General features: G+C 70.8%; 99 protein-coding genes, 1 tRNA gene and 6 pseudogenes. 54 read left to right on the top strand and 52 right to left on the bottom strand.

Going from position 1 to position 113,707, the window contains the following annotated elements; all coding sequences use genetic code 11:
* Positions 1–6: 6 nt before the first annotated feature.
* From ACQEXA_RS42475 to ACQEXA_RS42465, 3 genes are all read left to right on the top strand, one after another.
* Positions 7–91 (top strand) — tRNA-Leu (locus ACQEXA_RS42475).
* 83 nt (positions 92–174) lie between these two features.
* On the top strand, positions 175–1,902 hold the full coding sequence (polX, locus tag ACQEXA_RS42470; protein ID WP_432925941.1) for a DNA polymerase/3'-5' exonuclease PolX: 1,728 nt from the start codon (positions 175–177) through the stop codon (positions 1,900–1,902).
* Between the two features lie 137 nt (positions 1,903–2,039).
* Positions 2,040–2,510 carry a DUF5709 domain-containing protein gene (locus ACQEXA_RS42465; protein WP_432925942.1) on the top strand — a complete coding sequence of 157 codons (471 nt, stop codon included), beginning with the start codon at positions 2,040–2,042 and terminating at the stop codon, positions 2,508–2,510.
* A gap of 13 nt (positions 2,511–2,523) precedes the next feature.
* Here ACQEXA_RS42465 and ACQEXA_RS42460 read toward each other — a convergent pair whose 3' ends face one another.
* From ACQEXA_RS42460 to ACQEXA_RS42450, 3 genes are all read right to left on the bottom strand, one after another.
* Positions 2,524–3,654 carry a CapA family protein gene (locus ACQEXA_RS42460; protein WP_432925944.1) on the bottom strand — a complete coding sequence of 377 codons (1,131 nt, stop codon included), beginning with the start codon at positions 3,652–3,654 and terminating at the stop codon, positions 2,524–2,526.
* Positions 3,655–3,793: 139 nt separating this feature from the next.
* Complete coding sequence (locus tag ACQEXA_RS42455) at positions 3,794–5,095, bottom strand: phosphoribosyltransferase family protein (RefSeq protein WP_432925945.1); 1,302 nt, start codon at positions 5,093–5,095, stop codon at positions 3,794–3,796.
* A 12-nt stretch (positions 5,096–5,107) separates the two neighbouring features.
* Positions 5,108–5,419, bottom strand: coding sequence for a dsRBD fold-containing protein (locus ACQEXA_RS42450; RefSeq protein ID WP_432925947.1), 312 nt, complete (start codon positions 5,417–5,419; stop codon positions 5,108–5,110).
* 135 nt (positions 5,420–5,554) lie between these two features.
* On the opposite strand from ACQEXA_RS42450, the gene ACQEXA_RS42445 reads away from it, so the two are divergent.
* A complete protein-coding gene (locus ACQEXA_RS42445) occupies positions 5,555–5,926 on the top strand; it encodes a YchJ family protein (RefSeq protein ID WP_359391746.1) in 372 nt (123 codons plus the stop codon).
* Between the two features lie 19 nt (positions 5,927–5,945).
* On the opposite strand, the gene ACQEXA_RS42440 is transcribed toward ACQEXA_RS42445, so the two are convergent.
* Positions 5,946–6,647: a FadR/GntR family transcriptional regulator gene (locus ACQEXA_RS42440; RefSeq protein ID WP_359391745.1), complete on the bottom strand. Its 702-nt coding sequence runs from the start codon at positions 6,645–6,647 to the stop codon at positions 5,946–5,948.
* Between the two features lie 127 nt (positions 6,648–6,774).
* Here ACQEXA_RS42440 and ACQEXA_RS42435 point away from each other — a divergent pair, with 127 nt between their 5' ends.
* The 3 genes and pseudogenes from ACQEXA_RS42435 to ACQEXA_RS42425 all read left to right on the top strand — a co-directional run.
* Positions 6,775–7,299: a gluconokinase gene (locus ACQEXA_RS42435; RefSeq protein ID WP_359391744.1), complete on the top strand. Its 525-nt coding sequence runs from the start codon at positions 6,775–6,777 to the stop codon at positions 7,297–7,299.
* 118 nt (positions 7,300–7,417) lie between these two features.
* A complete protein-coding gene (locus ACQEXA_RS42430) occupies positions 7,418–8,815 on the top strand; it encodes a GntP family permease (protein WP_359391743.1) in 1,398 nt (465 codons plus the stop codon).
* Between the two features lie 34 nt (positions 8,816–8,849).
* Positions 8,850–9,080 (top strand): annotated as a pseudogene (locus tag ACQEXA_RS42425) (SDR family NAD(P)-dependent oxidoreductase); the annotation flags it as partial.
* 249 nt (positions 9,081–9,329) lie between these two features.
* Here the strand turns inward: ACQEXA_RS42425 and ACQEXA_RS42420 are convergent.
* The 6 genes from ACQEXA_RS42420 to ACQEXA_RS42395 all read right to left on the bottom strand — a co-directional run bounded on the left by ACQEXA_RS42420 (position 9,330) and on the right by ACQEXA_RS42395 (position 16,712).
* Positions 9,330–10,124: a COG4705 family protein gene (locus tag ACQEXA_RS42420; protein ID WP_432925950.1), complete on the bottom strand. Its 795-nt coding sequence runs from the start codon at positions 10,122–10,124 to the stop codon at positions 9,330–9,332.
* A gap of 604 nt (positions 10,125–10,728) precedes the next feature.
* Positions 10,729–11,352, bottom strand: coding sequence for a cytochrome b/b6 domain-containing protein (locus ACQEXA_RS42415; RefSeq protein WP_432925952.1), 624 nt, complete (start codon positions 11,350–11,352; stop codon positions 10,729–10,731).
* The gene (locus ACQEXA_RS42410; RefSeq protein WP_432925954.1) at positions 11,336–12,103 is read right to left on the bottom strand and encodes a molybdopterin-dependent oxidoreductase; all 768 of its coding nucleotides are present in this window, start codon (positions 12,101–12,103) and stop codon (positions 11,336–11,338) included. Before ACQEXA_RS42410 ends, ACQEXA_RS42415 begins: the two co-directional genes overlap by 17 nt.
* 105 nt (positions 12,104–12,208) lie before the next feature.
* Complete coding sequence (locus ACQEXA_RS42405; protein WP_432925956.1) at positions 12,209–13,756, bottom strand: APC family permease; 1,548 nt, start codon at positions 13,754–13,756, stop codon at positions 12,209–12,211.
* 88 nt (positions 13,757–13,844) lie between these two features.
* A complete protein-coding gene (locus ACQEXA_RS42400; protein WP_432925957.1) occupies positions 13,845–14,804 on the bottom strand; it encodes a hypothetical protein in 960 nt (319 codons plus the stop codon).
* A gap of 252 nt (positions 14,805–15,056) precedes the next feature.
* Entirely contained in the window at positions 15,057–16,712 is a 1,656-nt protein-coding gene (locus tag ACQEXA_RS42395; RefSeq protein ID WP_432925959.1) for an FAD-binding dehydrogenase, read from the bottom strand.
* Positions 16,713–16,953: 241 nt separating this feature from the next.
* On the opposite strand from ACQEXA_RS42395, the gene ACQEXA_RS42390 reads away from it, so the two are divergent.
* The 7 genes from ACQEXA_RS42390 (at position 16,954) to ACQEXA_RS42360 (ending at position 22,139) form a co-directional block, all read left to right on the top strand.
* On the top strand, positions 16,954–17,847 hold the full coding sequence (locus ACQEXA_RS42390; RefSeq protein WP_359391736.1) for a DMT family transporter: 894 nt from the start codon (positions 16,954–16,956) through the stop codon (positions 17,845–17,847).
* Positions 17,848–17,919: 72 nt separating this feature from the next.
* Entirely contained in the window at positions 17,920–18,438 is a 519-nt protein-coding gene (locus ACQEXA_RS42385) for an NUDIX hydrolase (RefSeq protein WP_432925962.1), read from the top strand.
* 69 nt (positions 18,439–18,507) lie between these two features.
* Positions 18,508–18,900 (top strand): YidH family protein, encoded by a 393-nt coding sequence (locus ACQEXA_RS42380; RefSeq protein WP_359391734.1) that lies wholly within the window; start codon positions 18,508–18,510, stop codon positions 18,898–18,900.
* The gene (locus tag ACQEXA_RS42375) at positions 18,897–19,220 is read left to right on the top strand and encodes a DUF202 domain-containing protein (protein ID WP_359391733.1); all 324 of its coding nucleotides are present in this window, start codon (positions 18,897–18,899) and stop codon (positions 19,218–19,220) included. The genes ACQEXA_RS42380 and ACQEXA_RS42375 overlap by 4 nt, the downstream gene beginning before the upstream one ends.
* Positions 19,221–19,326: 106 nt before the next feature.
* Entirely contained in the window at positions 19,327–19,626 is a 300-nt protein-coding gene (locus ACQEXA_RS42370) for a hypothetical protein (RefSeq protein ID WP_359391732.1), read from the top strand.
* Positions 19,627–19,895: 269 nt separating this feature from the next.
* Positions 19,896–20,918 (top strand): phosphotransferase family protein, encoded by a 1,023-nt coding sequence (locus tag ACQEXA_RS42365; RefSeq protein WP_432925964.1) that lies wholly within the window; start codon positions 19,896–19,898, stop codon positions 20,916–20,918.
* 6 nt (positions 20,919–20,924) lie between these two features.
* Positions 20,925–22,139 (top strand): acyl-CoA dehydrogenase family protein, encoded by a 1,215-nt coding sequence (locus ACQEXA_RS42360; protein WP_432925966.1) that lies wholly within the window; start codon positions 20,925–20,927, stop codon positions 22,137–22,139.
* A 56-nt stretch (positions 22,140–22,195) separates the two neighbouring features.
* Here the strand turns inward: ACQEXA_RS42360 and ACQEXA_RS42355 are convergent, their stop codons facing one another.
* The 3 genes from ACQEXA_RS42355 to ACQEXA_RS42345 are packed head-to-tail and all read right to left on the bottom strand — an operon-like array spanning position 22,196 to position 25,235.
* Positions 22,196–22,789, bottom strand: coding sequence for a TetR/AcrR family transcriptional regulator (locus ACQEXA_RS42355; RefSeq protein ID WP_359391729.1), 594 nt, complete (start codon positions 22,787–22,789; stop codon positions 22,196–22,198).
* 26 nt (positions 22,790–22,815) lie between these two features.
* Positions 22,816–24,474: a class I adenylate-forming enzyme family protein gene (locus ACQEXA_RS42350; protein ID WP_432925968.1), complete on the bottom strand. Its 1,659-nt coding sequence runs from the start codon at positions 24,472–24,474 to the stop codon at positions 22,816–22,818.
* On the bottom strand, positions 24,471–25,235 hold the full coding sequence (locus tag ACQEXA_RS42345; RefSeq protein WP_432925970.1) for an SDR family oxidoreductase: 765 nt from the start codon (positions 25,233–25,235) through the stop codon (positions 24,471–24,473). The genes ACQEXA_RS42350 and ACQEXA_RS42345 overlap by 4 nt, the downstream gene beginning before the upstream one ends.
* A gap of 244 nt (positions 25,236–25,479) precedes the next feature.
* Between ACQEXA_RS42345 and ACQEXA_RS42340 the strand changes: the two genes are divergently transcribed.
* Both ACQEXA_RS42340 and ACQEXA_RS42335 read left to right on the top strand, forming a co-directional pair.
* Positions 25,480–26,715 (top strand): exo-beta-N-acetylmuramidase NamZ family protein, encoded by a 1,236-nt coding sequence (locus ACQEXA_RS42340; RefSeq protein WP_432925972.1) that lies wholly within the window; start codon positions 25,480–25,482, stop codon positions 26,713–26,715.
* Between the two features lie 81 nt (positions 26,716–26,796).
* Entirely contained in the window at positions 26,797–28,161 is a 1,365-nt protein-coding gene (locus ACQEXA_RS42335; RefSeq protein WP_432925974.1) for a serine-threonine protein kinase, read from the top strand.
* Positions 28,162–28,184: 23 nt separating this feature from the next.
* Here ACQEXA_RS42335 and ACQEXA_RS42330 read toward each other — a convergent pair whose 3' ends face one another.
* Positions 28,185–30,965, bottom strand: a complete 2,781-nt coding sequence (locus ACQEXA_RS42330) for a penicillin acylase family protein (protein ID WP_432925976.1) — start codon at positions 30,963–30,965, stop codon at positions 28,185–28,187.
* A gap of 273 nt (positions 30,966–31,238) precedes the next feature.
* On the opposite strand from ACQEXA_RS42330, the gene ACQEXA_RS42325 reads away from it, so the two are divergent.
* Positions 31,239–31,841, top strand: coding sequence for a hypothetical protein (locus ACQEXA_RS42325; RefSeq protein ID WP_432925977.1), 603 nt, complete (start codon positions 31,239–31,241; stop codon positions 31,839–31,841).
* Between the two features lie 151 nt (positions 31,842–31,992).
* On the opposite strand, the gene soxR is transcribed toward ACQEXA_RS42325, so the two are convergent.
* Complete coding sequence (gene soxR, locus ACQEXA_RS42320; protein ID WP_359391722.1) at positions 31,993–32,505, bottom strand: redox-sensitive transcriptional activator SoxR; 513 nt, start codon at positions 32,503–32,505, stop codon at positions 31,993–31,995.
* A 116-nt stretch (positions 32,506–32,621) separates the two neighbouring features.
* On the opposite strand from soxR, the gene ACQEXA_RS42315 reads away from it, so the two are divergent.
* Positions 32,622–33,083, top strand: coding sequence for a MaoC family dehydratase (locus ACQEXA_RS42315; RefSeq protein ID WP_432925979.1), 462 nt, complete (start codon positions 32,622–32,624; stop codon positions 33,081–33,083).
* On the opposite strand, the gene ACQEXA_RS42310 is transcribed toward ACQEXA_RS42315, so the two are convergent.
* From ACQEXA_RS42310 to ACQEXA_RS42300, 3 genes are all read right to left on the bottom strand, one after another.
* Complete coding sequence (locus ACQEXA_RS42310) at positions 33,074–33,721, bottom strand: TetR/AcrR family transcriptional regulator (protein ID WP_432925981.1); 648 nt, start codon at positions 33,719–33,721, stop codon at positions 33,074–33,076. The genes ACQEXA_RS42315 and ACQEXA_RS42310 overlap by 10 nt on opposite strands.
* Positions 33,722–33,811: 90 nt before the next feature.
* On the bottom strand, positions 33,812–34,057 hold the full coding sequence (locus tag ACQEXA_RS42305) for a YiaA/YiaB family inner membrane protein (RefSeq protein ID WP_359391719.1): 246 nt from the start codon (positions 34,055–34,057) through the stop codon (positions 33,812–33,814).
* 60 nt (positions 34,058–34,117) lie between these two features.
* A complete protein-coding gene (locus tag ACQEXA_RS42300; protein ID WP_432925983.1) occupies positions 34,118–35,269 on the bottom strand; it encodes an acyl-CoA dehydrogenase family protein in 1,152 nt (383 codons plus the stop codon).
* 94 nt (positions 35,270–35,363) lie between these two features.
* Between ACQEXA_RS42300 and ACQEXA_RS42295 the strand changes: the two genes are divergently transcribed.
* From ACQEXA_RS42295 to ACQEXA_RS42285, 3 genes are all read left to right on the top strand, one after another.
* The gene (locus ACQEXA_RS42295) at positions 35,364–36,005 is read left to right on the top strand and encodes a TetR/AcrR family transcriptional regulator (RefSeq protein ID WP_359391717.1); all 642 of its coding nucleotides are present in this window, start codon (positions 35,364–35,366) and stop codon (positions 36,003–36,005) included.
* Between the two features lie 55 nt (positions 36,006–36,060).
* Positions 36,061–36,777: an ArsR/SmtB family transcription factor gene (locus tag ACQEXA_RS42290; RefSeq protein ID WP_432925985.1), complete on the top strand. Its 717-nt coding sequence runs from the start codon at positions 36,061–36,063 to the stop codon at positions 36,775–36,777.
* Positions 36,778–36,839: 62 nt separating this feature from the next.
* On the top strand, positions 36,840–37,775 hold the full coding sequence (locus ACQEXA_RS42285) for a DMT family transporter (RefSeq protein ID WP_433132695.1): 936 nt from the start codon (positions 36,840–36,842) through the stop codon (positions 37,773–37,775).
* A 256-nt stretch (positions 37,776–38,031) separates the two neighbouring features.
* Here the strand turns inward: ACQEXA_RS42285 and ACQEXA_RS42280 are convergent, their stop codons facing one another.
* From ACQEXA_RS42280 to ACQEXA_RS42260, 5 genes are all read right to left on the bottom strand, one after another.
* A complete protein-coding gene (locus tag ACQEXA_RS42280; RefSeq protein WP_432925989.1) occupies positions 38,032–39,114 on the bottom strand; it encodes a Zn-dependent alcohol dehydrogenase in 1,083 nt (360 codons plus the stop codon).
* 5 nt (positions 39,115–39,119) lie between these two features.
* Complete coding sequence (locus ACQEXA_RS42275) at positions 39,120–40,517, bottom strand: aldehyde dehydrogenase family protein (protein ID WP_433132693.1); 1,398 nt, start codon at positions 40,515–40,517, stop codon at positions 39,120–39,122.
* 184 nt (positions 40,518–40,701) lie between these two features.
* Complete coding sequence (locus ACQEXA_RS42270) at positions 40,702–42,942, bottom strand: molybdopterin oxidoreductase family protein (RefSeq protein ID WP_432925992.1); 2,241 nt, start codon at positions 42,940–42,942, stop codon at positions 40,702–40,704.
* Positions 42,943–43,067: 125 nt separating this feature from the next.
* Complete coding sequence (locus ACQEXA_RS42265) at positions 43,068–43,688, bottom strand: TetR family transcriptional regulator (protein WP_432925994.1); 621 nt, start codon at positions 43,686–43,688, stop codon at positions 43,068–43,070.
* 132 nt (positions 43,689–43,820) lie between these two features.
* Positions 43,821–44,378: a hypothetical protein gene (locus ACQEXA_RS42260; RefSeq protein WP_432925996.1), complete on the bottom strand. Its 558-nt coding sequence runs from the start codon at positions 44,376–44,378 to the stop codon at positions 43,821–43,823.
* Between the two features lie 199 nt (positions 44,379–44,577).
* On the opposite strand from ACQEXA_RS42260, the gene hmgA reads away from it, so the two are divergent.
* The 4 genes from hmgA to ACQEXA_RS42240 all read left to right on the top strand — a co-directional run bounded on the left by hmgA (position 44,578) and on the right by ACQEXA_RS42240 (position 49,352).
* Positions 44,578–45,918, top strand: a complete 1,341-nt coding sequence (hmgA, locus tag ACQEXA_RS42255) for a homogentisate 1,2-dioxygenase (RefSeq protein ID WP_433132691.1) — start codon at positions 44,578–44,580, stop codon at positions 45,916–45,918.
* A 26-nt stretch (positions 45,919–45,944) separates the two neighbouring features.
* Positions 45,945–46,694, top strand: a complete 750-nt coding sequence (locus ACQEXA_RS42250; protein WP_432925999.1) for a GntR family transcriptional regulator — start codon at positions 45,945–45,947, stop codon at positions 46,692–46,694.
* Positions 46,695–46,706: 12 nt separating this feature from the next.
* A complete protein-coding gene (locus ACQEXA_RS42245) occupies positions 46,707–47,882 on the top strand; it encodes a type ISP restriction/modification enzyme (RefSeq protein WP_432926001.1) in 1,176 nt (391 codons plus the stop codon).
* Positions 47,883–47,993: 111 nt separating this feature from the next.
* Positions 47,994–49,352 carry an IS4 family transposase gene (locus ACQEXA_RS42240; RefSeq protein WP_432922857.1) on the top strand — a complete coding sequence of 453 codons (1,359 nt, stop codon included), beginning with the start codon at positions 47,994–47,996 and terminating at the stop codon, positions 49,350–49,352.
* A gap of 36 nt (positions 49,353–49,388) precedes the next feature.
* Here ACQEXA_RS42240 and ACQEXA_RS42235 read toward each other — a convergent pair whose 3' ends face one another.
* Positions 49,389–50,102 (bottom strand): TetR/AcrR family transcriptional regulator C-terminal domain-containing protein, encoded by a 714-nt coding sequence (locus tag ACQEXA_RS42235; RefSeq protein WP_432926003.1) that lies wholly within the window; start codon positions 50,100–50,102, stop codon positions 49,389–49,391.
* 63 nt (positions 50,103–50,165) lie between these two features.
* Between ACQEXA_RS42235 and ACQEXA_RS42230 the strand changes: the two genes are divergently transcribed.
* The 3 genes from ACQEXA_RS42230 to ACQEXA_RS42220 are packed head-to-tail and all read left to right on the top strand — an operon-like array spanning position 50,166 to position 53,163.
* Positions 50,166–51,122, top strand: coding sequence for an ATP-binding cassette domain-containing protein (locus tag ACQEXA_RS42230; protein ID WP_432939023.1), 957 nt, complete (start codon positions 50,166–50,168; stop codon positions 51,120–51,122).
* Positions 51,119–51,922, top strand: a complete 804-nt coding sequence (locus ACQEXA_RS42225) for an ABC transporter permease (RefSeq protein WP_432926005.1) — start codon at positions 51,119–51,121, stop codon at positions 51,920–51,922. Before ACQEXA_RS42230 ends, ACQEXA_RS42225 begins: the two co-directional genes overlap by 4 nt.
* Positions 51,923–51,954: 32 nt before the next feature.
* On the top strand, positions 51,955–53,163 hold the full coding sequence (locus ACQEXA_RS42220; protein ID WP_432926007.1) for a CaiB/BaiF CoA transferase family protein: 1,209 nt from the start codon (positions 51,955–51,957) through the stop codon (positions 53,161–53,163).
* A 54-nt stretch (positions 53,164–53,217) separates the two neighbouring features.
* Here ACQEXA_RS42220 and ACQEXA_RS42215 read toward each other — a convergent pair whose 3' ends face one another.
* From ACQEXA_RS42215 to ACQEXA_RS42205, 3 genes are all read right to left on the bottom strand, one after another.
* Positions 53,218–53,487 (bottom strand): hypothetical protein, encoded by a 270-nt coding sequence (locus ACQEXA_RS42215; RefSeq protein ID WP_432926009.1) that lies wholly within the window; start codon positions 53,485–53,487, stop codon positions 53,218–53,220.
* A 115-nt stretch (positions 53,488–53,602) separates the two neighbouring features.
* Positions 53,603–54,427 (bottom strand): anti-sigma factor, encoded by an 825-nt coding sequence (locus tag ACQEXA_RS42210; protein WP_432926011.1) that lies wholly within the window; start codon positions 54,425–54,427, stop codon positions 53,603–53,605.
* Positions 54,424–54,966, bottom strand: coding sequence for a sigma-70 family RNA polymerase sigma factor (locus ACQEXA_RS42205; RefSeq protein WP_432939025.1), 543 nt, complete (start codon positions 54,964–54,966; stop codon positions 54,424–54,426). Before ACQEXA_RS42205 ends, ACQEXA_RS42210 begins: the two co-directional genes overlap by 4 nt.
* A gap of 206 nt (positions 54,967–55,172) precedes the next feature.
* Between ACQEXA_RS42205 and ACQEXA_RS42200 the strand changes: the two genes are divergently transcribed.
* From ACQEXA_RS42200 to ACQEXA_RS42185, 4 genes are all read left to right on the top strand, one after another.
* The gene (locus ACQEXA_RS42200) at positions 55,173–56,696 is read left to right on the top strand and encodes a DUF4331 domain-containing protein (RefSeq protein WP_432926013.1); all 1,524 of its coding nucleotides are present in this window, start codon (positions 55,173–55,175) and stop codon (positions 56,694–56,696) included.
* 701 nt (positions 56,697–57,397) lie between these two features.
* Positions 57,398–58,912: a tetratricopeptide repeat protein gene (locus ACQEXA_RS42195; RefSeq protein WP_432939028.1), complete on the top strand. Its 1,515-nt coding sequence runs from the start codon at positions 57,398–57,400 to the stop codon at positions 58,910–58,912.
* Positions 58,909–60,459 carry a nickel transporter gene (locus tag ACQEXA_RS42190; RefSeq protein ID WP_432926015.1) on the top strand — a complete coding sequence of 517 codons (1,551 nt, stop codon included), beginning with the start codon at positions 58,909–58,911 and terminating at the stop codon, positions 60,457–60,459. The genes ACQEXA_RS42195 and ACQEXA_RS42190 overlap by 4 nt, the downstream gene beginning before the upstream one ends.
* 63 nt (positions 60,460–60,522) lie before the next feature.
* Entirely contained in the window at positions 60,523–62,121 is a 1,599-nt protein-coding gene (locus tag ACQEXA_RS42185) for a serine/threonine-protein kinase (RefSeq protein ID WP_432926017.1), read from the top strand.
* Positions 62,122–62,124: 3 nt separating this feature from the next.
* Here ACQEXA_RS42185 and ACQEXA_RS42180 read toward each other — a convergent pair whose 3' ends face one another.
* Positions 62,125–62,931, bottom strand: a complete 807-nt coding sequence (locus ACQEXA_RS42180; RefSeq protein WP_432926019.1) for an SGNH/GDSL hydrolase family protein — start codon at positions 62,929–62,931, stop codon at positions 62,125–62,127.
* Between the two features lie 268 nt (positions 62,932–63,199).
* Between ACQEXA_RS42180 and ACQEXA_RS42175 the strand changes: the two genes are divergently transcribed.
* From ACQEXA_RS42175 to ACQEXA_RS42150, 6 genes are all read left to right on the top strand, one after another.
* Positions 63,200–63,622 (top strand): hypothetical protein, encoded by a 423-nt coding sequence (locus ACQEXA_RS42175; RefSeq protein WP_432926021.1) that lies wholly within the window; start codon positions 63,200–63,202, stop codon positions 63,620–63,622.
* A gap of 4 nt (positions 63,623–63,626) precedes the next feature.
* A complete protein-coding gene (locus ACQEXA_RS42170; protein ID WP_432926023.1) occupies positions 63,627–64,721 on the top strand; it encodes a GNAT family N-acetyltransferase in 1,095 nt (364 codons plus the stop codon).
* Positions 64,722–65,087: 366 nt separating this feature from the next.
* Positions 65,088–65,906 (top strand): glycosyltransferase family 2 protein, encoded by an 819-nt coding sequence (locus ACQEXA_RS42165; protein ID WP_432926026.1) that lies wholly within the window; start codon positions 65,088–65,090, stop codon positions 65,904–65,906.
* Positions 65,903–66,898 (top strand): glycosyltransferase family 2 protein, encoded by a 996-nt coding sequence (locus tag ACQEXA_RS42160; protein ID WP_432926028.1) that lies wholly within the window; start codon positions 65,903–65,905, stop codon positions 66,896–66,898. The genes ACQEXA_RS42165 and ACQEXA_RS42160 overlap by 4 nt, the downstream gene beginning before the upstream one ends.
* Positions 66,895–67,695 (top strand): polysaccharide deacetylase family protein, encoded by an 801-nt coding sequence (locus ACQEXA_RS42155; protein ID WP_432926030.1) that lies wholly within the window; start codon positions 66,895–66,897, stop codon positions 67,693–67,695. Before ACQEXA_RS42160 ends, ACQEXA_RS42155 begins: the two co-directional genes overlap by 4 nt.
* Positions 67,688–71,482, top strand: coding sequence for a polysaccharide biosynthesis C-terminal domain-containing protein (locus ACQEXA_RS42150; RefSeq protein ID WP_432926032.1), 3,795 nt, complete (start codon positions 67,688–67,690; stop codon positions 71,480–71,482). The genes ACQEXA_RS42155 and ACQEXA_RS42150 overlap by 8 nt, the downstream gene beginning before the upstream one ends.
* 64 nt (positions 71,483–71,546) lie before the next feature.
* Here the strand turns inward: ACQEXA_RS42150 and ACQEXA_RS42145 are convergent, their stop codons facing one another.
* On the bottom strand, positions 71,547–72,863 hold the full coding sequence (locus ACQEXA_RS42145) for a transposase (protein ID WP_433132689.1): 1,317 nt from the start codon (positions 72,861–72,863) through the stop codon (positions 71,547–71,549).
* Positions 72,864–73,054: 191 nt separating this feature from the next.
* Positions 73,055–73,912 (bottom strand): group II intron maturase-specific domain-containing protein, encoded by an 858-nt coding sequence (locus ACQEXA_RS42140; RefSeq protein WP_433132687.1) that lies wholly within the window; start codon positions 73,910–73,912, stop codon positions 73,055–73,057.
* Positions 73,913–73,983: 71 nt separating this feature from the next.
* Between ACQEXA_RS42140 and ACQEXA_RS42135 the strand changes: the two genes are divergently transcribed.
* From ACQEXA_RS42135 to ACQEXA_RS42120, 4 genes and pseudogenes are all read left to right on the top strand, one after another.
* Positions 73,984–74,361, top strand: coding sequence for a hypothetical protein (locus ACQEXA_RS42135; protein WP_359412606.1), 378 nt, complete (start codon positions 73,984–73,986; stop codon positions 74,359–74,361).
* Positions 74,358–74,513: pseudogene (locus tag ACQEXA_RS42130) on the top strand (DUF5372 family protein); the annotation flags it as partial. The gene ACQEXA_RS42135 and the pseudogene ACQEXA_RS42130, both read left to right, overlap by 4 nt.
* A gap of 163 nt (positions 74,514–74,676) precedes the next feature.
* A complete protein-coding gene (locus tag ACQEXA_RS42125) occupies positions 74,677–74,841 on the top strand; it encodes a hypothetical protein (protein WP_359412609.1) in 165 nt (54 codons plus the stop codon).
* Entirely contained in the window at positions 74,834–77,053 is a 2,220-nt protein-coding gene (locus ACQEXA_RS42120; RefSeq protein WP_433129891.1) for a recombinase family protein, read from the top strand. Before ACQEXA_RS42125 ends, ACQEXA_RS42120 begins: the two co-directional genes overlap by 8 nt.
* Positions 77,054–77,062: 9 nt before the next feature.
* Here the strand turns inward: ACQEXA_RS42120 and ACQEXA_RS42115 are convergent, their stop codons facing one another.
* The 3 genes and pseudogenes from ACQEXA_RS42115 to ACQEXA_RS42105 form a co-directional block, all read right to left on the bottom strand.
* Complete coding sequence (locus ACQEXA_RS42115; RefSeq protein ID WP_433132685.1) at positions 77,063–77,641, bottom strand: reverse transcriptase domain-containing protein; 579 nt, start codon at positions 77,639–77,641, stop codon at positions 77,063–77,065.
* A gap of 602 nt (positions 77,642–78,243) precedes the next feature.
* A pseudogene (locus ACQEXA_RS42110) lies at positions 78,244–78,522 on the bottom strand (transposase); the annotation flags it as partial.
* A 145-nt stretch (positions 78,523–78,667) separates the two neighbouring features.
* On the bottom strand, positions 78,668–80,083 hold the full coding sequence (locus ACQEXA_RS42105) for a GH39 family glycosyl hydrolase (RefSeq protein WP_433134745.1): 1,416 nt from the start codon (positions 80,081–80,083) through the stop codon (positions 78,668–78,670).
* A 157-nt stretch (positions 80,084–80,240) separates the two neighbouring features.
* Here ACQEXA_RS42105 and ACQEXA_RS42100 point away from each other — a divergent pair, with 157 nt between their 5' ends.
* Positions 80,241–81,335 (top strand): DUF5925 domain-containing protein, encoded by a 1,095-nt coding sequence (locus ACQEXA_RS42100; RefSeq protein ID WP_432926039.1) that lies wholly within the window; start codon positions 80,241–80,243, stop codon positions 81,333–81,335.
* A 41-nt stretch (positions 81,336–81,376) separates the two neighbouring features.
* A complete protein-coding gene (locus ACQEXA_RS42095; RefSeq protein WP_432926041.1) occupies positions 81,377–82,162 on the top strand; it encodes a DUF72 domain-containing protein in 786 nt (261 codons plus the stop codon).
* Positions 82,163–82,183: 21 nt separating this feature from the next.
* Here the strand turns inward: ACQEXA_RS42095 and ACQEXA_RS42090 are convergent, their stop codons facing one another.
* Complete coding sequence (locus tag ACQEXA_RS42090; protein WP_359391688.1) at positions 82,184–82,552, bottom strand: GntR family transcriptional regulator; 369 nt, start codon at positions 82,550–82,552, stop codon at positions 82,184–82,186.
* Positions 82,553–82,622: 70 nt separating this feature from the next.
* Here ACQEXA_RS42090 and ACQEXA_RS42085 point away from each other — a divergent pair, with 70 nt between their 5' ends.
* Positions 82,623–83,552: an N-acetyltransferase family protein gene (locus ACQEXA_RS42085; RefSeq protein WP_433132683.1), complete on the top strand. Its 930-nt coding sequence runs from the start codon at positions 82,623–82,625 to the stop codon at positions 83,550–83,552.
* Entirely contained in the window at positions 83,533–84,033 is a 501-nt protein-coding gene (locus tag ACQEXA_RS42080; RefSeq protein WP_432926045.1) for a DUF402 domain-containing protein, read from the top strand. Before ACQEXA_RS42085 ends, ACQEXA_RS42080 begins: the two co-directional genes overlap by 20 nt.
* A gap of 11 nt (positions 84,034–84,044) precedes the next feature.
* Here the strand turns inward: ACQEXA_RS42080 and ACQEXA_RS42075 are convergent, their stop codons facing one another.
* Positions 84,045–84,698: a class I SAM-dependent methyltransferase gene (locus tag ACQEXA_RS42075; protein ID WP_432939032.1), complete on the bottom strand. Its 654-nt coding sequence runs from the start codon at positions 84,696–84,698 to the stop codon at positions 84,045–84,047.
* A gap of 172 nt (positions 84,699–84,870) precedes the next feature.
* On the opposite strand from ACQEXA_RS42075, the gene ACQEXA_RS42070 reads away from it, so the two are divergent.
* Positions 84,871–85,005 carry a hypothetical protein gene (locus ACQEXA_RS42070; RefSeq protein WP_432926047.1) on the top strand — a complete coding sequence of 45 codons (135 nt, stop codon included), beginning with the start codon at positions 84,871–84,873 and terminating at the stop codon, positions 85,003–85,005.
* A gap of 119 nt (positions 85,006–85,124) precedes the next feature.
* Here ACQEXA_RS42070 and ACQEXA_RS42065 read toward each other — a convergent pair whose 3' ends face one another.
* Positions 85,125–85,295, bottom strand: coding sequence for a hypothetical protein (locus tag ACQEXA_RS42065; RefSeq protein WP_432926049.1), 171 nt, complete (start codon positions 85,293–85,295; stop codon positions 85,125–85,127).
* 319 nt (positions 85,296–85,614) lie between these two features.
* On the opposite strand from ACQEXA_RS42065, the gene ACQEXA_RS42060 reads away from it, so the two are divergent.
* Together ACQEXA_RS42060 and ACQEXA_RS42055 are read left to right on the top strand one after the other, a co-directional pair.
* Positions 85,615–86,277, top strand: a complete 663-nt coding sequence (locus ACQEXA_RS42060; RefSeq protein ID WP_432926051.1) for a hypothetical protein — start codon at positions 85,615–85,617, stop codon at positions 86,275–86,277.
* Between the two features lie 284 nt (positions 86,278–86,561).
* A complete protein-coding gene (locus ACQEXA_RS42055; RefSeq protein WP_432926053.1) occupies positions 86,562–86,666 on the top strand; it encodes a DUF2000 family protein in 105 nt (34 codons plus the stop codon).
* A gap of 88 nt (positions 86,667–86,754) precedes the next feature.
* Here the strand turns inward: ACQEXA_RS42055 and ACQEXA_RS42050 are convergent, their stop codons facing one another.
* From ACQEXA_RS42050 to ACQEXA_RS42040, 3 genes are all read right to left on the bottom strand, one after another.
* The gene (locus ACQEXA_RS42050; RefSeq protein WP_432926055.1) at positions 86,755–87,078 is read right to left on the bottom strand and encodes a hypothetical protein; all 324 of its coding nucleotides are present in this window, start codon (positions 87,076–87,078) and stop codon (positions 86,755–86,757) included.
* A gap of 446 nt (positions 87,079–87,524) precedes the next feature.
* Positions 87,525–88,259: an ABC transporter permease gene (locus ACQEXA_RS42045; protein ID WP_432926056.1), complete on the bottom strand. Its 735-nt coding sequence runs from the start codon at positions 88,257–88,259 to the stop codon at positions 87,525–87,527.
* 2 nt (positions 88,260–88,261) lie between these two features.
* The gene (locus tag ACQEXA_RS42040; RefSeq protein ID WP_432926058.1) at positions 88,262–89,203 is read right to left on the bottom strand and encodes an ABC transporter ATP-binding protein; all 942 of its coding nucleotides are present in this window, start codon (positions 89,201–89,203) and stop codon (positions 88,262–88,264) included.
* 107 nt (positions 89,204–89,310) lie between these two features.
* Between ACQEXA_RS42040 and ACQEXA_RS42035 the strand changes: the two genes are divergently transcribed.
* Both ACQEXA_RS42035 and ACQEXA_RS42030 read left to right on the top strand, forming a co-directional pair.
* The gene (locus tag ACQEXA_RS42035) at positions 89,311–90,525 is read left to right on the top strand and encodes a sensor histidine kinase (protein WP_432926059.1); all 1,215 of its coding nucleotides are present in this window, start codon (positions 89,311–89,313) and stop codon (positions 90,523–90,525) included.
* Positions 90,526–90,539: 14 nt separating this feature from the next.
* Positions 90,540–91,202, top strand: a complete 663-nt coding sequence (locus tag ACQEXA_RS42030) for a response regulator transcription factor (protein WP_432926061.1) — start codon at positions 90,540–90,542, stop codon at positions 91,200–91,202.
* A gap of 183 nt (positions 91,203–91,385) precedes the next feature.
* Here ACQEXA_RS42030 and ACQEXA_RS42025 read toward each other — a convergent pair whose 3' ends face one another.
* The 5 genes from ACQEXA_RS42025 to ACQEXA_RS42005 all read right to left on the bottom strand — a co-directional run bounded on the left by ACQEXA_RS42025 (position 91,386) and on the right by ACQEXA_RS42005 (position 99,636).
* Positions 91,386–91,934 carry a DUF4142 domain-containing protein gene (locus ACQEXA_RS42025; RefSeq protein WP_432926063.1) on the bottom strand — a complete coding sequence of 183 codons (549 nt, stop codon included), beginning with the start codon at positions 91,932–91,934 and terminating at the stop codon, positions 91,386–91,388.
* Positions 91,935–92,279: 345 nt separating this feature from the next.
* Positions 92,280–93,026, bottom strand: a complete 747-nt coding sequence (locus ACQEXA_RS42020; RefSeq protein WP_432926065.1) for a BPL-N domain-containing protein — start codon at positions 93,024–93,026, stop codon at positions 92,280–92,282.
* A gap of 28 nt (positions 93,027–93,054) precedes the next feature.
* Positions 93,055–97,311, bottom strand: a complete 4,257-nt coding sequence (locus tag ACQEXA_RS42015) for a Pls/PosA family non-ribosomal peptide synthetase (protein WP_432926067.1) — start codon at positions 97,309–97,311, stop codon at positions 93,055–93,057.
* An 827-nt stretch (positions 97,312–98,138) separates the two neighbouring features.
* Entirely contained in the window at positions 98,139–98,996 is an 858-nt protein-coding gene (locus ACQEXA_RS42010; RefSeq protein ID WP_432926069.1) for an esterase/lipase family protein, read from the bottom strand.
* Positions 98,997–99,189: 193 nt separating this feature from the next.
* Positions 99,190–99,636, bottom strand: coding sequence for a MarR family winged helix-turn-helix transcriptional regulator (locus tag ACQEXA_RS42005; RefSeq protein ID WP_432926070.1), 447 nt, complete (start codon positions 99,634–99,636; stop codon positions 99,190–99,192).
* A 92-nt stretch (positions 99,637–99,728) separates the two neighbouring features.
* Between ACQEXA_RS42005 and ACQEXA_RS42000 the strand changes: the two genes are divergently transcribed.
* Positions 99,729–100,136 (top strand): cupin domain-containing protein, encoded by a 408-nt coding sequence (locus ACQEXA_RS42000; RefSeq protein ID WP_432939034.1) that lies wholly within the window; start codon positions 99,729–99,731, stop codon positions 100,134–100,136.
* Here ACQEXA_RS42000 and ACQEXA_RS41995 read toward each other — a convergent pair.
* Positions 100,076–100,996, bottom strand: a pseudogene (locus ACQEXA_RS41995) (DNA polymerase Y family protein); the annotation flags it as partial. The gene ACQEXA_RS42000 and the pseudogene ACQEXA_RS41995 overlap by 61 nt on opposite strands.
* Positions 100,993–101,418 (bottom strand): annotated as a pseudogene (locus ACQEXA_RS41990) (OB-fold nucleic acid binding domain-containing protein); the annotation flags it as partial. The pseudogenes ACQEXA_RS41990 and ACQEXA_RS41995, both read right to left, overlap by 4 nt.
* Positions 101,419–101,553: 135 nt before the next feature.
* On the opposite strand from ACQEXA_RS41990, the gene ACQEXA_RS41985 reads away from it, so the two are divergent.
* Together ACQEXA_RS41985 and ACQEXA_RS41980 are read left to right on the top strand one after the other, a co-directional pair.
* Positions 101,554–103,014 carry an IS1380 family transposase gene (locus tag ACQEXA_RS41985; protein ID WP_433132681.1) on the top strand — a complete coding sequence of 487 codons (1,461 nt, stop codon included), beginning with the start codon at positions 101,554–101,556 and terminating at the stop codon, positions 103,012–103,014.
* A 566-nt stretch (positions 103,015–103,580) separates the two neighbouring features.
* Positions 103,581–104,429, top strand: coding sequence for a tyrosine-type recombinase/integrase (locus tag ACQEXA_RS41980; RefSeq protein WP_432926074.1), 849 nt, complete (start codon positions 103,581–103,583; stop codon positions 104,427–104,429).
* A 1,333-nt stretch (positions 104,430–105,762) separates the two neighbouring features.
* Here ACQEXA_RS41980 and ACQEXA_RS41975 read toward each other — a convergent pair.
* From ACQEXA_RS41975 to ACQEXA_RS41950, 6 genes and pseudogenes are all read right to left on the bottom strand, one after another.
* Positions 105,763–106,839, bottom strand: a pseudogene (locus ACQEXA_RS41975) (PHP domain-containing protein); the annotation flags it as partial.
* Between the two features lie 307 nt (positions 106,840–107,146).
* Positions 107,147–108,226, bottom strand: coding sequence for a S1 family peptidase (locus ACQEXA_RS41970; RefSeq protein WP_432926080.1), 1,080 nt, complete (start codon positions 108,224–108,226; stop codon positions 107,147–107,149).
* Positions 108,227–108,505: 279 nt separating this feature from the next.
* On the bottom strand, positions 108,506–109,420 hold the full coding sequence (locus tag ACQEXA_RS41965; RefSeq protein ID WP_432926082.1) for a slipin family protein: 915 nt from the start codon (positions 109,418–109,420) through the stop codon (positions 108,506–108,508).
* Positions 109,421–109,606: 186 nt separating this feature from the next.
* The gene (locus ACQEXA_RS41960) at positions 109,607–110,509 is read right to left on the bottom strand and encodes a S1 family peptidase (RefSeq protein ID WP_432926083.1); all 903 of its coding nucleotides are present in this window, start codon (positions 110,507–110,509) and stop codon (positions 109,607–109,609) included.
* Between the two features lie 208 nt (positions 110,510–110,717).
* Complete coding sequence (locus ACQEXA_RS41955) at positions 110,718–111,500, bottom strand: DUF1684 domain-containing protein (protein ID WP_432926085.1); 783 nt, start codon at positions 111,498–111,500, stop codon at positions 110,718–110,720.
* A gap of 279 nt (positions 111,501–111,779) precedes the next feature.
* Complete coding sequence (locus tag ACQEXA_RS41950; RefSeq protein WP_432926086.1) at positions 111,780–113,534, bottom strand: FAD/NAD(P)-binding protein; 1,755 nt, start codon at positions 113,532–113,534, stop codon at positions 111,780–111,782.
* Positions 113,535–113,707 lie beyond the last annotated feature (173 nt).

Raw genomic sequence — 113,707 nt, 5'->3', positions numbered from 1 at the left:
CACTTTGTCCGGGTGGCGGAATGGCAGACGCGCTAGCTTGAGGTGCTAGTGCCCTTTATCGGGCGTGGGGGTTCAAGTCCCCCCTCGGACACACATGGCGAAGGGCGCCGATCTGGCTCAGGTCGGCGCCCTTCGCGTTTGGCCGGCGCCCGGCCGGTTCCTAGACTCTGAAGTGTGGCCCGGCCCAACGAAGAGGTCGAGGCGCTCCTTCAGGAGTACGCGGACCTCATCTCGATCACGGGAGGCGACGCCTTCAAGGTGCGCGCCTACGAGAAGGCCGCGCGGGCGATCGGCGGCCACCCTGCGGACATCTCCCGGCTGGACCCCGGCGCGCTGCGGGACATTCCGAACGTGGGCCGGTCGATCGCCGAGAAGGTGGCCGAATACCTGCGCACGGGCACCATGGCGGTGGTCGAGGAGCGCCGGGCGCGGATCCCCGCCGGGGTGCGGGAGCTGATCACCATCCCCACGCTGGGCCCGAAGAAGGCGCTGAGACTCTACGCGGACCTGCACATCTCCTCGGTGAACGAGCTGGCCGCCGCGATCGACGCGGATGCACTGCGAGACCTCAAGGGCTTCGGCGAGAAGACGCAGGAGAACATCCTGCACGGCATCTCCCTGATGCAGCAGGCGGGCGGCCGCATCCCGCTGCATCTGGCCCTGGAGACGGCCGAGGAGATCGTCGCGGAGCTCTCCGCCGTGACCGGCTGCAAGCGCTGCGCGTACGCGGGGTCCCTGCGCCGTATGAAGGAGACCATCGGCGACATCGACGTCCTCGTCGCGGCCGGGCGGTCCGCGCCGTTCATGGACGCGCTCGCCGGGCTGCCGTCCACCGCCGAGGTGATCGCGCACGGCTCGAAGAAGACATCGGTCCGCACCACCAAGGGCGTCCAGGTGGACCTGCGGGTGCTGCCGCCGGACTCGTGGGGCGCCGGGCAGCAGTACTTCACCGGGTCCAAGGCGCACAACATCCGCACCCGGACCATCGCCGTGCGCCAGGGTCTGAAGCTCTCCGAATACGGCCTGTTCGAGGTGGACAGCGGACGGTCGGTCGCCTCCCGCTCCGAGGAGGAGGTGTACGCCCGGCTGGGCCTGCCCTGGATACCGCCCACGCTTCGTGAGGACCGGGGCGAGATCGAGGCGGCACTGCGCGGCGAGTTGCCGGACCTCGTGACCGAGCGGAGCATCCGGGGCGATCTGCACACCCACACCGATCTCACCGACGGTCTCGCGCCGCTGGAGGAGATGGTGGCGGCAGCCGCCGAACGCGGTTACGCGTACTACGCGATCACCGACCACGCGCCCAATCTGTACATGCAGCGGATGACGGACGAGAAGATGCTCGCCCAGCGGGAGCAGGTGCGGGCACTGGACGGCACCCGCCGCCGGATGCGGCTGCTGCACGGTACCGAGCTCAACATCGGCCCCGAGGGAGATCTGGACTGGCCCGACGAGTTCCTCGCCGGCATCGACGTCTGCGTCGCCTCCCTGCACTCCCACTTCGACCTGGGCCGCAAGGAGATGACCCGCAGGCTGATACGGGCCTGCGAGAACCCGTATGTCAACGTCCTCGGCCACCCGACCACCCGGCTGATCGGCAAACGGTCCGGGGTGGACGCCGACTGGGACGAGGTGTTCGCCGTCTGCGCCCGCACCGGAACCGCACTGGAGATCAACGCGCAACCGGACCGCCTGGACCTGTGCGACGAGGACATCCTGCGCGCGCGGGAACTGGGCGCGAAGTTCGCCGTGAACTCCGACGCCCACTCCGTTCTGCACCTCGGCCTCCTGCGCTACGGCGTCGGCACCGCGCAGCGCGGCTGGCTCACGCCCGACGATGTGATCAACACCTGGCCGCTGCGCAGCCTTCGCCGGTTCCTGCGCAAGGGCAGGGCGAGTTGACGGCGGGACCTGGCGGCGACCGCCGAGGCCGGAGGCACAGGTGCGCGTTTGCTGTACGGCAGACCGGAGACCCGACAGGAGTCGCGGTACTCGTGGGACGCAATGTGTGAGGCGGTGTGGAAGTGACGGAGTACAGCATGGGTGACGAGGTCTACCAGCCGCAGGACGACGAGGACGTGGTGGCGGACAGCGGCCTGCTCGACTCCGCGGACACCCTGGACGACCGCGGTGTGGAGCCCATGGAGGAGGGCTTCTCCCCGCCCGAGAAGCCTCTGGCGGTGAACCAGCGGGGTACCACGGCCGCCGAGCAGCGGCGGAGCGAGACGCTGGACGAGCGGCTGGCCCGGGAAGTGCCCGATGCGCCGGGTCAACAGGGCGACGGGGTCGAGGACATGGCCGACGGTGCGGGGGAAGCGTGGGGCGAGGGGGCCGGCGGCCGCGATGCCGGACGGCTCGTCGCGCCGGACGAGGGTGCCCGTTCCGGTTCCGGTCCGGGCCTTGTCGGACAGGACGCCGGGATCGACGGCGGTGCCCGGACGGCGGAGGAGGCCGCCGTGCACATCGTCGACGAGGACGACGTGCCGGGCGGCGACGCGGCACAACTGTGACGGGCGGTCACCGTCACCCGGGACGCTCCGCGGGTGGGAGACGGAGTGTCAGCGTGCCGTCGTGGTCACGGTCGACGTGGGTGCCGAATTCCCGGCCGCACCGGTCGAGGACGGCGCGCAGCCACTCGGTGTCCTCGGCCGAGGCGTGCTCCAGCCGCAATCTGCGGGCCTGGAGCGGCACCAGCCGGACACCGTCCAGCCGGCCGGTGTCCGGCTCCACCGACACCAGGTACAGCAGCCGGAGGTCGTCGCGGTACCGCTCGTAGCCGCCGATGCCCTCGTAGTCGTCCACGAGGTCGCCGCAGCCGTACAGGACGAGTCGGCCCCGGTACACCTCAAGTGGCCGCGGATGGTGGGAGGAGTGCCCGTGCACGATGTCCACGCCCGCGTCGACGAGCGTGTGGGCGAAGCGCACCTCGGTGCGGGAGACGCCGTATCCCCAGTTGGAGCCCCAGTGGATGGAGGCGACCGCGATGTCGCCCGGGCGCTTCAGCTGCCGCAGACGGTCGGCGAGCGCGGCGGCGACCGCGACAGAGGGGCCCTCGGCGAACTCCACACCGGACCGGTCGCCGGTGGCGGCCCAGTCGTAAGGGACGCCGCTGGACGCCATCCCGAGGGAGATCACGAGCACGCGCCCGCCGGTGCCCAGGGGGACGACCGCCGGCCGCCCGGCCGCAGCCGCGTCCCGGCCGGCTCCCGCCGTGCGCAGGCCCGCCCCCGCCAGGGAGTCGAGCGTCTCGTCCAGGCCGCGCCTGCCGAAATCGAGCACATGGTTGTTGGCCAGCACGCAGACGTCCGGGCGGGCCGCCGCCAGACACGGCAGGTTGGCCGGGTGCATGCGGTAGTGGACGCCCTTGCCGGGCGCGAACTCCCCGTCCTGGGTCACCGAGGTCTCCAGGTTCAGTACCCGCACGTCGGGCGCGGCGGCCTCCAGGACCGGCAGCGCCTCGCCCCAGGGCCAGGGGAACCCGACCGGCCGCGGGATCGGCCCGTTGGCCGCCTCGGCCAGCTCGACGTAGGCCCGGGCGTCATGGATGTACGACTCCCGCAGCGCCGGGTCCCCGGGGTGCGGGAGGATCTGATCGACGCCCCGGCCGAGCATCACGTCACCGGCGAGGAACAGGGTGACCGGGCCCTCGTGCACGCTCCCACGCTATGGCGCTCGCGGTCACCGTGCGAGGGACCGGCCTCCCTGGTCCCCGGTACACGTGTGAGGGTGACCAGGCCGACGCACCTCCCCGCCATGGCGCTCACGGTCGCCGTGCGAGAGACCGTGCTCCCCGCTACACGTGCGCGGGTGCCATGTGGTCGGTGAACCAGTCGCGGGCCAGGTCGGTCACCGCCTCCAGCGCGCCGGGCTCCTCGAACAGGTGCGTGGCACCGGGAACCACCGCGAGCCGGTTCTCGCAGTGCAACCGGGCCTGTGCCTGCCGGTTGAGGTCCAGCACCGTCGGGTCGGCACCCCCGACGACCAGCAGGGTGGCGGCCGTCACCTCGGGCAGCCGCGGCCCGGCGAGATCGGGCCGGCCGCCTCGGGAGACGACCGCCGCGATGCGCGCACCGGGCTCGGCTGCGGCCCACAGCGCGGCGGCCGCACCGGTGCTGGCGCCGAAGTAGCCGATGGCGAGCCCCTCGGCCGGGGGCCGTCCGCGCAGCCAGGTGGTGGTGTCGGCCAGCCGGCCGGCGAGCAGGCCGGTGTCGAACACATTGGCCCGGTCCTGCTCCTCCTCCTCGGTGAGCAGGTCGAACAGCAGCGTGCCGAGCCCGGCCCGGTTCAGTCCGGCGGCGACGAACCGGTTGCGGGGGCTGTGCCGGCTGCTGCCGCTGCCGTGCGCGAAGACCACGATTCCGGTCGCGTCCTCGGGTACGGTCAGCCGGCCCCGCAGCCGGACGGCTCCGGCCTCGGCCTCGACCTCCTGGTCGAAGGGCCCGGCACCGTGCGTCTGGGGCCGGCTCTGCGTCCGCTCGAGGCAGGCGGCGACCTCCTCGTCCTCGACCTGGGCGAAGTCGACATAGAACTGGCCGACCGCGAAGAAGTCCCGTGGTGTCTCCAGGGCGACCAGTTCGTCGGCCTCACCGCCCAGCCGCTCGATCCAGTCCTGCGGCGCGACGGGCACCGCCAGTACGATCCGCCCGGCTCCGCGGGCGCGGGCGATCCGGCAGGCGGCCCGCGCGGTCGAGCCGGTGGCCACGCCGTCGTCGATCACGACGACCGTCCGGCCCTCGATGCCGACGGGCGCACGCCCACCCCGGTAGCGGCTCCCCCGCCGTTCCAGCACCTCGCGTTCGTCCTCCTCGACCTCCGCCAGTTCCGCGCGCGTCACGCGCGCCTCCCGTACCACCGCGTCATTGATCACCCGCACTCCGTCCTCGCCGATCGCGCCCATCCCCAGTTCGGGCTGGAAGGGCACGCCCAGCTTCCGGACCAGGCAGACGTCGAGCGGTGCGCCCAGTGCCTCGGCGACCACGGCGGCAACGGGAACTCCGCCCCTGGGCAGTCCCAGGACCACAGTGTCCTCGCCTCTGAGGTGCCGTAGGCGTTCGCCCAGCCGCCGGCCGGCTTCGAGACGATCCATGAAGACCACGATGCAGCCTCCTCACTCCCGTGGGCTCCAGAGCGGAGCGGGCGGGGCCTCGTCCGGCGCCCCGGCCGCGGTGATGTCACCCGCGGCGGCACGGAGCAGCTGCCGGCCCAACGAGATCAGGGCCCGCCCGGCGGCGAGTTCGTCGCCGATCTCGGGCACTGCCGAGTCGAACGGGTTCCGGTGGGCTTCGGCATGGCTTTCCAGCACGCTGTCACCGGTGTCCAGGACGATCCTGGCCGTGGTGGCGGGGTCGTGTTCGGACAGGTAGAGGTGCAGCCTCCACTCCTTGGCGGACGGTGGCCGAATGCCGGCGGCTCGTGTCATCTTCCGTCCTCCTCACGCGGTGCGAGGCGACGCGGCAGGGGTGCGCGGCTCTCTTCCCCTCCACTGTGACTCCGATGGACGCCTGCCGCATGGTGCCCGCGGGGGCATCTTTCGGGGGCGGGCACAATGGCGGGCATGACCACGCGTTCCTGCCCGTGCGGGCTGCCCGAGGCGTACGAGAAGTGCTGCGGCCGGTTCCACGCGGGTGCCGCCGCGCCGACCGCGGAGGCGCTGATGCGGTCGCGGTACAGCGCCTTCGTGCAGCGGGACGCGGGCTATCTGCTGCGGACCTGGCATCCGCGCACCCGTCCGGCGCGGCTCGACCTCGATCCCGGGATGCGCTGGACCGGGCTCGAGGTCCTGGAGACGACGGACGGCACCGCGTTCCACTCCGCGGGGACCGTGACCTTCCGCGCCTCCTACCGTGGCGGCACTCTGCACGAGCGCAGCAGGTTCGAGCGGGTCGACGGCGCCTGGGCCTACGTCGACGGGGACTTCCTCGACTGACGCGGACGAGGACCTGTCGCTAGGGCGCCAGGATGTCCAGTTCGTGCAGGGCGCCGACCGTGATCTCGCGGGTCAGCTGCTCCGCGCGGTCGGCGTCGCCCTCCCGCACCGCCTCGGCGAGCTGGACGTGCAGGGTGACCGCGGCCGGGTCCGGGTCTTCGAACATGACGTCGTGGTGGGTGCGCCCGGACAGGACCTCGGCGACGACATCGCCGAGGCGGGCGAACATCTCGTTGCCCGACGCGCGCAGGATCACGCGGTGGAAGGCCACGTCGTGGAACAGATAGGCCTTCAGCCGGTGGCCGCGTGAGTTGGCGACCATGCCCAGGGCGCACTCGGTGAGTTCGGCGCACTGCTCGGCGGTGGCGTTGCGCGCGGCAAGACCCGCGGCGACCGGCTCGATCGCCGAACGCAGCACGGTCAGTGAGCGCAGCTGCCGCGGACGGTCGGCGCCGGCCAGCCGCCACCGGATGACCTGGGGATCGTAGACGTTCCACTCGGACTCGGGACGGACCGTGACGCCCACCCGGCGGCGGGACTCCACCAGGTGCATCGACTCCAGGACGCGCACCGCTTCGCGCATCACCGAGCGTGACACCTCGAAGTGCTGGGCGAGTTCGTCGGTGCGCAGGACACTGCCCGCAGGGTACTCACCCGCGGTGATCGCGGGGCCGAGGGTGTCGAGTACGCGGCCGTGGAGCCCCCGGCCCGGTGTGGTCATGAAGTCAGAGTACGAGGCGGGCTCGACGAAGAAAAAGTCAGACTTATATGTCACAGACTCTTGAATTCGTCGTACCTAATCGGTTTCAGTGACGTCGACACCAGTCGACGAAGACAGCGAGGAAGCGATGAGTACCCCCCACGTCGTCGTGATCATGGGCGTCGCGGGCACGGGCAAGACCACGATCGGCCCCCTGCTCGCGGCCCGGCTCGGCGTTCCGTACGCCGAGGGCGACGACTTCCACCCCCCGGCCAACATCGCCAAGATGTCGGCCGGAATCCCGCTCGATGACGCCGACCGCTGGCCCTGGCTGGACGCCATCGGTGCCTGGGCGCACGAGCGGGCGGGGTTCGGCGGGGTGGTCAGCAGCTCGGCGCTGAAGCGGGCGTACCGCGACCGGCTGCGGGCCGCGGCTCCCGGCGTCGTCTTCGTGCACCTCACGGGCGACCGCTCGCTCATCGAGGACCGGATGGCGCACCGGCAGGGGCACTTCATGCCCACCGCACTGCTGGACTCCCAGTTCGCCACGCTCCAGCCGTTGGAGCCGGACGAGGCAGGGGTCGCGGTGAGCGTCTCGGGAAGCCCCGAGGAGATCACCGACCGCGCCGTGAACGCCCTGCAGGAACTCGAGCGGTCCTCCACCGCTCAGTAGTTCCGCCCCCGCAGTACCCCCGGCCCCGCAGCCGGCCGGCCCTCCCAGGACGGCCCGCGGTGCCGAGGCCCCCCTCACCCGAAACCGAGAGTTCCTCTCCTTACCCAAGGGACCCCCCGTGACCAGACTCAGCGTCGAGATGCTGGCAGCGGACACCGTCGAGCCGATCACGTCGGCGGGCCACGCTCAACTGGGCATCGCGGCGGCGGCGGGCATCGCCGTCATCGTCCTGCTCATCACCCAGTTCAAACTCCACGCCTTCCTTGCCCTGACCATCGGCTCGCTCGCGCTCGGCGCGTTCGCCGGGGCGCCGCTCGACAAGGCGATCACCAGCTTCACCACCGGCCTCGGCTCGACCGTCGCAGGCGTGGGCGTCCTCATCGCCCTGGGCGCGATCCTCGGCAAGCTGCTCGCCGACTCGGGCGGCGCGGACCAGATCGTCGACACGATCCTCGCCAAGGCGAAGGGGCGTGCCATGCCGTGGGCGATGGTGCTGATCGCCTCGGTGATCGGTCTGCCGCTGTTCTTCGAGGTCGGCATCGTGCTGCTGATCCCGGTCGTGCTGATGGTCGCCAAGCGCGGCAACTACTCGCTGATGCGCATCGGTATCCCGGCGCTCGCCGGTCTGTCCGTGATGCACGGCCTGATCCCGCCGCACCCCGGCCCGCTGGTCGCCATCGACGCCGTCAAGGCCAACCTCGGCGTGACGCTGGCGCTCGGTGTGCTGGTGGCCATCCCCACGGTGATCATCGCGGGCCCGCTGTTCTCGAAGGTCGCCGCCCGCTGGGTGGACGTCCCGGTCCCGGAGCGCATGATCCAGCCGCGTCCCTCCGAGGAACTGGAGACGCGCCCCGGCTTCGGCGCCACGCTGGCCACGGTGCTGCTGCCGGTCGTCCTGATGCTGTCCAAGGCACTGGTCGACATCGTCGTCGACGACCCGGCGAAGATGGTGCAGCGTGTCTTCGACGTGATCGGCTCTCCGCTGATCGCCCTGCTCGCGGCGGTCGTCGTCGGCATCTTCACGCTGGGCCGCCCGGCCGGGTTCAGCAAGGAGCGGATCTCGCACACCGTCGAGAAGGGGCTCATGCCCATCGCGGGCATCCTGCTCATCGTCGGTGCTGGCGGCGGCTTCAAGCAGACGCTGATCGACTGCGGCGTGGGCCAGATGATCCTGGACATATCGAAGGACTGGTCGATCCCCGCGCTGCTGCTGGCCTGGCTGATCGCGGTGGCGATCCGTCTGGCGACGGGTTCGGCGACGGTGGCGACCGTGTCCGCCGCCGGTCTGGTCGCGCCGCTCGCGGCCGATATGTCGACCACCCACGCCGCCCTGCTGGTGCTGGCGATCGGCGCCGGCTCCCTCTTCTTCAGCCATGTCAACGACGCCGGTTTCTGGCTGGTGAAGGAGTACTTCGGACTGAGCGTCGGACAGACCATCAAGACCTGGTCCGTCATGGAGACGATCATCTCGGTGGTCGCGGGCGCCCTGGTCCTGCTGTTGTCCCTGGTGATCTAGGAGTACGGCGACGACGGCTCACCCACTCTTCGACATCAGCGGCCGCACGGCCCTGGTCACCGGCTCCAGCCGGGGCATCGGACCGGCACTCGCCCGCGGTCTGCCGGAGGCCGGCTGCACGGTGGTCCTCAACGGACGCGATGCCGACCGCCTCACCAAGGTGGCGGCGGAGCTTTCCGGGGACGTGCACACCGCCGCGTTCGATGTGACCGACGGCCCCTCGGTCGCCGCCGGGGTCGCGGACGTCGAGGAGCGGGTGGGCCCGCCGCCCGCGTGGTGCGGCAGTGACGCGCACCCTTGTCATCCCCGCTTTGGCGGCACCTACCGCTTCGGCCGGCCCACACGCCTACCGAGCCTGTTGGTGAGGGGAGGGGTGCGCCCACGGTCGTTCACCTGCGTTCATGGGTGCACGAGTGCCGGGGCGGTCTCTGCCGATGAACCCGCCTGTACGGCAGCGGACGCAGCTGAGTGCCGTTGAGGGTCGTACTGGCTGCAGTGAGTGCTTTGAGAGCCGCTATTCGACACTGACGGTTGCTGAGGTTGCTGTACCTCGCTGCTGTACAGCCGTGGTTGTCCTAGTGAGTTGCTGGTAGCCCACGAGCGCTACGAGCACGGCGAGCAGAGCTCCTGACGTGATGGTCGTTCCTACTCCCATTCCCCCCTGTGCGACAGGCTTTTCGACGGCGTTCTCCGCGACAGCACCAAGGGGCCGGGTCAGCACATAGGCCGACCAGAACAGCACTGTGCCGGAGATCGGGGTGCAGTAATGCGCGGCGAGGATCAGCAACATCGTCCCAGACAGCAGGAGAGCGCTGTCACGGAAGCCGATGCCCAGACCATCCGAGAGAAAGTCACCGCTGGAGGTGCCCAGCGTGTTGGACACCAAGGTCGCGGTCCAATACAGGACCTCGCCCTTGGTTGTGGCGATCCGTTCCACGTCCATGGTTTGCCCGGTCGCTCGCCACCCGATCAGCACGACCACCAGCAGGGTGGTCAGCACGGCTGCGCCGCCGGCGTAGCCCAGCCCGGCAGTGCGGTTCATGAAGTCCGACATGGCGGTGCCCACGATGCTGGTCGTCAGGATCACCGACCAGAACACCGCTGGCTGGAACCGGTCGCTCTTCAACTGCATTGCCAGGGTGAGCGCGAAGGCCACCAGGAAGATGAGTGCGCTGGTGGCGTAGCCGAGATGCAGGGGCGTCATCGACACAAAGTTCGATACCGACTCCCCCAGCGTGGTTGCCACGATCTTGATCGTCCAGAAGAGCACGCCGACCATCGGCAACTTGCTTACAGGGACCTTACTCACCGAGGCTCCTATCCACAGCCGGCTTCACGTGCTGATCATGCGGATCCCACGGCGACCGGAGGTGACAGATACATCGGGGTGTGCCGGGCGACGGACGGCCGGGCACACCCCCACGCAGAAAGAGGCGTGAGCCAAGGCTCGCTCACCGCACGCACCTCGGCCAGGCGGTCGGGGCCAAAGGGAGCATCCCTGGTTCCTCTTACAGCCGGGATCACCGCCACGATGCCCTGGAGTGGGCACACACCCTCTGGACGCCGGAGTACGGCGGCCCCGGCGGTCCGTGTGGACCACGTCGACCAGCGGTTTTGTTCACCACTGATCCAATAGTCAGCCCGCCAACTGGACGGCCCTGGCCTGGAAGCCGAGGCGCTTCAGCCAGGCGCCCGCATGTCGATCGATGCGAGTTGAGATCCGGTTCGAGGGGTGTGCCGACGCAAGTCGGCCTGGGCGTCTCCCGCTCAGACACTGGTGAGCTCGATGAACACGCAGACGTGCCGATCAAGAACCAGGTCGGCAGGTCCATACCCGTGACGCGGACGGCGCACGGCCCGACGTCGAGGCCCGGTCGGCGGGCACGGTCAGGACGCCGCCCGTCTCGCGGCGGCTATGGCCGCCACAGCGGATGTTCCTCTTCCGCCCACCGGCGGCTGACCCGTCCCGTCCGCAGGCCCCGGCGTGCCTCCGAGTCGCCGAGGGCCATGCCGATGTGGCCGGCCAGGACCACGCCGATGGTCAGCGCGAGCCAGTCGTGGACGAAGGTCGCCGAGGTGCGCCACACCAGCGGGGCGAGGTGGGTGAACCACATCAGCAGTCCCGTGCCGAGCATCACCAACGTGGCGCCCGCGATCCAGGCGGCGTACGTCTTCTGCCCGGCGTTGAACTTGCCCGCGGGCCGGAAGGCTCGGCGGTGGTCACGGCGCAGGGCCGCGCGCAGCCAGACCCGGTCGTGCGGCCCCCAGCGGTTGAGGTGGCCGAGGTCCGCGCGGAAGGCCCGGGAGGCGAGGCCCGCCAGCACCGGGACCGGGAGCAGAAGTCCCGCCCACTCGTGGATCCTCACCACGAGTTCACGGCGGCCCACCAGCTCCGCGAACGTCGGGATGTACAGGCAGGCGGCCGTCGCCACGCACAGGCCCATCAGCACGGCCGTGCCGCGGTGCACCCACTTCTCGCCCCGGCTGAAGCGACGCACATGCGTGGACCGGGTCGGGGCCTCAACTGGTGGGCGCATCGTCCCGCCCGTTCGACTTGCCGACCCATGCGTCCACGTCGTACCCGCGCTCCTCCCAGTACCCAGGGCGTACGCCTTGGGTGACGGTGATGCCGGAGAGCCACTTCGCCGACTTGTAGAAGTACATGGGCGCGACATAGAGGCGGACCGGGCCGCCATGGTCGTAGCTCACCGGTTTGTCCTGCATCTTGAGGGCGACGAGCACGTCGCTGCGGCGCGCCTGGTCGAGGGTGAGGCTCTCGGTGTAGGCCCCGTCGAAACAGGTGAAGCGGACCGCGCCGGCCGAGGAGCGCACGCCCGCGGCATCCAGCAGCGTGGCGAGCCGTACCCCCTCGAACGGCGTCTTCGGCACCCGCCACCCGGTGACGCACTGGACGTCGTGCACGAGCCGGGTCTGCGGCAGCGCGCGCAGGTCGGCCAGCGAGTACAACTTCGGGTGGTCCACCAGGCCGTTCACGGTGAGGCGGTAGTCCTTCTCGCCCAGGTGCGGAACGGACGCCGTCACCGAGTAGTAGCGGAAGCCGCCGCCGTTGGGCAGCAGCCCGGTCAGGCCCGTCGGGTCCTTGCCGGAGACACTGCCCAGGAAGCCCTCCAGGCCGCGCTGGAGCGTGGGCGCGGCGACGACGCCGAGAGCGCCGAGTCCGAGGGTGCCCAGCAGGACCCGGCGGCCGATCGGGGTGCCGGTGGCCTCCGGCGTCTCGCGGTCGGCGGGCTGCGGTGCGTCCCGCTCCTCGGGTCGTTCAGGGTTCACACCACGATTCGAGCACCCGACACCCCTTCGAGGCCAGGGGTGCCGGATGCTCGTCAGAATTCCGTAACCACTTCTCACCCGGTTCTCAGGAAGTGGATCAAGGGGTCACGACGCCGATTCGGCCACCTTCTCCAGTTGGAACGCCTCGTTGCCGAGGCCGATGCGGGCATGCGCCTGGGGATTGCGGGAGCGCATCAGCAGCCCCTGGACCAGGCCGAGCAGCAGGGCCACACCGATGATCGCCGGGAGCAGCCAGGCGAGCGCGGAGTCCGGGCCGGTGCCGACGAGGACGTCGAAGTCCTTGACGGTGTAGCCGACGATCACCAGCAGCGCGAGACCGGCCACCGCGGAGCTGACGAGCCGCCAGGCCTGCGCACGGGCGGAGCCGCGGCGGGCGAAGAAGACGATCACCGAGACGGAGGCCCCCACCATCAGCAGGGTGACACCGAGCGCGCCGACGCTGCCGAACCAGGTGAACAGGTGCAGTACGGGCGCGGTCGGGTCGCCGGTCGGCTTGTCGTCGGCCACGGCGAAGACGATCACGATCACCGCGGACACCGCGCTCTGCAGCAGCGAGCCCGTGCCGGGGGCGCCGTTGGTACCCGTCGTACGGCCGAAGGCGGCGGGCAGCAGTCCCTCACGGCCCATGGCGAAGGCGTAACGGGCGACGACGTTGTGGAAGCTGAGCAGCGCGGCGAACATGCCGGTCACGAACAGCACCTGCATCACGATGCTGACGGGGTGGCCGAGGATGGACTCGGTCAGCCAGAACAGCAGACCCGCGCTCTGCTTCTGCGCGGCCGGGACGATGGCGGAGGGCCCCGCGGCGATCGTCAGCGTCCAGGAACTGATGGCGAAGAAGACGGAGACGAAACCGATCGCCAGGAACATCACGCGCGGCACCAGGACGTGCGGGCGGCTGGTCTCCTCGGCGTAGACGGGCGCCTGTTCGAAGCCGGTGAAGGCGGCGATGCAGAAGCACAACGCGGTGCCGACGCCCGCCCCGGTGAGCGTGTCCGGGTTGAAGGCGTGCAGCGACAGACCCTCCTTGGCGGGGTTGCCCACCGCCGCGACATCGAAGATGACGACGAGCGTGACCTCGATCAGCAGCAGCACGCCGAGCAGGCGCGCGTTGACGTCGATCTTCAGCCAGCCGAGCGCCCCGACGACGGCCACGGCCACCAGCGCCGGTATCCACCAGGCGACCTGGAGGTCCAGGTGGGTGGCGCACAGGCTGGAGACCTCGAAGCCGAAGATGCCGTAGATCCCGAACTGCAGCGCGCTGTACGCGACGAGGGCGACCACGGCCGCGCCCGCTCCCGCCGTGCCGCCGAGGCCGCGGGAGATGTACGCGTAGAACGCGCCCGCGTTGTGGACGTGACGGCTCATCTCCGCGTACCCGACGGAGAACAGGGCCAGTACGCACCCGAGGATGACGAAGAGCAGCGGCTGGCCGACGATGCCCATCACCGCGAATGCAGTGGGCATGACACCCGCGACCACCATGAGCGGGGCGGTCGCGGCGAGCACGGACAGCAGCAGTCCGGCCGTGCCCAGGCGGTTGGCGCGGAGCGCGCGCTCCTGTCCTTTGAAGGTGCTGATGGCGCCGCCGTCGGCGGCGGGTCTGCTCGTGCTCGAACTGCCGGTCGTCATCGCGCGGTTGTCCTTTCGGGACGGGTGAACGGGGACTGTGCGGACGGGGCTTTCTGGACGAGGTCTTCCGGATCTTTGCGGCGAGCCGTCACGTCGTACCTAGAGCCCTTTCGCGCGCGGCGCGGAAGGCCTCGTACGGGTCGCGGTCCGGGTACGACCACGGCGCCGGGGTCACATGCGGTCCGATGCGCAGGAACAGGGCGGCGGCCTCGGCGTCCCGGCCCTCGCAGTGCTTGGCGTGGGCCAGGAAGTTGAGGTCGACATGACGGCGAGGATGATCGTCGCGCTCCCATTCCAGCCACCAGTCGAACGCGGCCTTCATCACCTGGCGGGCCCGTCGGCCGACCCAGTGCCCGGAGGCGACGGGGTCGGGGGACTCGGTTCCGGCGGTGGCCAGCACGCGGTAGCGCTCGGCGTGCGCGACGACGGGGAGGATGGCGAGCGGTGAGTCGGCGGGCGCCTGCTCGGCGGCCCAGTTGGCGAAGTCGTAGACCTCGTGCAGCGGGTCCTGGCCGGCGTGGGCGCGGCGCTCGGCGAGCCTGGCGATCACCAGGTGGTGCGCATGGTGATGGTCCGGGTAGCGGGCGCGGACCTCGTCGAACAACCGGACCACGTCCTCCTCGGTGCCGAGCGAACGCTCCAGGATCAGCAGGCCGAGCCAGGGCGTCGGGTCCTCGGGGGCCTGCGCGGCCGCCGTCCGGCAGGCCTCGCGGGCCGCCTCCGGGCGCTCCTTGCCCTGCAGAGCGCGGTGGACGATGGCATGGGCGACGAGGACGGAGGCGCAGGGGGAGTCCGGTTCGGCGAGCAGCCAGTCCTGCGCCCAGACGAGGGCGGCGGTCTCCTGCGCGAGAACGGTGACCCGGTGCCCTCGGCGGTCCCAGTCGTCGGCGTCGGACGCGAGCAGGGACCGGACGGCGGTCCATCGCCCCCGGGAGAGGGAGGCTCGTGCGGCAACGAGTTCGGCGTCGTCCAGCGCGGCGTCGAAGCCCTGGGCAGCACGCTTGCGGCCGCGGCCGAAGGACGGCGGGGGTGGGGGTGGGGGTGGCACCGCGGGGCTTCCTTACAGAACGCGGCTCGTCAAGTTTTGGTCACGCACAGCAAACCCCGCACCAACGGTTGGAGTCAAGGGCGGACGAGCACCACGACACGTGTCAACTGCCTTTGACTCCATGCTGGTTGAGCCTGGGACAGTCTTGCACGGCCGGCCCTCCTCGGCCGCCCGCCGAACCGGCCGGCAGGCGGCGTCGCGCGTGCCGCCGCCCTTGGGAGTTCGCCGGACCGGACCTGCCCGCGCGGCCGGCTATCCGACCGCCTTCGCCGCCGCCCGCCCCGCGGCACGGCCCGAGAACAGGCAACCCCCGAGGAAAGTGCCCTCCAGCGAGCGGTAGCCGTGCACACCCCCGCCGCCGAAGCCCGCCGCCTCCCCGGCCGCGTACACCCCCGCGAGCGGGTCGCCGCCCTCGGACAGCACCCGCGAAGACAGGTCGGTCTCCAGACCGCCGAGCGACTTGCGGGTGAGGATGTTCAGGCGCACCGCAATCAGCGGGCCCGCCTTGGGGTCGAGGATGCGGTGCGGGGCGGCAGTCCGGATCAGCCGGTCCCCGAGGTAGCGACGGGCACCGCGTATCGCCGTCACCTGGAGGTCCTTGGTGAAGGGGTTCGGGATCTCCCGGTCGCGCGCGACGATCTCGCGGCGCAGGTCGGCCTCGTCGATCAGCGGTTCCTTGGTGAGCGTGTTCATGCCGCGCACCAGCGCGCCCAGGTCCTTCTCGACGACGAAGTCGACTCCGTTGTCCATGAACGCCTTGACCGGTCCCGGCACGTCCGCGCGGGCCCGCCCGATCACGTCCCTGACCGACTTGCCGGTGAGGTCCGGGTTCTGCTCGGAGCCGGAGAGCGCGAACTCCTTGCCGATGATCCTCTGGTCGAGCACGAACCACGTGTAGTCGTACCCGGTCCTCATGATGTGCTCGAGCGTGCCGAGGGTGTCGAAGCCGGGGAAGAGCGGCACGGGCAGCCGCCGGCCACGGGCGTCCAGCCACAGGGAGGAGGGGCCCGGCAGGATGCGGATGCCGTGGTTGTCCCAGATGGGGTCCCAGTTGTGCAGGCCCTCGGTGTAGTGCCACATGCGGTCGCCGTTGATCAGCCGGGCTCCCGCGCCCTCGGCGATGGCCAGCATCCTGCCGTCGACGTGCGCCGGTACACCGGAGACCATCCGCTCGGGCGGGGTGCCGAGACGTTCCGGCCAGTTGGCCCGCACCAGTTCGTGGTTGCCGCCGATACCGCCGCTGGTGACGATCACCGCCTGCGCCCTGAACTCGAAGGCGCCGGCGACCACACGGCTGCTGGCCTTGCCCCGCTGCACGTCCGACGGCTCCAGGACCTCACCGGTGACGGTGTCGACGTCGCCCGCGCTGCGCGAGAGACCCGTGACGCGATGACGGAACTTCAGCTGGACGAGACCACGCGCCACCCCGGCCTGCACCCGCCGCACGAACGGGGCGATCACTCCCGGGCCGGTGCCCCAGGTGATGTGGAATCGGGGCACGGAGTTGCCGTGCCCGGTGGCGTCGTAGCCGCCGCGCTCGGCCCAGCCGACGACCGGGAAGAAGCGCATGCCCTGCCGGTGCAGCCAGGCGCGCTTCTCACCGGCCGCGAAGTCGACGTAGGCCTCGGCCCACTGGCGCGGCCAGTGGTCCTCGGGGCGGTCGAAGGCCGCCGTGCCCATCCAGTCCTGGAGGGCGAGGCCATGGCTGTCCTTGATCCGCAGCCGGCGCTGCTCCGGAGAGTCGACGAAGAAGAGGCCGCCGAAGGACCAGAACGCCTGGCCGCCCATCGACTGCTCCGGCTCCTGGTCGAGGAGGATCACCTTCCGGCCGGCGTCGACCAGTTCCGCGGTCGCCGTGAGCCCGGCGAGGCCTGCCCCGATCACGATGACATCAGCGTCGTAGGCCATGCGCCCGTCCTCTCACGGTGACTACCGGTCGGCCCGCCTTGTTACCGACCGGTCAGATCCTTGGGCAGAAGAGTGACCGAGTCAACCGCCTGTCAGCGGGTATTCGATACCGCCGGGAGACTTCCGTTCGGCGGGGCGAGGCCCTGCGGGGAAGCGTTCAAGGGCGGGCGGGCCACAGCGGCTGGCGCTACAGTCGGCGTGATACGCATCCCGTGACTCCGCTGAATCATCGAGGTACAGCGTGTCAGTACTGGTTCTGGCTCTCGCCGTGAGCGCGGCCTTCTGCCTGGGCACCGGGTTCGTGCTGCAGCAGAACGCCGCCCAGCAGGCGCCGCTGAGCGACTTCCTCTCCCCGCGGCTGCTGCTGGACCTGGTCAAGATGCCGCGCTGGCTCGGCGGCCTCGGCCTGATGGTCGCCGGCATGATCCTCAGTGCCATCGCGCTGGCCCACGGGGAGATCTCCCTGGTCGAGCCGCTGGTCGCCACGAACCTGCTGTTCGCGCTGGCCGAGTCCCGCCGGCAGACCAAACAGCCCCTGGGCCGCCAGGGGTGGGGCGGCCTCCTCCTGCTCGCCGGAGGCGTCAGCGCGTTCATCGTGGCGGGTCAGCCCAAAGGGGGCAACGCGGTCACCGATCCCGTACGGCACTGGCTGATCATCGGCGTGGTGGTCGGCCTCGCGTTGCTGCTGACGACGTATGCCAAGAAGTCCCGGCTGATCATCGGCCCGGTACTGCTGGGGCTCGCCGCGGGGCTGCTGTACGGGGTGCAGGACGCGCTCACCCGGGTCAGCGGGCAGCGGCTGACGGCGGGCGGCTGGACGGAGTTCATCACGGGCTGGCAGCCGTACGGCGTGCTGGTCCTCGGGGTGACGGGGCTGATCCTGGTGCAGAGCGCCTTCGAGACGGCACCGCTGCGGATGTCCCTGCCCGCGCTGACCGCGGCCCAGCCGCTGGCCGGGATCCTCTGCGGGGTCGGATTCCTCGGCGACCAGCTGCGCACTGACACCGGCGCGCTGGCCTGGCAGGCCGCCGGGCTGGCGGCGATCGTCTTCGGCATCGTGCTCCTCGGGCTTCACCCGGCCATGCCACGGGGGCTGGGCGAGCCGGAGCGGGAGAGGGATCTGCAGCCGCGGTGACGGACCGCGGGACGCTGGCGCGCCTCCGGGGCCACCGATGGCCCAAGGGGCCCGCACTGCTTGGATGGTTCCATGAGTGCCGCTGACGAACTCCTCGACATCGTGGACGAGAACGACAGGGTCATCGGGCAGTCGGCTCGCGGTGAGGCGTACGCGCGGGGGCTGCGCCACCGGTGCGTCTTCATCCAGGCGCGGGACGCCGAGGGCCGGGTCTTCGTCCACCGCCGCACCCCCACCAAGCTGGTCTTCCCCTCTCTGTACGACATGTTCGTCGGCGGCGTGGTCGGTGCGGGCGAGACGTACGACGACGCCGCCCTGCGCGAGGCCGAGGAGGAACTCGGTGTCAGCGGGCTGCCCCGGCCCGAGCCGCTGTTCAAGTTCCTCTACGACGACGGCGCCGGGCAGAGCTGGTGGTCGTCCGTCTACCGGGTCCGCTGCGACCTGCCCGTCAGCCCCCAGGCCGAGGAGGTCGCCTGGCACGACTTCCTGCCGGAGGAGGAGGTGGAACGCCGGCTGTCCGACTGGGCCTGGGTCCCGGACGGACTCGCCGCCTACGAACGGCTCAAGGCCCACCTCCGCTCCACCGGCTGACCGCCTGTCTCCACCCTCTCCAGGAGCCCGGCCCCGGTCTCTGCCCCGGGGTCCGGTAGGGTCCTGCACGTGATCGAATTCGTACGGAACGTCCGGCTGTGGTTCGCGCCCCAGGACATCCGGGAGGAAGGCCGTACGCCCGACTATCGCTTCTCGCTGGCCAACGAGCGGACCTTTCTGGCCTGGCTGCGTACCGCGCTGGCGCTGATCGGCGGCGGCTTCGCCGTGGACCAGTTCCTGCCGGACCTGCGCTGGGCCTGGCGCGTCGGGCTCGCCCTCGGGCTGCTCGCCGCCGGGGTCCTGTGCTCGCTGCGCGCCATCAACCACTGGGTGCGCTGCGAACGGGCGATGCGGCGGGGCGACGACCTGCCCGCTTCCCGGTTCCCGGCCCTGCTGAGCATCGTCGTCGCCGTGGTGGCCATCGCCATGGTCGTGGTCGTGATCACCGGCTGGGAAGGATGAGCGCCCCGGCCTCCGGGCGCGACCCGGGGCTCCAGCCGGAGCGCACCCGGCTCGCCTGGCGGCGTACGACCCTGTCGGGCACCGTCGCCGCGGTGCTCGCCGCGAAGTCGGCGCTGCACAGCGGCACGGCGGCCGGCTTGGGTATCGCCTCCGTGTGCTGCCTGCTCTGGCTCGCCTTCCTGGCCCTCGCCCATGGGCGTATCCGGGCCCTCGCCATGGCGGAACCCGGCCGGCCGCCTCGCCTCACCCCCCGCTACGCCGCCGCCGCGGCCCTGTGCACGATCGCCCTTGCCGTGTGCGCCGTGGCGCTGGTGTTCTGAACACGGTCGGGGCATCCGGACGGCGCGCATCCCGGATGACGGCGAAAGAGGCGTTTTGTCTCGTTAGCCTGAACCGTCACTGCACGCGCCTTCGAAGGTGAGCGCCATGAGCACCGTCCACCGGGAACACACCGCGCACGACCACAGCCACGGCCCGGCCTGCGGCCACGACGCGGTACCCCACGGGGACCACGTCGACTACGCGCACGACGGCCATCTGCACCGCGAGCACGAAGACCACTGGGACGAGTGCGAGGCCGGCGGCCATGTCAGCCATGAGGGAGGCCACGAGCACCGGCACGGCGAGGGGTGCGGCCACCGCCAGGTCCAGCACGGCGACCATATCGACTATCTGCACGACGGCCATCGCCACGCCGCGCACGAAGACCACTGGGACGACCACTGACGCACGCGGCATCGGCCGCGGACGGGCCGGGCGACGACCACTGACGCACGCGGCGCCGACCGCACCCGAAACTCCTGACGCCGGACGCGCACCGCGCGCGACAGCCGGCCCCGTATGAGCGCACGGCGGTGCCATGCCGCCGTGACAGCTCCGGCCGTCGGCGCCACCATGACACCGTGGCGCCGATCACGTTCGCTCCGCGCTCTGGACTGCATACCGACCGGTCGGCATCATGATGCAGGTCCTGTCACCGCGCTGGAGGAGCAACGATGAGCCCAGACCACCCGCCAGGTCTCGATCTCGACCGGCTGCGCGGCCTGCTCGACACCGAGCGGCCCGGCCTGGTCACCGGACCCCTGACCGGACGGCTGATCGAGGGCGGGCGGTCGAACCTCACCTACGCGGTCTCGGACGGGGCATCCGACTGGGTCGTACGGCGCCCCCCGCTCGGGCATGTGCTCGCCACCGCACATGACATGAAGCGCGAGCACCGGGTGATCAGCGCGCTGCATCCGACATCCGTCCCGGTCCCGCGTCCGGTACTGCTGTGCGAGGACGACTCCGTCCTCGGGGCCCCCTTCTACGTGATGGACTTCGTCCAGGGCACGCCGTACCGCACCGCCGAACAGCTGGCCTCGCTCGGCCCGCAGCGTACGCGGGACGCGGTCCTCGGCCTGGTGGACACCCTGGTCGAGCTGCACGCGGTGGACCCGGCCGCAGTGGGCCTCGACGACTTCGGCCGCCCCGAGGGATTCCTGGACCGCCAGCTGCGCCGCTGGGGCAAGCAACTGGACGCCTCCCGCAACCGCGATCTGCCCGGCATAGACGAGCTGCACTCCGCACTGGGCCGGGCACTGCCCGTCTCGCCCGCTCCGACCGTGATCCACGGCGACTACCGCCTGGACAACGTGCTGCTGGGCGACGACGACCGCATAACCGCCGTCCTCGACTGGGAGATGTCCACCCTCGGCGACCCGCTCACCGACGTGGGCCTGCTGGTGATGTACAGCGTGCCCCTCGGCACGCCCGACTCCCCCGTCTCCACCACCGCCCAGGCACCCGGGCACCCGGATCCGGCGGAGCTGATCGAGCGGTACGCCGCCCGCTCGGGCCGTGACCTCGCCGCCGTCTCCTGGTACACGGCGTTCGCCTGGTTCAAGCTCGCGGTGATCCTCGAGGGCATCCACTACCGCTACACGCTCGGCCAGACGGTCGGACCGGGCTTCGACCGCATCGGCGGGCTGGTGCCCGTCTTCATCGAGCACGGCCTGACCACTCTTCAGGAGGGCTGATCCGCCATGGACTTCGCATTCGACGCGCGCACCGAAGAGCTGCGCGCCAAGCTGCTCGCTTTCATGGACGAGTACGTCTACCCGGCGGAAGCCGTCGCGGACGAGCAACGCGAGCGGCTCGCCTCGCCCTGGGACACCCCCGCGATCGTCGAGGAGCTGAAGGCCGAGGCCCGCAGGCAGGGCCTGTGGAACCTCTTCCTGCCGGACTCCGAGTACGGCGCCGGGCTCACCAACCTGCAGTACGCGCCGCTCGCCGAGATCACCGGCCGCTCCCCTCAGCTGGCGCCCACCGCGCTGAACTGCGCGGCACCAGACACGGGCAACATGGAGGTGCTGGCGCAGTTCGGTGACGACCAGCAGAAGAAGCAGTGGCTGGAGCCGCTGCTCGCCGGGGAGATCCGCTCGGCGTTCGCGATGACCGAGCCCGAGGTGGCCTCCTCGGACGCGACGAACATCACCACGCGCATCGAGCGCGACGGCGGTGACTACGTCATCACGGGCCGCAAGTGGTACATCTCCGGGGCGATGAACCCGGACTGCAAGATCTTCATCGTGATGGGCAAGACGGATCCGGACGGGTCCGACATCCGCCGTCAGCAGTCCATGGTGCTGGTCCCGCGTGACACGCCCGGCGTCCACGTCAAGCGCGCGATGCAGGTCTACGGCTACGAGGACCACTACCACGGCGGGCACGCCGAGGTGGTCTTCGACCACGTGCGCGTACCGGTGGCGAACCTGATCGGCGAGGAGGGCGGCGGCTTCGCCATCGCCCAGGCCCGGCTCGGTCCCGGCCGTATCCACCACTGCATGCGGCTGATCGGCATGGCGGAGCGGGCGATCGAGCTGATGTGCAGGCGGGCGGTGGAACGAACGGCGTTCGGCAAGGCACTGGCCCAGCAGGGCGTCGTGCACAACTGGATCGCCGATGCGCGCGTGGCGGTCGAACAGCTGCGGCTGCTGGTGCTGAAGACCGCGTGGATGATGGACACGGTCGGCAACAGGGGGGCTCACACCGAGATCCAGGCGATCAAGATCGCCACCCCGCGCACGGTCGTCGACATCATCGACAAGGCGGTCCAGCTGCACGGCGCGGGCGGCGTGAGCCAGGACTTCCCGCTGGCCGAGCTGTGGGCGGCCGCGCGGACCCTGCGGCTCGCGGACGGCCCGGACGAGGTGCACCAGCGGTCGTTGGCGCGACGTGAGCTGAAGAAGTACGTGTGACACAGGGGTGAGGGGCGGACGCACACGCGTCCGTCCCTCACCTGCGCACAGGTCGGTTACGGGCGAAGCGCCCGCAGCAGCAGATCCGCCAGATGGTCGGCGACCTGTTGGGGGCTGAGCGGGCCGTTGGGCCGGTACCACGTCGACAGGTGGTGCACCGAGCCGAAGTGGTAGTCCACGACCAGGTCGGCGGGCGTGGCGGTGGAGAACACGCCCTCCTTCTGGCCCTCCTCGATCAGGGCGCGGAACCGCTCGTGGTAGCGGCGCCGTTCGGCGCGGACCTGCTTGTTCTTCTCCGGGCTCAGATGGTGCATGGACCGGAAGAAGATCATCGCGTCGTCGAGGTTCTCGATCGTGGTGACGACGACGTCCGCGGCCGCGGCCCGCAGCCGCTTCTCCACCGGCTCGTCGGCGTCAGCGAAGGCGTCCAGACGCTCCTGCTGGACCCGCAGCACGCGCGCGTACACCTCGTGCAGCAGATCGTCCTTGGACCCGAAGTAGTGGTACAGCGCCCCCTTGGTGACGCCGGCCGCCTCGACGATCTCCTGCACGGACGTGCGGTCGTAGCCCTGGTCCGCGAAGAGCCGGGTGGCGGCGGCCAGCAGCCGCTGCGGGACGGGTGCGCCGTCCCCGTCCGTCGTTCTGGGCACTGCCGCCACCTGCCTTTCCGTCATGTCTACTGGGTCGCCTGCGGACGGGAACGCAGTTCCCGACGGAGGATCTTCCCACTCGCCGTCTTCGGCAGGTCGGGGAGGATCTCCACCTGACGCGGGTATTTGTAAGCCGCCAGTCTCTCCTTGCAGTAGGCCGCCAGCGCGTCCGGGTCCGCCACGGCGCCCGGACGCAGGCTGATGTACGCCTTCACGGTCTCCCCGCGGTATCCGTCCGGCACCCCGACGACGGCCGCCTCACGGACCGCGGGATGCGTGTACAGGACGTCCTCGACCTCGCGCGGCCACACCTTGAAGCCGGACGCGTTGATCATGTCCTTCTTCCGGTCGACGACATACAGCCAGCCCTGCTCGTCCATGAAGCCGATGTCGCCGGTGCGCAGCTCGCCGTCCGGGAAGGTCTCGGCGGTGGCCTCGGGACGCCGCCAGTAGCCGGGCACCACCTGCGGGCCCCGTACGACGATCTCACCCTGCCGGCCGAACGGCACCTCCTCGCCCTGGTCGTCGACGATGCGCACGACCGTGTCGGGGCCCGGCACGCCGACGGCCAGCGTCCCGGACTCCGGGTCCACCGGTGCCTCACGGCCGGGCGGCACGGCGGCGCAGGGGGCGGTGCACTCGGTGAGTCCGTAGCCGTTGCGGACGTACGGCCCGAAGCCGGCCCGGAACTTCTCCACCAGGGCGGGCGGCAGCGGGGCCCCGCCGGAGGAGATGACCCGGAAGGAGGAGAAGTGGCCGGGGGTGACGGACGGGTGGGCCGCCAGGGCCATGAAGGCGGTCGAGGGGCCCACGGTGTAGTGGGGCCGGTGCTCGGCGAACGCGTCCAGGACGACGCCTGGCTCGAAGCGGTAGGCGAGGACCAGCGTGCCCCGGCTGTTGAGGCACGCCACCAGTTCGCACACCATCCCGGTGATGTGGAACAGGGGTGCCAGCGCGAAGTAGACGGGCTGCTCGGGCAGGCCGAGACCTGTCCGCTGCCGCTCGGCGTTGTACATGATGTTGCCGTGCGTGTTGGTGGCGCCCTTGGGGGTGCCGCTGGTGCCGGAGGTGTAGCTGATCAGCGCGATGTCGGACGGGGCGGGGTCGCGGCCCTCGGGCGCCTTGTGGCCCTGCCGGGCGGCGGCGAGCAGGTCGTCGGCGTCGGCGGCCTGCTCGAGCCGCTCGAAGGTCAGCACCCGTGCGTCGCCGCGGGTCTGGAGGTCCAGCTCGCAGGCGGTGAGCACGATCCGTACGGGCGATCCGGCGGCCGTCTCGCGCAGATACGACTCCCAGGCGCGGTCGGAGCACACCAGGGCGGTCACCTCCGCGTCCTTCAGGACATGGGTGACCTCGCCCGACTTGTACATCGGGTTGACCGGCACGACGGTCAACCCCGCCTTCCAGGCGCCGAGCAGGGCGAGCACGAAGTGCGGGGAGTTCTGGAGCAGGATCGCGACGCGGTCGCCACGCTCCAGACCGCGGCCGGCCAGGTACCCGGCGACGGAGTCGGTCAGCGCGTCCAGTTCCGCGTAGCTCATCCGGCCGTCGAAGTAGGCGAGGGCCGTGCGGTCGGCGGGAGCCCCGCGCAGGGCGTGCACCAGGGAGTCGGCGGGGCTGACCGGGGAGCGCTGGGCGTCGTCGAGAAGCGCGAGCCAGGGCTTGGCGGCATACGGGGAAGCGCTCACTGGGCGGCCTCCCACTTCTGCTGGAGGTGGTTCATGCTGGTCAGCCAGCGGTCCGGCTCGGTGGCGCGTGCCTGGTAGTAGGCGGCGACCTCGGGGTGCGGCAGGATCAGGAACCGGTCCGCCTCGATGCCCTCGAGGAGCGCGTCGGCGACGTCCTCGGGGGCGATCGCGGTCGGTACGAGCACCAGTTCGCCGGCACTGCCGGAGGCGGTCAGCATGTCGGTGCGCACGCCCTGGGGACAGATCGCGTGGACCTTAAGGCCGCGGTGCCGGTACGTCAGCGACAGCCACTCGGCGAAGGCGTAGGCCCCGTGCTTGGTGACGCTGTACGGGGCGGCGCCGATCATGGTGAGCAGTCCGGCGGCCGAGACGGTGGAGACGAAGCGGCCCGCGCCGCGCTCCAGCCAGTCGGGCAGGAGGGCGCGGGCGGCGCGTACATGCGCCATGACGTTGACGTCCCAGGCCTGGGCCCACACCTCCTCGTCGGCGGCCTCGGTGCCGCCGGAGCCGAGGCCCGCGTTGGCGCAGTAGACGTCGACCGTGCCGCCGAGGGCTTCCCGCGCCTCGGCCACGATCGCGGAGGCGTCGCCCGGGACCGCGATGCCGCCGATCTCGTCGGCCACGGCCTTCGCCCGGCCGGCGTCCAGGTCGTTGACGACGACCCGGGCCCCCTCGGCGGCGAAGCGGCGGGCCAGCGCCGCACCGATGCCGCCTCCCGCTCCGGTGACGACGACTCCCGCATCCCGCACGGCTTCCACCATCGGCCTCCTTCGGCACGACGCGAATCGGCTCTGTCGCAGTCGGCTCTGCCTGCAGCCGGCTCTGCTGCGGACGTCAGACTAACCAGTCGGTATGTGACGAGGGAAGAGGCGGCCCGTGGTGCACGGAACGAGGAAGCCGCACGTGCCGGGTCGTGTGCCGGGAACGTATGGTTCCTTCCACAGCGCCGGGGGCCGCACTAGCGTGCGTGGTCATGACAGTTCCGTCGATCACGGAGGTCACCCCATGAGGCTGTCCAGACGAGGGCTGCTGGCCGCGGCCACGGCGGCCGTGTCGCTCCCCGCACCCGTGGCGTCCGCCGCCGCGGGCGGCCGGCGGCTGCGCACCGGCTTCGAACGGCTCGCGGCCGGCGGCTACGCGCCGCTGGCCGGGCAGCGCGTCGGCATCGTGACCAATCCAACGGGGGTCACCAGGGACGTACGGCACATCGTCGACGTGATGCACGCCGACCCCCGGGTGAACCTGGTCGCCGTCTTCGGCCCCGAGCACGGCTTCCGGGGCACCGCTCAGGCGGGCGGCTCGGAGGGCCGCTACGACGACCCGGCGACCGGCCTGCCCGTCTACGACACGTACCTCAAGAGCGGTCAGCCGCTGGCGGACGTCTTCACGGCGTCCGGCGTCGACACGGTCGTCTTCGACATCCAGGACGTCGGGGCCCGCTTCTACACCTACATATGGACGATGTACGACTGCATGGAGGCGGCACAGCTCGCGGGCAAGCGGTTCGTGGTCCTGGACCGGCCGAACCCCGTGACCGGGCGGTCCGCCCAAGGACCGGTGCTGCACAAGGAGTTCGCGTCCTTCGTGGGACGGCAGCCGATCTCCCAGGCGCACGGGATGACGGTGGCCGAGCTGGCGCGGCTGTTCAACGCGGAGTTCCTCGCCAAGCCGGTCGCGCTGGAGACCGTCCTGATGACCGGCTGGAAGCGGTCCGACTTCTTCGACGCCTCCGGCCTGCCCTGGGTGCTGCCGAGCCCGAACATGCCGACCCCCGACACCGCGCTCGTCTACTCGGGGACCTGTCTCTTCGAGGGCACGAACCTGTCGGAGGGGCGCGGCACCACCCGCCCCTTCGAACTCCTCGGCGCCGAAGGGATCGACGGGCGGTGGGCCGCCGAAGCGGAGCGGCTGGGGCTGCCCGGCGTGCACTTCCGGGAGGCGTACTTCGCGCCCACCTTCTCGAAGTTCCAGGGCAAGACCGTGGGCGGTGTGCAGATCCATGTGCACGACCGGGCCGCGTACGACCCCGTGCGCACCGGGATCGCGCTGCTCGTCACCGCGAAGAAGGTCTGGAGCGGATTCGCCTGGCGGTCCGACGACTGGATCGACAAGCTCACGGGATCCACGCGGGTCCGCACGATGATCGACGCGGGAGCGACGGCCGACCAGGTCGTGGCCGCCTGGCAGGACGAGCTGGCGGCTTTCCGGCGTGTCCGCAGGGAGTATCTCCTGTACGGATGAGTCGTGACGTATGGCCAACCCTCCCCGGCGGCAGGACGATGCGCCCACAGTGCACTGGGCCTCGGGGCAAGGGAGTCCGTCATGGCGGTACCGGCAATGAGCGTGAGTCCCTACTGGGAGCTGACCTTCGACGCGGACGGCGACGTGGACGGGCCGGAGAGGGACCGGCTGCTCGCGGAGGTGAGCCGGCAAGGGGTGCGGGACCTGCTGGTCTTCGCGCACGGCTGGAACAACGAGCGCTCCGGCGCGAGACGGCTCTACGGCCGGTTCTTCGCGCCGGTGCCCTCCCTGGCACCGGGGGCGCGCCTCGGGTATGTGGGGGTGATCTGGCCGTCGATGATGTTCACGGACGAACCGATCCCGGACTTCCCGCCGACGGCGGTGGCCGCTGCCCCCACTCCCCCGCGTCCGCAGCTGGACAAGGGCAGCCGCCATGCCCTCCTGGAGATGTTCCCCGGCCGCGCCACCGTGGTGGAGCAGATCGTCCGGCTGCTGGAACAGCACCCGGACGACGACGCCTCCCTGGAGGAGTTCGGGCGTCTGGTACGGCTGTTGGTGGAGGTGCGAGCCGGAGGGCCGCAGGCCGGGTGCGCCGCGGACACGCTGTCGGAGCAGGTGGCCGGGGGCGATCCGCTGATGCTGCTGGGCGACACGGCACGGGTGTGCCATGAGTTCGCGCGGGCGCTGGAGCGGGTGGAGTCGGGCGACGGAGAGGCTTCGGGGGCCGCGGGGTTCGCGTTCACGCCGAAGGGTGTGTGGGACGGGGCGCACGAACTGCTGCGCCAGGCGACGTACTACGCGATGAAACGGCGCGCGGGCACGGTCGGGGAGCACGGCCTCGGACCGCTGATCGGGCAACTGGCCCGGACGGCGCCGGACGTGCGCGTCCATCTGGTCGGGCACAGCTTCGGCGGGCGGCTGGTGTCGTTCGCGCTGCGCGGGCTGCCCGACGGCGTGCGGTCGGTGAAGTCGGTGACGCTGCTCCAAGGCGCCTTCTCGCACTACGCGTTCGCCGCCCGGCTGCCCCAGGACCCACATGCGAGCGGCGCGCTGAACGGGCGGCACAACCGCATCGACGGTCCGCTGGTGTGCTGCTACTCCCGCTTCGACTCGGCGCTCGGCACGCTGTATCCGATGGCGTCGCGGATGGCGGGCGACGACCGGTCGGCGGCCGGCGAGTTCCCCGGCCCGGTGGAGGGCTTCGACATCGGCCGCCTCCTCGGGCCTCAGTGGGGGGCGATGGGCCACGACGGGGTGCAAGCGGTCGACGGGACGCGGAACCTCACGCTCGCCGACGCGCTGACGAGGAGCCTGCCGACGTCGGGCTGCGTGAACGTCGACGCGTCCTCGGTGGTCTGCCGCGGCGGCCCGCCGTCGGGCGCGCACAGCGACATCGTCCACCGGGAACTGGCCCAGGTGGTGCTGGCGGCGGGCCGGGTGAGCTGACTCGGCCCGCCGCCCGGGATGGCCTACCGGTGCGACGTGTACTCCACCACCTGCTGGAACGTCGGCCGGTTCTGCCAGCTGATCCTGCCGTGCTTGATACCGCCGAGGGCGCGCTGAGTGATCGAGTCGGCGCACCACTGGTCGCCCGCCGAGCACTGGTCGTCGCCCGGGTACACCTGGGAGGCGGTCATGCCGGCGGCCTGCTTGAGGGTGCTGATCAGGGCGTCACGGCAGGCGCTGAGGCTGCCGCCGCCGCAGTACTTCTGCGCCAGCGGGCCCTGCACCGGCCGGCCCAGCACCGCCCGGATGTCCTTGTCGACATAACTCCACCAGCCGTACTGGAAGGAGCTGCCGGCGTGCGACCCGGTCGGGCCGTGCGCCGCCGAGGGGGACTCGTCGACCGGCAGGTTGGCGGTGATGGCCGCGTACAGGTCGCTGCCGAGCCCCGGCTCGAACTCGGCCTTCACCAGCAACGGCCACCAGGCGTCCAGGATGCGGATGGCATCGGCGTCGGCGTACGTCTTCGAGCCCGCCGAGGTCTCCGTGCGCCGTGCGCCCGCCGACACCCACGCGGACAGCTTGCTCACCGCCGCCGCGGCCGCCGGGTCCGTGACGGTCGAGCTGTTGACGACCGCCAGCAGCTTCGGCAGCACGTCCTCGGCCCGCAGATCGGCGAGCGCCGCGTCCGCCATCGCCTTAGTCAGCGAGGCGCGGGTCACCCCGCCGGCCGCCACCAGCTTCTTCACCCGGTCCTCCAGCAGATTGCCGCGGTGGACCGGGCCCTCGCCCCAGGGAGCGGCCGTGTAGTCCTTGGCCTGCTTGTTGTTCCAGGAGATGTAGTAGTCCTGGTCGATGGAGTTGGGGTGCTGGGACGGCGGTGTGTAGTCCGCCGTGTTCGTCGCCGGGTCCCAGTTCCGCCACTCGTACGCGGTCTGGGCCCACACCGGGAACTCGGCGTCGACACCGCTCGCGCGCACCGGGTTGTCGCCGCTGTTGTAGTACGCGGTGTGCTGGGAGTCGGCGTAGAACCAGTTGAACGTGTAGTTGATGTGCTGCACGGCACTCTGGAAGTCCTGCGGGCCCTTGACGTAGCCGGGGTCGTTCAGCATCTGGAACCCGATGATCGAGTCGGCCTCGTGCTGGAAGGACGAGCGCAGGGTGGTGTAGGCGACCTTCTTGCCGCCGACGGTGGCGCGGTACTCGACGGGACCGTACTTCGTCCGCCAGACCCGCATCGTGTAGGACCCGGCCGCGGTTCCGTCGGCGACGGTCGGGGACCAGGCGTTCTTCTGCTCGATCTTGTCCATGGCGGTGCAGGTGCCGTGGTACAGGTAGTGGTAGTCGTCCTGGCACAGCTCGACCGCGTAGGTGTCGATGATGTCCTGGCCGGAGGTCGTGGCACTCCACGAGTAGTCCTGCCCGCGGCCCAGTTCGACGTACATGCCCAGGCCCGCGAACGAGGCACCGCGTGCGCTGATGCCCGGGCCCTGGATCTCCTGGAGCATGAGCAGCTGGGGCGCGAAGTAGCCGGTCTGCGGTCCGAAGACGGCGACCGGGTGACCGCTCGCCGTGTACTTGCCACTCACCACGAGGGCGTTGGACATGCCCCGCTTCGCGGAGGTCAGAGCGGTGGTGGCGGCGGTCTTGGAGGCACGGGCGGCGCTCGCGCCGGCCGCGCTGCCGGTGCGGTCGTAGACGAGCGGCTCCTGGGTGACCGAACCGGCGTCGGGCAGTGCCGCGCCCTGCGGGCTGTCGGGCTTCGAGGCGTACGGGAAGCTCTCGCCGTTGTGGACGGTGAGGACGGCCTCGGGGTCATTGCGCTCGCGGAAGGACTCCCAGACCGCGGTGCCCTGCTCCACGCCGTACTTGGACTGGGCGGCGAGCAGCGAGATGGCGTTGTTGACCTCGCCGCCGCCGCCGGAGCCGAACAGCGCGCCGATGACGGAGGCCAGCGCGACCATGTCGGTGACCTTGAAGTGCTCGATGGTGCCGGCGTTGGTGATGGCGTCCTTGTGGCCGGTCAGGACGTACTCGCCGGGGAAGTAGCGCCCGCTGTCGGAGGCGTCGATGTAGGCGTTGACTCCGGCGAGGTAGGCGTTGACGTCGTCGAGGGCCTGCTTGCCGCGGTCGCCGGCGCCGGCCACCGCGCGGTCGATCTGGGCCTGGAGATCGGCCTCGGTGTACGGGGCATTGCGCCAGAACTCCTGCTCAAGGCCCTGGTTGGCGGCCGCGCCGCCGGCGAAGGAGGTCAGCTGGCCGCGTCCGACATGGCGGAAGACGTCCATCAGCCACAACCGGTCCTCGGCCGCCGCGTATCCGGCGCCGAACTCGGTGCCGTAGCGAGTGGTGCCGGTGATGTGCGGCACACCGGACTTCTTGTCGCGGACGATCGTCACGTCGCTGCGGCCCGCGGGTTTCTCGGAGGAGGCGACCTGATCGGACGGGACGCCGAACGACGCGTCGTTGAAAAAGTTGTTGATCTTCGCGTCGGTGAGCGTGGAGTAGCCCGTGGCCAGGTTGGCGTACGGGCCGAGCTGGTCCTCGGCGTGGCTCGGCTGGGTGCCGAAGGCCTGGTTGAGGAGGATCTGGGCGAGGGTGGCATTGCCGTTCTCGCCCGGTGGAAGGATGTCCGAACACTGACCGCCGCAGTAGTCGTTGGAGGCGGCCGCTTCGGCCGTACCCGCGGCGACCGGCGACAACAGACCGGCGATGAGCACGCATATCGACGCGGTCTTGAGGAACTTGGGAAGCCTGCGAGGAGTTCTCAGTCTGTCGAGGGTGGTGCGTGGGGTGCGCCGTGGCATGGCAGCTCCTCCCGACGTTGGTGGGCGGACGTTACCGCCGGTATCCCCGGGAGTGAATATGAACATGCGTCAACTTTTCGGAATGACAAGGGTCAAGTGGAGCTCTCGACGGCGACCGACGGCATGAGGGACAACCGAGAACCGTGGCTGATGGAGGTCATCGGAAAACGGATGGAGCCGAATCGCTTGTCGATACGTCTATTCGGCGGCGTCCGTGCGGACGTCGCCGAAGTGACCGAAGTACAGCTGCAGGTGTGACGGAGGTGCAGGGCGATGGCCGGTTTCCGGAGTCTGGCGAGACAGGTGCGCGACCAGCGGTGTGATCTGGCGCTACGCCGCTACTCGCTGCGCAAGTGCCTTGAGAAGTTCGCCCCGTACGGGCATCGGGCGACCTGGGACCATCTGTGCTCCCGGGCCGGGTTCGGTCCCGAGGACCGCTCCCCCGACCCAGTGCGGCTCGTGGCCGCACTGGAGGAGCTGGAGGAGGCCCGTTCCGTCTGGCTCGCCTACGAGGCCGGGTTCACCGAGCGCCGCAGGCGGGAGAAGCACGACGGACTGCGCAGGCCGGGCAGTGTGGACGACTGGCACCGGCTGACCTGGGGCGGCTTCGGGGTCGCCTGGTGCGACGACCCGAAGGTCCACCCCCATGAGCCGCTGGCCGAGGTGCTGCGCCGGATCATCTCCGCACTGGAGCACGGGCCGGGCTCGGTCTGCCCGGTGTGCACCGGCGAGCGCCTCGTCTGGATGTATGGCCTGGCCCACGAGCCCTCGTCGGGCCCGGTCTGCACGGACTGCGGCATCGTCGTTCCGGCTCCCGTTCTGACACCCGAGACGCTGACGGCGACCAGGCGCGTGCGCCTGCTGGTGTCGGCGTGAGCACAGCCCTCGGAGCGCGGGGGTGCGCCGGTGCTGCCGCACCCCCCGTTGTCAGTGGAGTCCGGCACCGTCGGTGACCTGGTCCGGGTCCGGAGGGCCTGGTTCAGTACAGGCGTCCCGGCGCTGCCCGCCCGTGGGAGGACGGGGTCGTTCAGCAGCAGTTGTCGGCCGCTTCCCTCTGCTCCGGCGTGCGTGGCGCCCGCCTGGATCCCCGTTCCACCATCAGCCGCGACCCCGACTGCCGTTCGCCGATGATGTCGTCCGGATTGGACAGCACACACGTCTCCAGCGACAGGCAGCCGCAGCCGATGCAGTCCGTGAGATGGTCACGGAGCCGGCTCAGCTGGCGGATGCGCTCGTCCAGTTCGGCACGCCAGGCCTCGGAGAGCCGGGCCCAGTCCGCACGGGTCGGAGTCCGCTCCTCGGGCAGTTCGGCGAGCGCCTCACGGATGGTGGCCAGCGGGATGCCGACGCGCTGGGCGGCACGTACGAAGGCGACCCGGCGCAGTGTGTCGCGCTGGTAGCGGCGCTGGTTGCCCGCTGTGCGGCGGCTGCTGATCAGACCCTTGGACTCGTAGAAGTGCAGGGCGGAGACGGCGGCGCCGCTGCGCGCGGACAACTGGCCTACGGTGAGCTCGTGGATGGTCTCGGGGATCTGGGGCACCCCGCAGAGCCTACCCACCGCGTCACACGACCAGTCCGTTGACAGGGAACCCGGACGGGACCATGCTAAGCAGTTGCTTAGGCAAGGGTGACTTAGTGACGCGAAAGGCCGGGAACATGGCAGAGCCGAGGACCTTCACGTCCGCCGACGACCTGAAGGCGGCGGTGGGCGAGCAACTGGGATACACCGACTGGGTGGAGATCGACCAGAAGCGGATCGACCTGTTCGCGGACGCCACGGGCGACCACCAGTGGATCCATGTGGACCCGGAGAAGGCGGCCGCCGGCCCCTTCGGGACCACCATCGCGCACGGCTACCTCACGCTGTCGCTGCTCCCGCTCTTCGGACCGCAGCTGATCATGGTCGAGGGCGTGAAGATGGGCGTCAACTACGGGACCAACAAGGTCCGTTTCCCCGCGCCGGTCCCCGTCGGCTCACGCCTGCGCGCGACCGCGACGATCAGCGGAGTGGAGGACGTGCAGGGCGGGGTCCAGACGGCCGTCGCCTTCACCGTGGAGTGCGAGGGCGGCGACAAGCCCGTGTGCGTGGCCGAGTCGGTCGTGCGCTACTACTTCTGAGCCCCTAGGGGCTGCTTCTCCGCACCCACCATCCGCAGGACGAGGTCGGCGTAGAGCGCGCCGACCTCGTCGGGGGTGCGGGGGCCGTCGATGTTGAACCAGCGGGCCACGTCGATGCACAGGGAAAGCACGGCGAGGGTGGTGGCCCACACGTCCAGCACGTCGAACTCGCCGGCCGCCACCCCGTCCTCGATGATGCCCCGCACCTCGGCGTCGCACTGCCGGCGCAGGGCGACGATCTCGGCCCGGGCGTCCGGTCCGAGGGCGTCCAGTTCGTACTGCACGACCCGCGCGGTGGTGCGCCGCCCGGCGTGCCAGCGCACGAAGGAGCTCACGGCGTCGGCGAGCCGCTCCGCGGCGCTGCCTTCACGCCGGGCCGCCGTACGCAGGATCTCGAGCGCCTTCTCGTGACCGATCCGGCTGATGCGGTGCAGCAGCTCTTCCTTGGTCTTGTAGTGGATGTAGAGCGCGGCCGGGCTCATGCCGGCGCGCCCCGCGATGTCGCGCGTCGTGGTGGCGTGATAGCCCCGCTCGGCGAAGGCCTCGACCGCGGCGACCAGCAGCCGCCGGGCCGCGTCGGGGGTCACCTCGACCCACGGCTCCATCTCGCCGCCGGCCGTCTCCTCCGCCGTAGTCATCGCTCGCCCCTTCCACTGGCAGGACGAACACCATACCGCCGAAGGTGAGCGGGCGCTTAGCGTGCCCGCTCACGGCGTGGGAAACATCCCTCAGAGTTTCTCGAAGGGGCTGTACACCCTGTGGGCCGTCTCCTGCCGGTCACGGATCACCTTGGCCAGGGTGAAGGCGGAGGTCACGAGATAGAGCACCGCCACACCGAGGAAGGCCCGGACCCAGGCGTCGGCGTGCAGCTGGTAGATCCCGATGGCGGTGGCGACCATGGCGACGGCGAACGATGCCACCGCCTGGCCGTAGAAGGCGGCTGTGCTCAGTGGCTTGACCGGTATGTCACTCATGCGGACCAGGGTGGCCGGATGTGGCCGGTGCCACATCCGGCGGGATACTCAGACAGGTACTCAGAACGCCGAAACGCCCGTCAGCGCCCGCCCGATGACCAGCTTCTGGATCTGGCTCGTGCCTTCGTAGAGGGTCATCACACGGGCGTCGCGCAGGAGTTTGCCCGCCGGGTACTCGTCGATGTAGCCGTAGCCCCCGAAGACCTGGAGCGCGTTGTTCGCGGCGCGTACCGCCGCCTCGGAGGCGAAGAGCTTGGCCTTGGAGGACTCGACGGCGAACGGCCGGCCGCGGTCGATCAGATCGGCGACCCGCCAGGTCAGCAGCCGCGCCGCGTCCACATCGACGGCGATGTCGCTGATCAGCTCCTGGACGAGCTGGTGATGGGCGATGGTCCTGCCGAACTGCTCTCGCTCGGTGGAGTACCGGACCGCCGCCTCCAGGGCGGCCCTGGCTATGCCGACACAGCCCGCCGCGACCGACATGCGCCCCTTCGCGAGGGCCGACATGGCGACGGAGAAGCCCTTGCCCTCGGCACCCAGCATCGCCGAGGCCGGCACGCGGACGTCCTCGAGGACCAGCTCGGCGGTGGCCTGGCCGCGCAGGCCGAGCTTGCCGTGGATGGTGCGGCGGCTGAAGCCCGGAGCGTCCGTGGGCACCAGGAAGGCGGAGACGCCCTTGTGGCCCGGGGCGTCCGTGGAGCGGGCGAACAGGAGCACGACATCGGCCCAGGTGCCGTTCGTGATGAACATCTTGGTGCCGTTGATCACGTAGTCGTCGCCGTCGCGGACGGCCCGGGTGGTGAGGTTGCCCGCGTCGGAACCGGTGCCCGGCTCGGTGAGCCCGAAGCAGCCGACGTACTCGCCGGAGGTGAGCCCCGGCAGCCAGCGCCGCTTCTGCTCCTCGCTCCCCCAGGCGGCAATGGTCTTGGCGACGAGCCCTAGCGAGACGGACACGATCCCGCGCACGGACGAGTCGCCGCGGCCCAGCTCCTCGGTCACCAGGCAGTAGGCGAGGTGGTCGCCGCCCGAACCGCCGTACTCCTCGTCGATGGTCAGCCCGAGGAACCCGACCTCGCCCAGCTTCTTGACGATCGACCGGTCGACCTCCTCGACCCGGTCCCAGTCGACGACGTGCGGGGTGATCTCACGGTCCACGAAGTCCTCGGCCAGCCGCCGGACGGCGACCTGCTCCTCGCTGAGCTCCAGGTTCACGACGCGTCACCCCAGGGAAGTCGGGAAGGTCTTTGAAATCCGCACATTTAAATTAGCACTGCTAGTTTATGTCCGCAGCCCTACTATGAGCGCCATGGCCCGACCGCACAAGCCCCTCCTCAGCACCGACCGCATCGTCGACGCGGCACGGGCCCTGGTGGACGCGGAGGGCCTCCCCGCCGTCTCCACGCGCCGGCTCGCCGCCGAACTCGGGGTCAGCGGGCCCTCCCTCTACAACCACTTCCGCACCAAGGACCAGATCCTCGAGGCGGTGGCCGACTCGGTGAGCGCCCAGGTCGACCTGTCGATGTTCGAGGACGGCCGGGACTGGCGGACCGCGCTGCACGACTGGGCCGTCTCCTACCGGGAGGCGCTGCGCGACCACCCCAACATCGTGCCGGTGCTGGCCGGCGGGCCGGGCCGCCGCCCGGCCGCGCTGCGCCTCGCCGACGCCGTCTACGGTGCGATGGTCGACGCGGGCTGGCCGCCCCCGCAGGCCACGTCCATCGGCGCGGTCATGCGCTACTTCGTCATGGGCTCCGCGCTCGGCTCGTTCGCGGGCGGCTTCGTCGACGACGAGTCGGCGTACGACCCGGCCGACTACCCCCACCTCGGCCAGGCCCACCTTCTCGCCGAAAAGCAGGAGAAGATCGACGACCGGGCCTTCGAGACCGGGCTCACGGCGCTGCTGGACGGGCTGGAGCGGCAGTACGAGCAGGTGGGACGCCCCGCGTAGGACGGCCCGGCATCCTTCGGCGGGCGCCGAAGTGTCCGTACCCCATGCTGGAGTCATGACGAGCCGGAAGGAAGCGGGGGCGGCGGGTCTGGCCCGACTCGCCGGGCTGATCGCCGACGAGACGCGGGCCGGCTGCCTGCTCGCGCTGCTCGACGGACGGGCGTGGACCGCCGGTGAACTGGCACGGCACACAGGTGTCGCGCCGTCCACACTCAGCGAGCATCTGGGCAAGCTCGTCGCGGGCGGACTGCTCGCCGAGGAGCGGCAGGGCCGGCACCGGTACGTCCGGCTCGCCGATGCCCGGATCGCCCAGCTGGTCGAGGACCTGACGGCCCAGGTCTCGCCGGACTCCGGGGCCCGGCGTACCCGCACGCTGGGTGAGGCGAGCGCCGGTTCCGCGATGGCCAGGGGCCGTACCTGCTACGACCATCTCGCCGGGCGGCTGGGCATCGCCGTCACCGACGCACTGACCGAGCGCGGGCTGCTCCGCCAGGACACGGGGTTCGCGCTCACGGACGCGGGGCTGCGGTGGTTCGATGCCGCCGGGATCGTCCTCGACCGCCGGGGCCGCCGGCCGCTGGCCCGTGCCTGTCTCGACTGGACCGAGCGCCGCCCCCATCTCGCGGGTGTCGCGGGCGCGGCCCTGTGCCGGCACGCCCTGGCCGCCGGCTGGTGCGTGCGCATCGGGTCGGAGCGGGCCGTGAAGGTGACGGAGACGGGTGAGCGGGCGCTTTCGGAACTGCTGGGGATCGAGGCCGCGGCGCTGAGCTGAGCGCCGACGTGCCGTCCAAAATCCGCGAGTAATGGCGTCCCTGCCCTCCTAGCCTCTGGAGCATGATGAACATCTCCCCCGCCCGTCTGGCCGCCGGAGCTGCCACGGTCAGCGTCGTGCTCTGGGCCTCCGCCTTCGTCTCGATCCGCAGCGCGGGTGCCGTCTACGCACCGGGTGCCCTGGCACTCGGGCGGCTGCTCGCCGGGGCGCTCACGCTCGGGATCATGTGCGCCGTACGGCGGGAGGGGCTGCCGCCGCGTGCCGCCTGGCGTGGCATCGCGATATCCGGCCTGCTGTGGTTCGGGTTCTACATGGTCGCCCTCAACTGGGGCGAGCGGCAGGTGGACGCCGGCACCGCGGCGCTGGTCGTCAACATCGGCCCGATCCTGATCGCGCTGCTGAGTGCGCGGCTGCTCGGCGACGTCATGCCGCCGCGGCTGCTGGCGGGGATGGCGGTGTCCTTCGCGGGTGCGGTGACCGTGGGCCTTTCCATGTCGGGGGAGAGCGGTTCCTCGGTGCTCGGGGTGGTGCTGTGTGTGCTCGCGGCGATCGCGTACGCCGCCGGTGTCGTCTCGCAGAAGCCGGCGCTGGGCGCGGCGAGCCCGCTGCAGGTGACGACGTTCGGGTGCCTGGTCGGAGCGGTGGCTTGTCTGCCGTTCGCCGGGCAACTGGTCCACGACGCGGCCGGCGCCCCGCTCTCCGCGACCCTCAACATGGTCTACCTGGGCGTCTTTCCGACCGCGCTCGCCTTCACGACCTGGGCGTACGCCCTGGCCCGTACGACGGCGAGCCGTATGGGCGCGACGACGTACGCCGTGCCCGCGCTGGTCGTTCTGATGTCCTGGCTGTTCCTCGGCGAGGTGCCGGGACTGCTGACGCTCGGGGGTGGCGTGCTGTGCCTGGCCGGCGTGGCGGTCTCGCGGTCGCGTCCGCGCGTCTCGCCCCCGGGCGGGCCCGTCGTGCCGTCCGCGCCCCGGCGTGAGCCCACGCTGGACTGACCGCCCGGGGGTCCGCCGCCCGGGACCGCCGATCGCCGACGGCTTCGCCTCGACACCCGGACGGTCTCCTACGCCGGCGGGCCCCGCCAGAGACACACCGACAGAACACCACCCGGCGCCCGCCAAGGACACACCGGGCAGAACACCACCCGGCGGACCCCGCCAAGTACAGACCGGGTCAGAACACCACCCGGCCGACCCCGCCAGGCACACACCAGTCAAAAGACCACCCTGCGCCCCGCCAATCACGCACGGATCAGAACACCACCAGTGCCCGTCCTCCCCGGCCGCCCACCATGTTCTCGAAGGCGCCCGGGATGTCCTCCAGGCCGATCCGTTCCGTCACCAGCGCGCCCAGGTCCAGGCGTCCGGCCCGTACGTGTTCCGCCAGGACCGGCAGGTCCTCGGCCGGGTTCGAGTTGCCGTAGATGCAGCCCGACAGCGTGCGGCCCCAGTGGAAGATCTCCAGGGCGTTGAAGGTGACCTGCTGGTCCTTGCCCCCGATGCCGACGACCGTCGTACGGCCGCCGCGGCGCGTGGAGTCCCAGGCCGCGCGAATGCTGACCGCGCGGCCCACGCATTCCACGGCCACGTCGACGCCCTGCTTGTCCGTCAGACCGCGGATCTCGCGGGGCGTCGTGTCGGAGGCGAACAGGAAGTCGGTCGCGCCCGCCTGCCGTGCCAGGTGCTCCTTCTCGGGGGAGACGTCCACCGCGATGATCCGTGCCGCGCCCGCGATCCGTGCCGACTGGAGGGTCGCGAGGCCCACTCCGCCGGCGCCGAAGACCGCCACGGTCTCCCCCGGACGAACCTTCGCCGCGTGGTGCACGGCGCCGTATCCCGTGAGCACGGCGCAGCCCAGCAGGGCCGCGTCGATCAGCGGCACCCCGCCGGGCAGCGGCAGCACACAGGACGCCGCCACCACCGTCTCCTGGGCGAACGCGGCCACGTTCAGACCGGGATGCAGGTCCGTGCCGTCGTCCCGGCGGCGGGCGTGGACGTCGCCCGAGCCGGTCAGCGCGTTCGCGCACAGCCACACCTCCCCCAGGGCGCAGGCGGGGCAGGCACCGCAGGACGGTGCCCAGTTGAGGACGACGTCGTCGCCCGGCGCGACATGGGTGACGTCCTCGCCCACGGAGACCACCGTCCCCGCGCCCTCGTGGCCGAGCACGGCGGGCACCGGCACCCGCATGGTGCCGTTGGACAAGGACAGATCGGAATGGCAGACCCCGGCGGCGGCCAGCCGGACGCGGACCCGGCCGGGACCGGGCTCCGGAAGCTCGATCTCGGTGACCTCCAGCGGGGCACCGACGGCGGGCAGGACAGCGGCTCGGACCATCTGGCTCAGCGCTCCTGGAACTGGAGGGACTTGGTCTGGAGGTACTCGGCGAGCCCGTGCGCGCCCAGCTCGCGGCCCACCCCGGACTGCTTGTAACCGCCGAAGGGAGCAAGGGGGTTGAAGCGTCCGCCGTTGATGTCGACCTGTCCGGTCTCCAGCCCGCGGGCGAAGGCGGCGGCCTCCGCGTCGTCGCCCGCCCAGACGGCTCCGGCCAGTCCGTAGACCGTGCCGTTGGCGATGCGCAGGGCGTCCTCCTCGTCCTCGTAGCGCAGGATCGAGAGCACCGGGCCGAAGATCTCCTCCTGCGCGATCACCATGTCCGGGCTGACATCGGCGAAGACGGTGGGCGGTACGAAGTAGCCGCGTTCGTGCGGGGACCCGGTGCCGCCCGCGACCAGACGCGCGCCCTCGGCCACGCCCTTGTCGATGTAACCCCGTACCCGTGCCTGCTGTTTGGCGTTCACGAGCGGGCCGATGCGGTCGCCGTACTTGGCCGCGGCCGCGGCGGCGAGTTCCACCGCCTCCTCGTACTGCTCCCGGTGGACCAGCATCCGCGTCCACGCGCTGCACGTCTGCCCGGAGTTGGACATGACGTTGGCGACGCCGACGTTGACGGCCCTGGCGAGGTCCGCGCTCGGCAGGATGACGTTCGCGGACTTGCCGCCCAGCTCGAGGGCGACCTTCTTGACGGCCGCTCCCGCCGTCGCGCCGATCTGCCGGCCCACGGCCGTGGATCCGGTGAAGGAGACCAGGTCGACGCCCTCGTGCGCGGCGAGCGCCTGGCCGGTCACCGGGCCGAGGCCGGTGACGAGGTTGAACACCCCGGCCGGTACGCCCGCCTCGTGCACCGCCTCCGCGAACAGCTGGGCGGTCAGCGGGGTGTCCTCGGCCGGCTTGAGGACGACCGTGCAGCCCGCCGCCAGGGCCGGGGCAACCTTGGCGACGATCTGGTGGAGCGGGTAGTTCCAGGGCGTGATCGCACCCACGACCCCGACCGGCTCGTGATGGACGGTGGAGTTGCCGACCTCCTCCTCGAAGGAGTGCGTCGCGGCGATCTCGGCGAAGGAGCCGGCGACCGCGATGGGCAGGCCCACATGGACGCTCTGCGAGAACGGCAGCGGTGAGCCGAGCTCGGCCGTGACGGTCTCGGCGATCTCGTCCTTACGGGTCCCGAGGACGTCCCGCAGGGCCGCGAGCCGGGCGGCGCGGTCGGCGGGCGCGGTGGCGGCCCAGGCGGGGAGGGCGGCCCGGGCGGCGCGTACGGCGGCGTCGACGTCCTCGGCGGTGCCTGCGGGTACGTGCCCGACGACCTGCTCGTCGACCGGGTTGACGACCGCGATGGCGTCGGTTCCGACGGCAGGGCGCCAGTCGCCGTCGATGTACATGCCGTCATGTGCCTTCATCGTCTTCCTCCCTGGCCGGGCTCCGTCGTCCGCGGCCCAAACTAGCGCTGTTAGTTTTGCTGCGCCAGGGGGCTCCGGGACGCTCGGCGCGGGCCCCGCTCGCGGCCGGTCGGTCCCCCACCCGGGCGGCGGCCGACGGTCGGCGCGCCCGCGCCCCACGGCGGGCATGGGCGCACGTTCCGGGTCAGCGTGGTGCGGGGAGCGGCGCGAGTTCGACGGGGACGCCGTTGAGCACCGCGTTGCCCGACAGCGGGTCGAGCAGGCTGCCGTCGAGAAGCTGGTTGACGTTGACACCGGGGTCCAGCGCGGCGTGGCTCATCCGGGTTCCGGGCCGGTCGTGGCCCCAGCCGTGCGGAAGGCTGACGACTCCGCGCCGGATGCCGTCGGTGACCTCGACGGGCGCGGTCACCGCTCCTCCTGCGCCCTTGACCCGTACCTGTGCGCCGTCCGCGAGCCCGAGCCGCTCGGCGTCCTCCGGGTGGATGTGCAGGGTGCAGCGGTTGGAACCGCCGGTGAGGGCGGGCACGTTGTGCAGCCAGCTGTTGTTGGACCGCAGATGGCGCCGGCCGACCAGCACGAGTGAGCCGGCGCGTTCGCTCAGGGCCTGCCGCAGGCGGGGCAGGTCGGCCGCGATGGGCTCCGGCAGCAGTTCCACCGTGCCGCTCGGGGTCTTCAGCGGCTGCGGCAGCCGGGGTTCGAGCGGTCCGAGGTCGATCCCGTGCGGACGGGCGAGCAGTGTGCGCAGGCTGAGTCCGTCGGGCCGGGCGCCGAAGCCGTCGCCGTACGGGCCGAGGCGCAGCATCATGTCCAGCCGCCGCTCGGGGCCGCTCTCACCGGTGAGCTGCCCGGCCAGTTCGCGCGGGTCGCGGCCGTGGACGGGCGAGTGAGGCTCGGTCACCGCCTTGCCGAGAGTCTGCTCGATGACCAGGGTGTCCACGGCGGCCGGATCGGCGCCGTGCATGCCGGTGGCGGCCAGGACGAGCCGCGCGAGGATCTCGGTCTCCGCCATACGGCCCGCCTCCAGAGGCAAGGCGGCACGGGTGTAGCGGACCTGGTTGCGCACGGCGAGGGTGTTGAAGGCGAAGTCGAAGTGCGGCGCCTGGGACGGCGGGGGCGGCGGCAGGACGACATGCGCGTGGCGCGAGGTCTCGTTGAGGTACGGGTCGACGCTGACCATGAAGTCGAGCGAGCCGAGCGCCTTGTCGAGCCGGTCGCCGTCCGGGGCGGAGAGCACGGGATTGGCGGCGACGGCGATGACGGCGCGGACGGGGCTGCCCTCGTCGGTGGCGGTGTCGATCTCCTCGGCGAGCGCGGAGATGGGCAACTCGCCCTTGGCCTCGGGGTGCCGGCTCACCCTCGAGTGCCAGCGCCCGAGCGCGAAGCCGCGGCCCGGCCCGGCGGGCCGGGGCGTCCTGTCGGTCGCCGACAGCGGGAAGAGAGCGCCGCCGGGCCGGTCGAGGTTGCCGGTGAGAATGTTGAGCACGTCGACAAGCCAGCTGGCGAGGGTGCCGTGCGGGACGGTGCAGCTGCCGATGCGGCCGTAGACCGCGGCGGTGGGCGCGGCCGCGAGCTCGCGGGCGAGGGCGCGGATGGTGTCCGCCTCGACGTCGCACGCCCCGGCGGCGGCTTCGGGCGTGAAGTCCGCGACGGCGGCGGCCACTTCGTCGAGGCCGGTGACATACGGCGCGAGGTCGCCCAGGTCCATCAGGTCCTCCTCGAAGAGGACGTTGGCCATCGCCGCAAGGAGCAGGGCGTCGGTGCCGGGGCGGACGGCGACGTGCCGGTCGGCGAGCCGGGCGGTGCGGGTGCGGCGCGGGTCGATCACGGTCAGGGTGCCGCCGCGGCTCTTGAGGGCCTTGAGCTTGCCGGGGAAGTCCGCGGCGGTGCACAGACTCCCGTTCGACTCCAGGGGGTTGGCGCCGATCAGCAGCAGATGGTCCGTACGGTCGAGGTCGGGTACGGGAATGGCGTTCGCGTCCCCGTAGAGGAGCCCGCTGGAGACGTGCTTGGGCATCTGGTCCAGCGTGGAGGCCGTGAAGAGGCTGTGGGTGCGCAGACCGGCGAGCAGGACCGTCGGGTACAGCGCGCCGGCCATGGTGTGCACGTTGGGGTTGCCGAGCACGACGCCGACGGCGTGCGGCCCGTACTGCTCCACGACGGGCCGCAGTCCGGCGGCGACGGCGTCGAACGCCTCGTCCCAGGTGGCCTCGCGCAGTTCGCCGTCCCGGCGCACGAGGGGGGTGCGCAGCCGGTCGGGATCGGAGTCGGCGGCACCGAAGGAGGCGCCCTTCGGACAGACGAACCCCTTGCTGAACACATCGTCCCGGTCTCCGCGAGCGCCGGTGACACGGGTGCCCTCGATGGTCAGCGTCAGCCCGCAGGTGGCCTCGCACAGGGGACAGATACGCAGGGCGGTTCGGGACACGGGTCCTCCCGGAGGGACGGTGGCAGCGGTGACGCACGAACGGAGCCGAGCATACCGACCGGTATGAACGGTGGGGAGGGGCCGGCGGGCACACGTCCCGCTCGTGCGCGGCACGCAGGGGCGGGCTAGTCGAGCGCCTTCTCCAGATAGGCCCGCAACAGTCCCCGCGTCTCCTCGATGATTCTGTCGTCGCCCTCGGGGGACATCCGGAAAGCCAGGTGGACCAAGGTGTCGGCGGTCTCCACGGCTATCAGGAACGTGCGGCGCAGGTCCTCGTCCGGTTCGCGGTCGAGGTAGGCCGACAGCAGGTCCGTCAGACGGTCGGCGACACGGTGATTGGGCTCGTTGTAGCGGGCGCCGACCGGTATCTGGTTGCCGAAGTCGACGAGGGAGAAGCCGGGCGCCGTGCGCTTCATGTCCAGGTACTCGTCCAGCACCGCGTCCATCGCCCCGCGCCAGCCGCCCTCGTCCCCCGAGGCCGCGAGGCGGCGGGTGACGCGCTCGGTGTAGCGCTCCAGGTTGCGCTCCGCGAGGGCGTCGGCCATCGCCCGCTTGTTGCCGAAGAAGCGGTACACGGAGCCGATGGGCACGCCGGCGCGCAGGGCCACGGCGCGGGTGCTCAGGTCGTCGTAGCCGACCTCGTCGAGAAGGTCGGCACAGGCGTCGAGGATCCTGGTCAGTCGTTCGGCGCTACGGCGCTGGACGGGCGCGCGGCGCAGCGATCTCGCTTGGGGCACGGGCTTCATAATGCCTTTCCGCCGAGGGCCGGTGAACCTCGCCCGTCAGTACGGAAAACGATGGCCGGAGCACTCATCGACTTCCCGCGGCGCTCACCTCGGGTCCTTCGGGCCCGCCACTCCATCCTGACTTCCCGCTCCTCACGTTCCCGCCTTGCCGTCCGGGTTCGTACCCGCGTTGCCGTCCGGGCTCGTACCCGATACGGCTTCCGACGCCGTGATGTCCGCGGTGCTCTCCACGGGCTTTCCGTGCACCGCCCACACGGTCTGGTCGTCCGCGTACAGGCGGGCCGTGACGTGATGCGTACCGCGCGGGACCAGTGCGCCGCTGAGGTGGTAGTCAGGAGACCGCAGCCGGGTGAGCGGGTGGCCGTCCAGGTAGAGCCGCGCGACGCCGTGCCCGGCCACCGCCACCGGGTGCGCATCGACGGGCGAGAAGCGGAAGTTGCGGACGGTCAGCCGCACGTCCCAGTCGTCACCGGAGTCCGGCTGCACCTCGAGCGCGATCTGCGGTGCGTCCTTCTTGTCGACTTCACGGTAGTGCCGCCCTTCCTCGTCCGTGCCGTCCAGCACCTTGCCCACCGGCGAGGCCGCCACCTCGCCCTTCCGCTCGTGCGCGTCGCCGGAGCCGCAGCCGGCCGAACCGCCGAGCAGGGCACCCACCGCGAGCGCGGCGAGCACTCCGCGCGTCCACGACATGGCCGGGAGCGTATTGCACGCGCAGGACGGCCGGATCCCCCTCAAGGCTGGTTCTCCCGGCTTTCCGCGCCGTCGGTCCGGGCCAGGAGAAGGGCCGCCCTGGAGGCCGGAAGGCCGGGGGCCGACCTCAACTCCCTCTTGCGTAGCAAGGACCCGAATCCTACGGTGATACATAGGAATCAGCGACAAGGGAGCCGTGATGAACGGGGACGCGAGGAAGATCGCGGAGGGACTGACCTATCTCTCCGGTTTCGGTAACGAGCACAGCTCGGAGGCGCTCCCGGGTGCGCTGCCTGAGGGCCACAACTCGCCGCAGCGCGCGCCACTGGGGCTGTACGCGGAGCAGCTGAGCGGTAGCGCGTTCACCGAGCCGAGAGCCCACAACCGGCGCTCGTGGCTGTATCGCATCCGCCCCTCGGCCGCGCACCCCACCTTCACCCGCACCGACAACGGCGCGATCCGGTCGGCCCCCTTCACCGAGACGGTGCCCGACCCCAACCGGCTGCGCTGGAATCCGCTGCCCGAACCCCCGGCCGGGACCGACTTCCTTCAGGGGCTGTGGACCCTGGGCGGCAACGGCGACGCCACCCAGCGCACCGGCATGGCCGTGCACCTGTACCACGCCAACGCCTCCATGGACCGTGTCTTCAGCAATGCGGACGGCGAGCTGCTGATCGTCCCGGAGCGTGGAGGCCTGCTGCTGCACACGGAGTTCGGCATGCTCCGCGTGGAACCCGCGGAGGTGGCACTCGTCCCGCGCGGTGTCCGCTTCCGCGTGGAACTGCTGGACGCCACGCCCGACGGCGGGCAGAGCCCGGCCGTACGCGGTTACGTCTGCGAGAACTACGGCGCCCCCTTCCGCCTCCCCGATCTCGGCCCGATCGGCGCCAACGGCCTGGCGAACGCCCGGGACTTCCGGGCGCCGGTCGCCGCGTACGAGGACGTCGAGGGCCTGGTCGAGGTGGTGAACAAGTTCTGCGGCAACCTCTGGACGGCGACGTACGACCACTCGCCGCTCGACGTCGTCGCCTGGCACGGGAACCATGTGCCGTACGTCTATGACCTTCGGCGCTTCAATGTGATCGGCACCATCAGCTACGACCACCCGGATCCGTCGATCTTCACGGTGCTCACCTCGCCGAGCGACACCCCGGGACTCGCGGGCGTCGACTTCGTGGTCTTCGCGCCGCGCTGGCTGGTCGGCGAGGACACCTTCCGGCCGCCGTACTTCCACCGGAACGTGATGAGCGAGTACATGGGCCTCGTCGAAGGTGCCTACGACGCCAAGGCGGAGGGCTTCGTGCCGGGTGGTGGCTCGCTGCACAACATGATGTCGGCGCACGGCCCCGACCGGGAGACGTTCGACCGGGCAAGTGCGGCCGAGCTGGCGCCCCAGAAGATCGACGACGGGCTGGCGTTCATGTTCGAGACCCGCTGGCCGCTGACCCTGACGCCGCACGCCGCACACGCCGAACACCTGCAGCGCGGCTACGACGGGGTGTGGCAGGGCCTCCAGCGCCACTTCCGCCCGTTGCACTGAGCGCCGACGACCGGTACGGATAGCCCGTGACCTCCTTCGCCCCGGATTCAATCGTCCTGAACCGCAAGCTGCCGCTCTGGTATCAGGTGTCGCAGTCGTTGCGCGCCTCGATACTCGGCCGCTCGGCGCGGGATCCGCTGCGCCTGCCTACCGAGGAGCAGTTGGCGGGGCACTACGGGGTGAGCGTGCTGACCATGCGCCAGGCGCTCAAGGAGCTGGAGGTCGAGGGGCTGATCACCCGCCACCGCCGACGCGGCACGTTCATCGAGCCGAGCGCGCAACGGGGTGCCCCGGTGCGACTGCTGGGCTCGGTGGACGCGATCGTGGCCCAGCAGTCCGGTATGACGACCGAGCTGCTGGACCACGGCAGAAAGCCGGTGCCCGCGGAACTCGCCGAGCACTTCCCGGATCTCGCCGAGGTGGCGACGTACCACCGGCTGCGCAGCGACGAGAAGAGCGGTGAGCCGACCAACCACGCCCGCAACTACGTCCGCCCCGAACTGGCCGAGCGCATCGACCACGCGGACCTGGTGCGGTGGCCGATGACCAAGGTGCTGCGGGACGTGGTCGGCGCGGACATCAGTCGCATCACGGACACCGTGGAGGCACGGCTGGCCGACCCGGAGACGGCCCGGCTGCTCGAAGTGCCGCTGCTCAGCCCGATCCTGCACTACACGGGCGTCACGTACGACGCCGGGGGACGGCCGCTCGATGTGGCGGTGATCCACTACAGGGGCGACCGCTTCTCCTTCACGGTCACCCTCGAGGCCACCTGAGCACGTCGTACGATGCCCAGCGTGACGCACGACGACGCTCCGCTGCTCGCGGACCTCATGCCGTGGTCCGTCGCACCCCTGCGGCCGGGCCGCGCCTGGCCGGCGGCACCCGACGCGGCCTCGCTCAAGGCACGCTGGGACACCTTGACGAAGGCCGAAGGGCCCGACCGGGAGACGCTGTTCGAGCCGACACGCTCACGCACGCTGTACTCCGCGGTCGGACAGCTTCCGGGCCGCTCCGGCGGCACGGAGAAGCTGGTGCGCGCCTCGGGCCCCTGCCCGGAGCCGGTACGCGTGCTGTGCGCCCCGTTCGACGAGCAGTGGCTGATCCCCGACCACCGGCTGATCGACGTGGCGCGACCGGAGTTGTGGCGCGTCGCGGACGAGCAGCAGGTCTTCACGGTGGAGACGGCCCCGGCGCCCGACTCCCCCGGCCCCCTGCTGCTGGCCTCGTCGCTGCTTCCCGTACTGCGCGCCGGACGCATCCGCCCGCTGTACCGCCGCCCCGGCGGTGCCGAACCCAATCTGGCGCCGGGCCTGCTGGGGCACCTGACCGCCCGGCTCGGCCTGTCCCCCGCACCCGTCGACGTCCTCGCCTGGAGCGTGGCGGCGGTACGCCCGGGGCCCGACGGCCTGACCGTCCCGCTCACCGAGGACCCCGCGCTCTGGACCCACGGCGTCGAACTGGGCCACCGCATGCTCTGGCTGATGCGGCGCGACGGCGAACGCCCCAAACTCCCCGGCGGGCGCCGCCCCTACGTCCGGGCACCGCTGCCCGCACGCCCCCTCGCGCTCCACTACGACCGTGACGAGGAGACCCTCCATCTCGACGAGGGCCGTATCTCCCCGGTGCCCCCGGAGGCCTGGGACTTCGAGGTGAGCGGAGTCCGCGTCCTGGAGCAGTGGTTCACCGCGAGGACCGCGGGGGCCGCACCCGGCACCCTGGAGGCGATCCGCCCGGCGACGTGGCCCCAGACCTGGACGTCGGAGCTCCTGGAGCTGATCACGGTCCTGGCGCTCCTCGCGGAACTGCGTCCGCAGTGGGCGGAGTTGGAGGTGACCGCCGCCCTCACGGCAGCCGAGCTGCGCACTGCGGGGGTACTGCCGGTGACAGCGGCGGCACGGCGCCCGGCCTCGGTGCTCGACCACCACGAGGAAGGCCCCGAGGGTCAGTTCGCGCTGATCTAGCCCCAATCCCGTGTAGATAGCGCGTGGGGCCTGTGTGCCAAGTGGCCTGAAACGGGACGGAGCTCCTGCTAGAACCGTGTCGACCAAGATCACTGTTCGGCGGGAGCTCCGTTGGGTACCCAGTCTGTCATTTCTCGTGAAGTTGTTGTTGCCGCCGGGGCGTTCGCGCCCGGCCATCTGGGCGAGTTGACCCGGATCATCCCGTTCGAGATGGTCGACGAGGCGTTGACGCAGACGGGCAGGGTGCAGGAGCGGGTGCGGGACCTGCCGTCCCGGGTGGTGGTGTATCTGCTGCTGGCAGGGTGTCTGTTCCCCGGGCTGGGCTGGCGGCAGGTGTGGCAGCGGTTGACGGCGGGACTGGAAGGGCTGACGGTCGCGGACCCGACCGGTGGTGCGCTGGCACAGGCCCGCAGGCGGGTGGGGGCCGAGCCGCTGCGATGGCTGTTCGACCTGCTGCGTGGACCGGCCGCCGGCATCGCCACCACCGGCGTGTGGTGGCGCGGGCTGCTGGTCTGCGCGATCGACGGCACCACCATGGCGGTGCCCGACAGCCCGGCGAATCTGACCGAATACACCAAACACCGCTGCAACAACGGTGGTGCGGGATATCCAGCGTTGCGACTCCTGGTGCTGGTGTCCTGCGGCACCCGCACGGTCATCGACGCGGTGTTCGGACCAACCACTGACGGCGAGACGACGTACGCGCCGCGCCTGCTCCGCAGCCTGCGCAAGGGCATGATCGTGCTGCTGGACCGGAACTTCGCCGCCCAAGCGCTGGTGACCGCCATGGCCAGGACCGGCGCGCACGTGCTGACCCGTGTGAAGAACGGCCGTCGGCTGCCCGTCCTGGGCCGCTGCGGTGACGGCTCCTACCTTTCGGCAATCGGCGCCGTCCCCGTGCGGGTCATCGACTGCGAGATCACCATCACCACGGCCACGGGACGCAGCACCGGCCTCTACCGCCTCGTCACCACACTGACCGACCACAGGACCCACCCCGCCGCCGAACTGATCACCCTGTACCACCAGCGCTGGGAGATCGAGACCGCGTATCTGGAGATCAAGTCCACCACCCTGGGCGGCCGTGTCCTGCGCGCCCGCACCCCGGACGGTGTCTCCCAAGAGCTCTACGCCCTGCTGGTCACCTACCAGGCCCTGCGCCTGGCCATGGCCGACGCCACCGCCGCCCGGCCCGGCATCGACCCCGACCGGGCCAGCTTCACCACCGCCCTGAACACCGCCCGCGACCTGGTCATCCAGGCCGCGGGCGTCATCGCCGACACGGTCGTCGACCTCGTCGGGGCCATCGGCCGCCGCGTCCTGGCCGACCTCATGCCCGACCGACGCATCCGCACCCGGCCCCGCGTCGTCAAACGCGCGATCTCCAAGTACAACGCCAAAGGCACCATCGACCGGACCAGCTACAAGGCCACCATCAGCATCGACATCCTGACCGCACCAGGACCTTGACACCCAGCCCAGCCGCCTATCTACACGGCATTGGATCTAGCCCTTCGGCGCGAACCCCTCCAGCATCCGACCGAGCGTGCGCTCGAAGGCCGCCTCCAGATCGACCGGGCCCGGAGCCTCGGAGAAGGCGGCGGCGATTCGCGGGTAGGCGCCCGTGGCGATCCGGCTCCCGAGGTAGGCCGTCCGAGCCGCGTTCTCCTGCTCCTCCGACCAGGGCAGGGACCGGGCACGCTCGGCAGTGGCCAGTTCGTTGGCGACGTACATGGTCACCACGCTGTTGAGCATCGCGATGAGCTCCATCTTCGTGCCGGCGGGCACCTCCAGCGGGTCTAGGCAGGCCAGGCAGTGCTCGACGTAGCGCAGGGCGTTCGGGCTGAAGCCGTAGATCCCCGACATCAGGCGCGGCAGCCAGGGGTGGCGGCGCATGAGGTCGCGGGTCTGGTGGGCGACCCGGAGCATGTCGGCACGCCAGTCACCGGAGGGCTCCCACAGCTCGTGTTCACCGCTGACGGCGTCGACCATCAGCTCGTACAGATCCTCCTTGCGGGGAACGTAGTTGTACAGCGACATGGTGCCGCAGCCCAGCTCGGCCGCCACATGCCGCATCGAGACCGCGTCCAGCCCCCCGGCGTCGGCGATCCGGACCGCGGCCGCCGCGATGTCGGCTCGGCGGTAGGCCGGTCTCGGCCCCCGGCCCGAACGCTCGGGACGCGACCAGATCACTTCAGGTTCGGCCGCTCGGCCCGCCATCGCTCATCACCTCGGCCTCCATCCTAGTTACGTACACCGTACGTAGTGCGCTATGGTCCTGTCATGACTACTACGTACGCTGTACTTAGTGAGGGTCTGGAGAAGCGGTTCGGGACCGTCCATGCCGTCCGGGGACTGGATCTGGCGGTGGCTCGGGGCACGGTCTGCGGGCTGCTCGGGCCGAACGGCGCGGGCAAGACCACGGCCGTACGGCTGCTCACCACGCTGCTGCGGCCGGACGCCGGCTCGGCGCGGATCGCGGGCCACGATCTGGTGCGCGAGCCCGAGGCCGTGCGCCGCGGGATCGGTGTCACCGGGCAGTACGCATCGGTCGACGGCGACCTGACCGGGCGCCAGAACCTGCGGCTGTTCGCACGGCTGCACAGGGTCCGGGACCCGGCGGGACGCGCGGGTGAGCTTCTGGACCGCTTCGGTCTGGCCGAGGCCGCGGACCGGCCCGTGTCCACCTACTCGGGCGGCATGCGGCGCCGTCTGGACCTCGCGGCGAGCCTGATCCGCCGACCCGAGGTGCTGTTCCTGGACGAGCCCACCACCGGGCTCGACCCGGCGAGCCGCAACCGGATCTGGGAGGCCGTGCACGCGCTCAAACAGCAGGGCACCACGGTGCTGCTGACCACGCAGTACCTGGAGGAGGCCGACCGGCTCGCCGACGACATCGCCGTCGTCGACCGGGGCCGGGTCGCCCACACGGGATCGCCGTCCCACCTCAAGGCGCTCATCGGCTCGCACGCGGAGGCCGTCGTCGCCCAGGCGGACGCGCTGGTGAAGGCGGCCGGCGTGCTCGACCGGCTCACCGGCGCCGAACCGACCTTCGATCACGACCGGAACGCCGTCGGCGCGGTCACCACCGACCCCACGCTCACCCTTCCCCGCCTCGTACGCGAACTGGACGCGGCCGGCGTGCCCTTGCTCGACGCGAGCCTGCGTCCGCCGACCCTCGACGAGGTCTTCCTGCGCCTGACCAGCGCCTCTGCGGACAGTGAGGAGCTCGCGGCATGACGACATGGGCGTACGACGGCACGGCGCTGCTCGGCCGTCAGCTCCGGCGGATCCGCAACAATCCGGGGCTCGCGATCCTCACTCAGACGATGCCGATCACCATGCTGCTGTTCTTCGGGTACGTGTTCGGCAGCGCGGTCGCGATGCCCGGCCGGGAGTACCGCAGCTTCCTGGTGCCGGGGCTGCTGGCGGCCACGGCCGCGGGCGGCATCATGACCGGCATGTTCCAGGCCGCCCAGGACTCGCACCGCGGCGTGATGGACCGCTTCCGAACGCTGCCGATCAGCCGGGCGGCCGTACCCCTCGGCCAGGCGGTGGCCGACCTCGTGGTCACCGCCGCGGGGACGGTCCCGTTGCTCCTGGTCGGCCTCGCGGTGGGCTGGCGGATCGAGGGGTCCGTGCCCCAGGCGCTGGGTGCCGTCGGCCTGTTGCTGCTGTTCCGGTTCGCGTGCACCTGGATCGGGATCCACCTGGGGCTGCTCAGCCGGAGCGAGGAGGCCGCCGGGCAGCTCGGCGGCGTCACCTTCGTGCTGCCGCTGCTGTCCAACGCTTACATCCCCACCGGGAACCTGCCGGGCTGGCTGCGCACGCTCGCCGAGTGGAACCCGATCAGCGCGGTGACCAGCGCCCTGCGGGAGCTGTTCTCCGGTGGGCAGGCAGGTGCCCACGTCGCGGCCGTCCCGGACGGAAGCGCCTGGCCGGTGGCCCACCCGGTGGCCGGGTCCCTTGCCTGGTGCGCGGTGCTGACCGCGGTCTTCTGGCCGCTGGCTGTCCGCCGGTACACACGTCAGGAGCGCTGACCGCCTGCTGACAAAGGCGGCGGTCACGGGACATGATCCCCGGCATGGATCCACTTCCGCTGCCCCTGGAGGGCATCACCGTCGTCGCCGTCGAACAGGCCGTGGCCGCTCCCTTCGCCACCCGGCAGCTCGCCGATCTGGGTGCCCGGGTGATCAAGGTCGAGCGGGTCGACGGCGGCGACTTCGCCCGCGACTACGACACCGCCGCCCGGGGGCTCGCCTCGCACTTCGTGTGGTGCAACCGCGGCAAGGAGTCGATCGCCCTGGATCTGAAGGATCCGCGGGGCCTTGCCGCGGTACGGAGGCTGATCGCGGGCGCGGACGTCTTCGTGCAGAACCTCGCCCACGGGGCCGCGGCCCGGCTCGGCCTGGACGCGGCCACCCTGTGCGCGGCGCACCCGCGGCTGGTCGCCGTGGACATCTCGGGCTACGGGGCGTCGGGGCCGTACGCGGACAAGCGTGCGTACGACATGCTCGTCCAGTGCGAGGCCGGTCTGGTGTCGGTCACCGGCACACCGGAGCAGCCGGTCAAGGCGGGCATCCCGGCGGCCGACATCGCGGCCGCCATGTACGCGTTCTCGGGGGTCCTCGCGGCGCTCGTCCGCCGGGGCACGACCGGGCGCGGCGGGCCGGTGGAGATCTCCATGCTGGAGGCGCTCGCCGAGTGGATGGGACATCCACTGCACCATGCGATGCACGGCGGCACTCCCCCGGCGCGCACGGGGCTGGCGCACGCCGTCATCGCCCCGTACGACGCCTATCCCACGGCGGACGGCGGGCGGGTGCTGCTGTCCGTGCAGAACGACCGGGAGTGGCGGCGGCTGGCCGAGCAGGTCCTCGAGCGGCCGGAGCTCGGGACAGATCCTGCGTACGCGACGAACGCGGCGCGGGTCGCCCACAGGGAGGCCACGGACGCGCTGGTCGGCAAGGCGCTGGCCCCGCTCGGGGCGGACGAGGCCGTGGTCCGGCTGGAGTCCGCCGGCATCGCGTGCGCACGCCTCAGGGACCTGTGGGACGTCGCGGCCCATCCGCAGCTGGCGGCCCGGGAGCGGTGGCGGGAGGTGGGGACGCCGGTCGGGCCGCTGAAAGCACTGCTGCCACCGATCACGCTGCCGGGCGGGAACGAGGCACGAATGGGGAATGTGCCCGCGCTCGGGGAGCACACCGAGGCGCTGCTGCGTGCCGTGGGGATGACGGACGACGAGATCGCAGCACTGTGCCAGGACGGTGTGGCCGCCTGAGCGCGGGCCCTTGCCGGGCGCCCGCGTCGCGGGCGCCGTACGGGACGCCGGTGCTCAGCGCCCACCGAAGAGCGAACGACGCAGCCGGCGCAGCGGCGCGAACAGCGAGACCTTGCTCACCCGCGCACCCCTGCCGGTACGGTCGTGCGCAGGCTCACGCGAGGTCAGTTCGCGCATCAGCGAGGTGGCCTCGGCCGTCTCACGCTGCGGGACGGCGGGACCGGCCAGCACCGAGAGATGACGGTCGAGGCGCGAACTGGTCGCGCTGCTCCCGCACGTGATGGCAGGGACCCTCGCCCTGCTGCGCACTGTTATCTGATCCATGTCACTCCCCACCCGTACGAGTCCACCCGGCCCGGGCAGAGTAACCCTATCGCTCCCAGGTGGCACTCGTGTATCGCGGTCACAGGATTCACCTTCCCCATAAGGGGGTTGACGACTACTGTCCGAATCCGATGGATTGCAGGGCGAGTTGGACAATTGGCTGGCTGGTGGGCTGCGGTGAGCCTCCGTCGGGCTCGACGGTCACGGCGAGTGACGTCGCCGACCTGCTCAGACCGCTCGCGACCAAGGGCGTGTCGCCGTCGAACAGCCCCAGAGAGCGTGGTTGCTCATGGGGGCGCATCAGCCACAGTTGGTGCACACGCCCGCCGGGCGGTGCACCGAGTCCGCGCAGGGTGACGACGGCGCGCCCCTCGGACGCGGAAGCAATCACTCCGATCCCTCGGCCCTGGGCGTCCCGGTCGCTGGTCGCACGGGCGTCAGGAGCGGCGAGAACGTGGGCGATCTCACGCGCCTGGGCGCGCTCCGTGTCGAGTTTGTGCTGCGTCTGGGTGGCCTGGACGGCGAAGAGCGCGGCGACGACGAGGGCCGCCGCGGCCGTCGCGGTGGCGAGCGGGGCGAACAGGGGGCGCAGCCGGGGCGCACGGATGCGTGCGGGCGGCGGTGCGGTCCCCCAGACGTGCGGCGGCAGATGGGGGGCGCGGGCACGGGGCACGTCCGCCACGGGCGAGGGGTCCTGGGGGGTGCTCCGCACGGCGGTGAGGACACGGTCGCGCAGTCCGGGCGGGGCCAGGGCCGCCGTCGACCAGGCGAGGCGGACGGCGTCCTCGGACAGGGACCGCACCTCGGCGGCGCAGCGCTCGCAGCCCTGGAGGTGCTTCTCGAACCTCACGCGCTCCGCGGGTTCGAGAGCGTCCAGGGCGTAGGGGGCCGCCAGGGAATGCAGGTCCTCGCGTGCGAACAGTCGGCCGAGGATGCTCATGCGACTCCTCCCAGGCACTCGCGCAGCCGGGTGAGTCCGTCGCGCATCCGCGTCTTGACCGTGCCGAGCGGCAGCGAGAGCCGCTCGGCCACTTCACGGTAGGTGTAACCGTCGTAGTAGGCGAGCGTCACCGACTGGCGTTGCAGGGCGGTGAGCCGGTCCAGGCAGCGGCGCACCCACTCGCGCTCCAGGCCCGCCTCCACCTCCTCGGCAACCTGGTCGAAAGCCGGGTGGTGGGCGCGCCGGGCCTCGCGCTGCTCGCGTTCACCGGCCGCGCGGGCGCTGCGCACCCGGTCGACGGCGCGGCGGTGCGCGAGGGTGAGTATCCACGACAGGGCGCTGCCCCGGCCGGGGTCGAACCGCGCGGCGGAGCGCCACAGTTCGAGCAGCACCTCCTGGGCCACCTCCTCCGACTGCGCCGGGTCCCGTACGACCCGGCGCACCAGGCCGAACACCGGCCCCGACACCAGTCCGTACAGGTCCTCGAACGCCTTCTGGTCACCTCCGGCCACCAGCACCAGAAGCTCGTCCGCCTCCACCCGTACCCCCCTCACCGCCGCCGTGCCCGGCATGCTCACTCCACTGGGACATTCGCTGCGCTCACGCCTTCGGATGGGATACGGATCAGCAGGGGGAAAACGCGGGTCGAGCAGGCACGAAAAGATTCTTCAGGATCGACCAATCCGCCTCGGCGGCAGCTCCGAATCCCGGTGCGTCAGGCAAGTTGGCACTGAGGACGGACGGCATGACACCTATCTCCAGGAGCGCGGGGCGCAGGAGCGTCGCGACCCTCATCTGTGGTGCGCTGGCCGCCGGGGGGCTCGCAGCCGCCGGCATGACCGCGCTGGAACCGGGGGCGGCCTCCGCCTCCTCCCACCGGGAGGCCCCGCTGATCTCGGGGCAACCGCAGTACGACAACACGGATCTGTACGCGTTCGTGAGCCCCGACAAGCCGGACACGACGACCATCGTCGCGAACTTCGTCCCGTTCGAGGAGCCGGCGGGCGGACCCAACTTCTACACCTTCGCGGACGACGCCCAGTACGACATCCACATCGACAACAACGGTGACGCCCAGGGCGAACTGCTCTTCCGCTACAGGTTCAAGACCCGTACGAAGAACAAGAACACCTTCCTGTACAACACCGGTCCGGTCACCAGCCTGGACGACCCCGACCTGAACGTCACCCAGACCTACGACATCGACCTGCTCAAGCTGCACAACCAGAAGCTGGTCTCACGCACCAAGATCGCGGACGATGTGCCGGTCGCGCCGTCCGACGTGGGCAAGGCGTCGATGCCGGACTACGGCACGCTGCGCGACCAGGCCGTGCACAAACTCACCAGCGGCGCAACGACGTTCGCCGGGCAGGCGGACGACCCGTTCTTCGCGGACCTCCGCGTCTTCGACCTGCTGTACGGCGGGAACCTCTCCGAGGTCGGCAACGACACGCTCAAGGGCTACAACGTCAACTCCCTGGCGCTGCAGGTGCCGAACGACTACATCCGCGAGTCGGCGAAGCAGCCGATCGTCGGCATCTGGTCGACCGTCCAGCGCAAGGACGCGCACGGCGACTGGACGCAGGTCTCGCGGCTCGGCAACCCGCTCGTCAACGAGGTCGTCAACCCGCAGAAGGACAAGGACAAGTTCAACGCGTCCGCGCCCTGGAACGACGGGCAGTTCCTGAAGAACGTGACCAACCCGGAGCTGCCGAAGCTCATCGAGGCGATCTACAAGATCAAGGCGCCGGCCGAGCCGCGCAACGACCTGGTGGACGTCTTCCTGAAGGGCGTCAAGGGCCTCAACCAGCCGCCGTACGTCCGAGCGGCCGAGGAGTTGCGGCTCAACACCTCGATCAAACCCACCGCGAGCCCGAAGCGGCTCGGTGTGCTCGACGGCGACAACGCCGGCTTCCCGAACGGGCGCAGGCTCACCGACGACGTGATCGACGAGGCGCTCCAGGTGGTGGAGGGCGAACTGGTCGGCGCCAAGAACGACCTGGGCGACGCGGTCGACGCGAACGACAAGAAGTTCGGGCACTCCTTCCCGTATCTGGCCGAGCCGACCTCGGGTTCACGCGGTCCGCTGGCGAAGGGCACCGGCAACAGCGTGCGTAACCAGCTGGGTGACGGGCTGTTGGCGACGGGCTCCAGCGGCCCGGACACCGCGCTGATCGCGAGCTCCGCGGCGGCGGGTGTGGCGGGCGTGCTGCTGATCGGCACCGCCGTGATGTGGTGGCGCCGGCGTACCCGCTACCGGGCGTACTGAGCCGCCCGTCCGACGGGCGGCCCTCCGGTCCCCGTCGCCTCGAACGGCGCGGCCCGTACCCCTCCCATCCCCCACGGCGCGGGCCGCGCCACCCCATCCGCGACAACGACCGTTTCCGCCCGGAAGACTGAGGAGAGGGCATGTCCCCGCGTACGAACGACAGCGCGCCGGAGAGCGGGCACGGCGACCGGCCACAGGCCGAGCCGACAGGGCCGACGCTCCGCGCGGCGGAGACCGGGCCCAAGGCAAGCATCACGGGCACCGGGACGGCCGGCGAACGAACCGGCGCCGCACAGCAGCCTCCGGCGGACGACGCCCGCACCGCCGAGGGGCACATCATGGACGGGCAGCAGGAGCCGGCCGGCCCGGCCGCGACCCCGGAGACGACCGGCCAGGGACCCGGCGCAACGGCCCCTGCCCCGGAGACGACCGGCACACCCACCGGACCCATGGCCGCCGCCCGATCCGCCCCCAGCCCCAAGGCGATCGGCCAGGACGCCGGCCCAACGGCCTCCGCCTCGGAGACGACTGGCACACCCACTCGACCCACGATCTCCGCCCGGCCTGCCCCCGACCCCGAGGGGACAGGCCAGGGAGCCGGTGCCACCACCTCCGCCCGGGAACCGGCCCACACGCCCACCCGACCCACGACCTCCGCCCGATCCGCCCCCAGCCCCAGCCCCAGCCCCAGCCCCAAGGCGATCGGACAGGACGCCGGCCCAACGGCCCCCGCCCCGGGGGCGACCGGCACGGCCCCCGCTTCGGAGACGACCGGCACACCCACTCGACCCACGACCTCCGCCCGGCCCGCCCCCGACCCCGCCCCCGCCCCTTCCGGCGGCTCCGACGAACGGGCCGTCGCGCTGCGGCGGTTCTCCGCTTCGGGGCGGCGTTGGCGAGCCGTACATCTCGGGCTCTGTGCCGCCTCGCTGGCCGTCGCGCTCACCGCCGGCGCCGTGGTCGTCGGCGCGGTGCGGGACGGCGGCGGTGCGGCCCCGGTCGCCTCCTCGCCGGGCGGCATCTCGCCCGAACTGCTCGCCAGTGGTGACCTGGACCCGAGCATCCGCGCGCTGCAGGCCCATCTCCGGGCCCAGCCACGGGACCACAGCAGTTGGGCGACCCTCGGACTCGCGTACGTGGAGCAGGCCCGCACCAAGGGCGACCCGTCCCGCTACCCACAGGCCCAGCGCGCCCTCGACCGGTCGCTAAGGCTCCGCCCGGACAACGACGCCGCGCTTGCCGGCCGGGCCGCCCTCGCCGCGGCCCGCCATGACTTCACCGGCGCCCTGACGTACGCGGACCTGGCCCTGAAGCAGAACCCGTACAGCGAGCGCGCCCTGTCCTCCCGTATCGACGCCCTCGTGGAACTCGGCCGCTACCCCGAGGCCGCCAAGGCCGCCGACCTGGCCGACTCCCGCCGCCCCGGCGTCCCCGTCTTCACTCGCTACGCCTACGTCCACGAACTGCGCGGAGACGTGAAGACCGCCCGGCGGGTCCTGGAGCAGGCCCTCGGCACGGCCACCACGCGCGGCGACATCGCGTACCTGGCCACCGCGCTCGGCCAACTCGCCTGGAACCAGGGCGACTACAAGACGGCCCTCGACCAGTACGCGCGGGCCCTCGCCGCCGACGACTCGTATCTCCCGGCGCTGGAGGGCCGCGCCCGGGCGCAGGCCGCCCAGGGCGACACCGCGGATGCGATCCGCGCCATGGAGCAGGTCGTCGACCGCTGCCCGCTGCCCCAACCCCTGGTGGAGCTGGGAGAGTTGTACGAGGTCCGGGGCAAGGAGGGCGATCGGGCCAAGGCCCGTGACCAGTACGCCCTCGTGGACGCCTGGGTGGCGCTCGCTCGCGCCAACGGCGTCGACGCCGACCTCGACACCGCTCTGGCCGCCGCCGACCACGGCGACCGCAAGGCCGCGCTGAAGGCCGCCCGGGACGAATGGGCGCGCCGCCACACCGTGCATACCGCGGACGCCCTCGCCTGGGCCCTGCACGTCAACGGCCGTGACCAGGAGGCCCTTCCCTATGCCCGGCGGGCCACGGCCACCGGTTTCCGCAACGCGGCCTTCCTCTATCACCGCGGCATGATCGAGCGCGCCACCGGTCACCGGGACCAGGCCCGCGCCTCGCTCACCGCGGCACTGAGGCTCAACGCCGGCTTCTCGCCGCTGGGTGCGCGTGAGGCCCGTAAGGCGCTGGAGGCGATGAAGTGAAGCTCCGTCGCGCCGTCGCCTCCGGCACGGCGGTCCTCGCCGCCGCCTGCGCACTCCTGCTGGCCACCGCCGGCTCCGCGAGCGCCCATCCGCTCGGCAACTTCACCGTCAACCGCTACGACGGCCTGATCGCCGCTCCGGGACACCTGCGCGTCGACCATGTCGAGGACCTCGCGGAGATCCCGGCCACGCAGGCCGAGCCCGACATCGAGAAGCTCGGCCTGACGGAGTGGGCCCGGCAGCGGTGCGCGCAGGCCGCCGACGGCAGCAGGCTCACCGTGGGCGGGCGTACGGCGCCGCTCACCGTCGGCACGAGCCACGCCGAACTGCGACCCGGTCAGGCAGGCCTTCACACTCTGCGCGTGGAGTGCCGGCTGACGGCGCCGCTGCCCAAGGGGGACACCGTCCTGCTCGGCTTCCACAGCGCGGGCGCGAGCACCGGACCCGGCTGGCGGGAGATCACCGCGCGGGGCGACCGTATGACGCTGATCGCGTCGGACGTGCCGAAGACCTCCGTCTCCCGCGAACTGACCAGCTACCCCAAGGAGCTTCTCTCCTCACCGGCCGACACCGTCAAGGCGTCGCTGCGGGTGCGCCCCGGTGGTCCCGCCCTGGCCGACGAGCGGCGGGACGGGCCGGCTGCCTCCGTGCTGCCGCGCGGCGCCGACCGCTGGACGCAGGCCCTCGACAACCTGGTCGCCCGGCACCACCTGACCCTCGGCTTCGCGGCGCTGGCCCTGGTCATCGCGATCGGGCTCGGCGCGATGCACGCGCTCGCTCCGGGGCACGGCAAGACCCTGATGGCCGCGACAGCGGCGGCCCGCGGCGGCCAGGCGAAGCTCAAGGACGTGCTGCCCCTGGCCGCTTCGGTGACGGTGACCCACACCCTGGGCGTCGTCGCCCTCGGCCTTTTGGTCACGGCCGGGTCGGCGGCGACACCGTCCGTGATCGCGTGGCTGGGCCTGGCGAGCGGGGTCCTGGTCACCCTGGCGGGCGCCTCGCTCGTACGCCGGGCGTGGCGCAACCGTGACCATGGACACAGCCACGGGACCGCGCACGGGCACGGCCCTGCGCACAGCCATGCGGACCACGCGCACGACGACGCCCCCTCCCACGCCGGTCACGACCACGCACATGGCCACGGCCACGGCCACGGCGTCCCCCACACCCATGGCGGCGTCACCCACACCCACCCCACCGCCCCGACCCTTCGCGGCACGATCCTGCTCGGCTTCGCCGGCGGGCTCGTGCCCAGCCCCTCCGCCGTGGTGGTCCTGGTCGGCGCCGCCGCGCTCGGCCAGGCCTGGTTCGGTCTCCTCCTTGTCGTCGCCTACGGAGTCGGGCTCGCCCTGACGCTGACCGCGGCCGGGTTCGCCGTGGTCAAGCTCGGCAGCGGGATGAACCGGGTACTGGACCGGGGCCCGCGCTGGACCGCGGGCCCGGCGGCGGCGCTGGTCCGCAGGACGGCACCACTGGGATCCGCCTTCGTCGTCGTGGCCCTCGGAGCAGGACTGGTGTTCAGGGGGGCGGCATCCGCACTCGGTTGAGCTACTTTTAGGGAGAAATCGCGCGCAGTGGATACATCACGCGGATGCGAATGGGGGGCGCCCGTGTCCGAAGAACCGGGCCATGAACGTGTGATCGCGGGCCGTTACCGTCTTCTGTCCGCCCTTGGCCAGGGCGGCATGGGGACGGTGTGGCGGGCCCGTGACGAGGTGCTGCACCGGGAGGTGGCCGTCAAGGAGGTGCGTGCCCCGGCCGGGCTTCCCGCGACCGAGGTCGAGCGCATGTACACCCGGCTGGAACGCGAGGCGTGGGCGGCGGCACGGGTGGCCAACCGGAACGTCGTCACGGTCTACGACGTGGCCCACGAGGACGGCCGTCCCTGGATCGTGATGGAGCTGATCCGCGGCATCGCCCTGTCGGACCTGCTGGACGCGGAAGGGCCGATCTCCCCTCAACGGGCCGCGCACATCGGCGCCGAGGTGCTGACCGCCCTGCGCGCGGCGCACGGGGCCGGGGTGCTGCACCGCGACGTCAAGCCGGGCAACGTCCTGCTGGCGAACGACGGGCGGGTGGTGCTCACCGACTTCGGCATCGCCACGGTCGAGGGCAGTTCCGCGCTCACCATGACGGGCGAGGTGATCGGCTCACCCGAGTTCCTCGCGCCGGAGCGCGCGCTCGGTCGCACTCCGGGACCCGAGTCCGATCTGTGGTCGCTCGGCGTGCTTCTTTACGCGGCTGTCGAGGGCAACTCTCCGTTCCGGCAGAACACTCCGCTCAACACGCTGCGCGCGGTGGTCGACGAGGAGTTGCCGGCGCCGCGGCGGGCCGGTCCGCTTGCCCCGGTGATCGAGGGGCTGCTGCGCAAGGATCCGGCGGAGCGCATCCCGGCCGACCGGGCCGAGCAGGACCTCCGGCTCATCGGCGCGGGGGGCACCCCGCGCACGGGCACAGCGGCGTACACGCCGACGGTCGCGGCGTTCCCGGCCGGCCCGCCGACGCCTCCGCAGCCCACGCCGTTCACCACCGCCGTGTCCCGGCGCGGTCACCCGGCGCCTCCCGAGCCGCCGCAGCGCAGCCGGCGTGCGGCGGTGGTGCTGGTCGCGGGCCTCGCCGCGCTCGCGCTGGCCCTGGCCGGGCTGACGTACGCACTGGTGAACCGCGACGACACCGGGGGTGGGAGTGCGAGCGGCGGGGCGACGCACAGCTCCGGCACCGGAGCCGGCGGATCGCCTTCCGCCAGTTCCGAGCAGAGCACCACGGCCGGCGCCACGCCCAGCGGCGGGTCCACCTCCGGCAGCGGGTACGGGGGAGGCTCCACGCCGGTGCGGCAGTCGGTCCGGGTGACGGTGACCGGGACGCACACCGAGTACCACGGGAGCTGTCCGCCGCCGGATGCCCAGGCGCCCACGTTCACCGCCACGTTCACGGTGGGCAGTGTGCCGGTGGACGTGTCCTACCGCTGGGTCACCAGAACCGGGCAGGTGTCGGACCCGGGGTGGAAGACCCTGTCGTTCCCGGCGGGCGGTGGCAGGACCGCACAGCGGCAGGTCGTCGTCTCCGCGTACGACGCCGGGGGTTCGGTGCAGAACGAGATCGGTGTGGAGGTGCGGAGCCCGCTCCACGTCACCTCGAACTCCGTGCCCTTCACCGTCACCTGCGAGACGGAGACCCCGTCGGACGAGGCCTCCCCCTCGAGTTCGTGACCGTCAGGCCGCACCGGCCAGCACCGGCAGATAGCCGCCGGACTGGCCGGCCGCGGTCGGGTGGTAGGACTCGCCGATGTTCAGCCAGCTGACGCTGTGCAGCCAGGAGCTTGCGGAGCAGATCTCATGGCCGCTGAACGTGGTGCGCACGTCGCCGAAGGTGAAGCCGTGGTCGGCGGCTCGCTTGGCGATCGCGGCGTCGATGTAGTCGGCGGCCTCGTTGATCGCGGACCGCTTGGTCCCGGACAGTCCGAGGCAGAAGGTGCCGAGCTTGTAGAAGCGGGGGTAGCCCAGCACGACCACGCGGGCTGAGGGGGCCTTGGCGGTGATCGCCGAGTAGACCTTGTCGAGTTGGCCGGGCAGGGTCGAGTCGACGTACGCCTTGGCCGTCGCGATCCGTGACAGGCAGGCGCTGTCGGACTGGAGCACACAGGTCGTCATGACGTCTGCGAAGCCCGCGTCGTTGCCGCCGATGGTGATCGAGACGAGACCGGTCGACGTGGTGAGCGGGCCGAGCTGATTGTTGAGCACATCGGTCGTACGGGCGCCCGAGCAGGCCATGAAGCTGAACGAGGAGGGGGCGTGGGCGGCCTGCCAGAGGTACGGGTAGGCCTTCGTGCTGCGGTCGCAGTCGCCGCTGGAGCTGATGTAGCTGCCGGCGCCGACACCTGAGGAGTACGAGTCCCCGAGGGCCACATAGCCGGTGGCCGCCGCGAGAGGGGACGCCTGTGCCGCGGCCGCCCCGGTGAGAGCGAAGCCGACGGCCAGGAGGAGTGACGTCACGTACGCCGCAAGTCGGGAACGTCTCATGGAACCTCCCTTTAGCAGGATGTCTGCCACAACCGTCGTAGCAGCTGCGCGAGTTGACTGGAAGTGTCCATGCCAAGACCGTTTGGGCACACTCTCGCACCACCGGTCGAGGTTCGAACGACTGCTCCCAGGAGGTCACCGCTCCAAGGGGGAACACGTATTTAGACCAGGCCAAGAACGCGCGCACGGCCCGTCCCCGCCTTGACGGCCCTCTACGCTTTGCGACATTGAAGCCCGGCATCCGGCGCATCGGGGGGCAAAGTCGCCAATGCAGACCTTACGTATCAAGCCACCTTCATCGGGCAAGCACGGGCGGTCGGGACGGGATCCGTGGAGGAACCTGTTCCCCCTGCTCGCGGGCGCGGCCTTCGCCGTCGCGGTGGTCGGAGCGATCCTCGCGCTCAGCGACGCCGACTCTCCGCTGCGCGGCCCGTTCACCCTGTTCTTCCTGCTGGCCGCACCGGCAACGGCCGTCGGCGCCGCTCTGCGGGGGCTCGAACCCTGGCCCCGCACAGTGGTGTCCGTCGCGGGAGCGATCGCGACCGACCTGCTGATCGCACAAGGCATGTTGGCGATGCACTGGTGGTCGGTCCGCGGCGGGATCGTCGCGGTGACGGTGATCAGCCTGCTGGCACTCCTGCTGGCAGTGGTACGACGACAGCTCCGCCGCGCGGCGAGAAACCAGGGTTGACGACATGGACATCAGCGTGTACCGCCCCGGCGAACTCACGGCCGCCGACCGGGCGGCGTGGACCGCTTTGCAGTCGAAGGCCTATCTGAACGGGTCCCCCGAACTGGCGAACCCGTTCCTCACCCCCGAGTTCACGCTCGCCGTGGGACGGACGAGACGCGACGTACGGATCGCGGTCGTGCACGAGGACGGTGAGCCGGCCGCGTTCTTCCCGTACCAGAGAACCAGCACCGGCGTCGGACGCGCCGTCGGCCTCGGCCTCTCGGACTGCCAGGGCATGGTGTACCGGCCCGGCTTCATCTGCGACACGCAGGAGCTGCTGCGGGCCTGCCATCTCGCCATCTGGGAATTCGACCACCTGGTGGCAGGCCAGCCGCCGTTCGAGGCGGGAGCCTCCGGCACGTTCCCCTCTCCGGTCATGGACCTGGACCAGGGCTACGACGTCTACCTTCGCCGGCTGCGCACCACATCACCGGTGTTCACCCGCAGGACGATGACCAAGGAGCGCAAGCTCGGACGCGACGCCGCCCAGGTGCACTACGTCCATGACGAACGCGATCCGGCGGTTCTGCGCACGCTGCTCGGCTGGAAGTCCGCCCAGTACCGACGGACCGGACGCAGCGACCGCTTCGCGCACGACTGGATCAACCAGCTGGTGCACCAGCTCTTCCACACCCGTTCGGAGTCGTTCGCGGGGATCCTCTCCGTGCTCTACGCGGAGGGCCGGCCCATCGCCGCGCACTTCGGACTGCGCACCGAACGGGTGCTGTCCTGCTGGTTCCCGGCGTACGACCCAGCATTCGGAAAGTACTCGCCCGGGCTGATCCTTTTTCTGCGGATGGCCGAGGCGGCCGCCGCCGACGGAATCGCCTATCTGGATCTCGGCCGGGGCCAGAAGGGATACAAGGACTCCCTGAAGACACGCGAGCTGTTCGTGTCCGAAGGGTGGGTGACTCGCCGTCACCCGGTCGCGATCGGGCACAGGGCGCACCGCGCCCCGGTCCGGGCGCTGCGCAATACGGTGCTGTCACGGCCGGAGCTCTTCGGGCCGGCCGACCGGCTCCTCAAACGGATGGGGGAAATCCGTTCGAGGGGTTGACTTTATGGCCATACCGACGAAATAGAGGGACATGTTCCAGATCGTGCCATAAAGTCGCAATCGTCAACACCGTCTTACACCTACCCGCATCGGTCCATCATCCAGCGGTCCAGGGGAGGGCTTGAGTACCGCGATGGTTCCGTCGCGGGGCGCGGTAGGGGCGTGACGTACTCGGCGATCTCGGTCGTACGAGTCGTGCCGCGCGACTGGCTGCCTTTTAGCGGCAGTCGACCAGCTTTGCCAGCTCACCCGGCGTGCCCGGAGATCCATTTCGGCATTCCGTAAGTGAGAAACCCCCCTTTCGAACCGGATAAACACCCGGACCGTCCAGGGGCGGACGGTCCACCGGACGAGAGGGACACCATCATGAGTTCTGTTCTGCGCCCCGCAGTTTCGGATCAAGATCCGTTAACTCAGGGAAAGTACCGTCCCATCTCCTCTCACCTGGCCATTGCGCCGCCGGTGAGCGTGGTGATCCCCGCCATGAATGAGGCGGAGAATCTCCCCTACGTTTTCAAGACCCTTCCGGACTGGATCCACGAAGTGGTTCTGGTCGACGGCAACTCCACCGACAACACCGTCGAGGTCGCACGTGATCTGCGGCCGGACGTCAAGGTCGTGGGGCAGCGGGGCAAGGGCAAGGGCGACGCCCTGATCACCGGGTTCGAGGCCTGCACCGGCGACATCATCGTCATGGTCGACGCGGACGGCTCGGCCGACGGCCAGGAGATCGTCAGCTATGTCTCCGCACTGGTGTCCGGCGCCGACTTCGCGAAGGGCTCGCGGTTCGCGAACGGCGGCGGCACCTCGGACATGACGCCGATCCGCAAGCTGGGCAACCGGGTGCTGTGCGCGGTCGTCAACGCCAAGTTCGGCGCCCGGTACACAGACCTCTGCTACGGATACAACGCGTTCTGGCGGCACTGCCTCGACAAGATCGAGCTGGACTGCACGGGCTTCGAGGTCGAGACCCTGATGAACATCCGGGTGGTCAAGGCAGGGCTGAAGGTCCAGGAGATTCCCAGCCACGAGTACCTGCGCATCCACGGATCGAGCAATCTGCGCGCGGTACGCGACGGATTGCGGGTGCTGAAGGTCATCCTCCAGGAGCGCTCCAACCGCCGCGCAATGCGTCGCCGCCCGCGCGCCGTGGCACTCAACTCGGATCAGGGAGAGGCGTCGTGAACAATCCGGACATCTCCGTGGTGATATGCGTCTACACCGAGGACCGCTGGGGGGACATCCTCGCGGCGGTCGCCTCGGTCCGGACGCAGTCCCGGCCGGCTCTCGAGACGCTGCTGGTCGTGGACCACAACGAGACCCTGCTGGAACGGCTGACCAATGAGTACAAGGAGGTCGAGGAGGTCCGCGTGCTCGCCAACGCGGGCCCCCGCGGCCTGTCCGCGGGCCGCAACACCGGAATCGCCACCTCGCACGGTGAGATCGTCGCCTTCCTCGACGACGACGCCGTGGCCGAGCGCGACTGGCTGAAGCACTTCGCCGAAGGGTACGAGGACCCGCGGGTGATGGCCGTCGGCGGCCGCACGATGCCCATCTGGGCGTCCGGCCGCCGCCCGGCCTGGTTCCCGGAGGAGTTCGACTGGGTGGTGGGCTGCACCTACAGGGGCCTGCCGCCCGGACGAGTCCGGGTGCGCAACGTCCTCGGTGGCAACGCCTCCTTCCGGCGCAGCGCGTTCGCAGCGGCGGGCGGCTTCGCCACGGGTATCGGGCGCGACGGCGACAAGCGCCCGCTGGGATGCGAGGAGACGGAGCTGTGCATCCGCCTCACCCGGGCCAGGCCCGACGCGATCCTGCTGATCGACGACCGCGCGGTGATCCACCACCGGGTGCCCGAACCGCGCGAGCACTTCGCCTACTTCCGCACCCGCACCTACGCGGAGGGCCTCTCCAAGGCACTCGTGGCCCGCAGCGTCGGCTCCGACAAGGGGCTTGAGTCGGAGCGCCGCTACGCCACCCGGGTGCTGCCCGCCGGGGTGGCCCGAGGACTGCGCGACGCCCTGCTGGCCCGCCCCGGCGGCGCGAGCCGGGCGGGCGCGATCGTCGCCGGGGTGCTCACGGCCGCCGGCGGCTACGTCCTCGGCAGTGTCCGGGCGCGCAGGGGCGGCACCACCTTCTCGGTGGTGGACATCGCGGACCAAGAGGGGGACACCGCATGAACGACCAGGCCGTACCGATCCTGATGTACCACTCGGTCGCCACCGCACCGAACGACGCGACGCGGGCCCTGTCAGTGGCGCCCGAGGCGTTCGTGGAGCAGATGGCCCAGCTCGCGGACCTGGGATTCACCCCGGTCACCACCGCCGACCTGGCGCGCAGCTGGCGGCGCGGTGGTCCGCTGCCCGAGCGGACCGTCCTCATCACCTTCGACGACGGCTACGAGGGCGTGCACGGGCACGCCCTGCCCGTGCTCGCCAAGCACGGCTTCGCCGCCACGCTGTTCGTCTCCACCGGCTGGATCCGGGGCGCCCACGACACCGGCGGCGGCCTGGACACCATGCTCGACTGGGACCAGGTCCGCGAACTGGCGGCCACCGGGGTCGAGATCGGCGGGCACAGCCACACGCATCCGGAGATGGACCATCTCGCCGACGACGCACTCCGGTTCGAACTGCTGCGCTGCGCGGAGATCATCACCGGCGAACTGGGCACGCGCCCCGTGTCGTTCGCCTACCCGTACGGCTACTCGAGCCGCCGGGTGCGCCGCGCGGTACGGGAGACGGGGTACCGCCAGTCGTTCGCGGTCGGCAACGCCCTGGCGCGCCGCCGCCAGGGCCCGTACGCGCTGCAACGCGTCACCGTGCGCCGCAGCACCGGCGCCGACGAGTTCGAACGGCTCGTCCAGGGCCGTGCGATCGCCCGCAACTTCGCCAGGGACCGCGCCCTGACCAAGGGGTACGCCGTGGTCCGACGAGCGCGACAGGTTCGCCGGAAGGCCGTCCTTTCCCGTGTCTGACACGACGGCAGCCCAGATCGCTCAGTCCACGACCACGTCGCCCGAGCAGTCCGGACGCCGCCTGCGCCTTCGCGGACGTGGCGGAGGCGGCGGCAACCAGTTGTTCCGCAACGCCTACGCGCTGATGCTCAACACCGGTATCTCCGCGGTGCTCGGCCTCGGCTACTGGCTCGTGGCGGCCCACTACTACCCCGATTCCGCGGTCGGCCAGGGCTCGGCAGCGATCGCGGCGATGAAGTTCCTCGCGGGGCTCACCGCGGTCACTCTCACCGGCGCGCTGGCGCGCTTCATCCCGGTCTCGGGGCGGAGCACCCGGCGCCTGATCCTGCGTACGTATCTGGGCAGCTCGGTCGTCGTGGCCTGCGCCGCGAGCGTCTTCCTGCTGACCCTGCACGCCTGGGGGCCCTCGTACCGCTTTCTGCACGGGACCGTCAACGGACTCGGCTTCGTCCTCGCCGTCGTGGCCTGGAACCTGCTCACCCTCCAGGAGGGTGTGCTGACCGGTCTGCGCAGCGCGCCGTGGGTCCCGGTGGGCAACACCGTCTTCTCCATGGTGAAGCTCGGGCTGCTCGTGGCGTTCGCCGTGGCCATCCCGGCGACCGGCGTCTTCGTCTCCTGGGTCGCGGCCATCGCCACGTCCGTCGTCCCGCTCGGCTGGCTGGTGTTCCGGCGCCTGGTGCCCCGGCACGCCAAGGCGACCGCGGAGCACACCGACCCTCCGTCGCCGAAGGAGATCGGGCGGTTCCTGGCCGGCGACTACACCGGCTCGCTGTTCTCGCTCGCGGTCGTCTACCTCGTCCCGGTGATCGTGGCCTCACAGGTCAGTGCGGCGGACAACGCGTACTTCTACGTCACGACCGCCATCGGCGGCACCTTCAACCTGCTCGCCATCAACATGGGCGCCTCGCTCACCGTCGAGGGCTCGCACGACCCGGTGCGGCTCGCCGCCAACACCCGGGCCGCGCTCAAGCGCATAGCCGGCATCCTGCTGCCGGTGTGCGGGGTGCTGTTCATCGGCGCACCCTTCATCCTGCACGTCTTCGGCACGGGGTACGCCCAGGCGGCGACTCCGCTGCTGCGCTGGTTCGCGGTCGGCGCGGCGCTGCGGGTGGTCATGGAGACGTACTTCGCGGTGCTGCGCGCCCAGAGCCGCACCTCGGGACTGGCCTATCTCCAGGGCCTGCTGTGCGTCCTGGTACTCGGGCTGACCCTGCTGCTGCTCCCCCGTATGGGGCTGACCGGCGCGGGCGTCGCGGAGATCTCCAGCCTGGCGGTGATCGTGGCGATCGCCGCGCCGAAGCTGTACAAGATCCTGCGCGCGTCCCCGGCGGACAGCCCGCCCGAGGACGCGGCACCGGACGGTGACCTCGCCGACCTGGGGGGGCGCGAAGTCCCCGCGCCGAGGAGCGGGCCGTCCTGGGCGAAGAACCTGGACCCCGACACCCTCGCGCTCGGCATCCGTGTCGACTTCGACCATATGGAACGCCGGCCGGACGTGCGCCCCGGCCCGGGCACCCCGCCCACCGGGATCCCAGCGTTGTCCGGTGGCCACGACGGACCGGCCTCGGCGCTGCGGCTCCCGGCACCCGACGGTCAGGTGGACCAGCGCACCGAGCCGGAGGTTCCCCCGGTCGAGCGAGACCGGGGCCGGGAGGCGGGCTCGGAGGCAGACGAGTCCTTCCTCGCCCCGACGCGAGAAGCCACGGACGACGCACCGCTCACGGACGACCCGCTCTCCTCCGGTTCTCCCGGCGGAGCCCACCGGTTCCGCCCGACCCGGGCCGGGCTTCTGCTGGGCTGCCTGCTCGCCTGCGCGCTGCTGCTGTACTGGGTGCCCGCGCTGAGGCTGGACGACGCCGCCCTGGAGCGGATGGACGGTCTCGGCCTTGTCTCGGTCCTGCCGCCGCCGACCCTGGCCGGGGCCGCGCTGCTGGTCGTGGTCTTCGCCGCGCTGCTGCGGCGCGAGCGCGAGTCAAGGGTTCTGCTGCTGGCCACGCTGCTGGCCACAGTCGTCTCGCTGCACGCGCTGCCCGCGGTGATCGAGACCGAACCGCGGTTCCCGACGGCCTGGCAGCACCTCGGCTTCCTCGACTACATCGACCGGACCGGGTCGGCCGTGCCCGACCTGGACGCGCGCTGGAGCTGGCCCGGCTTCTTCGCGGCGACCGCGTTCGTCGCGAAGGCCTGCGGCGTCACCGACCTCACCGAGGTCATCCGCTGGTGGCCGCTCGCCATCCAGCTCCTGTATCTGGCGCCGATGTTCCTGCTGGTCCGCTCACTGCGAGCGAGCTGGCGGGCCAAGTGGTCCGGAGTCTGGATGTTCGTGCTCAGTGGCTGGGTCGGCCAGGACTACTTCTCCCCGCAGGGATTCACCTATCTGCTCTACCTGGTCTTCGTGGCCATGCTGCTGGTGTGGTTCCGGGCGCCGCGCGTGATCTGGACGACGGCACGGCCAGGTGAGGCGGAGGTCGAACCGGCCGGGCGCGGGCAGCGGGCGGTGCTGCTCATGGTGCTGATCGGGCTGTACACGGCGAGCGTCCCGGCCCATCAGCTCACCCCGTTCATGATGCTGGGCGTGCTCGCGGCACTCGTCCTGGTGGGCCGCTGCGAACTACGGGGGCTTCCTCTGCTGTTCGCGGTGCTGGTCGCGTTCTGGGTCTGCTTCATGGCCGAGCCGTACTGGTCCGGGCACTTCGACGAACTCTTCGGCGGCGTCGGCGGCCTCGGCAGCAATGTGTCGACCTCCGTTTCGGGGCGCATCCAGGGCGGCGACCCGACTCACAAGCTCGTGCTGTACACGCGCGTGATGCTGGCCGCCTTCGTGCTGGCCTTCGCGTGCTGGGGCTGGTGGCGGCGGCGCGCGAACAAGTACCGGGAGCGGTCGCTGCTCGTCCTCGCCTTCGTCCCGTTCCTGGGCTTCGGCATGCAGTCGTACGGCGGCGAGATGGCCCTGCGCGTCTTCATGTTCGCCGTGCCCGGCGCGGCCCTGCTCGCCGGGCTCGCCCTCTTCCCGCGCACGGGGGTGACGGCTGCCGAGCGGGCCAAGGATCGAAGACACCTCGCCCCGGTCGCGGCTCTCCTGACGGGCCTGCTGCTGATGGGCGGTTTCCTGGTGGCGCGCTGGGGCAACGAGCCGTTCGAGCGGGTCCGTGCGGGCGAGGTCGCCGCGATGGACTACGTGTACGCGCACGACGACCCGACCGTACGGCTGCTGTGGCTGAGCAACGACACGGCCGACGATGTCACTCCGGCGATGCCGTGGGGCACCAGGGACATGGAGAAGGTGCAGTACGTGCCGACGCTCGCGCCGGTCGATCCGGGCCTGGTGTCGGGCCTGGTGAAGGCGCTCAAGGACGCGGGCCCGAACTCGTATCTCATGGTCAACGCCAGTCAGGTGGTCTCCCTGCAGATGGGGGCGGGCTACTCGCCGACCTGGGAGTCGCGGCTCATCGCGAACCTGGACGACCGCCAGGAACTGACGAAAGTCCTCGTCAACGACGACGTCGCCCTGTACGCGCTGCGCGAGCAGCCCGCGGGCGCGGTGGCGGAGCCGGAACCGGGTCCGATCGGCCCTCGGGTGACCTGGACGCGGTGGTCGGTCGTCGGGGGGCTCGCGGCCCTGGTACTGGTCCCGTTGCTCACGGCGCGGGAGGTCGTGCGGGTCGCGGTGCGGCCCGGTGCGCGGCGACTGCGATGGCTGCGGGCCGGCTTCTGGTTCTCCCTGCCCCTGGTGGCGGTGCTGCTGGCCTCGCTGGTCCAGCGGTTCCTGACCCTGGGCAAGGGCTGAGCGTGAACCTCCCCGGCCTTCAGGACTCCGTTGGGAAATCTGTAAACCGGGTGTGGGTGGGCCTTTATGCGGCCAGGTCAAGTCGGGCCAGATGCGAGGTCCTGGTCTGGCCGAGTGGGGTTTCGGTGAGCCAGGCGTCGAGTCGGATGATGTTGATGGCGGTGACGGCGAAGACGTGGCCGAGGTGGGTCTTGGGCAGGTCGGTGAAGCGGGTCCGGCGGATGCGGGTGCGCCGGACCGCCTGGGAGATCGTGTCCTCCACGCCGGCGCGGATGTTGTAACGCTGCTGCCACTCGTCGGTCAGCTGCTCGCGGCGCCGCGCTTCCAGCGACTCCTGCTGGTCCCGGGGAAGCAGGGTCAGACTGCGGCCCCATTTGCCGTTCGCCGCCTTGGTGCACTTCTGGCGCACGGGGCAACTGCCGCAGTCTTGGGCGGTGAAGTGCACCCTCGCGACGGGAGTTCCGCTGCTCTTTCGCTGGTCGGACCAGCTGGCGCTGATCTTGCCCTCGGGGCAGGTGACCTTGCGGGCCTGCCAGTCGACGGTGAAGGCGCTCTGCGTGAAGTGCTCGCCTTCGTGGTTCTCGTGGCAGGTGTCCAGTCCGACCGGCCCCACCAACTCGATCCCGTACTCGTTCCGGGCGGTGACGATGTGCGCGGCGGTGACATAGCCGGCGTCAACGTCGTGCTCGGCAGGCAGTAACTCCCGTGCGGCCAGGCCCTGATGGACGGACTCGGTGACTTCGGTGTCGGCGACGGTCGCGTCCGTGGTGATCACCTGGGTGATCAGGTGCGGGACGTCCGACTCGCAGGTCTCAGACAGGTGGGTCTTGTAACCGCACCAGCCTGAACCCCGCTTCACGCCGTAACGGGCGTCGGGGTCATAGGGCGAGGAGAGCCGGCATCTGCCCGGCGGGAGGTCCTTGCCCTCCCGCCAGTGCACCCCCTCGCCATCGCGGTGGTACTGCTCCACCCAGGCCCGGCGCAGGACCTGGACAGCAGGGATCTCCCGCAGCCAGCCCGGCGAGCCGGGAGCGAAAGCGGCCTCAAGAATCGTGAAGCCGTCACGGCCTACCTGCTCGGCCCACTCCTGGCGCACGTTCTCCCCTTTGGGGAAGCGGTAGGAGTCGATCCGGACACCGTATCGTCTGACCCAGTCCGCAGTGACCAGCGCGGACAGCCACTGCGGGGCCGCCGCTGACAGGGCCTCCAGGGCAGCCCGCAGGGTCTCGCCCACGAACTCCATCCGGTTCAACGTCCCCACCGCCGCGAGCACGTGGGTGGAGTCGGTGCGCTGACGGCCCCCTGCGCGCAGCAGCCCGATCCCGGAGATTCGCTCCAGGACCAGGTCCAGGACCTTCTCCTCCAGTCCGTGCTCGATCAACCGGGCACGGAAGTCGCAAAGGACGAAGAAGTCAAACCCCGGGTCGTCCAGCTCCAGGCCGTGAAGTCGGCCCGGAGCGCGGTCCCCGCCTTTCAGCCGGGCCGTTTCTCCGGGCCGCTTCCCGCACCCGCCGTGCGCCTCTCAACGCAACGGGCGCTCCACAAGTCCCGGTGATGTCCTGATGGTTGGCCTCACCTCGTGAGCGGCCATGGGGAGGGGATGACTGATCCGCGGTAGCGATAGCGCGTGGTGTGCACCTTCGCCGGGCTGAACAGTTCCCGTTCCTCGCTGGCCGGCCACCAGCCGCCGCCGCAGAAGCGGCGGCGCAGATTCTTCCAGTTCATTCGGGGGTGCTTGCGCCGAAGCCACCAGATCACCCGGCCCCAGACATACGAGCTCAGGTACTGGAAAACGGCACTCGACACTCCGGGCCGGAAGTAGGCGCACCAGCCCCGCAGCATCCGGTTGAGACAGATGAGCAGGGTGTCGAATGGCACGTCTGTGCCTGTTCTGCGGCACTGCGTCTTGACCTTGGCCATCACGGCCGCGAGGGCCTTGCGGGACGGGTAGGTGTAGACGTAGTGCTTGCTGGTGCCTCGCTTGCGATGGCGTTGGATGCGCCAGCCAAGGAAATCGAGGCCCTCGTCGATATGGGTGACCAGCGTCTTCTCCGGCGACAGGCGAAGGCCCATCGTGGAGAGGACCTGGGCGGCCTCTTCCTTGAGCGCCTCCGCGTCGGACTGGGTGCCCGACACGACCAGACACCAGGCGTCCGCGTAACGGATCAGCCGATAGTTCGGCAGTCCGCGACGGCGGCGTTTCTGGCGGTCGTTGAAGGTGCTCGCTGGACCTCCCGGGCCCCGGGCGATGTGCTCGTCCAGGACGGAGAGGGCCACGTTGCTCAGCAACGGGGAGAGGATTGATCCTTGCGGGGTTCCGGCGCTGGTCTCCCTGAACGCCCGGTCCTCGCCGAGGATGCCGGACTTCAGGAACGCCTTCACCAGGGTCAGGACGCGTTTGTCCCCGACGCGAGCGCGCACCCGGTCCATCAAAGCGGCATGCGCGATGTTGTCGAACGAAGCCCGGACTTACTACCCGCATCGAGGACCTCGCGGCCGCGTTGCGCGCTGGGGCCGCGGGGTTGTACTGCGCGGTGGCGGCCGTCGAGTTGCTGATTGGCCAGGAACGGTGGCTGCGCCGCGACGACTTCATCGCGGACTTCGTCGAGATCGTCCCTGCTGCGGACGGGACGCCGATGGCGTTCGTCGACTGGTCGCGGGTGGCAGCCTGTCTGAAGCGCGGGCGGCTGGCCTGCTCCACCGGCGAGGGCCAGGTGCTGCGGCTGTGCGCGAGCCTGGTCGAGGGCGTCCCCGTTGACCTGGGCACCGTGTTGACCAGCGTGGACGCACCCACCGTGGTACTGGTGGCCCGCGCCGTGCTGCGCGCCGGCGGCTGTGCGGAGGTCGCTCTGCCCTTGCGAGACGGTGGTGCGCGGTGAGGTCCGTGCAGGTGGTCAGGGACCACCACCCGCTCAAGGGCCGCAGCCTTCAGGTACTCGGCCAGATGCACTGCCGGGGACGGCTGGAGCTGCTGCTGGTCCTGCCGGACGGGAGCAAGTCGCTCATCCCGGCCGCCTGGACTGACTTCCCTCAGGACAGGGAAGAAGCCACCGGCGCCGGAGACGATCGCATCAGGCAACTTGCCTCGTCGGTCAAGCTGTTGGAGGCGCACGGGCTGGTTTCCTCGCTTCTCGCCCGGGCGATCGCTGGGCGGGAGCAGGCTGCACGGCAGTCACCGTGCAAGGAGGACGACCGTGCAGCCTGTCCAACTCAGTCTGCTCCCCGAGCAGGTATCCCCGCCGCAGAACCAAGTGATCGGCCGACTCCCGCAGCCCCAGCTGCAAGAGGCCGTCACCCAGCTGGCCCATCTCATCGCCAAGATGACCGCCGCACGCCGAACGGAGGCTGACGATGAGTGAGCACAGTAAAGTCACCGCGTCCCATCGACAAAGAGCGGCGATCGTCTACGTGCGCCAGTCCACTCTGCTTCAGTTGGAACGCAACAGGGAGTCCACGGCCCGCCAGTACGATCTGGGCCAGCGTGCGGTGGCGCTCGGGTGGTCCCGTGCGCAGGTCAGCGTCGTCGATGAGGACCAGGGCATCTCCGGCGCCAGTGCCCTGGGGCGGTCCGGGTTCGCCGGGCTGGCCGCCCGGGTCGGCCTGGGCCAGGTCGGGATCATCCTCGCGCTCGAGGTGAGCCGGCTGGCCCGCAATAATGCGGACTGGTACCGGCTGCTCGACCTCGCGGCGATGACCGACACGCTGGTCGCCGACGCGGACGGCGTCTACCACCCGCGTCGGTTCGACGACCGCCTCGTGCTGGGCATGAAGGGGACCATGGCCGAAGCTGAGCTGCACATTCTGCGGGCCCGCCTCGACGGCGGGGTGCGCAACAAGGCCGCCCGCGGGGAACTGCGACGCGGCCTTCCCGTCGGTCTGGTCTGGGGCGAAGCCGATGGCGAGATCCTCTTCCATCCCGACGAGGCCGTGGTCGGCGTGATCCGCGCGGTCTTCGAACACTTCGCCGCCTGCGGCTCAGCGCGCGGGGTGTGGCTGTGGTTGCGCGAGCAGGGCCTGAAGTGGCCGCTGCAGCCGACCGGGTACGTCAACGGCACCGAGATCGTCTGGGTCGAGCCGACCTACCACGCGGTGCACAACACGCTCACCCACCCCGCCTACGCCGGTGCCTACGTCTACGGCCGCACCCGCTTCGAACGCCGCCTCGACACCGACGGCACCGTGCGCACCCACCGCCGCGTCCTGCCCCGCGACCAGTGGCAGGTCCTGATCGAGGACCACCACGAGGGCTTCATCACCTGGGAGGACTACCTGGCCAACCAGGAGAAAATCAGTGCAAACACCCGCCCGCGGCGTCACGAGCCCGGCACCGGCGCGGTCCGTGAGGGGTGCGCGCTGCTGCAGGGCCTGGCCGTCTGCGGCATCTGCGGGCGCAAACTCGCCGTCTTCTACCAGGGCCCTGCCAAGGCCACCCCCGGCTACTACTGCACCGGATCCGGACAGCTGGTCGACGGCCGCGGCACGCGCCACCTGCAGGTCGGCGGGCAGGCCATCGACGCCGCGGTGGCCGCCGCGTTCCTGGCCGCGCTCACCCCCGCCGCCCTGGAAGCCTGCCTCAAGGCTGCCGACCAACTCGAAGCCGACCACGACACGGCGCTTGCCCAATACCGGCGCGAGGTCGAGCGCGCCCGCTACGACGCCTTGCGCGCCGAGCGCCGCTACCGAGCCGTCGACCCGGACAACCGCCTGGTCGCCCGCGGCCTGGAGGCCGACTGGGAGAAGACGCTCACGGCCCTGGCCGCCGCCGAGGCCGAGCTCGCCCGCCGCGATCGCCGCCGGCCCACCGCCCTCACCGCGGCCGAGCGCGCCACGGTGCTCGCCCTCGCCGACGACCTCCACCCGGTCTGGACCGCCGAGACCACCACCGACAAGGACCGCAAGCAGCTGCTGCACACCCTGCTCGAGGACGTCACCCTCACCGTCCACCGCGACGACTCCGACCCGCGCGCCGAGGCAGTCATGCGCTGGAAAGGCGGCGCGATCAGCAAACTGGTGGTGCCGATCCGCCGACCGCAGCCGAAGATCCGCACCGACGAGGACACCGTCGACCTCATCCGCCGCCTGGCGGTGCACTACCCGGACGCCCAGATCGCCGGGATCCTCAACCGCCAAGGTCGGCGCACCGCCCGGGGATTGTCATACACGGCCAGTAGAGTCCAATCACTACGGCACCACTGGGGCATCCCCTGCCACACCAAGAGCGACAAGCCGCAGGAAGGAGAGCTGGTCACCGTGGCCCAGGCCGCCGACCGACTCGGTCTCGCGCCCTCCACCCTGCATCGCTGGCTGGGCGACGGCTTCATCGCCGGCGAGCAGGACACCCCCGGCGCCCCCTGGCGCATCCGCCTCACCGACGAACTCCGTGCCCTATTCGTCGAGGACGCCCCCGACGGCTGGCTCGCCATGCTCGAGGCCACCCTCGCCTACGGCGTCTCCCGCCAGACCCTGTTGCAGCGTGTCAAGCACGGCGAACTGAAGGCCGTCCACGTCCGCACCGGACGCAGAAAAGGCCTGCGTATCGAGCCCCCGACCCCTCAGAACAGCCTGTTCTGACCCCCACAATCAGCACAAGGAGCAGTGTGACGATGCGTCAAAGCAGGCTTTGATGTCGCCTTCCACGATCCACTCGTAGGAGTGGGAAGTGAAGTGGCGGACCTCGGCCACCGCGTCATGAGCCCGGTGGTTCGGGCGGAACCCGTAAGAACACGGGAGGAAATCCGCCTCGAAAATCGGCTCTAGCACCAGCTTCAGGGACGCCTGCACCACCCGGTCGGTCACGGTCGCGATCCCCAGACGGCGCTTCTTGCCGCCCGCCTTGGGGATCATCCTTTCCCGGACCGGGAGCGGGCAGAAAGTGCGGTCCTTGATTGAGGACCGCAGCCCGTCGAGGAAGTTCTCGACGCCCCGCACGGTTTCCACGTAGTAGGCGGTCTCGCCGTCCACTCCGGCCGTGCGGGCTCCCTTGTTGCCCCGCACCCGAGCCCACGCGACCAGCAGGAACGCGGGGTCGGCAACGAGGTTGAACAGATCACTGAATCTGCGATGAGGGTCCTCGCGGGCCCATCGGTGCAGCTTCGTCTGGATCTCCAGTACCCGGCGTTCCGCCCTGGTCAGGGCGTATTCCAGCTCGTCGGTATTCACCAACGGCCTCCTGGCCTTCCAGTCCTTCGGCTGCTGACTTGCTGTCCTCCTTCGCCATGTACGCGCCTCTCGCGCGCTCGGACTACTGCGAGGACTCCGCCACAGTCCGGTGCCGTCAGCCGACGACGGGCCTGCCCTCCGCCCGGCTGGCTGCCGGGACTTGGGCGGCATCGGACCGCTTCCCACGTTCACCGCTATCCGGTTGTCGAGTGAGCCGCCCAGCTGTACCCCGGCAGCATCGCCATGTCTACGCCGCAGACCTTCAACATGGCCTCCGGACCAGCGCACTTCACCAGCCACGGAGACGCCCCCACCTCCTTCGTGGGAACGAGCACTGCACCCGGCCCAGATCCGCCAGATTCGAGCCGGTGGAAGTGTTACGAGGCTTCAGACACTGGTTCCTCTCGTACAGCTTCTCGTCTCGCTTGCCGGGCCCATACCGTCTGGCAGTTCCGGTACGTCCCGTCGTTGTCAGGGCTGCTTACCACCCTCCCGCGCGACTCCGCGATCAGGCTGCCCTCAGCTTCGCTAGCCTGCTGCGACAGGCCAGCGGCGGAGTCCTTTCACCCCCGCCCGGAAAATAGCGGCGCCTCGTGGCGCACGAGGAGGAACTTCCAGTCCATCCGGGCCCGGACCTGGTCAGCGGCCTGCCGGTCGGTGAGGCCTTCGGCATACTGCAGCACCGACACCAGCGCCAATGCCCCAGGCGAGACCGCCGGCCGCCCCCGTCCGGGGAACGCCTCGGCAAAGGACTCGTCCTCGAACAGCGGACCGAGCGCCTCACGGACACGGACCGCAAGCGTCCCCTTCGGGAACGAAGCCCGCACCACCCGCGCAGTTAGCTCCGGCACTCCGCGATCAGCCCGCGGTTCCAGCGACATCCAGCCCCACCCTCGATCAGCGAACAGGCCGATCATGGCAGCCCGACACACTCATCATCACCGGTTTACGGATTTCCCAACGGAGTCGTAAACGCCCGGGCTTGCGCTCAAGAGGAAGGTCAACCGGCGTACCGGGTGCGGCGGCTCACCGCTCGAGCCACTTCACCTCGTACGCCTTCATGTCGAACTTCTTGCCGTCGATCCCGGCGCTGATCGTCCGGCCCTGGGTGTTCACCACCAGAACGACCCTGTCGGTGGCGAGGACGCGCACATCGGGGGCGACGTCCTCGGCGACCTGGACCGTCGTGTACTTCGTCCCCGGCCGGAACTCCTTGCCGAACCGGGAGACGAGGTCGTACATGGGCAGCGGTCTTCCGCCGTTCGCGGAGTCGGTCGGCGACCACAGGCAGCCGGGGCAGTCGGGGCCCTTCTCCTCCTCCGGGTTCCAGTAGAAACCCGAGGTGGCGCCGCCCTTGACCATGGCGATCATCCCGGCGGCCTGCACGGCGACCCGGTGGTCCTCGCTCCAGCCCTTGCGGTCGTCGTTGCCGTCGGAGGGCTCCACGTAGTACTCGGCCCACCACAGGGGCAGGTCGCCGGTTTGGCGGCGTACCCAGGCGCTGACGTCGGTGAGCTTGTCGGTGGCACCGAACTCGTCGGGCAGCAGTTCGTTGTCGTCGGTGTAGCTGGAGCCGTCCACGACGACGAAGTCGGCGCCCGCCTTGTGCTCGTTCCAGTAGTCGAAGGCGTCGAGGACCCGCTGGTCCATCGCCCCCCACGGCCCGCGCAGGGTGGTGGAGGCGTCGTGCTGCTGCCGCGGGTCGACGCTGTCCATGACGAGGTACGGTCCACCCACCATGATCTTGGGGTTGACCTGCTTGAGTGCCTTGTAGACGAGGTTGTACAGCTCCGTGTAGCCCTCGTAGTCCCAGCGGGCCCGGGAGTTGTTCCAGAAGCCCTTGAACTCGTTCCAGACCACGAAGTGGCGCACGTCCGGATACCGCTTGGCGACGGTTGCGGCGAGGGCCGCGAAGTCCTTGTAGTGGTCGCGGGTCGGGGCGGTCTCCAGCGCGGCCTGGCTCCAGTTGGTCCTGTCGACGCCCGCTCGGCCGCCCTTCATCCAGTCCGGGGCGCAGCACAGCGTCACGACCGGGGTGCTGCCCGACTCCCGGATGAAGTCGATGCGGCGGTCCATCTCCGCGAAGTCGTAATGCCCCTTGACCGGCTCGGGGTTGCCGGCACCCCAGCCCATGATGTGCTGGTTCTGCGGCATCCGGTTCGCCGACAGCAGGTCCTCGACCCGCCGGGTGGCTCCGTCGCTGCCGTCGTCGGCGCTGAACTGGGTGTGGGTGAAGCCCCAGCCGACGTCGGGTGCCGTGTTCTCGAGCGGGGTGCCCGGTGTGCCGTGCACCTTGCCGCCCTCGGTGGTGGTACCTCTGATGCTTCCGCCGTCGGGCAGCGTGCCGAGCGTCACCGCCAGGGCCAGTGCGACCACGGCCGCGCCCAGCAGCGCGGTGAGGCGCCACCGCCGCCCCCCCGAAACCCACCCATGGCATCCCATCATGGACAACAGTAACGGCGGAGGTCGGCCCAGGGGCAGGTTTTGTCATACGACATCCCCGTAACAGGACGTACCGGAAGCACGGGACACAGCCGACACACCCGACGCACCTCGGAAACCGGATGCACGGGGCGCCCACGTGCCGGATCATGGCGGCATGTCCGCGAACCCACACGACGCGCTGCCGATCCGGCTCAACGTCGACGACAGCGACTCACCCTCCGACATCGTCGACGCGCTGTTCCTCGGCCGCTTCGCGGCGGGCGAGCAGCCGTACTCGCACGCGGCGAACATCGACCGCGTACGCTCCGGGGCCACGCTTCTGCCACCGGGTGCCCGGGTGCTGCGGCTCGCCCGCGACGACGACCGCAGCGCCACGCTCGCGGAGGGCGAGGGCTGGACGTTGCTGATCTCGCGCTGGAACCGCGGCGCGGACGTCACGGTGACCGCGACCACCGCCGAACTGGCCGAACAGGTGCTCAGCCAGGCGACGGACGGCGCGGCGGACGAACCCGAGCCGCAGCCGGAGAACGTGACCATGGGGTTCTGGTACGTGTCGCCGAGGCGGGGCCCGCACCGCACGACACGTCAGATCACGGCCGGCACCTGGGAGGAGGTCCGGGCCAACTACACGGCGCCGGTGGCGGATGCCATGGACCGTCTGATGAAGACGACGCCCGAGGACATCGGGGGCCGTCTGCTGCTGCTCCACGGTCCGCCGGGCACGGGCAAGACCTCGGCGCTGCGCACACTGGCCCGCTCGTGGCGTGACTGGTGCCAGGTGGACTGTGTACTGGACCCCGAACGTCTGTTCTCGGACGTCGGTTACCTCATGGACATCGCGATCGGCGAGGAGGACGGGGCGGGCAAGGGCCGCTGGCGTCTGCTCCTGCTGGAGGACTGTGACGAACTGATCCGCGGCGAGGCCAAGCACACGGCGGGCCAGGCGCTGTCCCGGCTGCTGAACCTGACGGACGGACTGCTCGGGCAGGGCAGGAACGTCCTGGTGGGCGTCACCACGAACGAGGACCTGGAGCGCCTGCACCCGGCCGTCGTCCGCCCCGGCCGCTGCCTGGCCCGGATCGAGGTCGGCCACCTGACCCGCTCCGAGGCGGTGGGCTGGCTGGGCCGGGACGAGGGCGTCGGCCGCGACGGGGCGTCGCTGGCGGAGTTGTACGCGCTGCGGCGGGGCACATCTCCGGCGTCGGTGCCGGACCCGCGGGCGGGAGCGGACTCGGGGCTGTACCTGTAGTCCCGCCGGTGGAAGCCCGCTGTCGGTGCTTTGATGGACGTATGACCCTGTTCGTCGGCACGTCGGGGTGGCAGTACAAGGACTGGCGCGACGTCCTGTACCCCGCCGACGTGCCCATGCGGCTGTGGCTGGAGGAGTACGCGCGACGGTTCGCCACGGTCGAGATCAACAACGCGTTCTACCGGTTGCCGTCGCAGGAGACCTTCGAGGCGTGGCGAGAGCGGGTTCCGCCGGACTTCGTGGTGGCGGTCAAGGCGAGCCGCTATCTGACCCACATCAAGCGGCTGAAGGAGCCCGAGGAGCCGGTGCACCGCCTGATGAGCCACGCGGCGGGACTCGGCGACCGGATCGGCCCCATCCTGCTCCAGCTGCCGCCCAATCTGCGCGCCGACCCGGGCCTCCTGGACGACTGCCTCGCCTGCTTCGCGCCCGGCACCCGGGTGGCGGTCGAACCGCGCCACGACTCCTGGTGGACCCCGCAGGTGCGCGAGGTGCTGGAGGCCAGGGGCGCGGCGCTGTGCTGGGCCGATGTGCTCTCCCGCCCGGTCACCCCGCTGTGGCGGACCGCCGACTGGGGATACGTCCGCTTCCACGCGGGCCGCGCCCGGCCGTGGCCGCACTACGGCCGCCGGTCCCTGATCTCCTGGGTCCACCGCATCGCGGCCGCCTGGCCCGACGAACAGGACGTCTACGCCTACTTCAACAACGACCCGCACGCGGCGGCGGTCCTGGACGCATCGGTGTTCGCCCGGGTGGCGGCGACGGGAGGCCTGGCGGTGACCCGCACGCCACGGCGTCTGCGGACGGCGGACCCGGCACAGCTGTGAACCCGGCTCCGGAAGGTGCGGCTACCCTCCGTAGGCCGCCCGCAGGGCGTCCCGGGCCGCTGCCAGGCTCTCGGCCTCGCTGAGCCCGAGGCGGTGCACCCGCTCGGCGTAGGCCTGCGCGGCTGCCGCCGCCTCCCGCTCTGCGGCCGAGCCTGCGGCAGCCACGAACGTGCCGTTGCGCCCCCGCGTCTCGATCACCCCGTCCGTCTCCAGCGCGCGGTAGGCCTTGGCCACCGTGTTGGGCGCGAGACCGAGCGACTCGGCGAGCCCGCGCACGGTCGGCAGCCGGTATCCCACCGGGAGCGCCCCCGACCGGGCCTGTTCGGCGATCTGTGCGCGCACCTGCTCGTACGGCGCACCCGCCTCCGTGATGTGGATCTTCAAGGTCACGCGCCGATTGTCCCGCACCCGCGGAAAATTGGGAGGACTCCCCTACTGGCCCCGCGTAGCGTGCACGCCCATGACCATCAGCGTGCGCGACCTACACCCCTCCGTACGAGCCGACGCCGAGGGATTCGCCCGGGTCCGGCGACTGGCCCTCCCCTTCGTTCTGTTCACCCCGGAGTCGATCGCCTACGACATCGGCCATATGCACCCCGACGCCCACTACCGCCCGCTCGTGGCCGAGGAGGACGGCGAGACGATCGGGACGGCCCAGGTGGGTCTCGCTCACGACAGCTCGGAGCCCGGCCAGGCGTACCTCAACATCTACGTGCAGCCGGATCGCACCCGTCGCGGCGCGGGATCGCTTCTCGTGCGGGCCGGTGAGGAGTATCTGGCCTCCGTGGGCGCCACCACCGTCTTCGCCTGGGTCCTGGACGAGCCGGGCAACCGCGCCTTCGCCGAACGACACGGCTATCGCCCGAGCCGCTCGGCGCACTTCCTCCGCCTCGACCTCGCGAACCACGACCTGCCCCCACTCGAGGAGGCCCCGCAGGGTGTCGAACTGCGCACGGGATCGGACTTCGCCGACGACCCCCGTCCCCTCTTCCGTCTCGACGCGGAGACGATCTCCGACGAACCGAGCGACATCGGCCATGAGTTCACCGAATACGAGGTCTGGCTCGAGGAGACCTGGCGGCACCCCCTGTTCAGCCCGGAGCTGACCTCGGTCGCGGTGGTCGACGGCCGTCCCGTCGCCTTCAGCATGGCCCGCACCGACGGAGGCGTCCGCTACGGCACGGTGATGACCGGCACCGCCCGTGCCTTCCGCGGCCGGGGCCTGGCCAAGCTCGCCAAGAACCACTCCCTGCACCGCGCCCGGGCCGCCGGGTACATCGAGGCGTTCACCGGCAACGACGCCGGCAACGGCCCGATGATCGCGATCAACAAGTGGTTCGGCTACGAGATCCGCGCGACAGAGGTGCGCCATGTCCGCGAACTCGGCTGACTCCGCGGCCCGGGTGGACGTCGCCCTCGTCAAGTCGGGCCGTGTGAAGATCCGTTACCCCGCTGAGCTGCTGCACGACGACGGCACCCGGATCACCGTCCGCGCGCCCTGGGCGGGCGACGGCGTGCGCGACTTCGGCTTCGTACGGTTCGAGCCCGGTGACGTCTTCACCGAGTACTACTGGCGCGACCGCTGGTACGCCGTCAAGGAGGTACGCACGGGGCAGGGCACCCTGAAGGGCTGGTACTGCGACATCACCCGCCCCGCCGCGCTCTCCGGCGGCGAACTGGTCGTCGAGGACCTCGACCTGGACCTGTGGCGTTCAGCGGACGGCGGTACCGTACTCCGCCTGGACGAGGACGAGTTCGCGGCGAGCGGCCTGGCGACACGGGACCCGCACGCCGCCGAGGCCGCCGTGCGCGCCCTGGACGCCCTCGAACTCCTCGCCCGCGGGGACGGATTCGGGAACCTGCTGGCCTGAGCCGCCGGCGGTCAGGTCACCGCCACCACCGCGTACCGCTCGTCGTCCACCTCTTTCCCCCACAGCCGGGCGTCGTGCGACAGCGACTCGACACGTATGTCCCGCACGAGGGGTGCGAGGAGGGCGGTCAGTCGGTCCGCGGGCACGCCCACCGGACTTGTCGTCCCCCACACTCCCTCCACCAGCACCAGGCGTCCTCCCCCGCTGCCGACCGCATGGGAGGTGCCCGAGGGACGCAGCAGTCCCCGCCAGTGCCGCAGCGCCCGGCCCGGATCCGGCAGGGCCCACAGCACATGACGGACGAGGATGACGTCGAAGAGCTGCTCGCCGACGGGAGGGGCCGCCGCGTCACCGACCAGGAACACGGCGTCACGGCCGGCCAGCTTGGCCCGGGCGAGGGCGACCATGGCCGGAGACAGGTCGACACCGGTCACCCGGTGCCCCCGCTCGGCGGCGAGGAGTGACAGGCTGCCGGTGCCGCAGCCCAGGTCCAGCACGTCACCGGGCTGCTGCGGCAGCCACTCGCCCATGCGCGCGTCCCACGCCTCACGCACCACGGGATCGCGCAGCCCGTGGTCCGCCTCGTCGTCGAAGGCGGCGGCCGCGGCGTCCCAGTCCACGCCCGAGCCGCCCCCCGAGGTTTCGGAGCGGTTGTTCCTGGCCATGTTCTTGGTCATGTACCTGGTCATATGCCTGGTCATGACCCCAGGGTGACAGGCACCACTGACAGTCGAATCGTGACAGCCGCCACAGACAGACAGCCATCTATGAGCAACCCTCGCCAAAAGGGTCTACCTCCACCCAAACGCGGAACCCGGTAGACACAAGGAGGCAGCCATGCGCCGAGTGACCGTGCACAAGCCCCTGAAGAGGTCCGACTCCCGCCGAGTGCGCGATGAGGCCGACGAGCGCCCGGTCGAGCGCAAAGAGGTGCGCAAGGACATCGCACGTGTGTGGTGGCCGGACGGCTGAGCCGGTCCGCTCGCCGCCCCTGCCCGCGCCCGTGTTGAAGGGCAACTGCCTCCGCCCCGCACCACGTCGGCCGCGCGGCTCCGTGGACCGTCCGCGCACGCGGCGAGTCGGCGACCCGCTTATGGGGCGACGCGCTTGACCGCCCCGGCCTCGGGGTCCCCGTACTCCGCGATCACCTGCCGGTCGGTCATGCGGTCGACTTCCTCGCTTCGCTCGACCGGGAAGATCACGTGGGTGCCCTTGTCCGTCCAGTACTCGACGACGCGGTGGGTCTCAGTGGCGCGGCCCATGGTCTGCTCCCTTGCAGTGCGTGGGGGGTTCAGGTGTTGCAGTGCGTGGGGGGTTCAGATTGCGTCGGTACACGTCGAAGAACAAGAGGAATTAGGTCTTCCGTTTCGGTCGAGGGAGGCGTAGGTTCCACTTACCCCGCGACGTCGGCCCGCCGGTTCCGGGCCGGACGGGCCGCGCGGGGGCCAAATGCCTTGCCGCTCAGGTCATACGAGGCCCCCTCCCCCGGGCCGGGAGGGGGCCTCGGGCGGCTCCGTCAGCCGTGACTTCGCGGATTCTGAAGGGTGTTCACCGGACGCCGAGCGCCAGTAGGGTCCACGCATGCGCGAAGTGGCGACCGGTGTCTGGCACTGGCAGGCGCCGCACCCGGACTGGACGCAGGACGAACGGTGGCCGCAGCGGGTGTCGTCGTACGCCATCGACGACGGCGCCCGTCTTCTCCTTTTCGACCCGCTGTCCGTGCCGGACGAACTCCTCGAACTCGCCGCCGACCGTGAGCCGGTGGTGGTGCTCACCGCGCCGTGGCACGAGCGCGACACGCGGAGCCTGGTCGAGAGCCTCGACACGCCGGTGTTCGTGCCACCGCCCGACACCGCAGACGACCTCGTGCGCAAGTTCGGCATCACGCACGAGCAGGCCGGCGGCGGCAGCCCTGACGTCGCCTGGCTTTTCACCGGGGACAGCGGCAAAGGGCATCTGTACGCGGCGGGCGACCGGCTTCCGATGGGGATCGAGGCGCTTGCCGGCAGGGAGCACAACGACCTTGTGCTCTGGGCCGACCGCGCAGCGGCCCTCATCCCCGGAGACACTCTGGTCGACTTCGGCCACGGCCTGCAGATCAACGACTGGCTGCGGGGCGGCGTCACACGCCAGCAGGTCGTCGAAAGACTGCGCCCGCTGCTCGCGCTGCCGGTCGAGGTCGTGCTCCCGGCGCACGGGGCACCGGCAGACCGAGCCGCGCTCGTGCGTGCGCTGTCTCTCTGACTTCGCCCCTGAGCCTGAGGTCCACCGTCCTGAGCCGACTGGCTCCTTCAACCGCCCTTCCTGATCGCTCAATCAGGCCTGCCGCCGTGCCGGTGGTCATGGCGGTCGGATGCGCGAGCGCGGTGAGCAGACCGGTCAGCGGGCTTTGCGCGAGGAGCGGGGGCGATCCGGACGGGTCGGCTCGATGCAGCGGGGCTGAACGTGCTCGTAGACCATCGTGGTCTGCACGTCGGCGACTTCGCGGCGTTCAGAGCACCCGCGTCTACAGCGACTTCATCGCCGCCGTGGGCAAGACCCAGACCGAGGACATGGACTACTGCGCGGTCAGCATCGTCGGCCCGCGCAACCGCGTCGACAAGATCGTCGGCAAGCTCCCCCTCATCCCCTGAGCCAGGATCGAGTCCGCGGCGGCGAGGGCCTTCCCGTTCAGCACCCCTGGTAGTGAACGGGAAGGCCTGCCACGGCGAGTACCCGCCGTCAGAGCGCGCAGCGAGCGAAAGCCTGCACGCTGCCGGACTGCTGCGACTCGTTCTGGAACTGGATCTGCCACTGTGTCGGGCTCACCGCACGGTTGCCCGTCACGTCGATGCTGGCGGAGGACACGTTCCAGCCACCGCTGAGGGCACCGGTGCCCGCGGGGCAGGTGACCGTGACGACCTTGGTTTGGCCGCCCGCGATGGACTCGACCGAACTGCTTGCGACGGGGGGCGGGTCGGTCATGCTCATGGCCAGTGCGGGGGACGCCAGGGCGACGGCCAGGACGGGGGCGGCGGCCAGGGCGAGGAGCTTGGTGCGGGTCATGGTTTGACCTCCTTGAGTGGTTCATGCGTTCCAGTCGAATCGAACGCATGAGCCCAGGCTAGGAACGGGGTGGATGGAGCCGCCATCCGATGCCACCCGTTAGAGTGATGAGATACTCACTGTGAGTTATTGATCGAAGTTGCTTGGGAATGGCCGCGGCCGCAGCCGAGAGGCCGAGGTGAAGAGGCCGCGCCCGCCACACACCCCGTCCTGGGCGATGCAGATGCCTCCGGACCGGCAGCATCCCGCACGGCCGGAGCGTGCCGGTCGAATGCGCGTCGAAGTCGACGGGCCGTCCAACACCACCCGCCCGGAAGGCCGGTTCAGAAAAGGACTTCCCAAGGACCGAACGGGACGGACGAACGGGACGGACCGCGCCGCCAGGTTGAAATGAACTCGCTCATGGTGCCGTCACCCGCTCGGGGAGAGTGACACGTACCGGAGTGTCAGGCATCGCGTCGGCGCACGGCCCGCCAACCGGCCAGGAGCGCGGCTGCCGCCCACAGCGCCGTCACTGCGAGACCTGTCAAAGGGCCGAGGCCTCCCGCCGGGTCCTGGTGCAGGACTTGTTGTCCAGCACGGTCCGGAAGACAGGCGGCGGCGCCCTCGGCGATGTCTCCGACCACGAAGGACACGATCAGGATGAACGGGACGAGCAGGCTGAGCACCGCGACGGCGCTGCGCAGCAGGAAGGTGAGTCCCACGGCGAACAGGGCCATCAAAGTGAGGTAGATCCCCGCGCCGATGCAGGCCCGCAGTGCTCCTGGCTCGCCGAGGCCGATGGCGTACTGCCCCAGGAACGCCTGGCCCACAAAGAACGTGGTGAACCCGGTGGCGAGCCCTACGACGAGGGCGGCGGTGGCCACGATTGCCGTTTTGGCCACGTAGAACAGGCCCCGGTGCGGCACGGCCGACAGGGAGATCCGCAGGGCATCGCCCGCGTACTCGGAGGAGACGGCGGTGACCCCGAAGGCGATCGCGGCGATCTGCGCGAAGTTGATCGCGTAGAAGGCCCCGAAGACGGGATCCCCGCCACCTTGCGCCTCCGCCCGGCCGACGGTGGCGAAGACGAGCAGGGTGATGGCCAGCGTGGCGGCGAAGACCGCGATGAGCGATCCGAAGCTCGCCCGCACGGACCTGATCTTGATCCACTCGGAGTGGAGCACCGCGGTGACGGACATGGTCAGGCCTCCTGCTGGACGGTCGCGGACGTGGGAGCCGCGGCGGCGAATTCCGTCTCGGCCGTCGTGAGAGCGAAATAGGCCTGCTCCAAGGAGGCGCGTTCGTCGGTGAGTTCGAGAACGGGGATGCCCTCCCGGGCGGCGACGGCTCCGACCTGCTCGGCTGTGGCGCCTTCGACCACCCATCGGCCGTCGTCGTCTTCCGCGACTGTGTGTCCCTGGGCCAGCAGTGTGGCCCGCAGCCGGGCGGGGTCTCTGGTGCGCATGCGTACGCGCGCGTGGCTGTGCTGTTCGATGAAGTCCTGTGTGGGGATATCGGCGAGGAGCCGGCCGCGGCCGAGGACGACGAGGTGGTCGGCGAAGGCCGCGGTCTCGTTCATCAGGTGGCTGGAGACCAGGACCGTACGGCCTTCGCGGGCGAGTCGGCGCAGCAAGTGGCGGATCCAGACGATCCCTTCCGGGTCGAGGCCGTTGGTGGGCTCGTCCAGCATGAGCACGGGCGGATCACCGAGGAGCGCGGTGGCGATGCCGAGCCGCTGGCGCATGCCGAGCGAGAAGGTTCTGATGCGGCGGTGTGCCACGGGGGCGAGACCAGTGTCCTGAAGGACCTCGTCCACGCGGCGGGTCGGGACGCGGTTGCTGACGGCGAGGAAGCGCAGATGGTCATGGGCGGTGCGGGAACCGTGGGCCGCCTGCGCGTCCAGCAGGGCGCCTACCGTGCGCAGTGGCTCGTGAATCGCTGCGTAGGGGCGGCCGTCGACCGTGGCGGTGCCGGAGGTGGGGTGGTCGAGGCCGAGGACGAGTCGCATGGTGGTGGACTTGCCTGCGCCGTTGGGGCCGAGGAACCCGGTGACCCGGCCTGGTCCGATGCTGCACGTCAGACGGTCGACGGCCCGGGTGCCGCCGTACTCCTTGGTGAGGTCTTCGACGTCGATGCTGGTCATGGCCTCAGCGTGGCCGGGGCAGCGCGGCCGGGCATCCCCCGCTGGAGGAGAGCGTCTCCCCCACGCGGGGGAGACGCCGGCCCCTGCCGCTCTGCCACGATGACGGCATGCCTGGCCTCCTGCTGCCGCTGACACGTGCGGTGACGTACACCCGCTGGCTGCACATGCTGGTGGGTGCGATCGTGCCGTTCGCCTGCGCCATGGTCTGTCCGGGGCTGACTGACCCGTCGCTGGACGACTGGTTGCTGATCGCGGTCCTTCCGGTCCCCCTGGTCCTGGCCGCCGCCGTGGTGCCCTCGGTCCGCCGTGCGGAGGGGCTGCAGGCGCGGCTGATGTTGTTTCCCGGTCCTCACGCTCGTGTGAGGACCGACGAGGACCCGGGTGTCTCCACCGTCTCCTCTGCTTCGTGGACCGACCGGGCCAGAACCGGTGCCTGGCTGGTCCTGCGTCTGGAAACGGGGCTCGCCATGGCCTTGGTGACCAACGAGTTGATGACGCTTGCGCTGTCGCTTGCCGGGGCGACCGCCGAGGATCCCGGCCTCGCCGACCCGATCCTGCACGTTTCCGGTGCGGGCTGGGTGTACGTCCTGCTGGCACCGGTGCCCGTGCTGGCGCTCGTCTTGGTGGCCGCAGGGGCGGGTGCGCTCATGGCCCGGGCTGCTCGCCGGCTGCTCGGGCCGTCGGTCAAGGAGCGTCTGTCCGCATTGGAGAAGCGCACCGAACAACTGCTGGAACGCAACCACATCGCACGGGAGTTGCACGACACCCTCGGCCACGCGCTGACTCTGGCCGTGGTGCAGGCGGGTGCTGCCCGGGCGGCAGGCGACCCGGATTTCACCGATCGGGCGCTGGAGGCCATCGAGGAGACGGGACGGGCCGCGCTGGAGGACCTGGATCGGGTCCTGCTCGTGCTGCGCGAGACGGGGCGGCCGGCCGGTACCCGGCCGGCTCTTGGCGAGGCGGGCCGTCTGCTGGAATCCGCGCGGTCTTCGGGTGCGCGGGTGGACGCCGAGGTGACCGGGACGTTGGAGCACCTTCCGGGGCCGGTCTCCCTTGAGGCCTACCGGATGCTCCAGGAGGCTCTCACCAACGTGCTGCGGCACGCAGGCCCCGTCCGCATCGGCGTCCGCATCGCTGTGGAGGAGGCGCGCCTGCGCCTCGAGGTACGCAATCCGCTGCCTGCAGAGGCATCGATGGCCGGCACGGGCGGTGGCAGCGGGCTGCGCGGAATCCGTGAGCGTGCCGCGATGCTCGGCGGCGAGGCGCGGGCTGGGCAGGTCGGCGGCCAGTGGCTGCTGCACGTCGATCTGCCACTGCGGTGATCTAGGCTGACCGGATGCCGCTCACCGTTCTCCTGGTCGACGACGAGCCGCTCGTACGGGCCGGCCTGCGCGCTGTGCTGGAGGCCCAACCGGACATCGAAGTGGTGGGCGAGGCCGCCGACGGGGCCGCCGTCATCCCCTTGGTACGACAACTACGCCCCGGCGTCGTCGTCATGGACGTGCGCATGCCGCTGATGGACGGCATCGAGGCCACGCAGGCGGTGCTGCGCACGGTGCCGGACCCGCCGAAGATCGTGGTGGTGACGACCTTCGAGAACGACGAGTACGTGTACGGGGCGCTACGCGCGGGTGCCGACGGCTTCCTGCTCAAGCGGGCACGGCCGGCGGAGATCGTGCACGCCGTACGGCTGGTGGCCGAGGGCGACTCCCTGCTGTTCCCGGCCGCGGTGCGGCAGTTGGCCGCCTCCTACGGCCGGGACCACGGCAATGCTGCGGCCCGGACCGCCATGAAGCGTGCCGCACTGACCGAGCGGGAGGGGGACGTGCTGCGTCTCATGGCGCGCGGCCTGTCCAACGCGGAGATCGCCGCGCGCCTGGTCGTGGGGACCGAGACCGTCAAGTCGCACGTGAGCTCCGTACTGGCGAAACTTGACGCAAGGGATCGCACACAGGCGGTCATCGCGGCCTACGAGTCCGGCTTCGTCTCCCCGGGCTGAGGATCGAGCGACCGGACCTGCACCTGTCCGCGCCCAGGCGCACCTGTACGCGCCCGTGAGTCGCCCCCTACCTTGCGGCATCAACCGAAGGGCTTGGCATGGAAGCCAATTCGACATCTGCGCCAGGTCGCTGAACCGCTCCGGGCGTCGGAGTGGCCGCGGTGCGGCCGAGGATGAGGGCGCCTACGCGTGGCACATGCCGTTGTTGACCATCTGGGTGTGACGTGCGACCACCGGGCGCGCGCTCTTGGCCAGGGACTTCACGAGCGGGTTGGTGCCCGAGGTGATCTCCTTGTCGATGAGCGCGAGGGTCTCCACGTGGGCGGGGTACTGGGCCTTGAGCCACGCGGCATCGTACGCGGGCGTCCCGGCGAGGGCCTCGAGGGCGGCGGTCTGCCTCAGCTGTGCGTCCGTTTGCCCGGACGGAAGTGCCACGCCGAGTTTTGCCGCGGTCTTGACGACACCGGCGTCAAGGGCGGTGTGGTCGCGGATGAAGTCGGCGCCGACCCGCTTGACGCAAGCGGTGGTCGCGGCGCGCTGAGCTTGCTGACTGACCGTGATTTCCCACAGGTTTCCCTGATGGGCCGCGGTCAGGAGCTGCCTGTCCAGGGTGGAGACCGGTGACAGCGAGAACGACGACGAAGCGAGGGCCGGGAGCGACGTGGCACCCATGACGCACAGGGTGGCGGCGCAGACGGCGGCGGAACGTGCACGGAATCGAGTCGTGTACATGAGTCCTCCACAGGTCGCACGTGCAATCCTCGACGAAACCTCATCCTTGTTACTCGAAGCGTGACAAACCATACCTATGACATGGTTCACCCGGTCGAGGTCCTCGGCAACTGAGGACCCGGGCGCCTCTGTCAGCTTCGGTGGTGGTCGGGCGTCGATCCTCGGCGACGGACCGTACGACCTTCGTAGTCCACGCCGAGTACGAGAAGTTGCGGATCCCCGCGTGAAATGGACGGTCAGACGCCTGTCCGGAAAACGCGAGGGCCCCGGGCGGCGACCGAGGGACACGACGTGTTCCACCCCGTACGCCGGGCATTCAACTTGCGGTGCGGGAGCGGGCTTTGGTCACTCCAGCACTGCCCCCACCAGGTCCAGCCCCAGGTCGTGGGTGTGGTGGACCGAGAGGCCCTCGTCGAGGAACCAGGCGTCGTTGGCTTCCGGGTGTGGGCCCACGACGCCGACGCGGCCGCTGCCGAAGGGGGTGACCAGGGCGGCGATGGTGCCGTTCGGATAGGTGGCGAGGATGGTGACGTCGGCGTCGCGGTCGAGGATGAAGTGCGGGCCGTCCTGGAAGTAGAGAGTGCGCGGGATGCCGCGCCATGCGGTTTCCACCAGGGTGTCGCGGTCGTTGTGGACGGTGGCGCCGGGCGTGGCGATGTATTGGTCGGTGTCGCCGGGGAGGAGCGCGAAGCCGGGGGTGGCGCCGGCCAGGTAGCCGCCCAGGCAGAAGCCCAGGTAGCGCCCGCCGCCGTGGACGTAGTCGCGGATCTCGTCGGTGTGCTTCTTCAGGCGGCGGTACGCGGCGGAGAGGGAGCCCCCGCCGGGCTGGGCGTAGACGTGGGCGTGGGCCAGGGCCGCGGCGGAGAGCGGGATCTCCTCGCGCGGTCCGGTGTAGCGGACGTCGAGGTCCCAGGGGCCGGAGGCGAGCAGTGCGGCGACCGCCTCGGAGCAGCCGGCGGGGCGGGCGGCCGGGCCTCGGTAGACGAGGGCCAGGGGGCGCCCGCCGGGAGCGGGGAGCGGAGGCTGTTCCGGGGTGCTCCGGACACCGAAGGCCCGGCGGAGGGAGTCGAGGAAGTCGGAAGCAGGTGGCATGGATACTCACCGCCACGGTTGGTGGTTGTCACCGGGAGTGGCTGGTGTGGTGAGGGGTCGGCTGGGATGACGGGTCGTCGGCGGGACGGAGGGCCCGGCCCTGGGCGGGGACGCCGCGCCATGCCGTGCCGGGGGTGAGGTACTCGCCCTTCATGACCAAGGACAGGGCGTCGAGCCAGACGCCTTCGCCGACGACCCCGTCGTACAGCACGACCGTGCGACTGCCGACGGTGGCGCCTGCCCGGACGGTGACCTTCGACATCTTCATGACCCGGTCCTCGAACAGGTGCGTCTGCAGGCTTACGCCCGTGCCGATCTCCGCCTCGTCGCCGACCTCGACCAGGTCGAACTCGGTGAGGAAGGTGGTGCTGATCCACGTGCGCCGGCCGATCCGCGCGCCGAACAGGCGCAGCGCGGGCGGCAGGAACGGGGTGCCGGTGAGAGTGGCGAGACCGGCCGGGACGGCGGCCGCCTCGTAGAGACCGGTGACGAACTCGGTGCGGCGGACGAACCAGCTCCACAGGGGCGCGACGTGCGGCTCGTAGGTTCCGATGACGAGGCGTTTGAGCAGGGCACAGTAGGCGATGACGGTCAGGCCTGCGGTCATGAGGAGGAGGGGGGCGAGGAGGACGGAGAGGGCCGGGCCGGTGTCGTGGGCGACGCCGGAGAGGGCGAGGAAGAAGAGGAAGGCGGTCACGCCCAGAACGGACGCGGGCATGGTGACGCGGAAGAACTCGATGGCCAGGCGGCGGCGGACCGCCTTGGGCGTGGGCCGGAACGTCAGTTCCTCGGGGAAGTTGCCGCTGCTCTGGCGCTGCGGAAGGTGGATCGCGGGCGAGCCCAGCCAGGAGGTGCCGGCGGGCACCCCGTCCTGCGGAGGAACAGTGCCGACGCCGATCAGGGAGCCCGGCCCGGTCCGCGTCCCGGCAGGCAGGTACGCGGCGTTGCCGACGAACGCGTGGCGGCCGATCTCGGTGGGTCGGCAGTCGACCCGGCCGCCCGCGAAGGCGGCGCCGCCGACCCCCGCCATGTCCGCGACGAAGCTGCCCTCGCCGAGCGCGAGCAGGTCCGGGTCGAGATGGGAGGCGGTGGAGACCTCGGCACCGGGGCCGATGCGCGCACCCAGCAGCCGTAGCCAGGGGACGGTGTAGAGGGTGGCGTACAGGGAGTTGGTGATGGCGAGGCTGGATTCCAGCAGCTTGTCGGAGAGCCACTTGCGGATGCCCAGGGCGGAACGGACCGGGTGGGTGCCGACCGGGGAGCGGCGCAGCACCAGCCGCTTGGCGAGGGCGATCGCGGCGCAGGCGGTGACGACGTAGAGCGGGCCAGCCAGGATGAGGGCGGCCAGGACCGCGAGCGGAGTGCCCCAGGCGAGCCAGGTGAGCCAGATCAGCGCGGCGCTCGGCAGCGCGACGGCCAGCCTGAGGATTTCGAGGAGGACGACGCCGAGTTGCGCCGCGGCGACATACCGGAGCCGTCGGCGCTCGGCCGTGCCGCCGGCCCGCAGCATGTCCTCGATGTGCGGGGCCAGCGCCTCCACCGGGACCGGCGGCGATCCGGCCCAGCGGGCCCCGGCCGGCACCACCTCGCCCTCGCCGAGCACCGACTGCTCGCCGAGCCCGGAACCGGCTTCCATATGGGCGCCCGGCTCCAGCACCGCGTGCGCGCCCACGTAGGCGCGGGGGCCGATGTCGATCGGGGCGACCGTCACCCAGCCGTCCGCCACCCGCCAGGCGCCCAGCGTGACGCCGTAGCCGACCGAGGCGTCCGCGCCGACCTGGAGCAGGGACGGCAGCGGGACGGCGCTGGTGGCGAGGGTCGTCCGCGGCCCGATCCGGGCGCCCAGCAGCCGCAGATAGCATCCCACCAGGGGGGAGCCGCTCAGTTCGGGCAGCGGGCTGACTCTCAGCAGCAGTGCGAGCGCCCAGAGGCGGATGTAGGTCGCGCCCCACAGGGGGTATCGGCCCGGCCGGATGCCGGCGGCGAGGGGGCGGGCGAGGACGGCGGGCAGCAGCCAGCGGATGCCGAAGTAGCTGATGAGTGCCGCGAGTACGGACTGCACGGGGACCGTCCCGATGGTGACCTGTCCCCCCTGCCAGCTGTCGACACCGGCGAAGGGGAGGGTGATGAGGGAGAGCAGGAGGTAGATCACTCCGGCCTGGACCAGACCGGCGGCGGCGATCCGGCCGCTGCCGTGCCGGAGCGGATGGGGGCGGGCCAGGGGTGTCGAGGGCGAGCCGTCGACAGCAGTGGCCGGGCCCTCGCCGCGCATCCTGGCGGTGTCGTCCGGCGTGTCCAGGCGTGCGGCGAGCCGGCCCACGGTCGGGTTGGCGTAGAGGTCACGCAGGGTGGGGCCGACGCCGGCCCCGATGCCCCGGCCGCGGAGCAGCGACACGGCCTGGGCGGCGAGCAGCGAGTGCCCGCCGAGATCGACGAAGAAGTCCGCCTCGGTGGACAGCGCGTCGGGGGCGATGCCGAAGACCTCCGCCCAGACGTCCCGCACCTGGGTCTCCAACTCGCCCCGCGGGGCCTTCACACGCCCCCCGCTGACCAGCCGTCGGCCGGTCGGGGCGGGCAGCTGCTTCCGGTCCACCTTGCCGCTCGGCAAGGCGGGCAGCCGAGGCAGGATGTCGAGGAAGTGCGGGACCATATAGGCGGGGAGCCGCTGCCGCAGGTGCCCGTGCAGGCGGGCGATCAGGGCATCCTCGTCCCCCGTCCCGGACCGCACCGTGCCGGTCCGCCGCGCCGTGCCATGTGTCGTCGGCACCACGTATGCGGACAGCTCCCGGCGGTTCCCCGCTCCGTTCTGGTCCGGTATCGCGACGAGCGCGGTGGCAGCCTCGGCCACGCCGGGATCTTCGAGCAGCACATTGTCGATCTCGCCGAGATCGACGCGGTATCCCCGGACCTTGACCTCGTCGTCGGCCCGCCCCAGGAACTCGATCTCGCCGTCCGCCGTGAGCCGGCCGAGGTCGCCGGTGCGGTAGAGCCGGCTGCCCAGGGGGGCCAGCGGGTGCTCGATGAAGCGTTCCGCGGTCAGTTCCGGACGCCCCACATAGCCCCGGGCGACACCGGGACCGCCGACACAGATTTCGCCGACCGCCCCCGCGGGGACCAACCGGCGACGGTCGTCCAGCAGCACCACCGTGTAGGTGGGCAGCGATGTGCCGATCGTGACCGGCCGCCCCGGCCGGAGTTCCGTGACGGTCGCGGTGACGGTCGTCTCCGTCGGCCCGTACGTGTTGAGGATCCGGCGCCCCGGCCGGCTCCACCGCTCGACGAGCTGAGCCGGGCAGGCTTCGCCGCCCACCACGATGGTACGGATCCCCGGCAGGTCCCTGGGGATCGTCGCCAGCAGCGTCGGTACGCAGTAGAGCACCGTGATCCCGGACTCCTCCAGCGCGTCGGCCAGTTCGGCGCCGAACAGCCCGGTTCCGGAGCCGACAGGCCCTGCGACGAGGGTTGCGCCGACCGTCCAGGTCGGCCAGATCTCCTCGATGGAGAAGTCGAACGCGATGATCATGCCCTGGTGGACCCGGTCTTCCAGACGTATGTCGTAGATGTCCGGGACGACGTCGAGGAAGTTGCAGATGCTGGAGTGCGCGATGGCCACGCCCTTGGGACGGCCGGTGGAGCCCGAGGTGTACATGATGTAGGCGAGGGGGTCGTCGCCGGCCGTGCAGGCGGTGGGCTCGTCGGCCCGCAGGCCCGCCGCTCCCCGCCGGACGCCTGTCGCCCCACCCCGGACATCCGGCGTGTCCGGCCGGGTGGCCGGCACGGAGGCCAACGCGGCCCCGCACCGGTCGAGTTCCACCAGCCGCGTCCGCTCCCCGAGATCCGGCTTCTCGCGGTCCGGCTCCCGGAGGTTCGGCTTCCTGAGGCTTGGCTTCACACGGTCCGACACCCCCGCCGACACCTCCGCCGGCAGCCCGGCCGCCAGCTCGGACACCGTCAGCACCGCGTCCACCTGCGCGTCCGCCGTGATGAAGGCGACCCGGTCCGGGGGCGCCGCCGGGTCGACCGGTACGAACGCGGCGCCCGCCTTGCCCACCGCCAGCAGCGCGGCGTACATGTCCACCGATCGCGGCAGCAGGATCGCGACCCGGGACCCTTGGCCGATGCCCAGCCCACGGAGAAGGTGCGCGAGCCGATTGGCGCGGGCGTCGAGTTCGGCGTAGGTCAGGACGTGCTCCCCGCACTCCAGTGCCGTTGCCGAGGGCACCCGGTCACAGCTGGCTTCGAAGAGGCAGTGCAGGCGCGCCGCGCCCCTCTTGGTCGTGGCCATGACTCCATCGCATCGCCGAACCCCGGTGATCGCATCTCCGGTCCGGGCATCTCGTTGACCTGCCCGTTTTCTCGGGGTGCGGGCTGCATTTCGTGCGGGCAGGGCCGGGGGCCCATCCGTGGGACGGGGCAGGGCGAGGTGGGCCGATCCGTGAAACGGGTCGTGTCGGGGCGGTCATCTACGGACGGGGCGAGGCGGGTCATCTACGGACGGGGCGAGGCGGGTCATCCGCGGGACGGGGGCCGTCGGCAATCAGCGACTGGCCGGCGAGACGAGGGGTCGCACCACGGAATCCGGCATCGATGCCGACATCGAGCGGAGGTGAGCCGCAAAAGGGCGGACGCCACAGTGCTGTCCGGGTGTCCTCTCCGCGCGAGGGAGCCATTCTGGGAGCCCATCACGGCGTCTGACTGCGGACGAACACGGACTGCCACGGACGATAGCGCCGCACAGACGCAGGTGAGCCGGGGCCTCCGAACCTCTCTCCCTCAGCGCTCGGTTAGGCCTGCCTTAACGGCGCCATAAGGATCTCTTCCCCCCACCCCCGGCTGGCGACTTCGACGGCTCCTGGGGCTAGCTTGCTGATCGCCCCCCACGGGATCGGCCGCAGGTCACATCCGGCTGTGGAGCCGTCTGTCGGCGTGGTCCCGCTCGTGCTCACCGCGGCCCTGTCCGCGTCGGTCCGTGACCGCGCGTCGGATGGCGGCCGGCGCGGGCGGTGAGACTCTGGGGCCTGTCCGGCGGCTCAGGTCGGACAGGCCCTGGCGACGGCCGCAGCCGCTGGGGACGGCTGCGGACGTCTCGCGGTGGTCGGCAGGCAGCCGGGGTCAGCTGAACGCGGACGCGCAGGTCGTCCGCGTGGCGTGCGCCGGGTCGAGCGCGTTGGCCACCTCATGGAAGGCGATCCGGTCGGTGAGCCCGATCAGCAAGTGCTCGGAGAGGTCGAGCGCGCACAGGTTCTGCAGCAGGACGTTGTTGACGTCGGACCCGCTGAGGAACTGCGAACCGTACGGCGTGACCACTTCGTCGTACTTGGTCGCGATGACCGTGTAGTGGACGCCGGCCACGGTGTCCCCACCCGCGTTGAGCTTGGCCAGGAAGGCGGAGCCCGCCACCTGGTCGGCGAGCCCGGGGGTGGCGGCAGAGAGGAGTTCCTCGGCGCCGGGGAAGTACGGCAGCAGGTTGGCCAGTCCGCTCAGGGTGGTGCCGTGGTTGTCGGGCGCGACGCCCACGAGGGCGTTCACCTTGGCGGCGCCGCCGAGGAACTTGAGGTAGTAGCGCGGCATCATGCCGCCCTGGGAGTGGCCGACGATGTCGACCTTGGAGGCGCCGGTCGCACCGAGCACCTTGTCGACGAAGGTCTGGAGCTGCTCGGCGGACGTGGCGATGGGGCCGAGCCCGTAGAAGAGGGGGACGCCCGGCAACTGGCCGTAGTCGAGGGAGAAGACGCAGTAGCCGCGGCTCTCCAGGTAGGGGGCGAGGGCCAGCCAGTTGTCGACGGAGTTGGCGAACGTCCCGTGGACGAGGACGACGGGGCGGGGGTGGGCTGCGGACGGCTGGCAGGAGTAGTCGTTCCAGCCGCTGCTCGGGGCGGCGGCTTCGGCCGTGGCGGCCGGGACGATGGCGACCGAGGCGGTCAGCAGAAGCGCTGCAAGCGGTCTGAGCAGGCGTTTCCAGGGCAGCATCGGGTGATCTCCTTGCGGCTCATGGGGGGTGCGACGGCTCTACGCCCTGTGATCCGGATCACGAGGATGCTGTGCACTCGTCAAGTTACGAACGAGTAGGTCTTCTGGGAAGTTACGCGTCAGTAAAAACTTTCACCGATAGCCCACCACGCCAGCGGCATCTGGTAATGGGCTGAACGTATGTGACGGCCCGTCACCATGCGGGCCTGACCGGCCCATAGGGTGCGATGGACAGCAACTGACGCAGCAGTGAGCGCATTTCGGACTCTCCGAGCAGCTCCGCCCACGACCCCACCACCTCGGCCGCGGCCTCCTCGGCGGCCCGGGTACAGGCGCGGCCGCGCTCGGTCAGCACCACCAGCCGGGCGCGAGCGTCCCCGGGATGGGGCCGCCGCTCGGCGTACCCCTTGCGCACGATCTCGTCCACGAGCTGGCTCGCCGCCTGCTTGGTCACCCCGAGGTGGGCGGCCAGCTCCGTGACGGTCGCGCCGTCCGGGGAGAGCCGGGCGAACGCGAAACCGTGTGCGGGCCGCAGCCCTTCGAAGCCCCGCGCGACAACACCGGCATGAATGCGCTGCGTCAGCTCACCCGCGACGGCGAGCAGGGCAGCGGACAGGGCCATGGCTTCGGAGTTCTGCACGCAGGCATTGAAACACCCTTGACCAGATGGTCAAGCTGCTTGACCATAGTTGAGTAGTCAAGCAACTTGACCATCTCTCTCCGGAGGCGTCCATGCCCGTCGTCCGTTCCCGCCAAGCCGTCACCCGCGAGATGCACGGCGCCCGTTTCGTCGCGTACGCCACTTCCTCGACCGGCAGCAAGGAGCTGTGCGCCTGGCGCGGCGAGATCCCCGCCGGTACCCGCGCCCCCTTGCACACGGTCAGCCGGGAGGAGATCTTCCATCTGCTCAGCGGTGAGCTGCTGATCACGCTCGACGGCCGCACCGAGCGGATCACCGCGGGGGACACGGTGATCGTCAATCCTGGTACGACCCTCGGCGTCGAGAATCCGACGGGTGAGGTCGCCGTCTCCTGGGTCACCACCTCCATCGGTCTGGAGGCGGAACTCGCCGACGGCGCGCGGTCCGCGACCTCCTCGATCCGGCGGACCTTCTCGTCCACGGGATCGAAGGTGAGCTGATGGGCCGTCTGCTCGGCGGAGGTCAGCCCCTCCGCGCGCAGGGCGAACGCGCGCACCCGGGCACGCTGCAGCCCGAGCGCCTCGTACATGCGGTACGCCTCGGCGGTGAGCGCCGCCGAGTGCGCGGTCGGCTCGGCGAGGGTACGGCTGCGGGTCGTCGCGGAGCGGTCGGCGTAGCGCACGGTGAGGGTGAGCGTGCGGCACACCCGCTCGAGGTTGCGCAGCCGGGTGCCCAGTTCCTCGGTGGTGGACAGCAGGGCGCGCCGGTGCCGGACCGGGTCCAGTTCGTCGCGCTCGAAGGACCGTTCGGTGGTGAGCGAGCGCGAGACGGCGTTGGGTACGACCCGGCCGCGGTCGACGCCGTTCGCCTTCTCGTGCAGTTCGCGTCCGGCCCGGGCGCCGACGAGCCGCTGCACCGCCGAGAGGGGCGCATCGGCGAGCTTGCCGACGGTGTCGAGCCCGTACTCGCACAGGGTGCGGGCGGTGACGCCGCCGACCCCGGGCCGGGCCCGGACCGGCAGAGGGGCCAGGAACGCGGTGACGGCGTCCGGCTCCCCGGGGACCGCGCGGACCGTCCCGGGCGCCGCCTCCCGCAGGGCCATACGGGCCAGCATCGGCCCGGGCCCGGCACCGATCGCGCAGTCGACCCCGTGGTGCGCGAGGGCCCGTACCCGGATCAGCGTGGCCAGTTCGGCGGCGTCCCGTCCGAAGTAGCGCTGGGCGCCCCGCAGATCGGCCAGCGCCCCGTCGGGCGGCAGCGCCTCGACGACGGGGGTGAACTCCTCGAGGAGTCCGAGCAGCCCCGGCAGCGCCGCCTCATACATCACAGGCAGCTGGAAACGTACGCAAAGGATGGTCAATCCGCACTCCCCGGACTCTGGTGCCACAACTTCTTTCCACCCGCCGGGCCTTCGCCCGCGGGACGCAGATCGGCCCAGGGGTTCATCTCGTACCCCGTGGACATCCGGATGCGGCGGCCCTTCGCCGCGTCACCGTCGCCGTCGTCGTCCGGCTGCCTCGGCGCGGGCTCGGCCAGTCGCTCCGCCACCACGTCGAGGCCGCCCTCGGCGCGCAGTTCGGCCAGTTCGGCGAGGTTCCAGGCGGCGGAGCCCACCACGCTGAGGCTGCGCGGTCCGCGCCGCTGCACCACTCCGCGCACCAGCAGCAGCCAGGAGTGGAAGACGGTGTGGGCACAGGCGTCGTGGGAGTCGTCGAAGAAGGCGAGGTCGACCAGACCCGTGCCGTCGTCCAGCGTGCTGAAGATGACCCGCTTTCCGGAGCGTCCTGTTGACTGCACCTACCTCATGTATTCAGCTATGAAGTGGAACTGACGCCCTGACAGCAGAAGGGTGCCTCTCACCTGCGATGATCTGGATTGCCTAGATCAAGAGCGTCGCGAGGAAGAGGCACCCGGAAGGTGAAGAGTACCCGCTGGGACCACCGGCTCGGCGTGCGGGCCGACGACCGCAACCTCGTGGGGCACGCCGGCGTCGTGCTCCTGCGCAGGATCGCTGACAAGACCGGACTGACCACGGCCCTGGCCCGAGCCCTGCCCCAGGGAACCGGGCCGGGCTGGCGTGACCGCGGCGAGGCCCTGGTCATGCTCGCCTGCGCGATCATGCTCGGCGCCACCAACGTCCTGGAGGCCGAACAACTCCAGCACCACTGGCGGCGATTGTTCCCGCGCCCGATCTCAGACAGCACCCTGCGCCGCGCCCTGGAGGCGATCGACGGCCCGGTGGCGGCGCGGGTTGAGCGCGTCCGCGCTGCGATACGACGCGTGGTGTGGACGATGCTCGCCCTGCGCCCCGGGGGCTTTCCCTGGATCTCGGTGTGCGGGCGGGAGCTGGCCGGCTGGTACGTCCTGGATCTCGACGCGACCATCGTGACCTGCAGCAGCCGAAAGGAGGGGGCGGCCGGCACGTTCAAAGGCAGCTATGGGCATCATCCGCTGGGGGCGTGGGTGGCCAATACCCGCGAGTGCGCGGCGATGCTACTGCGGTGTGGCAACGCCGCCGCCAACGACGTCGCCGACCACAAGAGCGTCCTGGCCGCAGCTCTGCGCCAGCTACCGCTGCCCATATGGTCGAAGCTGCTGATCCGGATCGACGGTGCGGCCTTCAGCCACGCCCTCCTCGAGCACCTGCAGGCGCTGACCACCAGCCGGCGCCGCGTGCGCTGGGTGACCGGCTGGGCGATCAACACCGCGGACGAGCGGGCGATCGCGCTGCTGCCCGAGCAGGTGTGGACTTGCGCGCTGCGGCAGGACGGCCAGGTGCACGAGATCAAGGGCCCCGACGGCGAGTGGCTGTCTTACCAGGTCGCCGAGCTGACCGGGGTGCGCGACCTGACCGGCTGGCCCGAGGGGATGCGGCTGATCGTGCGCCGGGTAAAACCCTCGCGCCGGGATGCGAAGAAGCTGACCGCCTTCGAGAAGCGCACCGGCTGGCGCTACCAGATCATCGCCACCAACATCCCCGCCCACCACGGGCTTTCCGGGGTGCCAGCCTCCGGGCAGATGTGGTTCGTCGATGCCTTGTATCGCGATCACGCTGAGGTGGAGGACCGCGTGAAAGCAATCAAGCGGGTCGGGCTCGCCCTGCTGCCCTCGAAGTCCTGGCAGCTCAACGCCGCCTGGATCCTGGCCGCCGCCCTCGCGGCAGACCTCGACGCCTGGATGCGACTCCTCCTCCTGCATGACGAGCCGGAGCTGGCCGGTGCCGAGCCGGAGACGATCCGGATGAAGCTGTACCACCTGCCCGCCCGCCTCACCGCCCATGCCCGCCGACGCACCCTCCACCTCGACCGCACCTGGCCCTGGGCGGCCGCGTTCGCCACCGCCTGGCAGCGCACCACCGAACTCCCGGTCGCCCCCTGACGGCTGGTCACCACCCCGACGAGGACCAGGAAGGAGAAGACCCGCACCACCCTCGGGTCCGTGGAACCCGACGCCCCCGCAGCGTCATGCGACGGCCCACCCCGACACGGCACGGGACATAACGGGCAGACAGCCGCCCATGGCGAGGCCGTCACGCCGCAGAACAATCGAGGCCTACGTGTGAGGCCGCGAGGCCTCAGGACTGTGAGGTGCAGTGTGCTGAGCATGCGGACCGAGCTCCGCGAGGGGCGTGTCGACCTGCAGCGAATCGGCAGCGTCGTGACTACTGACAGGCTTTTCCACCCTGGACAGTACTGGACTCAAGTGACATGCCAATCGGGGTAGTTGTCGACTACTTGAGGAGCCTGGCCCTGGGTTCATCAAGCCCGTCAACCTGTCGCAGCTATGCCTATGACCTGTTGAGGTGGTTTCGGGTCCTCTGGCAACTCGGGATCGCCTGGGACCGGGCCACGGTCAGCGAGGTGGAGTGCTTGGTGGGGTGGATGAGGACCGCGGCCAACCCACAGCGTGAAAGGCGCAGCCCGGATTCGCCGCCGCCCGGATCCGTGAACCTGCGGACCGGAAAGCAAACGCTCGGACCGGGGTACGCGGCTCGGACCATCAACCACGCGCTGACCGTGATCTCCGGTTTCTACGAATTCCATGCCGGGAGCGGCACCGGTCCTGTGGTGAATCCGGTGCCGGCGTCCAAGGACCGCCGTGCAGAACTGTCTCACCGAAGCCCGATGGAAGCGCCAATCCACGTACGACGGGCACGACTCCGGCAACGTGTACCCAAGCGACTCCCCCGCTCGCTTCCGGACGGCATGTGGGACGAGTTGTTCGAGGCGATGAAGAACGACCGGGACAGGGCACTCCTCTCCTGCTACGTCTCAAGCGGTGCGCGTGCGGAAGAACTGCTGGGTATCGAGATCGGGGACGTCGACTGGGCCGGTCAGCAGATCTACGTCGTCTCCAAGGGGACGAAGACCCGAGAGCCGGTCCCCGCTTCGCCCGACGCCTTTCGGTATCTGGCCGCATACCTTTCCCAGGCTGGAGTGCCCAAAGCGGGCGAGAAGCTCTGGAGGGCTTTGCGTGGCGATCCGAGGCCACTCACATATTCGGCCATGCGCCGGGTCCTGCAACGAGCGAACGCAAAGCTTCAGACCAACTGGACTCTGCATGATCTCCGACATACCGCCGCGACTCGGATGGCGAACGACCCGAAGATGACTCTCCCCGAGGTACAGCGGGTGATGCGCCACGCAAAACTCGACACAACGGGCATCTACCTGACTGTCCGCCTGGACGAGATGACCGAGAAGCTTCAGGACTTCTATACGCGTCCACGCCAGGTACCGAAGTTCGCGCCGGGCTACGACCCCGAGGACGTCCGGGCGGTGTTCGGTGGCTGACAGCACTCTGCGGCATCGCCGGATCGACCACGTTCCGGCGCAGTCCGGAAAGCGTCTCAAGCACGACGTCGGCAAGCTCGTGGCCGCACCATCCACCGCGCGTTCCGCGCCTCGTCCTTACGGCGACCTGAGCGAGGCCGGCGTGGAGGACATCGCCGACTGTGCGGCTGTCGCCTGGGAGACCGTCACCCACAGTAGCGGAAGGAAAACACGCAGGATCGCAACTCGGCGGGTCCTTACGTATCTGGCTCAGTTTCCGGGGAAGACTTGGCAGGATCGCTGGGTTGCCAGCGGTCTCGACGAACCGGGCAACCCGTTGCGAGAGCGGTTCGACTACGGTCCCCACAAGACTCAGGCAGCACTCGGTTTGCGTTGTCTGATCTGTCTCCGGGTCATCCAGCCGTCGCTCCGCGCCGTACGCTCGAATGATTTCGTCGGGCTTGCGGAACAGTTCAGACATGTTCAGCGGGATAAGCGTCTGGACGAGTTCTTCGCGGCGGAGTCAGCCAGCGCCCACAGCCTCGGCCAGCAGCGGACCTCGTTGTTCGACGTGACCCTCGCTCTGGTCACTCAGGGGATCGCCCTGGAAGATCTGACTCCCAAGGGACTACTGCACTATTCGCTCGAGTGCCATAGGTACGGACTGACCCGAGGTGCGTCGCCTGGAAGCAGCCGTTTCGCCGGCCACTCCGCCTGGGAGACATTGCACAGCATGGGGGTCTTCCCTGCGGGGACGCCCCAACAACTCCGCGCTGTGCTGGTCTCCGGACAGAAGTCCGTGACCGAGCTGGTGGACAGCTATCCCATCCGGTGCGGTGGGGTACGGCAGCTGTTCATCGACTATCTCGAACGACGTCGAACCGAGCTCGACTACAGCGCACTGACCGGCCTGACACAGCTTCTGGTCTCGGTGTTCTGGCAGAAAATCGAGGAGATCGCGCCCGAGCAAGCCGACCTCAGCTTGTCAAACGATGTCTACCAGGAATGGAGGGAAGAGGTCAGCTTCGTCGGAAAGGAGCGGGATCAACCGCGCCGGACCCTGGACTCCCTCCTCCTCCAGGTCCGGGGTTTCTACCTTGATCTGCAGAGCTGGGCTCTTGAAGAGCCGGAACGGTGGGGCGTCTGGGCAGTACCGTGCCCTGTCCCCCGGCACGAGGTGCGCTCCGCGCGAAGCGGCCGCCGCAGGGCGAAGGAACGGACCGACAACCGCATTCGTGAACGGCAGCCGCTTCTGCCCACGCTGGTTGAGCATGTGGATGAGAAGCACAGGAAGTCGCGCGCCCTGCTTCAGGCAGCGGCGGCTATCCCGCTCGGCGAGGAGTTCACTCATGCCGGCCGCCCGGGAGGCGAGCGCGCGCTGGGCGGTGCGGTGGCCGGCGCCCACCAGGTACGGCTCGGGGAAGTGGACCGTGCCGATGCCGAGGTCGTCCTCGGGGTCGACCAGGCACTCGGCGGCGGTGTCCCGGGTCTGCTCCAGCAGGCGGTGGGCGGTGTCACGGCGGTAGCCCGCGGCCTCGACGATCCGCTCGGCGACCGTGAGCATGGCCGGTGCGTCCTTGAGCCAGGCCTCCCCCGAGTCCAGTTCCTTGGTGGGGTCGACGGGGACGAGACGGCGGGCGGCGTCCAGGACGTCGGCGACCGGGCCGAGGCCTGGGTCGGCGTACCGCACGGCGTTGCTGAGCACGGGACGGATGCCCTGCTCGACGGCGAGGCCGAGGGTGCGGGCGGCCAGGCGCAGCGAGCCGGGTCCGGTGCCGGTGCAGCCGTGCCAGACGACCTCCAGACGCAGGGCGTCGCCGTAGACCTCGCGCCAGGGCGCCAGCAGCCTGGCCGCACGGTCCGGCCGTCCCGCGGCGAGGGCGCGGCCCACGTCGGAGGCGGGGCCGAGCAGGACGGTCAGACCGTCGCCGTGGTTGTCGGCCCAGGGCAGCAACGGGGTGCCCTCGGATGAGGGAGAAGCCGAGGGCCTGGGGGAATGGACGGCGGTGACCAGTCGGCACAGATCGGCCCAGCCGCGGGCGCCGTCGCGGGCGAGGAAGACCGCGCGCGGTGTCGACTCGTCGATGAAGGCACCCCCGCGTACGGGAGTACGGCGCCTCTCCCAAGCTCTCGACTCGTCCCCCGCTCCCGGTCTCGCTCGATCGGGGGAATCCCCAGGAGCAGGGGTGCCCCCCGTCCGCCGTACGGGCCCGGGCTCCCCCACCGCGAGCTCCACCCCGAACAGCGGCCGGACGCCCGCCGCCGCGCACGCCTTGATGAACCGGACCGCGCCCGCGACGGTGTCCCGGTCGGTGAGCGCGAGGGCGTCCATGCCCAGCTCACCGGCGCGCTCGGCCAGCCGCTCCGGGTGCGAGGCGCCGTAGCGCAGGGAGAACCCGGAGGCGGTGTGCAGATGCGTGAAACCCGGCACACGCACCTCCCGTACCCGTGAGTTCCGCACACGGCTCCCGAACGCCAGTTCCCATCTCCCCCATCCCCGCCATAGACCAATTTTCGAACTCTCGTGCGACATCCGTCGAGCGTGTCCGGTCTGCGCGGACACGGTGACGCGACGCGACTGCGGGCGCCTGGACCGTGCGGCGGGGCCCACCGGAGGGGCCGCCCCGCCGGAGCGCATACAGGAGTTCCTGGCATAAGCGTGCATACGGGAGTCCCGGGACAAAAGGGAGTCCCGCCCCCATGAATGCGGGGGCGGGACTGCGCCGACGGCGGGAGGATCAGCCGATCTGGGCGCCGACCGCCGAGAGCGCCTCGGTGACCGGCTGGAAGAAGGTCTCGCCGCCCGCGCTGCAGTCGCCGCTGCCGCCGGAGGTGAGGCCGATCGCGGTGTCGCCGTCGAAGAGCGAGCCGCCGCTGTCACCGGGCTCGGCGCAGACGTCCGTCTGGATGAGGCCGCTGACCGTGCCCTCCGAGTAGTTCACGGTGGCGTCCAGGCCGGTGACCGTGCCGGAGTGCACATGGGTCGTCGAACCGCTGCGGCTCACCTTCTCGCCGACGGTCGCTTCGCCGGCCTTGGTGATCGTCTGCGTGGAGCCGTCGTAGAGGTCGACCGCACTCGGGTGGTCGACCTGCGCGGTGTACTTCACCAGACCGAAGTCGTTGCCCGGAAAGCTGGACTGCTCGTTCTGGCCGATCACCTGGCCGCTGGAGTCCGACCAGCTGGAGATCGCCTGGGTGCAGTGCCCGGCGGTGAGGAAGTACGGCTGACCGCCCTTGACCACGTTGAAGCCGAGCGAGCAGCGCCCGCCGGAGCCGGTGATGGCGTCGCCGCCCGCGATGAAGGGCTTGAACTCACCCTTGGAGCGCTTGAGCTCGGCCTTGGCCCCGAGCCCGTCGACCACCTTGGTGAGCTTGGCCCACTCGGTCCCGGAGACGGTCTTGTCGGCGGTGACGACGACCGTGTTGGTCGTGGGGTCGGTCGCCCAGGACGTGCCGGGGATGGTCGCGTCCTTCTTGAGCGTGGTGCGGGCGCCCGTCAGTTCGGCCAGGGAGTTCTGGACGATTCTCGCCCGGGCGCCGGCGGCCTGGACCGTCCGCGCGGCCGCATCGTCCAGCACGTTGACGACGAGCTGCTTCGTCTTCGCGTCGTAATACGTTCCGGCCGCGTCGGTGCCCAGGTCCTGACCGAGCGTCGAGGCGAGCTTTCCGGCCGCGACGGCTGAGAGCGTGTGGGGCGCCTCGGCCTGGCCGGTCTCGCTCGCGTTCGCATTCTGCAAGGTGACACCCGCGGCGATCAGCGCGGCGACGGCCCCGCCTGCCATGGCGGCCCGCCGCCGGGATATGCGTCGGTGCTTCAACTCACGTCCTCCTGTGGGGGGTCGGCCGCGGAGATTGTGGGGACCGCCACGACCGTAAGGCGAACGGGTACGGAGGCGGCGCGGCACACGAGCCACGTCCGCACCCACCGTATGGCCCCACTATTCCGAGGCCCACAGGGAGCACACAAGGTCGACTTCAGGACGCGCGCAGGCCAACGGCCCTACGCCCCCCGCCCCCTGACCGCCCCTGCTTCACTCTCCGGATTGATTCCCGCTGCAAACGTTCCGGAAGGGTTATCCCTCTGCCCCGCACGAGGTCTAATCCTGTCTTGATTTCGACCCTTCGGGGTCCGGATCCGAGAGAGGGACGACAGAGGGGAGTTGCTCCTGCACCGATTGCTCCGCCGTCGGGGGCGCCGGGGCCTGCGGGGCCGGCACCGCCGGGGCCTGCTGCCCGGGGGCCCCGGCCACCGGCTGCTGCGCCCGCTCCAGGAACCTCAGCAGCTCCACAGGGAAGGGCAGGACGAGCGTGGAGTTCTTCTCCGCGGCGACGGCCACCACGGTCTGCAGCAGCCGCAGTTGCAGCGCCGCGGGTGTCGCGGCCATCTGCTGCGCCGCTTCAGAGAGCTTCCTGGACGCCTGGAGTTCCGCGTCGGCGTTGATGACGCGGGCCCGCCGCTCACGATCCGCCTCGGCCTGCCGGGCCATGGACCGCTTCATCGTCTCCGGCAGCGACACGTCCTTGATCTCGACCCGGTCGATGGTGACGCCCCACTCCACGGCCGGGCTGTCGATCATCAACTCCAGCCCCTGGTTGAGCTTTTCGCGATCGGAGAGCAGATCGTCCAGCTCGCTCTTGCCGATGATGGACCTCAGCGACGTCTGGGCCATCTGCGAGACGGCGAACCGGTAGTCCTCGACGCGGACGATCGCGTCGGCGGGCGAGGTCACCTTGAAGTAGACCACGGCGTCCACGCGCACCGTGACGTTGTCCCGGGTGATGCCCTCCTGCGCGGGCACCGGCATCGTCACGATCTGCAGATTGACCTTCTGGAGCCGGTCGACGAAGGGCACGACCATCGTCAGTCCGGGCTCCCGCACCCCGGGCCTGAGCCGCCCGAGACGGAACACCACGCCTCGCTCGTACTGTTTGACGACCCTGGCCGCCGCCATCGCATAGACGGCGCCCACGGACACAAGGGCCGCTCCCGCCGTCAACAGCTCCTCGACCATGCCGGCCCCCTGGGGTCCGAAGCGGGCGTGTTGAGGGGAACACGCCGCACTCACCGCGTGTACTTCGACGGTAACTCCGCGGTGCGGACAAGGGCGAGCCCCCGCACGCCAGTTGCGTGCGGGGGCCCACCTGCTGCCGGCTGGGCTCGGGCCGTGCCCGGATGCCGGAATGCCGGAATGCCGGGCTCAGTAGACGTGCACCCCGTAGGCGCTGAGCGCCTCGGTGACCGGCTGGAAGAAGGTCGTACCACCGGAGGTGCAGTTGCCGCTGCCGCCGGAGGTCAGACCGTAGGCGGTGGAGCCGCCGTACAGCGGGCCGCCGGAGTCACCGGGCTCGGCGCAGACCGTGGTCTGGATGAGGCCGTAGACGATCTCACCGTTGCCGTAGTTGACCGTCGCGTTGAGCGCGGTGACCCGGCCGCTGTGCGTCCCGGTCGTGGAGCCGCGGCGGTAGACGGTGGTGCCGACCGAGGGCGTGGCCGCGCTGGTGATGTCCTGGCTGCCCACGGCGCCCGACTTGGCGACCGAGCTGTTGGTGTAGCGCACGATGCCGTAGTCGTTGCCCGGGAAGGAGGAGCCGGCCGTGGTGCCGAGCGTGGTGGTGTGCGAGGAGTTCGACCACCAGGTGCCGGCGCCGTCGGTGCAGTGACCGGCGGTGAGGAAGTAGTAGTTCCCGCTGGAGTCCTGGACGTTGAAGCCCAGCGAGCAGCGCCAGCTACTCGCATAGATGGCGTCGCCGCCGGAGATCAGCTTGTTGAACTTGCCCGGGGTGTGCTTGATGGTGAGGGCACCGGCGTTGCCTCCGGCAGTCTTCTTGATCTTCGCGATCTCGGCCTTGGAGACCGTGCTGTCGACGGTGACGACGACGCGGTTCGTCGCGGGGTCGACGGCCCAGGCAGTACCCGCGACATCGGAGTTGAGCACCGAGTCGCTCGCCTTGGTGAGCTGGTTTGCGCTGAAGGTGTGCACGTCGCTCGCGTTCGCGTTGGGGACCGCGATCGCGGCAGCGGCCACGAATCCGGTGGCCACGGCCATGAACCGGGTCCGTCTCGCGATGCCGCTTGTGGGGGTGGTGCGCTTGATCCTCACTTTTCGTTCCCTCCAAGGGAAGTCGGGGGCCCACGTGGGGTTGGGGCCCGTGAGGCGCAGCCAAGGGCGCCCTGCCCGGATTCCGGACAAGTCGTGCTCCTGACAAGCGCTGTGGGGGAGTATTCGGCCACACGACCGACCGACGCAAGGGCGCCTTTCGGCCGTGCAGCGTTCAACTTAAGGACGAGCCGGATACGTTGAGGGACTTCTACAGCAAGGTGCGCTCCCCCGCCTCGATCGCGACGCCCAGCGTGTTGCCGGGCGGCGGGAAGGGGCAGATGAAGTGGTCCGCGAAAGCGCACGGCGGCAGCAGAGCCCGGTTGAAGTCCACCGTCGTACGCCCGTCGGCGTCGGGCGCGGGCGGCCGCAGGAACCGGAAGCGGTAACTGCTGTCCCCGCTGGTGGTGTCGGCGAAGACGGCCCACAGGGAGCCGTCGCCCTGCACCGACACCTGGAGCGTGAGGTCCTGTCCGTCGAGCGTGAAGGCGAGCACTCCGCCGAGGCCGAGGCCGCGATGCCGGCCGTCGGCGTTCTCGACGCGTACGGTGCGGTCCTCGCCGTACGGGGTGAAGTGGCCCTCGACCGACCAGCGCGGCTCGTAGGGCGTGGCGTCGATGCCCTTGAATGCCTGGCGGGCGGGCGCGGCGGGATCGTAGTCCCGAACGCCCCTGACTCCCTCGCGGACGAGGACGACCAGACGGCGCTCGCCTGCCGCGACGCGGGCCGCGGTCACGGGTCCCGGGTCGGCGTCGAGGCGGACCTCGCCGACGAACGGCTTCCCGTCGACGATCAGACCGTCGCCTTCGGCCGCCGTCAGCACCACCGCGTCACCGTCGTCCGCCCACTGGCCGGGAATGTTCGGAATTCGCCCTTCCGGGTAGTCCTCCAGCCAGGAGGTGCCGGTCAGCGCGAGCGGCCCGTAGGGCTCCGACACCTGGGCGGTGCGGTGCTCGTGCCACTGCTTCCACTCGTCGGATACGTCCGTCGTCATGTGATCAACCCTTCCATATGGGATCCGCAGGCCCGAGGTGCGAGCGCAGCGTGCCCCGCGTGTATTCCGTTCGGACCGGACCGCGCTGCTGGAGCAACGGCTCGGCCCGGTCCGCGAACTCGCCCCGTCCGCCCGGGACGGACGGGGCTTGAGGATGAACCCATCGGCCGCGTCCGTCCGGACGAACTCGTCCGCCTCCGCGGCGGGGGCCGGCAGTACCGGTGAAGCACCGCCGTCCGCCTGTCTCCATGACGGTCCGTCGGATGTCCGGTGGCACGGTCAGGCCGCGGTGCGAAGGGACAGCCGGCGCAGGAAGTCGAGCGCGGACCGTGCCGCCGCGTCGTTCTGCCGGAACGCCGGTCCGCCCGTGCGGGGCCGGGTGAACGCGCCCGAGCCCCGGCCGTCGGTGTGCGGGCCGAGTGCGAAGCGCCGTGGATGAGGGCGGCCGGACCGGTCCAGGACACGCCCGTCGGCGGGATCCACCGCGAGCAGTCCCTCGGCGGTGGCCGCGGCCCCCTCCGCGTGCAGCTCCCGCAACAGCCGGTCCCGGGTGCGCTCGACCGTGGGGTGGGGCAGCCGCGCCTCGACCAGCGCGCGGGCCTCGACGAACACGCCGGGGAGGGTGGCGCTCGCCGCCCGGAACACCCCGTCCTCGGCGGTGACCGTCATGCCGGCGCCGAGGAACCTCAGCACACCGGCCCGGGACAACGCGAGCATCTGCCGCAGCCGGGGCCCGGGCGGCCCGGACGCCAGATAGCTGAAGAAGCCGTGCCACCAGGACCCGATGTCGCCGAGCCGCACCAACTGCCCGTAGACGGAGAGCAGTCCGAGAAAGACGGCCAGGTCGGGGCTGTGAGCGGAGTCGTGCCGCCGTGCCAGGTCCGCCTCCACATAGGCGCGCAGCCCGTCCTGGAGCGCCTCGTGGGACCGGTAGCGCACTCCGTCCAGCGGATGGTCGAGCGCGGCGAGATCGAGCCGGTCGGCCGGGTCGGGGACGGCGGCGGCGACCAACGCCGGCAGCGACGCCGGGTCGGCCACGGCGTACTTCTCCTCGAAGTCCGTCCAGGCGGCGGCGGTGCGTTCGGGATGGGCCGTGAACAGCCGGTGGTAGTGGGCGAAGCCCAGTTCCTTCTCGACCAGCGGCCACACGTCCCGCCGGAAGTCGAAGCCTCCCGGGCGCGCGAGCAGGGCGTCGACCTGGGCGGGACCGAAGAAGCGCGGCAGCGGCGGCCGCTCGCCCGTCCAGTCGTAGCCGATCTTGGAGTGGTACGGCACGCCGCGCCGGGAGCCGACGTACAGGACCGGTTCTCGGCCCGAGGGGACGTAGACGTCGCCCTCGTACCGTCCGCCGCGCCCCTCGGTGAGCAGCACCATGAGGTCGACGAAGGCGAGTCCGAAGCCACGGACGAGGACGGGTTCGCTGGCCTTCAGCGAGGACAGCTCGGTGTCGGCCGTGAAGTCGGGCGGCAGATGGACCAGGCCGTGCGTGCGCGCGTACGACGCCAGGGCGCGCTGCTCCTCGTCGAGTTCGGCGTCGAGATGGCCCAGCGTGAGAACGACGAGGTCGGCGAGAAGCGGCTCGGGCCGTCCCTGGAGCCACACCAGTTGCCGGCCCTCACGCGGCCCCTCGACCCGGAGGGCGAGACGGGGGTGGTGGTGGACGTGGATACCGGGCGGCAGGGCGGCGACCGTCTGCTCGTACACCCAGCGCAGGTACGCGCCCTGCCGCTGCCGGTCGGCGAAGACGCGCCCCTCGACGCCCGCCCACTCGTGCAGCGTCGGCCCCCCGCGCACGGGGCCCTCCATGGTCACCGTCTCGTCGGTGAACATGGTGACGTCCTCCGCGTGCGAGTTCATCCACAGCAGCGGTGACTGCGCCTCGCGCCAGATGCGTCCGCCGCCCGGGGGGTACGGGTCCACGAGATGCACGTCGAGCTCCGAACCGGTATACAGCTCAGACGCGTTGGCGGCGATTCGTTCCAGCAGACCGGTCCCCCGGGGCCCGGCTCCCACGATCACCAGAGAAGGCCTCATCGGAGGACTCCCGCAGGGACGAGAGAGCCCGCGGTCCACGGGCCCGGACGGTGCCGGGGGACGATACGCGGGGGTGCGGCTTCTTCGGCTGCCGCGGCCGGTGGGACGAGGGTGTCGGAGGACATGCGAAGGCTCCGTGATGCGTCGAGTCGAACACGGGGTGCCTTCACACA

The sequence above is a fragment of the Streptomyces sp. CA-106110 genome (assembly GCF_050936285.1).
Classification (GTDB): Bacteria; Actinomycetota; Actinomycetes; order Streptomycetales; family Streptomycetaceae; genus Streptomyces.
The sequence above is the reverse complement of the archived record's forward strand: the minus strand, read 5'-3'. Positions and strand labels throughout refer to the sequence as shown.

Excerpts from the sequence above, each read along its gene's own strand:
- ACQEXA_RS42280 (WP_432925989.1), bottom strand. The coding sequence starts at position 39,114 with ATGGTCCGAGCCGCTGTCCTGCCCGCCGTCGGTGCCCCGCTGGAGGTC.
- ACQEXA_RS42210 (WP_432926011.1), bottom strand. The coding sequence starts at position 54,427 with ATGAGCATCCTCGGCCGACTGTTCGCACGCGAGGACCTGCATTCCCTG.
- ACQEXA_RS42015 (WP_432926067.1), bottom strand. The coding sequence starts at position 97,311 with ATGGCCACGACCAAGAGGGGCGCGGCGCGCCTGCACTGCCTCTTCGAA.
- ACQEXA_RS42060 (WP_432926051.1), top strand. The coding sequence starts at position 85,615 with ATGCGCGAAGTGGCGACCGGTGTCTGGCACTGGCAGGCGCCGCACCCG.
- hmgA (WP_433132691.1), top strand. The coding sequence starts at position 44,578 with ATGAACGGGGACGCGAGGAAGATCGCGGAGGGACTGACCTATCTCTCC.
- ACQEXA_RS42075 (WP_432939032.1), bottom strand. The coding sequence starts at position 84,698 with ATGGCCAGGAACAACCGCTCCGAAACCTCGGGGGGCGGCTCGGGCGTG.
- ACQEXA_RS42275 (WP_433132693.1), bottom strand. The coding sequence starts at position 40,517 with ATGAAGGCACATGACGGCATGTACATCGACGGCGACTGGCGCCCTGCC.
- ACQEXA_RS42305 (WP_359391719.1), bottom strand. The coding sequence starts at position 34,057 with ATGAGTGACATACCGGTCAAGCCACTGAGCACAGCCGCCTTCTACGGC.
- ACQEXA_RS42000 (WP_432939034.1), top strand. The coding sequence starts at position 99,729 with ATGCCCGTCGTCCGTTCCCGCCAAGCCGTCACCCGCGAGATGCACGGC.
- ACQEXA_RS41965 (WP_432926082.1), bottom strand. The coding sequence starts at position 109,420 with ATGGTCGAGGAGCTGTTGACGGCGGGAGCGGCCCTTGTGTCCGTGGGC.
- ACQEXA_RS42045 (WP_432926056.1), bottom strand. The coding sequence starts at position 88,259 with ATGTCCGTCACCGCGGTGCTCCACTCCGAGTGGATCAAGATCAGGTCC.
- ACQEXA_RS42285 (WP_433132695.1), top strand. The coding sequence starts at position 36,840 with ATGATGAACATCTCCCCCGCCCGTCTGGCCGCCGGAGCTGCCACGGTC.
- ACQEXA_RS42225 (WP_432926005.1), top strand. The coding sequence starts at position 51,119 with ATGACGACATGGGCGTACGACGGCACGGCGCTGCTCGGCCGTCAGCTC.
- ACQEXA_RS42065 (WP_432926049.1), bottom strand. The coding sequence starts at position 85,295 with ATGGGCCGCGCCACTGAGACCCACCGCGTCGTCGAGTACTGGACGGAC.
- ACQEXA_RS42290 (WP_432925985.1), top strand. The coding sequence starts at position 36,061 with ATGACGAGCCGGAAGGAAGCGGGGGCGGCGGGTCTGGCCCGACTCGCC.
- ACQEXA_RS42330 (WP_432925976.1), bottom strand. The coding sequence starts at position 30,965 with ATGCCACGGCGCACCCCACGCACCACCCTCGACAGACTGAGAACTCCT.
- ACQEXA_RS42445 (WP_359391746.1), top strand. The coding sequence starts at position 5,555 with ATGACCACGCGTTCCTGCCCGTGCGGGCTGCCCGAGGCGTACGAGAAG.
- ACQEXA_RS42230 (WP_432939023.1), top strand. The coding sequence starts at position 50,166 with ATGACTACTACGTACGCTGTACTTAGTGAGGGTCTGGAGAAGCGGTTC.
- ACQEXA_RS42095 (WP_432926041.1), top strand. The coding sequence starts at position 81,377 with ATGACCCTGTTCGTCGGCACGTCGGGGTGGCAGTACAAGGACTGGCGC.
- ACQEXA_RS42020 (WP_432926065.1), bottom strand. The coding sequence starts at position 93,026 with ATGCCACCTGCTTCCGACTTCCTCGACTCCCTCCGCCGGGCCTTCGGT.
- ACQEXA_RS42325 (WP_432925977.1), top strand. The coding sequence starts at position 31,239 with ATGGCCGGTTTCCGGAGTCTGGCGAGACAGGTGCGCGACCAGCGGTGT.
- ACQEXA_RS42215 (WP_432926009.1), bottom strand. The coding sequence starts at position 53,487 with ATGGATCAGATAACAGTGCGCAGCAGGGCGAGGGTCCCTGCCATCACG.
- ACQEXA_RS42450 (WP_432925947.1), bottom strand. The coding sequence starts at position 5,419 with ATGACACGAGCCGCCGGCATTCGGCCACCGTCCGCCAAGGAGTGGAGG.
- ACQEXA_RS42175 (WP_432926021.1), top strand. The coding sequence starts at position 63,200 with ATGCAGACCTTACGTATCAAGCCACCTTCATCGGGCAAGCACGGGCGG.
- ACQEXA_RS42335 (WP_432925974.1), top strand. The coding sequence starts at position 26,797 with ATGGCGGTACCGGCAATGAGCGTGAGTCCCTACTGGGAGCTGACCTTC.
- ACQEXA_RS42365 (WP_432925964.1), top strand. The coding sequence starts at position 19,896 with ATGAGCCCAGACCACCCGCCAGGTCTCGATCTCGACCGGCTGCGCGGC.
- ACQEXA_RS42245 (WP_432926001.1), top strand. The coding sequence starts at position 46,707 with ATGCCCAGCGTGACGCACGACGACGCTCCGCTGCTCGCGGACCTCATG.
- ACQEXA_RS42395 (WP_432925959.1), bottom strand. The coding sequence starts at position 16,712 with ATGGCCTACGACGCTGATGTCATCGTGATCGGGGCAGGCCTCGCCGGG.
- ACQEXA_RS42140 (WP_433132687.1), bottom strand. The coding sequence starts at position 73,912 with ATGGACCGGGTGCGCGCTCGCGTCGGGGACAAACGCGTCCTGACCCTG.
- ACQEXA_RS42170 (WP_432926023.1), top strand. The coding sequence starts at position 63,627 with ATGGACATCAGCGTGTACCGCCCCGGCGAACTCACGGCCGCCGACCGG.
- ACQEXA_RS42375 (WP_359391733.1), top strand. The coding sequence starts at position 18,897 with ATGAGCGCCCCGGCCTCCGGGCGCGACCCGGGGCTCCAGCCGGAGCGC.
- ACQEXA_RS42070 (WP_432926047.1), top strand. The coding sequence starts at position 84,871 with ATGCGCCGAGTGACCGTGCACAAGCCCCTGAAGAGGTCCGACTCCCGC.
- ACQEXA_RS42080 (WP_432926045.1), top strand. The coding sequence starts at position 83,533 with ATGTCCGCGAACTCGGCTGACTCCGCGGCCCGGGTGGACGTCGCCCTC.
- ACQEXA_RS42085 (WP_433132683.1), top strand. The coding sequence starts at position 82,623 with ATGACCATCAGCGTGCGCGACCTACACCCCTCCGTACGAGCCGACGCC.
- ACQEXA_RS42310 (WP_432925981.1), bottom strand. The coding sequence starts at position 33,721 with ATGACTACGGCGGAGGAGACGGCCGGCGGCGAGATGGAGCCGTGGGTC.
- ACQEXA_RS42165 (WP_432926026.1), top strand. The coding sequence starts at position 65,088 with ATGAGTTCTGTTCTGCGCCCCGCAGTTTCGGATCAAGATCCGTTAACT.
- ACQEXA_RS42120 (WP_433129891.1), top strand. The coding sequence starts at position 74,834 with ATGAGTGAGCACAGTAAAGTCACCGCGTCCCATCGACAAAGAGCGGCG.
- ACQEXA_RS42265 (WP_432925994.1), bottom strand. The coding sequence starts at position 43,688 with ATGAAGCCCGTGCCCCAAGCGAGATCGCTGCGCCGCGCGCCCGTCCAG.
- ACQEXA_RS42405 (WP_432925956.1), bottom strand. The coding sequence starts at position 13,756 with ATGACGACCGGCAGTTCGAGCACGAGCAGACCCGCCGCCGACGGCGGC.
- ACQEXA_RS42025 (WP_432926063.1), bottom strand. The coding sequence starts at position 91,934 with ATGTACACGACTCGATTCCGTGCACGTTCCGCCGCCGTCTGCGCCGCC.
- ACQEXA_RS42040 (WP_432926058.1), bottom strand. The coding sequence starts at position 89,203 with ATGACCAGCATCGACGTCGAAGACCTCACCAAGGAGTACGGCGGCACC.
- ACQEXA_RS41950 (WP_432926086.1), bottom strand. The coding sequence starts at position 113,534 with ATGAGGCCTTCTCTGGTGATCGTGGGAGCCGGGCCCCGGGGGACCGGT.
- ACQEXA_RS42030 (WP_432926061.1), top strand. The coding sequence starts at position 90,540 with ATGCCGCTCACCGTTCTCCTGGTCGACGACGAGCCGCTCGTACGGGCC.
- ACQEXA_RS42010 (WP_432926069.1), bottom strand. The coding sequence starts at position 98,996 with ATGCTGCCCTGGAAACGCCTGCTCAGACCGCTTGCAGCGCTTCTGCTG.
- ACQEXA_RS42105 (WP_433134745.1), bottom strand. The coding sequence starts at position 80,083 with ATGGGATGCCATGGGTGGGTTTCGGGGGGGCGGCGGTGGCGCCTCACC.
- ACQEXA_RS42415 (WP_432925952.1), bottom strand. The coding sequence starts at position 11,352 with ATGCGCCCACCAGTTGAGGCCCCGACCCGGTCCACGCATGTGCGTCGC.
- ACQEXA_RS42220 (WP_432926007.1), top strand. The coding sequence starts at position 51,955 with ATGATCCCCGGCATGGATCCACTTCCGCTGCCCCTGGAGGGCATCACC.
- ACQEXA_RS42360 (WP_432925966.1), top strand. The coding sequence starts at position 20,925 with ATGGACTTCGCATTCGACGCGCGCACCGAAGAGCTGCGCGCCAAGCTG.
- ACQEXA_RS42155 (WP_432926030.1), top strand. The coding sequence starts at position 66,895 with ATGAACGACCAGGCCGTACCGATCCTGATGTACCACTCGGTCGCCACC.
- ACQEXA_RS42235 (WP_432926003.1), bottom strand. The coding sequence starts at position 50,102 with ATGGCGGGCCGAGCGGCCGAACCTGAAGTGATCTGGTCGCGTCCCGAG.
- ACQEXA_RS42385 (WP_432925962.1), top strand. The coding sequence starts at position 17,920 with ATGAGTGCCGCTGACGAACTCCTCGACATCGTGGACGAGAACGACAGG.
- ACQEXA_RS42100 (WP_432926039.1), top strand. The coding sequence starts at position 80,241 with ATGTCCGCGAACCCACACGACGCGCTGCCGATCCGGCTCAACGTCGAC.
- ACQEXA_RS42260 (WP_432925996.1), bottom strand. The coding sequence starts at position 44,378 with ATGTCGTGGACGCGCGGAGTGCTCGCCGCGCTCGCGGTGGGTGCCCTG.
- ACQEXA_RS42180 (WP_432926019.1), bottom strand. The coding sequence starts at position 62,931 with ATGAGACGTTCCCGACTTGCGGCGTACGTGACGTCACTCCTCCTGGCC.
- ACQEXA_RS42295 (WP_359391717.1), top strand. The coding sequence starts at position 35,364 with ATGGCCCGACCGCACAAGCCCCTCCTCAGCACCGACCGCATCGTCGAC.
- ACQEXA_RS42200 (WP_432926013.1), top strand. The coding sequence starts at position 55,173 with ATGACACCTATCTCCAGGAGCGCGGGGCGCAGGAGCGTCGCGACCCTC.
- ACQEXA_RS42370 (WP_359391732.1), top strand. The coding sequence starts at position 19,327 with ATGAGCACCGTCCACCGGGAACACACCGCGCACGACCACAGCCACGGC.
- ACQEXA_RS42340 (WP_432925972.1), top strand. The coding sequence starts at position 25,480 with ATGAGGCTGTCCAGACGAGGGCTGCTGGCCGCGGCCACGGCGGCCGTG.
- ACQEXA_RS42440 (WP_359391745.1), bottom strand. The coding sequence starts at position 6,647 with ATGACCACACCGGGCCGGGGGCTCCACGGCCGCGTACTCGACACCCTC.
- ACQEXA_RS42435 (WP_359391744.1), top strand. The coding sequence starts at position 6,775 with ATGAGTACCCCCCACGTCGTCGTGATCATGGGCGTCGCGGGCACGGGC.
- ACQEXA_RS42315 (WP_432925979.1), top strand. The coding sequence starts at position 32,622 with ATGGCAGAGCCGAGGACCTTCACGTCCGCCGACGACCTGAAGGCGGCG.
- ACQEXA_RS42345 (WP_432925970.1), bottom strand. The coding sequence starts at position 25,235 with ATGGTGGAAGCCGTGCGGGATGCGGGAGTCGTCGTCACCGGAGCGGGA.
- ACQEXA_RS41955 (WP_432926085.1), bottom strand. The coding sequence starts at position 111,500 with ATGACGACGGACGTATCCGACGAGTGGAAGCAGTGGCACGAGCACCGC.
- ACQEXA_RS42035 (WP_432926059.1), top strand. The coding sequence starts at position 89,311 with ATGCCTGGCCTCCTGCTGCCGCTGACACGTGCGGTGACGTACACCCGC.
- ACQEXA_RS42465 (WP_432925942.1), top strand. The coding sequence starts at position 2,040 with ATGGGTGACGAGGTCTACCAGCCGCAGGACGACGAGGACGTGGTGGCG.
- ACQEXA_RS42050 (WP_432926055.1), bottom strand. The coding sequence starts at position 87,078 with ATGACCCGCACCAAGCTCCTCGCCCTGGCCGCCGCCCCCGTCCTGGCC.